This window comes from Orrella dioscoreae (genome assembly GCF_900089455.2).
Classification (GTDB): Bacteria; Pseudomonadota; Gammaproteobacteria; order Burkholderiales; family Burkholderiaceae_B; genus Orrella; species Orrella dioscoreae.
In genome coordinates this window covers 4,695,950-4,808,414 of sequence record NZ_LT907988.1, presented here as the reverse complement: position 1 = coordinate 4,808,414, position 112,465 = coordinate 4,695,950, and the positions used below count along the sequence as shown (strand labels likewise).

General features: G+C 67.5%; 106 protein-coding genes (2 of these 106 cut by a window edge). 62 read left to right on the top strand and 44 right to left on the bottom strand.

Annotated elements, in window-relative coordinates:
• Positions 1 to 383, top strand: the end of a protein-coding gene (locus tag ODI_RS22010) for an ABC transporter substrate-binding protein (RefSeq protein WP_067757940.1). It extends 880 nt beyond the left edge of the window; 383 of the gene's 1,263 nt are visible here — the last part of the coding sequence; the start codon falls outside the window, past its left edge; it ends in the stop codon at positions 381 to 383.
• 10 nt (positions 384 to 393) lie between these two features.
• Complete coding sequence (locus ODI_RS22005; RefSeq protein WP_067757937.1) at positions 394 to 1,212, top strand: phosphodiesterase; 819 nt, start codon at positions 394 to 396, stop codon at positions 1,210 to 1,212.
• 52 nt (positions 1,213 to 1,264) lie between these two features.
• Here ODI_RS22005 and ODI_RS22000 read toward each other — a convergent pair whose 3' ends face one another.
• On the bottom strand, positions 1,265 to 2,152 hold the full coding sequence (locus tag ODI_RS22000; protein ID WP_408635870.1) for an alpha/beta hydrolase: 888 nt from the start codon (positions 2,150 to 2,152) through the stop codon (positions 1,265 to 1,267).
• A 273-nt stretch (positions 2,153 to 2,425) separates the two neighbouring features.
• On the opposite strand from ODI_RS22000, the gene ssb reads away from it, so the two are divergent.
• A complete protein-coding gene (gene ssb / locus ODI_RS21995; protein ID WP_067757931.1) occupies positions 2,426 to 2,920 on the top strand; it encodes a single-stranded DNA-binding protein in 495 nt (164 codons plus the stop codon).
• A gap of 83 nt (positions 2,921 to 3,003) precedes the next feature.
• Here the strand turns inward: ssb and ODI_RS21990 are convergent, their stop codons facing one another.
• Positions 3,004 to 3,915 carry a DUF808 domain-containing protein gene (locus ODI_RS21990; protein WP_067757928.1) on the bottom strand — a complete coding sequence of 304 codons (912 nt, stop codon included), beginning with the start codon at positions 3,913 to 3,915 and terminating at the stop codon, positions 3,004 to 3,006.
• Between the two features lie 237 nt (positions 3,916 to 4,152).
• On the opposite strand from ODI_RS21990, the gene ODI_RS21985 reads away from it, so the two are divergent.
• On the top strand, positions 4,153 to 4,755 hold the full coding sequence (locus ODI_RS21985; RefSeq protein WP_067758389.1) for a cysteine dioxygenase family protein: 603 nt from the start codon (positions 4,153 to 4,155) through the stop codon (positions 4,753 to 4,755).
• A 7-nt stretch (positions 4,756 to 4,762) separates the two neighbouring features.
• Positions 4,763 to 6,364 carry a rhodanese-related sulfurtransferase gene (locus ODI_RS21980; protein WP_067757925.1) on the top strand — a complete coding sequence of 534 codons (1,602 nt, stop codon included), beginning with the start codon at positions 4,763 to 4,765 and terminating at the stop codon, positions 6,362 to 6,364.
• A gap of 101 nt (positions 6,365 to 6,465) precedes the next feature.
• Here ODI_RS21980 and ODI_RS21975 read toward each other — a convergent pair whose 3' ends face one another.
• Positions 6,466 to 7,455: a Bug family tripartite tricarboxylate transporter substrate binding protein gene (locus ODI_RS21975; RefSeq protein WP_197707127.1), complete on the bottom strand. Its 990-nt coding sequence runs from the start codon at positions 7,453 to 7,455 to the stop codon at positions 6,466 to 6,468.
• A 17-nt stretch (positions 7,456 to 7,472) separates the two neighbouring features.
• Positions 7,473 to 8,564, bottom strand: coding sequence for an LLM class flavin-dependent oxidoreductase (locus ODI_RS21970; protein WP_067757922.1), 1,092 nt, complete (start codon positions 8,562 to 8,564; stop codon positions 7,473 to 7,475).
• Positions 8,565 to 8,766: 202 nt separating this feature from the next.
• Between ODI_RS21970 and ODI_RS21965 the strand changes: the two genes are divergently transcribed.
• On the top strand, positions 8,767 to 10,005 hold the full coding sequence (locus ODI_RS21965; RefSeq protein ID WP_067757919.1) for an acyl-CoA dehydrogenase family protein: 1,239 nt from the start codon (positions 8,767 to 8,769) through the stop codon (positions 10,003 to 10,005).
• Here the strand turns inward: ODI_RS21965 and ODI_RS21960 are convergent.
• The gene (locus tag ODI_RS21960) at positions 9,981 to 10,904 is read right to left on the bottom strand and encodes a LysR family transcriptional regulator (protein WP_067757917.1); all 924 of its coding nucleotides are present in this window, start codon (positions 10,902 to 10,904) and stop codon (positions 9,981 to 9,983) included. The genes ODI_RS21965 and ODI_RS21960 overlap by 25 nt on opposite strands.
• Before the next feature lie 68 nt (positions 10,905 to 10,972).
• Here ODI_RS21960 and ODI_RS21955 point away from each other — a divergent pair, with 68 nt between their 5' ends.
• Positions 10,973 to 11,581: a cysteine dioxygenase family protein gene (locus ODI_RS21955; RefSeq protein WP_067757914.1), complete on the top strand. Its 609-nt coding sequence runs from the start codon at positions 10,973 to 10,975 to the stop codon at positions 11,579 to 11,581.
• A 4-nt stretch (positions 11,582 to 11,585) separates the two neighbouring features.
• Positions 11,586 to 13,187 carry a rhodanese-related sulfurtransferase gene (locus ODI_RS21950; RefSeq protein WP_067757911.1) on the top strand — a complete coding sequence of 534 codons (1,602 nt, stop codon included), beginning with the start codon at positions 11,586 to 11,588 and terminating at the stop codon, positions 13,185 to 13,187.
• Positions 13,188 to 13,222: 35 nt separating this feature from the next.
• Here the strand turns inward: ODI_RS21950 and ODI_RS21945 are convergent, their stop codons facing one another.
• The 6 genes from ODI_RS21945 to ODI_RS21920 all read right to left on the bottom strand — a co-directional run bounded on the left by ODI_RS21945 (position 13,223) and on the right by ODI_RS21920 (position 20,481).
• Entirely contained in the window at positions 13,223 to 15,526 is a 2,304-nt protein-coding gene (locus ODI_RS21945; RefSeq protein WP_067757908.1) for a molybdopterin-dependent oxidoreductase, read from the bottom strand.
• A gap of 17 nt (positions 15,527 to 15,543) precedes the next feature.
• Complete coding sequence (locus ODI_RS21940; protein ID WP_067757905.1) at positions 15,544 to 16,548, bottom strand: NrtA/SsuA/CpmA family ABC transporter substrate-binding protein; 1,005 nt, start codon at positions 16,546 to 16,548, stop codon at positions 15,544 to 15,546.
• A gap of 73 nt (positions 16,549 to 16,621) precedes the next feature.
• Positions 16,622 to 17,365, bottom strand: coding sequence for an ABC transporter ATP-binding protein (locus ODI_RS21935; RefSeq protein ID WP_067757902.1), 744 nt, complete (start codon positions 17,363 to 17,365; stop codon positions 16,622 to 16,624).
• A gap of 2 nt (positions 17,366 to 17,367) precedes the next feature.
• Positions 17,368 to 18,234, bottom strand: coding sequence for an ABC transporter permease subunit (locus tag ODI_RS21930; protein ID WP_067757899.1), 867 nt, complete (start codon positions 18,232 to 18,234; stop codon positions 17,368 to 17,370).
• A gap of 131 nt (positions 18,235 to 18,365) precedes the next feature.
• Entirely contained in the window at positions 18,366 to 19,388 is a 1,023-nt protein-coding gene (locus tag ODI_RS21925; protein ID WP_067757896.1) for a DUF481 domain-containing protein, read from the bottom strand.
• 184 nt (positions 19,389 to 19,572) lie between these two features.
• Positions 19,573 to 20,481 (bottom strand): LysR family transcriptional regulator, encoded by a 909-nt coding sequence (locus ODI_RS21920; protein WP_067757767.1) that lies wholly within the window; start codon positions 20,479 to 20,481, stop codon positions 19,573 to 19,575.
• 140 nt (positions 20,482 to 20,621) lie between these two features.
• On the opposite strand from ODI_RS21920, the gene ODI_RS21915 reads away from it, so the two are divergent.
• Genes ODI_RS21915 through ODI_RS21905 form a run of 3 tightly spaced genes read left to right on the top strand, consistent with a single transcriptional unit; the run spans position 20,622 to position 23,591 of the window.
• A complete protein-coding gene (locus tag ODI_RS21915) occupies positions 20,622 to 21,821 on the top strand; it encodes a pyridoxal phosphate-dependent aminotransferase (RefSeq protein ID WP_067757765.1) in 1,200 nt (399 codons plus the stop codon).
• Between the two features lie 35 nt (positions 21,822 to 21,856).
• Positions 21,857 to 22,840 carry a Bug family tripartite tricarboxylate transporter substrate binding protein gene (locus ODI_RS21910; RefSeq protein WP_067757763.1) on the top strand — a complete coding sequence of 328 codons (984 nt, stop codon included), beginning with the start codon at positions 21,857 to 21,859 and terminating at the stop codon, positions 22,838 to 22,840.
• Between the two features lie 49 nt (positions 22,841 to 22,889).
• Positions 22,890 to 23,591: an RraA family protein gene (locus ODI_RS21905; RefSeq protein ID WP_197707126.1), complete on the top strand. Its 702-nt coding sequence runs from the start codon at positions 22,890 to 22,892 to the stop codon at positions 23,589 to 23,591.
• An 86-nt stretch (positions 23,592 to 23,677) separates the two neighbouring features.
• Here ODI_RS21905 and ODI_RS21900 read toward each other — a convergent pair whose 3' ends face one another.
• The 8 genes from ODI_RS21900 to ODI_RS21865 form a co-directional block, all read right to left on the bottom strand.
• Positions 23,678 to 24,607: a LysR family transcriptional regulator gene (locus tag ODI_RS21900; RefSeq protein ID WP_067757761.1), complete on the bottom strand. Its 930-nt coding sequence runs from the start codon at positions 24,605 to 24,607 to the stop codon at positions 23,678 to 23,680.
• Positions 24,608 to 24,687: 80 nt separating this feature from the next.
• Positions 24,688 to 25,422, bottom strand: coding sequence for an amino acid ABC transporter ATP-binding protein (locus tag ODI_RS21895; RefSeq protein WP_067757758.1), 735 nt, complete (start codon positions 25,420 to 25,422; stop codon positions 24,688 to 24,690).
• A 14-nt stretch (positions 25,423 to 25,436) separates the two neighbouring features.
• Positions 25,437 to 26,126 (bottom strand): amino acid ABC transporter permease, encoded by a 690-nt coding sequence (locus ODI_RS21890; protein WP_067757755.1) that lies wholly within the window; start codon positions 26,124 to 26,126, stop codon positions 25,437 to 25,439.
• Positions 26,119 to 26,805, bottom strand: a complete 687-nt coding sequence (locus ODI_RS21885) for an amino acid ABC transporter permease (RefSeq protein WP_067757752.1) — start codon at positions 26,803 to 26,805, stop codon at positions 26,119 to 26,121. Before ODI_RS21885 ends, ODI_RS21890 begins: the two co-directional genes overlap by 8 nt.
• A 69-nt stretch (positions 26,806 to 26,874) precedes the next feature.
• Positions 26,875 to 27,696, bottom strand: coding sequence for an ABC transporter substrate-binding protein (locus tag ODI_RS21880; RefSeq protein ID WP_067757749.1), 822 nt, complete (start codon positions 27,694 to 27,696; stop codon positions 26,875 to 26,877).
• A gap of 49 nt (positions 27,697 to 27,745) precedes the next feature.
• The gene (locus ODI_RS21875) at positions 27,746 to 28,957 is read right to left on the bottom strand and encodes an aminotransferase class I/II-fold pyridoxal phosphate-dependent enzyme (protein ID WP_067757746.1); all 1,212 of its coding nucleotides are present in this window, start codon (positions 28,955 to 28,957) and stop codon (positions 27,746 to 27,748) included.
• Positions 28,957 to 29,637, bottom strand: a complete 681-nt coding sequence (locus ODI_RS21870; RefSeq protein WP_067757743.1) for an RraA family protein — start codon at positions 29,635 to 29,637, stop codon at positions 28,957 to 28,959. Before ODI_RS21870 ends, ODI_RS21875 begins: the two co-directional genes overlap by 1 nt.
• Positions 29,638 to 29,856: 219 nt before the next feature.
• Entirely contained in the window at positions 29,857 to 30,507 is a 651-nt protein-coding gene (locus tag ODI_RS21865; protein ID WP_157929805.1) for a hypothetical protein, read from the bottom strand.
• A gap of 7 nt (positions 30,508 to 30,514) precedes the next feature.
• Here ODI_RS21865 and ODI_RS22395 point away from each other — a divergent pair, with 7 nt between their 5' ends.
• Positions 30,515 to 30,793 carry a YvdQ family spore coat protein gene (locus tag ODI_RS22395; protein WP_157929804.1) on the top strand — a complete coding sequence of 93 codons (279 nt, stop codon included), beginning with the start codon at positions 30,515 to 30,517 and terminating at the stop codon, positions 30,791 to 30,793.
• Positions 30,794 to 30,873: 80 nt separating this feature from the next.
• Entirely contained in the window at positions 30,874 to 33,867 is a 2,994-nt protein-coding gene (locus ODI_RS21860; RefSeq protein WP_067757737.1) for an HD domain-containing phosphohydrolase, read from the top strand.
• Between the two features lie 22 nt (positions 33,868 to 33,889).
• Here the strand turns inward: ODI_RS21860 and ODI_RS21855 are convergent, their stop codons facing one another.
• Positions 33,890 to 34,828 (bottom strand): 2-hydroxyacid dehydrogenase, encoded by a 939-nt coding sequence (locus ODI_RS21855; RefSeq protein WP_067757734.1) that lies wholly within the window; start codon positions 34,826 to 34,828, stop codon positions 33,890 to 33,892.
• Between the two features lie 202 nt (positions 34,829 to 35,030).
• Between ODI_RS21855 and ODI_RS21850 the strand changes: the two genes are divergently transcribed.
• Entirely contained in the window at positions 35,031 to 36,275 is a 1,245-nt protein-coding gene (locus ODI_RS21850; protein WP_067757731.1) for a TIGR03862 family flavoprotein, read from the top strand.
• Between the two features lie 206 nt (positions 36,276 to 36,481).
• The gene (locus ODI_RS21845; protein WP_067757728.1) at positions 36,482 to 37,558 is read left to right on the top strand and encodes a helix-turn-helix domain-containing protein; all 1,077 of its coding nucleotides are present in this window, start codon (positions 36,482 to 36,484) and stop codon (positions 37,556 to 37,558) included.
• On the opposite strand, the gene ODI_RS21840 is transcribed toward ODI_RS21845, so the two are convergent.
• Positions 37,555 to 38,760: an aminotransferase-like domain-containing protein gene (locus ODI_RS21840; protein ID WP_067757725.1), complete on the bottom strand. Its 1,206-nt coding sequence runs from the start codon at positions 38,758 to 38,760 to the stop codon at positions 37,555 to 37,557. The two genes, ODI_RS21845 and ODI_RS21840, sit on opposite strands and share 4 nt — an antisense overlap.
• Before the next feature lie 152 nt (positions 38,761 to 38,912).
• Here ODI_RS21840 and ODI_RS21835 point away from each other — a divergent pair, with 152 nt between their 5' ends.
• The 8 genes from ODI_RS21835 (at position 38,913) to ODI_RS21800 (ending at position 49,427) form a co-directional block, all read left to right on the top strand.
• The gene (locus ODI_RS21835) at positions 38,913 to 39,407 is read left to right on the top strand and encodes a GAF domain-containing protein (RefSeq protein WP_067757871.1); all 495 of its coding nucleotides are present in this window, start codon (positions 38,913 to 38,915) and stop codon (positions 39,405 to 39,407) included.
• 139 nt (positions 39,408 to 39,546) lie between these two features.
• Positions 39,547 to 40,839 carry a putative Na+/H+ antiporter gene (locus ODI_RS21830; RefSeq protein WP_067757722.1) on the top strand — a complete coding sequence of 431 codons (1,293 nt, stop codon included), beginning with the start codon at positions 39,547 to 39,549 and terminating at the stop codon, positions 40,837 to 40,839.
• Positions 40,840 to 40,993: 154 nt separating this feature from the next.
• Positions 40,994 to 41,332: an FmdB family zinc ribbon protein gene (locus tag ODI_RS21825; RefSeq protein ID WP_067757719.1), complete on the top strand. Its 339-nt coding sequence runs from the start codon at positions 40,994 to 40,996 to the stop codon at positions 41,330 to 41,332.
• A 121-nt stretch (positions 41,333 to 41,453) separates the two neighbouring features.
• Positions 41,454 to 43,244, top strand: a complete 1,791-nt coding sequence (gene aspS / locus ODI_RS21820; RefSeq protein WP_067757716.1) for an aspartate--tRNA ligase — start codon at positions 41,454 to 41,456, stop codon at positions 43,242 to 43,244.
• A 250-nt stretch (positions 43,245 to 43,494) separates the two neighbouring features.
• Entirely contained in the window at positions 43,495 to 44,358 is an 864-nt protein-coding gene (locus ODI_RS21815; RefSeq protein ID WP_067757868.1) for an endonuclease/exonuclease/phosphatase family protein, read from the top strand.
• Positions 44,355 to 45,587 carry a cardiolipin synthase ClsB gene (clsB, locus tag ODI_RS21810; protein ID WP_067757713.1) on the top strand — a complete coding sequence of 411 codons (1,233 nt, stop codon included), beginning with the start codon at positions 44,355 to 44,357 and terminating at the stop codon, positions 45,585 to 45,587. Before ODI_RS21815 ends, clsB begins: the two co-directional genes overlap by 4 nt.
• A gap of 124 nt (positions 45,588 to 45,711) precedes the next feature.
• On the top strand, positions 45,712 to 48,168 hold the full coding sequence (locus ODI_RS21805) for a 3-hydroxyacyl-CoA dehydrogenase/enoyl-CoA hydratase family protein (protein WP_231968162.1): 2,457 nt from the start codon (positions 45,712 to 45,714) through the stop codon (positions 48,166 to 48,168).
• 59 nt (positions 48,169 to 48,227) lie between these two features.
• Positions 48,228 to 49,427: an acetyl-CoA C-acyltransferase gene (locus ODI_RS21800; RefSeq protein WP_067757710.1), complete on the top strand. Its 1,200-nt coding sequence runs from the start codon at positions 48,228 to 48,230 to the stop codon at positions 49,425 to 49,427.
• A 73-nt stretch (positions 49,428 to 49,500) separates the two neighbouring features.
• On the opposite strand, the gene ODI_RS21795 is transcribed toward ODI_RS21800, so the two are convergent.
• From ODI_RS21795 to ODI_RS21785, 3 genes are all read right to left on the bottom strand, one after another.
• Complete coding sequence (locus tag ODI_RS21795) at positions 49,501 to 50,667, bottom strand: hypothetical protein (RefSeq protein WP_067757707.1); 1,167 nt, start codon at positions 50,665 to 50,667, stop codon at positions 49,501 to 49,503.
• A 111-nt stretch (positions 50,668 to 50,778) separates the two neighbouring features.
• On the bottom strand, positions 50,779 to 52,212 hold the full coding sequence (locus tag ODI_RS21790; RefSeq protein ID WP_082985449.1) for an MFS transporter: 1,434 nt from the start codon (positions 52,210 to 52,212) through the stop codon (positions 50,779 to 50,781).
• A 72-nt stretch (positions 52,213 to 52,284) separates the two neighbouring features.
• Positions 52,285 to 52,854: a CoxG family protein gene (locus ODI_RS21785; protein ID WP_067757701.1), complete on the bottom strand. Its 570-nt coding sequence runs from the start codon at positions 52,852 to 52,854 to the stop codon at positions 52,285 to 52,287.
• 179 nt (positions 52,855 to 53,033) lie between these two features.
• Here ODI_RS21785 and rfbB point away from each other — a divergent pair, with 179 nt between their 5' ends.
• Genes rfbB through ODI_RS21745 form a run of 8 tightly spaced genes read left to right on the top strand, consistent with a single transcriptional unit; the run spans position 53,034 to position 58,703 of the window.
• A complete protein-coding gene (rfbB, locus tag ODI_RS21780; RefSeq protein WP_067757698.1) occupies positions 53,034 to 54,086 on the top strand; it encodes a dTDP-glucose 4,6-dehydratase in 1,053 nt (350 codons plus the stop codon).
• Positions 54,087 to 54,137: 51 nt separating this feature from the next.
• The gene (locus tag ODI_RS21775) at positions 54,138 to 54,878 is read left to right on the top strand and encodes a WbqC family protein (protein ID WP_067757695.1); all 741 of its coding nucleotides are present in this window, start codon (positions 54,138 to 54,140) and stop codon (positions 54,876 to 54,878) included.
• Positions 54,875 to 55,807, top strand: a complete 933-nt coding sequence (locus tag ODI_RS21770; protein ID WP_067757692.1) for a glycosyltransferase family 2 protein — start codon at positions 54,875 to 54,877, stop codon at positions 55,805 to 55,807. The genes ODI_RS21775 and ODI_RS21770 overlap by 4 nt, the downstream gene beginning before the upstream one ends.
• Positions 55,791 to 56,420: a class I SAM-dependent methyltransferase gene (locus ODI_RS21765; protein ID WP_067757689.1), complete on the top strand. Its 630-nt coding sequence runs from the start codon at positions 55,791 to 55,793 to the stop codon at positions 56,418 to 56,420. The genes ODI_RS21770 and ODI_RS21765 overlap by 17 nt, the downstream gene beginning before the upstream one ends.
• A complete protein-coding gene (locus ODI_RS21760; RefSeq protein ID WP_067757686.1) occupies positions 56,421 to 57,083 on the top strand; it encodes an acetyltransferase in 663 nt (220 codons plus the stop codon).
• Positions 57,084 to 57,103: 20 nt separating this feature from the next.
• Positions 57,104 to 57,292, top strand: coding sequence for a hypothetical protein (locus tag ODI_RS21755; RefSeq protein ID WP_067757683.1), 189 nt, complete (start codon positions 57,104 to 57,106; stop codon positions 57,290 to 57,292).
• Positions 57,292 to 58,245, top strand: a complete 954-nt coding sequence (locus ODI_RS21750; RefSeq protein WP_067757680.1) for a glycoside hydrolase family protein — start codon at positions 57,292 to 57,294, stop codon at positions 58,243 to 58,245. The genes ODI_RS21755 and ODI_RS21750 overlap by 1 nt, the downstream gene beginning before the upstream one ends.
• On the top strand, positions 58,230 to 58,703 hold the full coding sequence (locus ODI_RS21745) for a GtrA family protein (RefSeq protein ID WP_197707125.1): 474 nt from the start codon (positions 58,230 to 58,232) through the stop codon (positions 58,701 to 58,703). The genes ODI_RS21750 and ODI_RS21745 overlap by 16 nt, the downstream gene beginning before the upstream one ends.
• On the opposite strand, the gene rffA is transcribed toward ODI_RS21745, so the two are convergent.
• The 3 genes from rffA to ODI_RS21730 are packed head-to-tail and all read right to left on the bottom strand — an operon-like array spanning position 58,692 to position 62,610.
• Positions 58,692 to 59,822, bottom strand: coding sequence for a dTDP-4-amino-4,6-dideoxygalactose transaminase (gene rffA / locus ODI_RS21740; protein ID WP_067757677.1), 1,131 nt, complete (start codon positions 59,820 to 59,822; stop codon positions 58,692 to 58,694). The genes ODI_RS21745 and rffA overlap by 12 nt on opposite strands.
• Positions 59,823 to 59,846: 24 nt before the next feature.
• On the bottom strand, positions 59,847 to 60,722 hold the full coding sequence (gene rfbA / locus ODI_RS21735) for a glucose-1-phosphate thymidylyltransferase RfbA (RefSeq protein ID WP_067757675.1): 876 nt from the start codon (positions 60,720 to 60,722) through the stop codon (positions 59,847 to 59,849).
• Between the two features lie 34 nt (positions 60,723 to 60,756).
• Positions 60,757 to 62,610: a hypothetical protein gene (locus ODI_RS21730; protein ID WP_067757672.1), complete on the bottom strand. Its 1,854-nt coding sequence runs from the start codon at positions 62,608 to 62,610 to the stop codon at positions 60,757 to 60,759.
• A 179-nt stretch (positions 62,611 to 62,789) separates the two neighbouring features.
• Between ODI_RS21730 and waaC the strand changes: the two genes are divergently transcribed.
• Complete coding sequence (gene waaC / locus ODI_RS21725) at positions 62,790 to 63,782, top strand: lipopolysaccharide heptosyltransferase I (RefSeq protein WP_067757669.1); 993 nt, start codon at positions 62,790 to 62,792, stop codon at positions 63,780 to 63,782.
• Position 63,783: 1 nt separating this feature from the next.
• Entirely contained in the window at positions 63,784 to 65,064 is a 1,281-nt protein-coding gene (locus ODI_RS21720; RefSeq protein WP_067757666.1) for a 3-deoxy-D-manno-octulosonic acid transferase, read from the top strand.
• A 6-nt stretch (positions 65,065 to 65,070) separates the two neighbouring features.
• On the opposite strand, the gene ODI_RS22440 is transcribed toward ODI_RS21720, so the two are convergent.
• The 3 genes from ODI_RS22440 to ODI_RS21705 form a co-directional block, all read right to left on the bottom strand.
• Positions 65,071 to 65,235 carry a hypothetical protein gene (locus ODI_RS22440; RefSeq protein WP_098020960.1) on the bottom strand — a complete coding sequence of 55 codons (165 nt, stop codon included), beginning with the start codon at positions 65,233 to 65,235 and terminating at the stop codon, positions 65,071 to 65,073.
• A gap of 66 nt (positions 65,236 to 65,301) precedes the next feature.
• On the bottom strand, positions 65,302 to 66,117 hold the full coding sequence (locus ODI_RS21710) for a type III pantothenate kinase (protein WP_067757663.1): 816 nt from the start codon (positions 66,115 to 66,117) through the stop codon (positions 65,302 to 65,304).
• Entirely contained in the window at positions 66,114 to 66,959 is an 846-nt protein-coding gene (locus ODI_RS21705) for a biotin--[acetyl-CoA-carboxylase] ligase (protein WP_067757859.1), read from the bottom strand. Before ODI_RS21705 ends, ODI_RS21710 begins: the two co-directional genes overlap by 4 nt.
• 132 nt (positions 66,960 to 67,091) lie before the next feature.
• Here ODI_RS21705 and ODI_RS21700 point away from each other — a divergent pair, with 132 nt between their 5' ends.
• Positions 67,092 to 67,736 carry an alpha/beta hydrolase gene (locus tag ODI_RS21700; protein ID WP_067757660.1) on the top strand — a complete coding sequence of 215 codons (645 nt, stop codon included), beginning with the start codon at positions 67,092 to 67,094 and terminating at the stop codon, positions 67,734 to 67,736.
• An 88-nt stretch (positions 67,737 to 67,824) separates the two neighbouring features.
• Here the strand turns inward: ODI_RS21700 and ODI_RS21695 are convergent, their stop codons facing one another.
• Positions 67,825 to 69,924 carry a putative bifunctional diguanylate cyclase/phosphodiesterase gene (locus ODI_RS21695; protein WP_067757657.1) on the bottom strand — a complete coding sequence of 700 codons (2,100 nt, stop codon included), beginning with the start codon at positions 69,922 to 69,924 and terminating at the stop codon, positions 67,825 to 67,827.
• A gap of 276 nt (positions 69,925 to 70,200) precedes the next feature.
• On the opposite strand from ODI_RS21695, the gene ODI_RS21690 reads away from it, so the two are divergent.
• The 13 genes from ODI_RS21690 (at position 70,201) to ODI_RS21630 (ending at position 84,325) form a co-directional block, all read left to right on the top strand.
• Complete coding sequence (locus ODI_RS21690) at positions 70,201 to 71,445, top strand: D-alanyl-D-alanine carboxypeptidase family protein (protein ID WP_067757654.1); 1,245 nt, start codon at positions 70,201 to 70,203, stop codon at positions 71,443 to 71,445.
• Positions 71,446 to 71,455: 10 nt separating this feature from the next.
• Positions 71,456 to 71,731 (top strand): YbeD family protein, encoded by a 276-nt coding sequence (locus ODI_RS21685; RefSeq protein ID WP_067757651.1) that lies wholly within the window; start codon positions 71,456 to 71,458, stop codon positions 71,729 to 71,731.
• A 23-nt stretch (positions 71,732 to 71,754) separates the two neighbouring features.
• Positions 71,755 to 72,408: a lipoyl(octanoyl) transferase LipB gene (gene lipB, locus ODI_RS21680; RefSeq protein ID WP_067757648.1), complete on the top strand. Its 654-nt coding sequence runs from the start codon at positions 71,755 to 71,757 to the stop codon at positions 72,406 to 72,408.
• Positions 72,409 to 72,545: 137 nt separating this feature from the next.
• Positions 72,546 to 73,550 (top strand): lipoyl synthase, encoded by a 1,005-nt coding sequence (gene lipA, locus ODI_RS21675; protein ID WP_067757645.1) that lies wholly within the window; start codon positions 72,546 to 72,548, stop codon positions 73,548 to 73,550.
• 243 nt (positions 73,551 to 73,793) lie between these two features.
• A complete protein-coding gene (locus ODI_RS21670) occupies positions 73,794 to 74,825 on the top strand; it encodes a Bug family tripartite tricarboxylate transporter substrate binding protein (RefSeq protein ID WP_082985448.1) in 1,032 nt (343 codons plus the stop codon).
• Positions 74,826 to 74,894: 69 nt separating this feature from the next.
• The gene (locus ODI_RS21665) at positions 74,895 to 76,442 is read left to right on the top strand and encodes a UxaA family hydrolase (protein ID WP_067757643.1); all 1,548 of its coding nucleotides are present in this window, start codon (positions 74,895 to 74,897) and stop codon (positions 76,440 to 76,442) included.
• Positions 76,443 to 76,656: 214 nt separating this feature from the next.
• The gene (locus ODI_RS21660; protein ID WP_231968161.1) at positions 76,657 to 78,699 is read left to right on the top strand and encodes a TonB-dependent receptor; all 2,043 of its coding nucleotides are present in this window, start codon (positions 76,657 to 76,659) and stop codon (positions 78,697 to 78,699) included.
• Between the two features lie 44 nt (positions 78,700 to 78,743).
• The gene (locus ODI_RS21655; RefSeq protein WP_197707124.1) at positions 78,744 to 79,688 is read left to right on the top strand and encodes an ABC transporter substrate-binding protein; all 945 of its coding nucleotides are present in this window, start codon (positions 78,744 to 78,746) and stop codon (positions 79,686 to 79,688) included.
• A complete protein-coding gene (locus ODI_RS21650) occupies positions 79,685 to 80,719 on the top strand; it encodes a FecCD family ABC transporter permease (protein WP_197707123.1) in 1,035 nt (344 codons plus the stop codon). Before ODI_RS21655 ends, ODI_RS21650 begins: the two co-directional genes overlap by 4 nt.
• Positions 80,712 to 81,758 carry a FecCD family ABC transporter permease gene (locus ODI_RS21645; protein WP_067757639.1) on the top strand — a complete coding sequence of 349 codons (1,047 nt, stop codon included), beginning with the start codon at positions 80,712 to 80,714 and terminating at the stop codon, positions 81,756 to 81,758. Before ODI_RS21650 ends, ODI_RS21645 begins: the two co-directional genes overlap by 8 nt.
• A gap of 3 nt (positions 81,759 to 81,761) precedes the next feature.
• Positions 81,762 to 82,580: an ABC transporter ATP-binding protein gene (locus ODI_RS21640; RefSeq protein WP_067757636.1), complete on the top strand. Its 819-nt coding sequence runs from the start codon at positions 81,762 to 81,764 to the stop codon at positions 82,578 to 82,580.
• The gene (locus ODI_RS21635) at positions 82,538 to 83,392 is read left to right on the top strand and encodes an IucA/IucC family C-terminal-domain containing protein (RefSeq protein WP_098021049.1); all 855 of its coding nucleotides are present in this window, start codon (positions 82,538 to 82,540) and stop codon (positions 83,390 to 83,392) included. The genes ODI_RS21640 and ODI_RS21635 overlap by 43 nt, the downstream gene beginning before the upstream one ends.
• Positions 83,393 to 83,449: 57 nt before the next feature.
• The gene (locus ODI_RS21630) at positions 83,450 to 84,325 is read left to right on the top strand and encodes a LysR family transcriptional regulator (RefSeq protein ID WP_067757633.1); all 876 of its coding nucleotides are present in this window, start codon (positions 83,450 to 83,452) and stop codon (positions 84,323 to 84,325) included.
• On the opposite strand, the gene ODI_RS21625 is transcribed toward ODI_RS21630, so the two are convergent.
• Positions 84,322 to 84,882: a cob(I)yrinic acid a,c-diamide adenosyltransferase gene (locus ODI_RS21625; protein WP_067757627.1), complete on the bottom strand. Its 561-nt coding sequence runs from the start codon at positions 84,880 to 84,882 to the stop codon at positions 84,322 to 84,324. The genes ODI_RS21630 and ODI_RS21625 overlap by 4 nt on opposite strands.
• Positions 84,883 to 84,986: 104 nt before the next feature.
• On the opposite strand from ODI_RS21625, the gene ODI_RS21620 reads away from it, so the two are divergent.
• A complete protein-coding gene (locus ODI_RS21620; RefSeq protein WP_082985446.1) occupies positions 84,987 to 85,316 on the top strand; it encodes a copper-binding protein in 330 nt (109 codons plus the stop codon).
• 82 nt (positions 85,317 to 85,398) lie between these two features.
• Here ODI_RS21620 and ODI_RS21615 read toward each other — a convergent pair whose 3' ends face one another.
• From ODI_RS21615 to ODI_RS21585, 7 genes are all read right to left on the bottom strand, one after another.
• The gene (locus tag ODI_RS21615) at positions 85,399 to 86,799 is read right to left on the bottom strand and encodes a 5'-nucleotidase C-terminal domain-containing protein (RefSeq protein WP_082985445.1); all 1,401 of its coding nucleotides are present in this window, start codon (positions 86,797 to 86,799) and stop codon (positions 85,399 to 85,401) included.
• Entirely contained in the window at positions 86,796 to 87,515 is a 720-nt protein-coding gene (locus ODI_RS21610) for a hypothetical protein (protein WP_157929803.1), read from the bottom strand. The genes ODI_RS21615 and ODI_RS21610 overlap by 4 nt, the downstream gene beginning before the upstream one ends.
• 158 nt (positions 87,516 to 87,673) lie before the next feature.
• Positions 87,674 to 89,005: an ATP-dependent protease ATPase subunit HslU gene (gene hslU, locus ODI_RS21605; protein WP_067757625.1), complete on the bottom strand. Its 1,332-nt coding sequence runs from the start codon at positions 89,003 to 89,005 to the stop codon at positions 87,674 to 87,676.
• 44 nt (positions 89,006 to 89,049) lie between these two features.
• On the bottom strand, positions 89,050 to 89,589 hold the full coding sequence (gene hslV / locus ODI_RS21600; RefSeq protein ID WP_067757622.1) for an ATP-dependent protease subunit HslV: 540 nt from the start codon (positions 89,587 to 89,589) through the stop codon (positions 89,050 to 89,052).
• 177 nt (positions 89,590 to 89,766) lie between these two features.
• On the bottom strand, positions 89,767 to 90,144 hold the full coding sequence (dksA, locus tag ODI_RS21595; RefSeq protein ID WP_231968286.1) for an RNA polymerase-binding protein DksA: 378 nt from the start codon (positions 90,142 to 90,144) through the stop codon (positions 89,767 to 89,769).
• A 159-nt stretch (positions 90,145 to 90,303) separates the two neighbouring features.
• Positions 90,304 to 91,422 (bottom strand): CobW family GTP-binding protein, encoded by a 1,119-nt coding sequence (locus tag ODI_RS21590; protein WP_067757616.1) that lies wholly within the window; start codon positions 91,420 to 91,422, stop codon positions 90,304 to 90,306.
• A gap of 352 nt (positions 91,423 to 91,774) precedes the next feature.
• The gene (locus ODI_RS21585) at positions 91,775 to 92,272 is read right to left on the bottom strand and encodes a Fur family transcriptional regulator (RefSeq protein WP_067757613.1); all 498 of its coding nucleotides are present in this window, start codon (positions 92,270 to 92,272) and stop codon (positions 91,775 to 91,777) included.
• A 141-nt stretch (positions 92,273 to 92,413) separates the two neighbouring features.
• Between ODI_RS21585 and ODI_RS22435 the strand changes: the two genes are divergently transcribed.
• The 11 genes from ODI_RS22435 to ODI_RS21535 all read left to right on the top strand — a co-directional run bounded on the left by ODI_RS22435 (position 92,414) and on the right by ODI_RS21535 (position 104,538).
• Positions 92,414 to 92,572, top strand: a complete 159-nt coding sequence (locus ODI_RS22435) for a hypothetical protein (RefSeq protein WP_173719705.1) — start codon at positions 92,414 to 92,416, stop codon at positions 92,570 to 92,572.
• Positions 92,569 to 93,282: a metal ABC transporter ATP-binding protein gene (locus ODI_RS21580; RefSeq protein WP_067757612.1), complete on the top strand. Its 714-nt coding sequence runs from the start codon at positions 92,569 to 92,571 to the stop codon at positions 93,280 to 93,282. The genes ODI_RS22435 and ODI_RS21580 overlap by 4 nt, the downstream gene beginning before the upstream one ends.
• A 10-nt stretch (positions 93,283 to 93,292) precedes the next feature.
• The gene (locus tag ODI_RS21575; RefSeq protein ID WP_067757610.1) at positions 93,293 to 94,162 is read left to right on the top strand and encodes a metal ABC transporter permease; all 870 of its coding nucleotides are present in this window, start codon (positions 93,293 to 93,295) and stop codon (positions 94,160 to 94,162) included.
• 2 nt (positions 94,163 to 94,164) lie between these two features.
• A complete protein-coding gene (locus ODI_RS21570) occupies positions 94,165 to 95,268 on the top strand; it encodes a metal ABC transporter substrate-binding protein (RefSeq protein WP_067757607.1) in 1,104 nt (367 codons plus the stop codon).
• Positions 95,269 to 95,321: 53 nt separating this feature from the next.
• Complete coding sequence (locus ODI_RS21565; RefSeq protein ID WP_231968284.1) at positions 95,322 to 95,906, top strand: DUF1007 family protein; 585 nt, start codon at positions 95,322 to 95,324, stop codon at positions 95,904 to 95,906.
• Between the two features lie 5 nt (positions 95,907 to 95,911).
• Positions 95,912 to 96,955 carry a nickel/cobalt transporter gene (locus ODI_RS21560; RefSeq protein ID WP_231968160.1) on the top strand — a complete coding sequence of 348 codons (1,044 nt, stop codon included), beginning with the start codon at positions 95,912 to 95,914 and terminating at the stop codon, positions 96,953 to 96,955.
• Between the two features lie 144 nt (positions 96,956 to 97,099).
• The gene (locus tag ODI_RS21555) at positions 97,100 to 97,633 is read left to right on the top strand and encodes a sigma-70 family RNA polymerase sigma factor (protein ID WP_067757595.1); all 534 of its coding nucleotides are present in this window, start codon (positions 97,100 to 97,102) and stop codon (positions 97,631 to 97,633) included.
• Positions 97,633 to 98,631 (top strand): FecR domain-containing protein, encoded by a 999-nt coding sequence (locus ODI_RS21550; RefSeq protein ID WP_067757589.1) that lies wholly within the window; start codon positions 97,633 to 97,635, stop codon positions 98,629 to 98,631. The genes ODI_RS21555 and ODI_RS21550 overlap by 1 nt, the downstream gene beginning before the upstream one ends.
• A gap of 101 nt (positions 98,632 to 98,732) precedes the next feature.
• On the top strand, positions 98,733 to 101,159 hold the full coding sequence (locus tag ODI_RS21545) for a TonB-dependent siderophore receptor (RefSeq protein WP_067757586.1): 2,427 nt from the start codon (positions 98,733 to 98,735) through the stop codon (positions 101,157 to 101,159).
• Between the two features lie 3 nt (positions 101,160 to 101,162).
• Complete coding sequence (locus tag ODI_RS21540; RefSeq protein ID WP_067757583.1) at positions 101,163 to 102,377, top strand: PepSY-associated TM helix domain-containing protein; 1,215 nt, start codon at positions 101,163 to 101,165, stop codon at positions 102,375 to 102,377.
• Positions 102,378 to 102,474: 97 nt separating this feature from the next.
• On the top strand, positions 102,475 to 104,538 hold the full coding sequence (locus ODI_RS21535; RefSeq protein WP_067757579.1) for a TonB-dependent receptor domain-containing protein: 2,064 nt from the start codon (positions 102,475 to 102,477) through the stop codon (positions 104,536 to 104,538).
• A 27-nt stretch (positions 104,539 to 104,565) separates the two neighbouring features.
• Here ODI_RS21535 and xerC read toward each other — a convergent pair whose 3' ends face one another.
• The 5 genes from xerC to ODI_RS21510 all read right to left on the bottom strand — a co-directional run bounded on the left by xerC (position 104,566) and on the right by ODI_RS21510 (position 109,197).
• Entirely contained in the window at positions 104,566 to 105,510 is a 945-nt protein-coding gene (gene xerC, locus ODI_RS21530; RefSeq protein WP_067757843.1) for a tyrosine recombinase XerC, read from the bottom strand.
• 85 nt (positions 105,511 to 105,595) lie between these two features.
• Complete coding sequence (locus ODI_RS21525; protein ID WP_067757576.1) at positions 105,596 to 106,327, bottom strand: DUF484 family protein; 732 nt, start codon at positions 106,325 to 106,327, stop codon at positions 105,596 to 105,598.
• A gap of 105 nt (positions 106,328 to 106,432) precedes the next feature.
• Complete coding sequence (gene dapF, locus ODI_RS21520) at positions 106,433 to 107,332, bottom strand: diaminopimelate epimerase (RefSeq protein ID WP_067757573.1); 900 nt, start codon at positions 107,330 to 107,332, stop codon at positions 106,433 to 106,435.
• 60 nt (positions 107,333 to 107,392) lie between these two features.
• A complete protein-coding gene (locus ODI_RS21515) occupies positions 107,393 to 108,328 on the bottom strand; it encodes a lysophospholipid acyltransferase family protein (RefSeq protein ID WP_067757571.1) in 936 nt (311 codons plus the stop codon).
• The gene (locus ODI_RS21510) at positions 108,325 to 109,197 is read right to left on the bottom strand and encodes a lysophospholipid acyltransferase family protein (RefSeq protein WP_067757569.1); all 873 of its coding nucleotides are present in this window, start codon (positions 109,195 to 109,197) and stop codon (positions 108,325 to 108,327) included. Before ODI_RS21510 ends, ODI_RS21515 begins: the two co-directional genes overlap by 4 nt.
• Before the next feature lie 348 nt (positions 109,198 to 109,545).
• Here ODI_RS21510 and metK point away from each other — a divergent pair, with 348 nt between their 5' ends.
• The 3 genes from metK to ODI_RS21495 form a co-directional block, all read left to right on the top strand.
• The gene (metK, locus tag ODI_RS21505; protein WP_067757567.1) at positions 109,546 to 110,709 is read left to right on the top strand and encodes a methionine adenosyltransferase; all 1,164 of its coding nucleotides are present in this window, start codon (positions 109,546 to 109,548) and stop codon (positions 110,707 to 110,709) included.
• Between the two features lie 225 nt (positions 110,710 to 110,934).
• Positions 110,935 to 111,879 carry a TauD/TfdA dioxygenase family protein gene (locus ODI_RS21500; RefSeq protein WP_067757564.1) on the top strand — a complete coding sequence of 315 codons (945 nt, stop codon included), beginning with the start codon at positions 110,935 to 110,937 and terminating at the stop codon, positions 111,877 to 111,879.
• 131 nt (positions 111,880 to 112,010) lie between these two features.
• Positions 112,011 to 112,465, top strand: partial view of an ABC transporter substrate-binding protein gene (locus ODI_RS21495; RefSeq protein ID WP_067757837.1) — the start only. Its footprint extends 562 nt past the window's final position; the window shows 455 of its 1,017 coding nt (coding positions 1-455); it begins with the start codon at positions 112,011 to 112,013; its stop codon lies off the right edge, out of view.

Below are 112,465 nucleotides of genomic sequence, written 5' to 3'. Positions count from 1 at the left end.
GCGTGCCCGCCGGCGGCAACGTCGCCATGATGTTCGCCAAGGACCCGGCGCGCCAGAAGGCCGCCTGGGAGTACATCAAGTTCGTCACGGGGCCGGAAGGCGCGACCCTGATGACGAAGGGCACGGGCTATTTCCCCGCCAATACGCTGCCGGTCGACGACCCTGCGATGCTCAAGGGCTATTACGATACCAATCCCAACCAGTACACCGCCGTGCGCCAGTTGCCGTGGCTGACGGGCTGGTACGCCTTCCCGGGCGAGAACGGCCTGAAGATCACCGACGTCATCAACGATCACCTGCAGACCGTGTTCGACAAGTCGGTGGCGCCGCAAGCCGCGCTCGACGCCATGACGCGCGACGTCCAGGCGCTGCTGGGCAAGTAGGAGACCCGCGATGAAGTTCATCCACTTGACTGACACCCATCTGGTCGCCGACGGCGGCGAGCTGTACGGCACCAACCCCAAGCAGCGCCTGCGGCAGGCCATCGCGCATCTGCTTGCGCGCCAGCCCGACGCCGAGGCGGTCGTGGTGACGGGCGACCTGACCCACCACGGCCACGCGCAAGCCTATGCGCATCTGCGCGAATGCCTGTCTGCCCTGACACTGCCGGTCTATCCGATCCTGGGCAACCACGACAGCCGCGTCGTCTTCAAGGAATATTTTCCCGGGGTGGCGCAGGACGAACACGGGTTCATCCAGTATTCGGTGGATTTCGGCAGCCACCTCGCGCTGTTCCTGGATACCAACGAGCCCGGCGTCCACTGGGGCGTGTACTGCGAGACGCGCGCGGCGTGGCTGCGGGCGCGTCTGGCGGAAACGGACAGGCCGGTGCTGCTCTTCATGCACCACCCGTTCTTCCCGATCGGCATTCCCAGCATGGATTTCCTGTCGCTGCGCGATCCTGCGCCGCTGCTCGCGGCCATCGCCGGCCACGAGGCGCGTATCCGCCACGTGTTCTTCGGCCATATCCACCGGCCGATCTGCGGGCAGTATCGCGGCATGGGCTATTCCACGCTGCGCGGCACGAACCACCAGGTTGCACTGGACCTGCACGGGTCGGCGCAATGCATCATCGGCAGCCATGAGCAGCCTCAGTATGCCGTCGTGCAGGTGGATGCGGAACAGTTGCTGATCCACGTCGAGGACTACCTGGACTGCGACCGCCAGTTCCTGCTGCACGAGATGCGGGATGGCGCGGCGGGCCTGAAATAGGAAAAAAGGCCGGGCATCCGCCCGGCCTTCCCGCCGCCTGCGCGTGCCAGGTTCAAGGCGGCGCCAGCACGAAGGCTGACACGTCGTCCAGCACTGGCGCCCAGGCGCGCAAGGGCCAGGCCAGCGAGCCGGCCATCATCACGTGCCCCACGCCCGAATACAGCCGGAAATCCACCTTCACGCCTGCCTCGCCCAGCAGCCTTGCCAGCTGCATGGTGTTGCGTTGCGGTTCCACCGCCGTGTCGCCGGTGCCCGCGCGCAGGAAGGTGCGCGGCGCCTGGGCGCTGGCGTGGTTGATGGGTTGCGAGTCGGTCGGCGTGCCCGGGAAGGAAAACACGGGCATGACGTCCGGGTTTTCGATGGGCAGGAAATCATAGGGGCCGGCCAGTCCCAGCCAGCCGGCCAGGATGCCCGGGCTCAGGCCCTCGGCGCCCAGCCAGCGCGGGTCCAGCGCCACCATGGCCGCGTTGTAGCCGCCCGCGCTGTGGCCCATCACGAACAGCTTGTTGGGGTCGCCGCCCAGGCCGGCGATGTGGCGCGCCGTCCAGGCCACCGCCTTGGCCGAATCGTGCAGGAAGCTGGGATACGTGACGGCGGGATAGAGCTGGTAATCGGCGACCACCGCCATGATCCCGCGTGAGGCCAGCGCTTCGCCCACGAAGAGGTAATCCTTGCGCGAACCCTCGCGCCAGGTGCCGCCGTAGAAGAACACCACCACCGGCGCGGGCGTGGCCGCGGGCCGGGTGGGCAGGTAGATGTCCAGCCGGTGCCTGGGCTCGGGGCCGTAGGGCACGTCGGCCTGCAGCGTGTAGGTATTGGAAGAGGCGAGGGCGTTCAGCACCTGGGTGCCCGAGCAGCCGGCCAGCGCCAGGATCACCACCAGCGGGACGGCCAGGCATCTGGCCATTCTGGCCCAGGGCAGGCACAGGGGGTTTCGCACGATCCCTTCCTTTGGGCTCGGGCGCCCGTTTCCGCTGTCCTGGCGGGGGTGGACATGCTCGTCCTCCCTGGCTTTGCTCGCCGGGACGGTTATGCCCGATAATACGTCCCTTCACGCCGGCACAGCCGGGTCCGGACCAGCGATGCGTTGCCAATTGCAAGCGTCCCCGGCACCCTGGCCCACAGCCGGCGTCGTTTCTGAAAATTCAGGTGACGAATGGCCTGGCGCCGGCCCCAGCGGCCCGCCGGCTTTCCACCGCAACAGGAGATCGCCATGGCATCGGTCAACAAGGTCATCATCGTGGGCAACCTGGGGCGCGACCCCGAAGTGCGCTACAGCCCCGACGGCGCAGCGATCTGCAACGTGTCGCTGGCCACCACCAGCCAGTGGAAGGACAAGAACAGCGGCGAAAAGCGCGAAGAGACGGAATGGCACCGTGTCGTCTTCTATAACCGCCTGGCCGAAATCGCCGGCGAATACCTGAAGAAGGGCCGCTCGGTCTACGTCGAAGGCCGCCTGAAGACGCGCAAGTGGACCGACAAGGAAAACATCGAGCGCTACACCACCGAAATCGTGGCTGACCAGATGCAGATGCTGGGTGGCCGCGAAGGCGGCGGCGGCGGTGAGGGCGGTGGTTACGGCGGTGGCGAATCGTCGGCGCCGCGCCAGCGTCCGCAGCAGTCGGCACCGGCGCCCCGCCCGGCGGCGCAGCCCAGCTCGCCCGCGGCGACGAATCTGGCCGATATGGACGACGATATTCCGTTCTGATCGCGCCCAGGCCCGACAGTTTCAGCCTCTGAAAACAGCCCGCTTGCCGACGGCAAGCGGGCTGTTTTCTTTATGGGCATGTCTCAGTCGCCCCGTCCCAGCATTTTCTTCGCGATCACCACCACGCCGACGATGATCCCGCCGGCCACGACCCCCACTCCGGCTTCCAGCAGGATGCCGACGGCGCCTTGCACCAGGCCGCTAGTCCCGACCGCCGCAACCACCGCTTCAACGGCATGAGCAATGACGGGCACGCCGTGCACCAGGATCGCGCCACCCACCATGAACATCGCGGCCGTGCCCACGATGGACAGCGTCTTCATCAGATAAGGCGCTGCGGCGACGATGCCGCGGCCCAGACGCTGGCTGAATGCCGAGCCGCGCTGGCTCAGGGCAATGCCCCAGTCGTCCAGCCGGACGATGCCGGCCACCAGGGCGTAGACGCCCACCGTTACCAGCAGCGCAATGCTGGAGAGCACCAGCGCCTGCGTCAGCAGGCTTGCGCCGGCGACGGCGCCCAAGGCGATGGCGATGATTTCCGCCGACAGGATGAAGTCTGTTCTGATCGCGCCCTTGATCTTGGTCTTCTCGAAGGCAACGATATCCACGTCGGGGTCCTGCAAGGCCTTCACGCGCGCGGCGTGGTCACTGTCCTTGGCGTGCAGGAACCTGTGCATGACCTTCTCGAAGCCTTCATAGCAAAGAAAGGCGCCGCCCAGCATCAACAGCGGTGTCACCAGCCACGGCGAAAAGGCGCTGATCAGCAGCGCGGCGGGCACCAGGATGGCCTTGTTGATGAGCGAGCCCTTGGCCACCGCCCAGACGACGGGCAGTTCGCGGTTGACCGGAACGCCGGTGACCTGCTGCGCGTTCAGGGCCAGGTCATCGCCCAATACACCCGCCGATTTCTTGAGCGCGACCTTGCTCATGGCCGCCACGTCGTCCAGCAGCAACGCAATGTCGTCGAAGAGCGCAAAGAAACTGCTGCCTGCCATGGTGAACTCTTTCAATGCTTCGGAGGTTCGCAGTGTAGCGAGTGCCTGTAACGCGATTGTGAGGATGTATGACGCGGGCCATTTTTACCCATGCCCGCAGGACACGGTCTGGCGGCCGGGTTCTCCTATCGGTTCTCAGCGCGGCTCGCCGGGCGGGCATGGTCCCGGGCACGACGCCGGATGCACGCATCCGGCGAAAGCTCCATAATCGGGGATCCTGGTCCACCGGTGCCGCCCATGCCAGATACGTCCTGTTCCCTCGCGCCCCTGCGGGCCTTCGTCATGGACATGGCCGCGCTGCTCGCACGCCAGCCGGACGAACCCGCGCTGCTGCGCGAAGGCGGCCACCTGCTGGGCCGCCTGGTGGCCCGTGACGACTGGCTGCCCGACGCCTGTGCGCAGCCTCACCCCGAGCGCTACACCCAGTACCTGCTGCATGCCGATTCCGCCGAGCGCTTCTCGGTGGTGAGCTTCGTATGGGGCCCCGGCCAGCACACGCCCGTGCATGACCACACCGTGTGGGGGCTCATCGGCATGCTGCGCGGCGGGGAATATTCCCAGCCCTACCGCCTCGACGGCGCCGGGCAACTGGCCGAAGACGGGCCGGCGGTGCTGCTCGCGCCCGGCCAGGTCGAACCCGTCTCGCCCCGCGTGGGCGACATCCATCAGGTGCGCAACGCCCACGAAGACAAGGTGTCCATCAGCATCCATGTCTATGGCGCCAACATCGGCGCGGTGCGCCGATCGGTCTATGCGCCCGATGGCACCCGCAAGCCTTTCATCTCCGGCTATTCCAACGAGACCCTGCCCAACATCTGGGACCTTTCCAAAGCGTCGTGACACCCTTATGAGCCAAACTGCCGCCAAGCTGTCCACCCTGTCCTTCCAGGACGTCCGCCAAGCCTTGCTGCAAGGCGAGGAAATCGCATTGATCGACGTGCGCGAGGAAGACCCCTTTGCGCAGGAGCACCCCTTGTGGGCGGCGAATTTTCCGCTGTCGCGGCTGGAGTTGGACGCGTGGCCCCGCATCCCGCGCCGCGACACGCGCATCGTGGTGTATGGCCATGACGATGTCACGGGCGACCTTGCGCCGCGTGCGGTGCGGACCCTGCATGCGATGGGCTACACCGACGTGCACGCGCTGGCGGGCGGCCTGCAAGGGTGGCGCGACGCGGGCGGAGAGCTCTTTCGCGACGTGAACGTGCCCAGCAAGTCCTTCGGCGAACTGGTCGAGGCCGAGCGCCACACGCCGTCGTTCAGCGCGCAGGAAGTGAAGGCCATGATCGATGCGCGCGCGGACGTGGTGGTGGTGGATGCGCGCCGCTACGACGAATACCACACCATGAGCATCCCCAGCGCGACCAGCGTGCCGGGCGCGGAGCTGGTGCTGCGCATCCGCGAACTGGCGCCGGACCCGGCCACGCAGGTCATCGTGAACTGCGCGGGCCGCACGCGCAGCATCATCGGCACGCAATCGCTGGTGAACGCGGGCATTCCCAATCCGGTGGCGGCCTTGCGCAACGGCACCATCGGCTGGACGCTGGCGGGCCAGGCGCTGGATCACGGCGCCACGCGCCAGCATCCCGAGGTCAGCGTGGGCACGCATGCCGTGGCGCGGGCGGATGCGCGCCGCGTGGCGGATCGCGCAGGCGTGCGGCGGGTGCGCTGGGACGACCTGGCGTCGCTGGATGTGCCCGGGCGCACCGTCTATCGCCTGGATGTGCGCACGCCCGAGGAATACGAGATCGGCCACCTGGCGGGCTTTGCCAGTGCGCCGGGCGGCCAGCTGGTGCAGGAAACGGACCATATCGCGCCGGTGCGCGGCGCGCGCCTGGTGCTGGTCGATGACGATGGCGTGCGCGCCAACATGAGCGCCTCGTGGCTGGCGCAGATGGGTTGGGAAACGTACGTGGTGGACGATGTCCCCGCCACCGCCGAACTCGAGGTCGGCCCCTGGCTGCGCGCGCATCCCGAGGTGCCGCGCGTCGAGACCGTCACCGCCGAGCAACTGCAACGCTGGCAGCAGGAAGGGGACACCGTGTTGCTGGACGTCACGACCAGCGCCAACTACGTCAAGGCGCATATTCCCGGCGCCGGCTTCGCGGTGCGCGCGCAACTACCCGCCGTGCTGGGGGCGACGCCCCAGGCACGCCGCTACGTCTTCACCTGCGGTTCGAGCCTGCTGGCGCGCTTCGCCGCCCACGATGCGCAAGCGCTGACCGATGCGCCCGTCTTCGTGCTGGAAGGCGGCACGGCGGCGTGGCTGGCGGCGGGCCTGCCCACGCGGCAGGGCGAGGAATGGCTGGCCTCGCCGCGTATCGACCGCTATCGCCGGCCCTATGAAGGCACCGATGCGCCGCGCGAGGCCATGCAGGGCTACCTGGACTGGGAGTTCGGGCTCGTCGCCCAATTGGGCCGCGACGGCACGCACGGTTTCCGGGTCCTCTGAGGCCGCGCGCCGCGCGCCACCAGTCCTGGGCGCCGGCGCTCCAGCCCCCGGCGCCAGCCGACTTTCGCGGCCCGTGCAGGACGGGCGTCGCCACGGATCCGCTATTCGATGGTGACGCTTGCCGTCTTGACGACCTGATTCCACTTCTTCAGGTCCTGTTGGATCTGGGTGGAGAATGTCGCCGGCTTGCCATCCAGGGCGGTCAAGCCCAGCCCGTCGAAAGTCTGCCGTACCCGTGCTTGCGATAGCGCCTGCTGCAGCGCCGCGCTCAGCCGGCCGGCCACGGGTTCGGGCGTGCCGGACGGAACCACCACGCCGAACCAGGATGTGGCGATGAAGCCCGGCAGGCCGGCTTCCGCCGCGGTGGGCACGTCGGGCAGCGCCGCGCTGCGCGTGGTGCTGCTCAGTGCCAGCGGCCGCAAGGTGCCTGCGCGGATATGCGGCGCCTGCACGGCGGCGGTGTCCACGGCGACCTGCACGTGGCCGCCCAGCACTGCCTGGATGGCGGGGGCGCTGCCGGCAAACGGCACATGCAGCAGCTTCGTGTCGCTGACCGTGCCCAGCAGCTCGCCGGCCAGGTGGCAGACGGTTCCGGTCCCGCAGGAGGAGTAGCTGACGACCTCGCCCTGCCGCCCCGCGCGCGCGACGAGCGATGCAAGGTCCTGGTCGGGCGCACTGGCGGCCACGGACACGATATACGGCACTTCCGCGACGAGTCCGATGGGCGTGAAGCTGCGCACCGGGTCGAAGGGCAGGTCGCTGCGCAAGGCGGGCAGGATGGTGAGCTGCCCGGTCGTGGCCAGCGAGAGCGTGTAGCCGTCCGGGGCGGCGCGTGAAGCGGCTTCCGCCGCGATGGCGGTGCCCGCACCGGGGCGATTTTCCGCCACGACGGGTTGGCCCAATTGCGCACCCAGTTCGGTGGCGATGGTGCGGCCGATCGTGTCGGCGGCGCCACCGGGCGGGAAGGGAATGATGAGCTTGAGTGGGCGCTGGGGCCAGGCGCCGTGGTCCTGCGCCGCCGCAGGCATGCCGGCGAAGAGGGTGAGAATCGAGGCGCCCAGGGCCAGGCGGTGCAAGAGGCGATTCTGCAAGAGGCGATTCGTTTTCATCATGCCACCTTGCGTCCTTGCGCGTTGCCGCGAGCCTTCACGCCCTCGCGCAAGCGCGGTATCAGTTCGCGGCCGTAGTCCGTCACGTCTTCCAGCGGATCGAAGCCGCGGATGAGGAAGGTGCTGACGCCAAGGTCGTAGTAGGCGAGCAAGGCGTCGGCCACCTGCTCGGGCGTGCCTACCAGTGCGGTGGAATTCGATCGCGCACCTGTCAGTTTCGCGATTTCCGTCCACAGGCGGTCGTCCACGCGCGAGCCCTTGTCGGCAGCCGCCAGCAGGCGTCGCGCGCCTTCGCTCTGTTGCGGCCCTTCCGAGACGAGTCCCGCTTTTTCGCGCAGCGCGCGCGCCCGGGACAGGATGCTGTCGGCCCGCGCCCAGGCCTTTTCCTCGGTATCGGCCAGGATGGGGCGGAACGATATCGAGAAGCGCACCCGGCGCTGATGGCGCGCCGCCTCGGCCTGTACGCGCGTGGTCAGTTCGCGCACCTGCTCGCGCGACTCACCCCACAACGCATAGATATCGGCGTGCTTGCCAGCCACCGGCAGCGCGGCTTCCGATGCGCCGCCGAAGAAGATGGGCACGTGCGGCTGTTGAGCGGGCTTGACTTCGGAATAGGCGCCCTCGAAACGGTAATAGCGGCCATCGTGGTCGAAAGGCTTGTCGGCGGTCCACAGGCGGCGCAGCAGGCCCAGGTATTCGTCGGTGCGTGCATAGCGCTCATCGTGGTCCAGGTAATCCCCGTCGCGCCGCTGTTCTGTGTCCGATCCCCCCGAGATGAAGTGCACGCCCAGCCGTCCCCCTGTGAACTGGTCCAGGGTGGCGATCTCGCGCGCGGCAAGCGTCGGTGCCACGAAACCGGGGCGGTGGGCCAGCATGAAGTGGATGCGCTCGGTCACCGTGGCGGCATACGAGATGGTGAGCGGCGCCGACGGGCCGGTGGAATGGTGAGGCACGAGAATGCGGTCGAAGCCCGCGGCCTCGTGCGCTTGCGCGAAAGCCCGCACGTAGTCGCGGTCGACGACGGGGCCCTGCTTGGGGTGGATCTCGGACTGATGCTGGCTCTGGATCATGCCGATGATGTCTAGGGTCATGGAAACGCCTTTGCGGTCTGGCTGGAATGAAGACGCGCCGGCCCTCCGCCTCGCGTCATTGATTGAATAATCGTAGGTGATGGTTATGCATGAATTAAATAATTAATCCTGCGCTGCATATGCGAAATGCATCGTTATGGCGAGGCGGATGGAGGGCTAACCTAGGGCGCTTTCCCCATGCCCTGCTGCCCGCCTGCCCGCCATGTCCCTGTCTTCTCCCGCTGACCCTCCTCATGCCTGCGATCGGGCGATCGTTGCGGGTCGCATTGCGGCACATGCCTTGGGGCCCCGCCTTGCGGCCGGCGCCGACGCGCTGGACCGAGAGGGCGCCTTTCCCCATGACAATTTCCCCCTGCTGCACGAGGCGGGACTGATCGCCTACGCGGCGCCCGCGCCGCACGGCAAGGGCGCCGGCCTGGCGGCCTGCCGCGCTGTGATCCAGGCCGTGGCGCAGGCCGAACCCGCCACGGCGCTGGTGCTCGTCATGACTTACCTGCAACATCGTCAGTTGTCTTGCCCGGGTAGCCGATGGCCGCGCGACGTGCAGGATCGCGTGCTGGTATCGGCGGCCCGCGACGGCGCGCTCATCAATGCCTTGCGCGTGGAACCCGAGCTGGGCACGCCCGCGCGCGGCGGGTTGCCCGCGACGGTGGCCCGCCGCGACCGCCAGGGCTGGCGGCTCTCCGGCCACAAGCTTTACGCCACGGGCATACCGGCCTTGCGCTGGCTGGCCGTCTGGGCTCGCACCGACGAGGCGCAGCCGCGCACGGGTGTTTTTCTGCTGGAGCGACGGGCGGGGCAGGCGGGCTTGCGTGTGGTGGAGAGTTGGAACCACCTGGGCTTGCGCGCCTCGGGTAGCCACGAGGTGATCTTCGATGACGTGTTGCTGCCGTTCGAGCATGCGGTGGATCTGCGTGTGCCAGAGGACTGGGCGCCGGAACGGGCCAGCAGCGCTGACCGTGAGGGCCACGCCATCCAGCAGGCCTGGATGAGCGTGTTGCTGGGTACCTTGTATGACGCCGTGGCCAGGGCCGGGCGGGATTGGCTGCTGGGTTTCCTGGCCGGGCGGTCTCCGGCCAATCTGGGCAGGCCGTTGAGCACCCTGCCGCGGGTGCAGGAGCAGGTGGGCGAGATCGAGGCCTTGCTCGCGGCGAACGCGGCCATGCTGGACCTGGCGGCACTGCGCGTGGACGCGGGCGAGCCGCCCTCCGCGGCCGACAGCGGCCTGCTGAAGTTCAACGTGACGTCACGGGCGATCGAGGCAGTGGAGCGTGCGTTGCGTCTTTCCGGCAACCCGGGGCTGAGCCGGGGAAATCCCTTGGAGCGCCACTATCGCGACGTGCTGTGCGGGCGGGTGCATACGCCGCAGGACGACACGATCCTGGCCGCCGCCGGGCAGGCGGCGTTCGTGGCGCATCAGGCGGCCAGGCCCGGCGCATGAGCATCCAGGTGTTCGAAGATGTCCGCGACGCAGGCGCCGAAGCGCGCCACCGGGTCCTGGCGCCGGCCCAGCGCCGGTCCATGGGCCAGCCACAGGTCGATGGACAGCTTGAAGTCCTTCACCGGCACCACGGCCAGCGCGTCGCGGTAGGCGCTGTGGGCCAGCAGGGGCAGGGGAACCAGGCCCAGCCCCTGGCCTTGCGCAACGCTCTGCAACTGCAGGTCGCGGCCATAGGTGTCCAGCTTCACGTGGAAAGGCAGGTTCTGCGCGGCGAGCGCGCGCTTCAGGCTGGCGCGGAAACCGCAGCCATCGGGGTTCAGCGCCCAGCCGTGGGCGCTGCAGTCCGCCAGCGTGTATTGCTTGCGGGTCCAGTCCGCGCGGCGCCCCACCACGACGAGCCGGGTCGAGCCCAGGCGGCGGCCCTCCAGCGATTTGGGGATCTGCATGCCGCGCGCCAGGAAGACGATGGCGGCATCGAGTTCCTCCCGTTCGACGCGTTCGAGCAGCGCGCGCCCGCTCAGGCCCGTGGCAACCTGGGGCGACAACCCTTCCCACGTGCTGCGCAGGTCTTGCAGCACGTCGAGCAGGGCTACTTCGCCGATGCCCTGCGTCAGGCCCAGTCGCAAGCCGCCGGAAGGCGGCAGGTCGGCAGCGACCAGTTCGCGCAGCGTGTCGATCTCCTGAAGGACGGCGCGGCATTGTTCTCGCACGCGCAGGCCGATTTCGGTGGGTTTGGGCGGCTTGGTGTTCCGATCCAGGAGTTCCACGCCGAGGACTTCCTCGAGGCTCTGGATACGGCGGGTGATGGCGGGTTGGGTGAGGCCGAGCTCTTGCGCGGCCTGGCTGAGGGAGTGGCAGCGCACCACCGCTACGAAAGCCTCGATGTCGTCTATTTTCATGCGTGAAAAGAATGATTTTCTTCTGAAAATTTCCAAAATAATCATATCCCAAACGACAGGCGCTGCCCATGCCCGACATCGAACCGCTACGTTCCGCCGCGCCGCTGCGCGAATTCGTCAAGGACCTGGCCGGGCTGCTTGCCCGCAAGCCGGAAGAAGCCGCCATCCTGCGGGACGGCGGGGCGTTGCTGGGGCGGCTGGTGGCGCGTGACGACTGGTTGCCCGAGTCGTGTGCGCAGCCTCATCCTCAGCGCTACAGCCAGTACCTGCTGCATGCCGATTCGGCGCAGCGTTTCTCCGTCGTCAGCTTCGTCTGGGGGCCGGGCCAGCGCACGCCCGTGCATGACCATACGGTGTGGGGGCTCATCGGCATGTTGCGTGGCGCCGAGTACTCCCAACCCTTTCACCGGGCGCCCGACGGTACGCTGGCGCAGGCGGGGCCGGCGGTGCGCCTGTCGCCAGGCCAGGTCGAGGCGGTATCGCCGCGCGTGGGCGACATCCATCAGGTTCGCAATGCCTACGAGGACAGGGTGTCCATTAGCATCCACGTCTATGGCGCGAACATTGGCGCGGTGCGCCGCGCGGTGTATGAGGCCGACGGTACGCGCAAGCCGTTCATCTCCGGTTATTCCAACGACTTCCTGCCCAATATCTGGGACCTTTCCAAGACATCGTGACCCCATGAGCCAAGCTGCCGATTCCCTGCCCGCCCTGTCCTGCCAGGATGTCCGTCAAGCCTTGCTGCAAGGCACGGAGATCGCGTTGATCGATGTGCGAGAGGAAGACCCCTACGCCCAGGCGCACCCGTTGTGGGCGGCAAACTTTCCCTTGTCGCGTCTGGAACTGGAGGCATGGTCGCGCATCCCCCGGCGCGACACCCTGATCGTGGTCTACGGTCATGACGACGTCAGCGGCGATCTTGCACCGCGCGCGGCAGCTGTCTTGAAAGCGCTGGGCTACGAGAACGTGCATGTGCTTGCAGACGGCCTTCAAGGCTGGATCGACGCCGGCGGGGAGGTCTTTCGGGATGTGAACGTGCCCAGCAAGGCTTTCGGTGAGCTGGTCGAGGCCGAGCGTCACACGCCTTCGCTTGGCGCCGAGGAGGTCAAGGCGCTGATCGACGGGAAGTCGGATCTGGTGGTGGTGGATGCGCGCCGCTATGACGAATACCACACGATGAGCATCCCCGGCGCGACCAGCGTGCCCGGCGCGGAGCTCGTGTTGCGCGTTCGCGAACTGGCGCCGGACCCCGCCACGCGCGTCATCGTGAACTGCGCGGGACGTACGCGCAGCATCATCGGCACGCAGTCGCTGGTGAACGCGGGCATCCCGAATCCGGTCTGCGCGTTGCGCAACGGCACCATCGGTTGGACATTGGCCGGGCAGGCGCTGGACCGTGGCGCGACCCGCCGCCACCCCGAGCCCAGTGACGCCACGCGCGTGCAGGCGCGCGCCGATGCGCGGCGCGTGGCCGACAAGGCGGGGGTGCGGCGCGTCGACTGGTCGTCGCTGGCCACGCTGGAGGCGCCGGACCGCAACGTGTATTGGCTGGATGTGCGTACCCCGGAAGAATACGAGGCCGGCCATCTGCCGGGCTTCGCCAGTGCCCCGGGCGGGCAATTGGTGCAGGAGACCGATCATGTCTTGCCGGTGCGCGGCGCGCGCGTGGTGTTGGCCGATGACGATGGCGTGCGCGCCAACATGAGCGCGTCGTGGCTGGCGCAGATGGGCTGGGAGGTCCATGTGCTCGATGCCGTGCCCGAGGATGCACCCCGCCAGGGCGGGCCCTGGCGCCGCCCCTCCCTCCCGCCGCCCGAGGCCGACACCATCGATGCCGGGCAGCTTGCCGCGTGGCTGGAAGAAGGGGGCACCGCGGTGCTGGATTTCACCACCAGCGCCAATTATGTGAAAGGACATATCCCCGGCGCGGGCTTTGCATTGCGTGCACAGCTGGCCGCCGCGCTCGCGGCTTCGCCTGCCGTGCATCGCTACGTCTTCACCTGCGGTTCGAGCCTGCTGGCGCGCTTTGCCGCGCGCGACGCCCGGGCCCTGACCGATGTGCCGGTGTTCGTGCTGGAAGGCGGCACTGCTGCCTGGGTCGCGGCGGGCCATGCCTTGCGGCAGGGCGAGGCGTGGCTGGCCTCGCCGCGCACGGACCGCTACCGTCGTCCCTACGAGGGGACGGACGCGCCGCGCGAGGCGATGCAGGGCTACCTGGACTGGGAGTTCGGCCTGGTCGAACAGTTGCGCCGCGACGGCACGCATGGCTTTCGCGTGATGTGACCTGCCTGTGGCTGGCCTTGGCCAGGCTTGCATGCTCAACGTCGTGACGGCGGCATGGCGATGCCCGCTGGCGGCACGAAGGCCGTCACCGGCGGCAAGGGCCCGTCCCAGCGGGTGATCTCGACCGAGGTGCTTTGCGCGGCGCAGCCCTGGCTCAAGCGAGAGGCGCCGATGTCCTGCGTCACGACGTTCGGATTGCCGTGCTTGTCCAAGCCACGCGCGGTGCCAGGTGTCAGCGGGTCGTACCAGGCGCCGGTGGCGATCTGGACGACGCCCTGGCGGATGCCTGCACTCAGGCGTGCCGCCGCCAGGAAAGCGCCTTGCCCGTTGTGCACGCGCACGATGTCGCCATCGGCGATGCCGCGCGGCCGGGCGTCCTCCGGATTCATGGTGAGCGGCTCGCGTTCCTGGATCTTCGAGGCGCGGCTGAGCGCGCCTTGGTCGTACTGGCTGTGCAGGCGGGTGGCAGGCTGGTTGGACAACAGGTGCAGGGGATAGGGCGTCCCGGGCGGGTCGAACCAGGCCGGATGGCCCGGGCAATCGTCGTAGCCGAAGCTGGCGATGCGCATCGAATACAGCTCGATGCGTCCGGAAGGGGTGGGCAGCGGGGAGGCCGCCGGGTCGCGGCGGAAGTCCTCCAGCAGCACCATCGGGCGCGCGGGCAAGGGCACTTCGAACCGCCCGGCCTGCCAGAATGCGTCGAAGGCGGGCAGCGCGATGCCATGCGACTGCGCGCGCGCCCGGGAGGCGTCGTACAGCAGGCGCAGCCACGTGCCCGCATCGCGGCCCTCCGTGTATACCTCCTCGCAATCCAGGCGTCGCGCCAGCGCCGACAGGATGGCGTAGTCATCCCGCGCCTCGGCAATGGGCGGGATCGCGGCCTTCATGGCGATCAGGTAGCGATCCGAGGCGCTGCTGCCGATGTCGTCGCGTTCCAGGAAGGTCGTCGCCGGCAGCACGATGTCCGCGTGGCGAGCCTGGGCGGTCCAGTACTGCTCGTGGACGATGATGGTCTCGGGGCGATGCCATGCCCGCGCCAGTCGGTACAGGTCCTGATGATGGTGAAAGGCGTTGCCGCCCGCCCAATAGATCAGGCGGATGTCGGGATAGCGCAAGGCCTGGCCGTTGTAGTCATAGGCCTGGCCGGGCCGCAGCAGCATGTCGGCCACGCGCGCGACGGGAATGAAGTCCTGGACCGGGTTGTGTCCTTGCGGCAGGCGCGGACCGGAGAACGGCGCGCGTCCGCTGCCTGTGTTGTTCATGCAGCCGTAGCCCAGTCCGAAGCCGCCGCCGGGCAGGCCGACCTGGCCCAGCAAGGCGGCCACGGCCACCGTCATCCAGAATGGCTGCTCGCCGCGCCAGGCGCGCTGCAGGGAATAGGCGGTGTTGATCAGGGTGCGGCGCGAGGCCATTTCCCGCGCGAGCGCGGCGATGTCGTGCGCGGCCAGCCCGGTGCGGGACGCGGCCCAGGCGGGCGTTTTGGGCTGGCCATCGCCGTGGCCCAGCACGTAGTCGCGCAGCGTCGTCCAGCCGGTGGTGTGGCTGGCGAGGAAGGTCTCGTCCGCCAGCCCTTCGTGGAACAGCACATGGGCGATCGCAAGCAGGAAGGCCGTGTCGCTGCCGGGACGGATGGGCAGCCATTGCACCTGCGCGACACCCTGCAGGTCGTCGCGCACGGGGCTGACGTTGATGAAACGCACGCCGCGTTCGGACAGCCGGCGCAGGGCGGTGGGCAGCAGGTGGTCGCTGGCGCCGCCCGGGCTGACCTGCGCATTCTTGAGCGGCAGGCCGCCCAGGCAGACGAACAGTTCGCAATGCTCTGCCAGCACGTCCCAGGATGTGTGCTCGCGCAGCAGCGTGTCCATGTCGGCCACGATGTGCGGCATCAGCACGCGGCCGGCACCCAGGCTGTAGCTGTCGCGGCTGGCGACGTAGCCGCCGAAGGCATTCAGGAAGCGGTGCAGCTGTCCTTGCGCGTGGTGGAAGCGTCCCGCGCTCGACCAGCCGTAGCTGCCGCCAAAGATGGCGCCATTGCCATGCGCGCTGCGCACGCGCGCCAGCTCACCCGCGGCGAGATCGAGCGCCTCGTCCCAGGGCACTTCCACATAGGCGTCCCGGCCCCGCAAGGCCGCGCTGGCGCGGCGGGTGCGAGGGTCCAGGAAGCCCGCTCGCACGGCGGGCCTGCGCACGCGGGTGGGGCCATCGATGGCGCCGGGCACGGAGTCGCCGATGGGGGAGGGCGAGGCGTCCCAGGGCGCGGGCGCCAGCGCGACGACCCGGCCGTCCTCGACCCGGGGCAGGTAGACGCCCCAGTGCGTGGCGGTGAAATGACTGCCCATGCCGCCGCCAAGCCGCGTCAGACGCGCACCAGGTGATCGCGCACCTTGATGGCCTGGGTCAGGATCTTGCGCTCGGACAGCCAGTCCGCGGCGAATTGGAACTTGTCCAGGAAGGCGGCATCGTCCACCTCGTGGAAGTCCCACTGCTGGCGGTAGTCCACCAGCTTGTCGCGCACAGTATCGGCATAGCCGCCCTCCTTTTGCGCCAGTGTCTGCGCGGCCAGGGTGTTGCCGTTGATCCACGCGGCATCCTGGGCATAGGCATCGATGACTGCGCGCACGAGCGCCGGGTTGTCCTGGGCGAACTGACGCGTGGTGAGGAGCGAGCTGAAGTCGATCAGGAAGCTCAGGTCCCGTCCTTCCAGGAAGATGTCGCGCGCCTGGGTGGCCTCGCGGGCGATGTCGACCTGCGGCGACCACATCGACCATGCGTCCACCTTGCCTTGCGTGAAGGCGGGCGCCGCGTCGGGCGGGTTCAGGTAGACGAAGCGCACCTTGTCGCGCGCGATGCCGTGCTTCTCCAGGGCCGCCACCAGCAGGAACTCTCCCAGGCCTGAACGATTGACCGCCACGGATTTGCCGACCAGGTCCTCGATCCGGTGGATGCCCGCGTCGGGTTTCACGATGATGGCCGTGCTGCGCGGTTCATAGGTGGCGAATTGCGTGAAGACGAGCGGCGACCCCGCGATGATGGCGGCCAGTGCGGGCGTGGAGCTGCCCCAGAAACCGAAATCGGCGCTGCCGCCGGTGACCGCTTGCAACGACGGGGCGTGGTTGGGGAAGGGGCCCACCCATTGCACCTTGATGCCCTGCGCGGCCAGGGTCTTTTCGAATTCGCCGCGCTGCTTGGCGATGAGCGGCAGGCCGCCACGCCCGTAGCCGACACGCACGGTGTCGGTCTTGCGGCCCGGTCGTTTCTGCTGCGCGAGCAGGGGCCAGGCGGGCGCTGCCAGCGCCGCCGAGGCGGCGCCTTTGAGCAGGGTGCGCCGCAAGCGGTTGGGGTCCAGGGGGTGTGCAGCCATGTCGCGGGTATCTCCAGGGTGAACGAGGCCCGCCGCGCAGGCGCGCGGCAAGCAGGAAGAGCGGTCGGGGGGCTCAGGCCGCCTGGGGGGCGGGGGCTTGTACGCCCAGTTCGGCCAGCAGGGCATCGCGCAGCGCCACGGCGTCGGGATGGCTCCGGCGCAGGTTGGCCTGCGGCGATATCGTGTACGAGGCAGCGATCATCCCGTCGCGCATGATGAGCGCCCGGCTGGCCAGCGCGATGGCCTCGTCCACGTCGTGCGTGACGAGCAGCACGCCGGGCTGGTGGCGCGCGACCAGCTGCCGGATGAGTCCATGCATCTTGATGCGGGTCAGCGCGTCCAGCGCCGCGAACGGTTCGTCCAACAGCAGCAGTTGCGGTTCGCGCACCAGCGCGCGGGCCAGCGCCACGCGTTGCGCCTGGCCACCCGACAGATTGCGCGGCCAGTCCTCGAGCCGCTCTCCCAGGCCGACCTCGGCAAGCGCGGCTTGCGCGCGGCTTCGTCCCTCTGCGTCCGCCAGGCCCAGCGAGACGTTGCGCCACAGGCTGTCCCATGGCAGCAGGCGGTGCTCCTGGAATACCACTGCGGGCTGGCGCGGGCCGGCGATGCGTCCGCCGTCCACCGGGTCCAGGCCCGCCAGCGCGCGCAGCAGCGTGGTCTTGCCGCAGCCGCTTTCACCCAGCAGCGCGACGAACTCGCCGCGGTCGATATCCAGGTCCAGGTGCTGGATGACTGCGCGCTCGCCGTAGCGCCGAACCAGTCCCCGTACCTGGACCGCGCGGTCCGCGCGTTGCGTGCCTGCGTGTGTCTGTCCCATGCTCAGCTCCTGCGGGCGTAGTTGGCGTGCCACGACAGGAGACGCCGTTCCAGTTGGCGGGCAATGGCGTCGGCCAGCACGCCGATGAGGGCGTAGATCAAGATGGCCAGCACGATGATGTCGGTGCGCAGGAACTCCCGCGCGTCCATGGCCAGAAAGCCGATGCCGGAGGTGGTGGCGACGGTCTCGGCCACCACCAGCGCCAGCCAGGCGGTGGCGATCGCGTAGCGCACGCCTGTCAGGATCGAGGGCAGCGCGCCGGGCAGGATGATGCGGCGGATGAGCTGGCCGGTGCCAAGCCCGATGACGCGGCCCAGTTCCACCAGCTTGGGATCGACCTGCCGGATACCCAGCACGGTGTTGATGTAGATGGGGAACGCCACGCCCAGCGCCACCAGGAAGATCTTGCCTCCTTCGTCCACGCCGAACCAGACGATCACCAGCGGCAGCAGCGCGAGGAAGGGAATGGCGCGGACCATCTGGATGCTGCGGTCAAGGAAGGCTTCGGCCAGGCGGGAGAAGCCCACCGCGGTGCCCAGCGAGAACCCGATGGCGCCGCCGATGGCGAAGCCCACGAAGGCCCGCAACAGGCTGACCCCCAGGTCTGTCAGCAGCCGGCCTTCACGGATCAGCGCCAACGCGGAGTCGAGCACGCGGCTGGGGGCCGGCAGGACTTGTGGAGACAGAAACCCCGCGCGGGCCAGCCCTTCCCACACCAGCAGCAACAGGCAAGGGACGGCCCAGGAGATCAGGGCCAGCGCGCGCTCACCGAGGTTGGGTGGCGACAGGCGCCGCCGTGCAATGGGCGCTGGTGCCGTAACGGTGGCGGGCGGCGCGTCGCCGCGCAGGGCGCCTGGCAGGCTGGACATGGGGGACTCCGTCATGCGACGGCTGGTCCCACGACGGGCGCCAGCACGGGGTTCGAATCATTTTTTGCATGATAGATTCAAAAAATAATGCGCAAAATAAATAATTCGAATAACCATGTGCCGGCCTGGATCTACCAGGTCAGGCCCAGTCCGGTCGTGATGCGTTTCTCGTTCAGGCTCTGGCGCCCGCCGCTTACCTGGTTGCGCGAGTACGTCAGGAACCACGACACCCAGTCGGTCATGCGGTAGCGCACGCCGGCGGCGGCATCCAGGCTGATGTCGGCCGCGTTGTCCAGCGGACGCATCACTTCGCCCGCGGTGAAGAGCTCCAGGCGCTGGCTGTACAGATAGCGCTTGTAGTCCCAGCGCACGCTGGCGGCGTAGAACTCGTCCGAGGCGCCATCGCGGTAGCGGTAGTTCATGCGCCCCAGCAGGCCGGTCAATGAGAACGCGCCCAGCTCGTTGTCCCAGAACTGGTAGCCCGGGCCGGTGCCCACGCCCGCCTGGCGCGACAGGTCCTCAATCTTGTTGCGGCGGTACAGCCCGCGCCCCTGCCAGAAGAACTTGTCGCTGATGAAGTGGTCGCTGGATGCCGACAGGGCGTACTTGTCGCCGGTGAGCTGGTCGTTGTCCTTCTTGCGCTCGTAGTCGACCGAGCCCTGGTGGCGCCAGCGGCCGTGGCGCAACTCGGTGTCGGCATCGAGCCTGTAGTCCTCGGTCTTGGTGGAGGCCGTCTTGTAATTCAGCCCCATGTTGATGGTGCCTTTCCAGATGGCGTCGTTGATGAAGGGGCGCGGGCGCATGACCTGGTCGAGCTCGGGCAGCGGCCTGGTCTGCCGCGTCTCGCTGGTGGCCACGATCACATGCCCCGGTTCGCCGCGTTGCAGCTTGGCCAGGTATTCATCCTTCAGGGCTTCGTCGCGCACCAGGATCTCTTCGCTGCTCTCCAGCGTCTTGACCTTGTTCCAGTCCAGCGTGATGGTGCCGCCGTAATCGGTCTCCAGGCTCAGCTTGCCGGCGTCCAGCAGGCGGATCTTGCCGGTCAGGCGGTCGCCGTTCTGCAGCCAGACGGTATCGGCCAGCACGAGTCCGGGGCCGGCGCAGGCGGCCGCCAGCGCGGCGGCAAGCAGGCGTGGCTGCCAGCGGGAACGCATCGAACGGGGTGGGAGAAAAGGGCGGGCGGGGGGAGAGGCAGGTGCAATCATGCCCAGCATCTTAGGAGGGCGGGCGCACGATGGGGCGGATTGATTCAACCGCTTACAGCGTTGAAAAGTCAGTATCGTCGCGTAACGCGAGTGGCGACGAGCCCGGCGAGGCCGCCCTGCCCGACGCCCGCGATCAGCCGGCCAGGCGCCGGCGCCGGGAAAAATCGCACAGCTCGGATGCGCGCCGGGCAATGATCTCCTTCCTTTCGTCCAGCGTGTCCTGGTGGAAGACGGCGCTGTAGGTCATGGGCGGAGGCATGGGATGGCTGTAGACGATCTTCAGCAGCCCGGCATCCAGTTCAGGGCGGAAATAGGCCGGGCACAGCTGGCTGATGCCAAAGCCGTCGATGGTCAACTCGCCAAGCACCGCCAGGCTGTTGGTCGAGAAGACCCGATTGAACTGGAATCCATGTTCTTCCAGCCATGGACGGTAGTACCGGCTCTTGCTGGAGTCATGCGACTGCTCCAGGAATGGGTAGAGCGCGAAGTCCCGCGGCCGCATCGGCGTGTCGGGCACCCCCAGGGCCGGACTTGCCATCCACACGTTCTCCACGACTCCGACGCTGATCAGGCGGAACTCGTCGCCCCAATAGTTGCCGGGCACGATGGCCATGTCGAGTTCGTGCTGACGCAACTGTTCGATCAGTTGCAGGCCGGGCGCCACGCGCGGTTCCAGCGTGAGCCCGGGATGTTCGCGGCTCAGTGCGCTGATGAGTGCGCCAAGCCAGGTCAAGGCTGTCAGTTCGGTGACACCGATGCGGACCCGGCCGGCAAGTGGGGAGGACCCGCCCGAGGCCTCCGCCATGCGCTTGCGCAGGCGCAAGGCCTCTTCCGCCATGGGCAGCAGGCGTTCCCCTACCGGTGTGATGCTGATGCCTGCGTTGCTGCGGTGGAGCACGCGCTCGCCGAGTTCGGCTTCCAGGTCGCCGACACGCTTGGAGATGGCGGATTGCGTGGTGTGCAGCGTGGCGGCGGCGGCGCTCAGGCTGCCCAGTTTCGCACTGAGGTAGAAGGCCTCGAGCTGTTTGAAGGTGGGATTCATTGCTGCAGAGTCGGTTGTACGCGGGTGCGTACCGGGCATCCTGCCAATTTGGCATGGCCGGGTATGCCGATTACTCGCTAACCCGACGAGGCTGATCGTATCGATAATCCTGACACTGTTCAACGGATTCAGGATCGGCAATGCGTCTTGCGGAAAGGCTTCAGCGAATCAAACCCTCCCCCAGCTCCATGGCTGGCCAACACGCTCGGCAGTTGCGTGCCCAGGGGCGGGATATCGTCAGCCTGACGTCGGGCGAGCCCGACTTCGATACGCCCGAGCACATCCGCGCAGCGGCCTTCCGCGCGATGAACGCGGGGCAGACGCGCTACACCGACGTGGCGGGCACCGTTGCGTTGCGCGAGGCCATCCAGGCCAAGTTCGCGCGTGAGAACGGGCTGGATTACGGCATCGATGAAATCATCGTCAGTACAGGGGCCAAGCAGATCATCTTCAACGCGATCATGGCCACCGTGGATACCGGTGATGAAGTCATCGTGCCGGCGCCCTACTGGGTCTCGTATCCAGACATCACCCTGCTGGCAAATGGCACGCCGGTGATCGTCGACACGCGGGCGGAGGACGGCTTCCGGCTGCAGCCCGAGGCGCTCGAGCGCGCCATCACGCCGAATACCCGTTGGCTGATCCTGAACGGGCCGAACAATCCCAGCGGCGCCAATTACACGAAGGCGGACCTGCTGGCGCTGGCCGAGGTGCTGCTCAGGCACCCCCAGGTCTGGATACTGACCGACGATATCTATGAGCATCTGCTGTATGACGGTCGTGTCTTCCACACCCTGGCGCAGGTCGCGCCCGCGCTCAGGGCGCGCACCCTGACGCTCAATGGCGTGTCGAAGGCGTATGCCATGACGGGTTGGCGCATCGGCTACGCGGGCGCGCCCGTCGCGCTCATCAAGGCCATGACGAAGCTGCAGTCGCAGAGCACCTCCAATCCCAGCTCCGTCAGCCAGGCCGCGGCGTTGGCCGCGTTGACAGGCCCCCAGGATTTCATCGCGCAAAGCCGCGAACGTTTCCAGGAGCGGCGGGATCGCGTGGTCGAGGCGCTCAATGCCATCGATGGCATCCGCTGCGCCAGTCCGGAAGGCGCCTTCTATGTGTTTCCGGCGTGCGATGCCTTGTATGGCGCCACCTTGCCGGATGGCTCCCGGCTGGAAAACAGCGAGCAATGGGTGCTTCATTTGCTCAATGCCCAGAATCTGGCGGTGCTGCAAGGCTCTGCCTATGGCGTGGACACGCATTTCCGCATTTCATTCGCCGCCAGCGTAGCGGTGTTGGAAGAGGGGTGTCGGCGCATTGCCCAGGCTCGAGCACAGCTGGGTTGATTCAACAAAACCATCTCAATGACAAGGGGAAAAACATGCCAGCCAAGGCAATCTTCAAACGCATTTCCGGCGCAGCGGCCATCGCGGCGATGTTCACGGTGGCAACGCCGTTCGCGCGTGCCGCCGACTTTCCAAGCAAGCCCGTCAGGCTGATCGTGGGATTCGCGCCGGGCGGCTCCAATGACATCATCGCCCGCCTGCTCGCGCCCAAGCTCGAGGCCGAGCTGAAGCAGTCGGTGGTGGTCGAGAACCGTCCTGGCGCGGGCGGCAATATCGCGGCTGACGCCGTCGTCAAGGCCGCCCCGGATGGCCACATGGTGTTCATGTGCACCACCGGCACGCTGTCGATCCAGCCGTTCCTGCCCGTTCGCATGCCTTTCGACGTGAAGGACATCACGCCGGTCACGCAGATTGGCAACACGCCCTATCTCATGCTGGTCAGCAAGCAACTGCCTGTGTCCAACGTGGGTGAATTCCTGCAATACGCCAGGGCCAACCCGGGCAAGGTCAACTTCGCCTCATCGGGTAACGGCACGACGGCGCACCTGGCAGGGGAGATGCTGCGCACGCAGGCGGGCATCGACATCGTCCACGTTCCCTACAAGGGCGCCGGCCAGGCGATGGTCGATCTGACCAGCGGCCTCGTGTCGCTCATGTTCGACCAGGCTGTCAGCTCCGCACCCTATATTTCATCGGGTACCTTGAAAGCGCTGGCGGTGGCCAGCGATCGTCGCCTGCCCGGCCTGCCGGACCTGCCGACCACCGAAGAGTCCGGCCTGCCCGGCTTCAATCCCTCGCCCTGGACCGGCCTGTGCACGGGCCCCGGCGTGCCTGCCGCCGCGGTGAAAACCTTGCAGCAGGCGATGGCGCGTGTGCTGGCGGATCCGGAGATCCGGCAGCGCTTCGAGCGCGACGGCATCGAACCCGTGGGCAGCACCCCGGCGCAGTTCGCTGCATTCCTCGAGGCCGATCGCAAGAAGTGGGGCGATCTCGTCAAGAAGGCCGACATCCAGTTGTAAGCACCAGGCCGCGGGTCGATCACCCGCGGCCGCCACGGAGACCAGTGACGTGATTGCCGATACTTCTTCCATCCAGTGGCCCGCGGGTTACCGCATCCATCCTCGCGCGGCGGGGGCCGACGCCGAGACGCTGGCCGCCTATCGCGCGTTGCCCGTGGCCGCGATTGGCGACGCCATGAGCCGGAACGTGGGCACCCTGGGCTTGCGCCAATACCACGCGGGGCTGGAAACCGTGTTGTGTGGGAACGCTTTTACCGTCCGCGTGCGGCCGGGCGACAACCTGATGATCCACAAGGCGCTCGAGATGGCGCGCCCGGGAGACGTGCTGGTGATCGACGGGGGCGGCGATCTCACGCAGGCGCTGGTGGGCGGCCTGATGCGCACCACCTGCATCGCCCGGGGCCTGGCGGGCCTGGTCATCGATGGCGCCATCCGTGACCGGGTGGAGTGGGCCGAGCCGGGGATGCCCATCTTTGCCAAGGGCCACACGCACCGTGGACCCAGCAAGGACGGGCCTGGAGAAATCAATGTCGCCATCGCCTGCGCGGGACTGGCCGTCTCGCCCGGTGACGTGATCGTGGGCGACGCGGATGGCGTCATCGCGGTGCCGGCCGCCCAGGCACAGGATGTGTTGCGCCGCACCCGGCTGCACCTGGAAAAGGAAGCGCAGATCCGCGCGGGCAATCGGGCGGGTACGACGGACCCGGAACGATTCGACGCGATATTGCGCGCCAAAGGCCTGCCTGTATAAGGCAGGCGTTGCGTGACGGGCGCTCCCTGGCGCCGCCGACGCGGGTCTGGCGCGGGTCTTGCGGTAAGCGCGTGGAGAGCGGCCTTTCAGCCGGCGTGCGCGTGCGCAGGCCCGATGAAGCTGCCACCGCCTTCGAAATTGCAGACTTCCTGCGCCATCTCGATCACTTTCGCCACCAGGGGGCTCATGACGGTCTTCTTGTAGACGGCGTAGTAATGCACCCGCGGCAGGTCGGGGGCGACATTCAGCTGCACCAGGTCGCCCCGGCTCGTGAGCGGCGCGAAATACGAGGGCGGCAGGTAGCTGATGCCCAGCCCCAGCATGGTCAGTTGCGCCACCAGCCCCAGGCTGTTGCAGGTCAGCACGCGCTTCACGCCCATGCCCTGCTCGGCAAACCAGGCGTCGTACAGGTGCGTCAGGGCCGAGTTGGTGGGCTGGGTAATGACGGGGTGCTGCACCAGGTCGAAGGGCGACAGCACCTGGCTGGTGTCGATGCCCAGGCGCGGGCTGGCCATCCAGACGTTGCGGATGGAGGCCAGCGGCACGCAGTCGTATTCATAGCTCCAGAACGGGCCGGGCATCAGCGCCACGTCCAGCGAGTCTTCGGCCAGGCGCTTGTAGAGCGTCATGCCGCCGTCGATCTCGGGCAGCAGTTGCAGGCGTGGATAGCGGCGGGTGCTCTGGTCGATGAGGGTGGCCAGCCACGTGAGTCCGATGAGCTCGGTGGCGCCCAGCCTGACGGTGCCCGCCAGCGTGTGGGCGTCGCCCATGCGCAGCGCGATGCGGGTGTTGAGCTCCAGCATCTCGCCCGCCAGGTCGAAGAGCTTGCGGCCCTGGGCGGTCAGCGTCAGCGCGCGGGTCTGGCGGTTGAGCAGCGGGCCGCCGGCGAAGGACTCCAGCTCGGCCACGCGCTTGGCGATGGCCGACTGGGTGGTGTGCAGCTTCTGCGACGAGGCGCTGAAGCTGCCCAGCACGGCGCTCCAATAGAACGCTTCCATCTGCTTGAGCGTGTACATCGCGGACGTGGGGGCGGGCGGTTGGAAAGCGCCAACCTTACCACCAACGTCCGCGCGCCCGGCCGCGCGGCGCATGGGGCCTATCCGCGGGGGGACAGGATGTCCTGCAGGAAGCGCTGCGCGCGCGGATGCTCGGGCGCCGTGAAGAAGCGCTCGGGCGTATTGCTTTCGATGATGGCGCCGCCGTCCATGAACACCACGCGGTCCGACACGTCGCGCGCGAAGCCCATTTCGTGGGTCACGCAGACCATGGTCATGCCGTCCTTGGCCAGCGATTTCATGACCTGAAGCACTTCGCCCACCATTTCCGGGTCCAGCGCGCTGGTCGGCTCGTCGAACAGCATGACGGGCGGTTGCAGGGCGAGCGCGCGCGCGATGGCCACGCGTTGCTGCTGGCCGCCGGACAGGTTGCCCGGATAGGCGTCGACCTTGTGCGCCAGGCCCACGCGCTCGAGCAGCGCGTGCGCGGTGGCGGTGGCTTCCTTGCGCGACTTCTTCTGGATGCTGACCGGCGCGAACAGCACGTTGTCCAGCACGGTCATGTGCGGGAACAGGTTGAACTGCTGGAACACGAAGCCGATGCCTTCGCGCAGCTTGTTGATGTTCAGGCCTTTCTGGTAGACGTCCTGGCCGTTCACATGGATGCTGCCGCCCTGGATCGGCTCCAGGCGGTTGATGGTGCGGATGAGCGTGGACTTGCCGGAGCCGGACGGGCCGCAGACGACCACGACTTCACCGCGCGCGACCTCGAAATCCACGTCCTTCAGGACATGGTTCTCGCCGTACCACTTGTTGATTTTCTCGAGCTTGATCATGACGGGTTCTCTATCTAGGCCATGGCGCGCGCGCGGCGCACCCGGACATCCAATGCATACAGGCCGCGGCTGAGCGTGAAGCAGACCAGGAAGTACATGATGGCCAGCACGCCGAAGACCTGCAGCGGCTGGGTGAGCACCATGTTGTTGACCTGGTTGGCCGCGAAGGTGAGCTCGTTGACGCTGATGACATAGCCCAGCGACGTTTCCTTGACGGTGGAGACGAACTGGCTGGTCATGCTGGGCAGCACGTTGAAGAGCGCCTGCGGCAGGATGACCTTGCGTAGCGTCGTCCAGTAGCCCACGCCCAGCGAGCGCGAGGCTTCGATCTGGCCTCTCGGGATGGCTTCGATGCCCGAGCGGATCACTTCCGACAGGTAGGCGCTTTCATAGATGACCAGCGCCGCCACCAGGGTGGTGAAGCCGCTGACTGCCTCGCCCGTGAGCTTGGGCACGGCGAAGTAGGCCCAGAAGATCAGCATCAGCAGCGGCATGCCGCGCACCGTGTGGACCAGGCCCGCGCTGAGCACGCGCAGGATGCGGAAGGGGCAGGTGCGCGCGATGGCGATCAGCAGCGCCAGCGGCAGCGACAGCAGCAGGCCGCAGATGGCCAGCAGCAGCGTCATGGCCAGGCCGCCCAGCGGGCCGTTGGGATACTGGCCCACCAGCAGCATGGGCCAGTATTGCGAGACGATATCAAGCACGGTCGGTCCTCCTGCCCAGGTTGTAGCGGGCATAGACGCGCGAGCCGATGAACATGATGAGGAAGGAGCCGAGCAGGTACATGATGGTGGCCGCGCCGAAGGTGGCGAAGGTGCGGTAGGTCTCGTTCTCGATCTCGCGGGCCTGGTAGGTCAGCTCGACGACACCGATGGCCATGGCCACGCTGGTGTTCTTGAAAAGCAGCAGCGCGCGGCTGACCAGCGGCGGGATCGAGATGCGCAGGGCCTGCGGCACGATGACGTGGCGCATGCATTGCAGATAGCTGGCGCCCAGCGCGCGGGTGGCCTCGAATTGCGTGAACGGGATGGCGCGCAGGCCGCTGCGGATGTCTTCGGCGATGTAGGCGGCCGAGCCCAGCGACAGCGCGATGGCCGCCAGCGACAGTTCGGCGTTGTGCTGGTAGAGCCAGCTGCGGAAGCTCTCGGGCAGCAGTTCAGGCATGCCGAAGTACCAGAACAGCACTTGCACCAGGAGCGGCACGTTGCGGTGGTATTCGACGTAGGCGTCGACGAACCAGCGGGCCGCCGCGACATTGGTCGAGCGCACCACGACCAGCGTGACGGCAATCGCGAACGCCATGACCCACGACACGGCAAACAATTGCACCGTCGTGAGCATGCCGTCCCAGAGCTGCAGGAGTTGGGCGGAAGTCAGGAACATGATGGAACAGAGGCAGCGGTCGCGCCGCGATCAGGCGGCGCGACCGGGTGGGACGGGATCAGCCCTGGCTTAGCCGCCGATGGGGCCGAACTTGAACGAACGCTCCAGCTTGTAGGGCGATTCCGGGCCGAACCACTTGTCGAAGAGCTTGGTCGCTTCGCCCGACTGCTCGGCGTCTTCCAGGATCTTGTTCACGGCGTTCAGGAACGTGGGCTCGCTCTTGCGCACGCCCAGGCCCCAGTCCTCGTCGAACACCGCCTTGTCCAGCACCTTCACGGGCGAGGTGGGGGGGCTTTGCAGCACCAGGCGGGCCAGCACGAGTTCCGAGGCGAACTGGGCTTCGGTCTTCTTCTGCTGCAGCGCCAGGTAGGCGGCCGAGCTGTCGGTGTAGCCGATCACCCGCGATTCCGGCAGGCGGGCCTTGATCTCGCGCTCCGAGCTGGAACCCTTGGTCGCGCCGATGCGCTTGCCCTTCAGGCCTTCGACGTCGGTGATCTTAGAGTCGGCGCGCACCAGCAGCTTCTGCGGGCTGGTGTAGTAGCGGTGCGAGTAGGCGATCTGCTCGGCGCGCTCGGGCGAGTAGCCCAGGTTGGCGGCCAGGATGTCGACGCGGCTTTCGTTCAGTTCCGGCACGCGGGCCGCAACCGACAGCAGCTTGTACTCGACCTTCACGCCCAGCTTGTCGGCGACCAGCTTGCAGATGTCGACGTCATAGCCGATCAGCTGGCGCGTGGCGTTGTCCTGGAAGCTGAAAGGTTGCGAGGTGCCCAGCGTGCCGCAAAGCAGCGTGCCGCGCTGCTTCACGTCGGCCAGCTGGTCGGCGTGGGCGGCGGCGCTGCCCAGGAGGGCAGCGCCCGCCAGGACGGTGGCGGTCAGGAACTTCGAAGTCATGGTGTTTCCCCTTGATATGGGCAGCCATCGGCCGCCGGTTGATTGTGGATCAGCTCAGGCGGGCGCACGCGGCGCGTATACCTTCGCATCCTTTCTCGATGTCGTCCAGGGAGGCCGCGAACGACAGGCGGAACGTGCCCGGGGCGCCATAGGCATGCCCGTCGATGACGGCCACGCCGGCTTCGCGCAGCAGGTAATGGGTGACGTCGGTGTCGTTTTCCAGCACCTTGCCGTCCGGCGTGGTCTTGCCCAGCAGGCCGTTGCAGTCCGGGAAGACGTAGAACGCGCCATCGGGCACCACCACCTTCAGGCCGGGCACTTGCGACAGGCGCTCGACGGCGGCGTCGCGGCGCTGGCGGAAGATCCCGGCGAATTCGCGCACGCAGTCCTGCGGGCCCGACAGGGCTTCCACGGCGGCTGCCTGGCTGATCGAGCAGGCGCCCGAGGTGCTTTGCGACTGCAGCACGGCCATGGCCTTGATGAGGTCGGCGGGACCGGCGCCGTAGCCGATCCGCCAGCCGGTCATGGCATAGGCCTTCGACACGCCGTTGATGATGAGCGTGCGCGCGGCCAGTTCGGGCGCCACCTGCACCGGGTGCACGGTGGGCTCGCCGGTGAAGTTCAGGCGCGCATAGATGTCATCGGTCATCAGCCAGACTTGCGGATGGCGCTTGAGCACCTCGGCCAGGCCTTCCAGGTCTTCGCGCGTGTAGAGCGCGCCCGTGGGGTTGCTGGGCGAGTTCATCATCAGCCACTTGGTGCGCGGCGTGATGGCGGCTTCCAGCGCCTCGGGGGTGAGCTTGTACTGCTGCTCGGGCGTGGTGGCCACCGCGACGGGCACGCCGCCGTTGACCACGACCATGTCGGGGTAGGACACCCAGAACGGCGCGGGGATGATGACCTCGTCGCCGTCGTTGAGCGTGGCGCCCAGGGCGTTGAAGATCACCTGCTTGGCGCCGGTGCTGACGATGATCTGGGCGATCGGGTAGTCCTGCCCGACGTCTTCCTTGATGCGGGCCTGCGCGGCACGGCGCAGCGCCGTGGTGCCCTGGGACGTCGGGTACTTGGTCTGGCCGGCGTCCATCGCGCGCTTGGCGGCGTCGATGATGTGTGCCGGGGTCGAGAAGTCCGGTTCGCCGATGGTCAGGTCGATGATCTCGCGGCCTTGCTCACGCAGGTCGGCGATGATGGCGCGGGCGGCGACGCTGGGCGAGAGCTTGATGCGGCGGATGCGGTCCGAGACGATGCTGGCGGTGCTCATCACTTGCCTCCCTGCAGCGCGGCCAGGGCGCTGTCCATCCACGGCTTGGCATAGGTGCCGGCGCGGATCTTCTCCTTGATGGAGGCCTCGTTGGCTTCCTTCTTCAGGGCCAGGACCAGCACGGCCTCGGCCACGTCGGCCGGAATCACGACCACGCCGTCGGCGTCGCCGACGACCACGTCGCCGGGGTTGACCACCTGGCCGCCGACGCTCACGGGCACGTTGATTTCACCAGGGCCGCTCTTGTACGGGCCCTTGTGCGAGACGCCGCGTGCGAAGCAGGGGAACGCCTCGCGGGCGAAGACATCGGCATCGCGGATGGCGCCGTCGATGACGAAGCCGGCCACGCCGCGGCCTTGGGCATCCATGGCCATCAGTTCGCCGACCAGCGCTTGGGTCAGCTCACCGGCGCCGTCGACCACGATCACGTCGCCGGGCTGGGCGAGCGAGATGGCCTTGTGGATCAGCAGGTTGTCGCCCGGACGGGTCTTGACCGTGATCGCGACGCCGGCCATGCGGGCGGCCGTCGGCGCGTGGCGGGGCGACAGGCCCACCACGCCATACAGGCGATTCATGCAGTCGCTGATCTGGGCGGAGCCCACTTCGGCAAACTGGTTGGGAAGGGTCGCGGGGAAAGGCGAGGCGGGTCGAGCGAGGATGCGTAGACCGACGGGGGACATGATGGGCGCGGCTTGTTGAGTGGACGATGGACGTATTAAAAGTCCGCGTCTTTCACGCGCAAAACGATATAAATTCGCCAGGGATCACGAATTTTTTTCTTGTTGCGGCGTTTTCCCAGGGAAAACCTCGCTACGCCGACCGCCTGTCGCGCCCAGGTCTCAGGGAAATCCCTAGTCTTTTCAGAGGGGCCGGAGACCGCTGTGCGTGCCGGAACCGCCTCAGCGATCCAGGCCGATCATCCCGGCGACGCCCAGCAAGCCAAGCAGGAAAAAGCCCAGCCCCACCTGCACCCGGGCGATCCGGGCACGGCCCGCCTGACGGGTCACTGCCACCGCCAGGCCCACCTGGCGCATGTCGGCCAGCACCTGGGCCAGCCCCTGGCGTGCCAGCGTGTTGGCGTCGGGCGGCGCGTTGTTGACGGGTTTTTCCCAGTGGCGGCTCGTGGCCAGCAGATCTGCCGCCGCGTCGGTCTGCTGCAGCGCCAGCGCGCGCGCCTCGGCCTGCACGGAGGACTCCAGCTGGGCGTCCTGGACTGCCGCCTCTTCCAGCGCGTTATCCAGGCGGGCTGCCACGGGGGCCAGCAGGTCGCAGTCCCGTCCCAGCAGGCTGTCGCGGCGCAGCCGCACCGCGTCGGCAATGGCCAGCAAATGGCGGGCGCCTTCGTGCGTTTCTTCGCGCAGGGCGAAATGCTCGTGCACCAGCGCTTCGAGCTCGGCGTTCTGCAGCAGCAGCGTGGCCTGCTGGTCGTGCAGCGCCTGGGTGCCGCGGGCGATGTCGTCCGTGCGCAGCCGGATGGCTTGCTGCTGGCGCGCCAGCAGGCTTTCCTTGGCCTGGAGCTCGCGGGATTGGGCAACGCCCTGGGAGGTCAATTGCGCAATGTCCTCGCTGACCGCTGCGGTGACATCCGTGTCGAGGGATAAGGCTTGTGTCTCTGAGGTGATCTTGTTCTGCGGCATGTCGGCTTGGATAACGGGCGGTCAGACATTGTTTGAAGCCTATCCGATACCCCAAGCCGCAGGCTTTTCAGATGTTTCGGCAGATGCGCCCCAGCTGTTTCAAGACGTAGTGCACACCGTGTCGGCGCATGCATTGCACCGCCATGCCGTCTCATTGCGGGTCTGCAAGACAAAGGTCATGAACCCGGCAGAAAAGTAACTTAGTATTGCGGAAACACTAAAAAACAAGACGATGGTCTACCTGCAGCCTTTCGCTTGGGCCGCGCACAGGGGCACGACATGCACACGCCGCCGAAGTGGAAGGTTCGTTTCTATCTCCTGCCCACCCTCCTGCTGGCAGCGTTCGTCATCCTGCTCGCGCTGATCACCCTGAGCATCCTCGCGTCGAAGTTCGACACGATGGCGCGCGACAGCGCCCAGACCCTGTTCTCGCAGGTGGCGCAGCGCAATGCCGATCCCCTGCAGGCGACGCTGGAGACGGTGCGACGCACCGTCGCGCAGCAGGCCCGCCGCAACGCCCGACAGCTCTTGCTGCATGACAGGCTGGACCGCGCCTCGCTCGTCCCCATGCTGATTGCCACGCTGCGCGCCACGCCGCAGGCCTACAGCTTCTTCTATGGCATGGAGAACGACGAGTTCCTGCAGGTGATCGGCGTGCGCGCCGATCCGGCCGTGATCGCCGTGCTGCAGGCGCCGTCGGGCACCGCCTTCGCCATCCGCCACATCACGCCGGATACGCCGGACTTCCGGCGCCGGGAAACCTGGACCTTCGTCGATGAGGACGAGGCCGTGCTGGCGGAGTATGAGCAGCGCGCCGCCTACGTGCCGCGAACGCGCCAGTGGTATACGACCGCGCGTGTGCGGCCTGGCCTGCAGGTCAGCGAGCCCTATGTCTACGACTCCCTGCGGGATCTTGGCCTGACCCTGTCCCAGGCGCTGGAGGGCGGGGCGGGTGTCTTCGGGGCGGACGTGGCCCTGCGCGGCCTGGAAGGATTCGCCGCGGCGTCGTTGCGGGGCCTGGACGGCGGGCTCATCGTCACCGGCCCGGACGGTCAGGTGCTGGCCGCGCATGCCGAGCAGCGCTTCGTGGGCCAGCTCGTGCCGACCCTGGCGTCCGTCGATGGACTGGGCAATCCCTATTTTGCGGCGGCAGGCCCTTTGCTGAGCGAGGCCGACGGCAGCCGCATCGTCAAGGTCCAGGGCGAGCACTTTGCCTATGCCAATCGCGCGGTGCCGATCACGCCTGCCGATGCGCTGCACGTCGTGGCCTTCTCGCCGATGAGCCTGTATTCGGGCCAGATCCGGCAGGCGCGCGATGACATCATGGTCTTCGCCGCCATCACGCTGCTCATCTGCATGCCGCTGGTCTTCCTGATGGCCCGCCGCATCGCCGGCACGCTGGATACGCTGACGCGGGAGTCCAAGCGCATCCAGCGCATGGACTTCAGTGGCGACGAGCCGGTGCGCTCGGTCTTCTATGAGATCGACCTGCTGGGCAGCGCGCATCACACGATGAAGACCGCCATACGGGAACGCAGCAAGGCGCTGGACGAAGCCATGGGCCGGCTGGCACGCCTGGTGGAAAATGGCGTGCAGCTGTCCGCGCGGCGCACGCATGATGAAGTGTTGCGCCAAACAGCAGAGAGCGCGCGGCAATTGGTGGGCGCGCAGGCCGCGCAGTTCTGGCTGGCCGACGTCGCGGGCAGCCTGACGCTGGCGGCCGTGGCCGGCATGGCCGAAGCACCGGACACGCGCGTGGCCGTGCCGCATGCAGGACTGGCCATGCCGCGCGGCTGGCAACCGGGTGTCGTGGCGGACCCTTGCGCCTGGGTGGCCGTCAGCCACGAACCCCTGCTGCTGATCGGCAGCGAAGAGGGCTTCGACCTGTCCGCGCAGCAGCGGCTTCTGGGCGAGTTGCCGCGCGGTTTCATGGCCGTGCCGGTGCTGGCGCGCGGCAACAAGTTGCTGGGCGTGCTGGCGTTGGCCAATGCGCGGGATGCCGCGGGCGAGGCCGCCCGCGGTTTCGCGCCCAGCGGCCTGCGCTACGTGCAGACGCTGGTGTCGCAGTCCGGCATTGCGCTGGAGAACCTGGACCTGCTGCGCCAGCAGCGCGAACTGATGGAGTCACTGATCCGCCTGATCGCAGGCGCCATCGATACCAAGAGCGCACACACCGGCGCGCATTGCGCGCGCGTGCCGGAACTGGCGCGGATGCTGGCGCAAGAGGCTTGTCACGTGCAGGAGGGGCCTTTGGCCAGCTTCAGTTTCCAGACCGAGGACGAGTGGACCGAGTTCCGGATCGGTACCTGGCTGCACGACTGCGGCAAGGTGACCACGCCGGAGCACGTGGTGGACAAGGCCACCAAGCTGGAGACGCTCAACAATCGCATCCACGAAATCCGGACGCGTTTCGAGGTGCTGTTGCGCGATGCGCGCATCGCGCAACTGGAAGGCGTTCAGCAGGGGGGCGATCCGGCGGCCCTGCAGGCGGCCTACGAGGCCCGGCGTGCGCAGCTCATGGCGGACTTCGCGCTGGTGGCCGAGTGCAATATCGGCAGCGAGTCCATGCCCGTGGAACAGGTCGCGCGCTTGAAGGAAATCGGCGCACAGACCTGGATGCGGCACTTCGATGACCGCCTGGGCCTGTCGCACGACGAGGAACGCCGCCTGGAAGGCGTGCCGGCGCCGGCGCTGCCGACCCGGGAGACGCTGCTGCAGGACAAGCCCAACCACATCATCCCGCGTACCGCAGCCCAGCGCTATGACCCGCGCTATGGCTTCAAGATGGACGTGCCGGATCACCTGTACAACTTCGGCGAACTCTATAACCTGAGCATCGAGCGGGGCACGCTGACGGCGGAGGAGCGCTACAAGATCAACGAGCACATCGTGCAGACCATCGTGATGCTGGACCAGTTGCCGTTCCCGCCGAACCTCAGCCGGGTGGGCGAATACGCCGGCACGCACCACGAGACGCTGATGGGCACCGGCTATCCGCGCCGGCTGGACGAACGGCAATTGTCCGTGCCCGCGCGCATCATGGCGATTGCCGACATCTTCGAAGCCCTGACCGCCTCGGACCGGCCCTACAAGAAGGCCAGGCGCCTGTCCGAGGCCGTGCGCATCCTGGCGTCGTTCAAGCGCAGGCGCCACATCGACGGCGACCTGTTCGATCTCTTCCTGACCTCCGGGGTCTACCGCCGTTATGCCGAGCGCTACCTGGCGCCCTCGCAGATCGACGACGTGGATATCCGGGACTACGTGGGCGCCTGAACGGCGCCCACGCGGGCAGGGTTCATGCCGGGATGGCGGACACCACGCCGCGGCCGGCGAAATGGCCCAGCGTGTTGTCCAGGAAACGCTGCACCGAGTTGTTGACGGCTTCGGGCGACCAGCCTCCCACGTGCGGCGTGAGCACCAGCGTGTCGAAGCCCAGCAGCGTTTCCGGCGCGTCGGGCTCGCTCTCGTAGACGTCCAGGCCCGCGCCGGCGATGCGGCGCTCGCGCAGCGCGCTGGCCAGGGCCTCGGTGTCGATGACGCTGCCGCGCGCCACGTTGATCACATAACCTTGCGGGCCCAGGGCATCCAGCACCTGGGCGTTCACCATGTGATGCGTGGCGGGGCCGCCGGGCGCGGCCAGCACCAGGATGTCGCTCCATTGCGCCAGCGACAGGATGTCGGAGAAGTAGGGATACGCGGCGTCGTCGCGTGCGCGGCGGCTGTGGTAGCCCACTTCCATGTCGAAGGCCGTGGCGCGGCGCGCGATCTGGCGGCCGATGGCGCCCAGGCCCAGGATGCCCAGGCGCTTGCCCGTGAGGCCGGGCGGCATGTCGACGGTGGCGCGCCAGCCGCCCTCGCGCGTGTGACGGTCCAGGGGCAGCACCTTGCGCACCGTGGCCAGCAACAGCGCGAAGGCGTGGTCGGCGACGCAGGCGTCATTGGTGCCGGCCCCGTTGGCCAGCACGATGCCGCGCTGGCGGGCGTGCGCGACATCGATGTTCTCGTAGCCCACGCCCAGCGCGCAGACGACCTCCAGGTTCGGCATGGCGTCGATCTGCGCGGCGGTCAGGCCCATCAGGCCGGTCGTCAGCACCGCGCGGATGCGCGGGCCGGACTCCGCCAGCGTGCGGGCGATGTCCTCGGCCGAGGTGGCATACAGGACGTCGAAATGTTCGGCGATGCGGGCGCGATGCGCCTCGGACACGAGCGTGCGGATGAAGAGAATGGGTTTCATGGGAGGGCAGCAGGCTGAGGCGGAAAGGAAATGTGCTGCCGGGCACTGTATCAGCTGGCGCGCTTGCCGCGCGATGGCTGCTGCAGGAAAGCCTGTTCGAATGACGCCTCGGGCGGCCAGCCGAATTCGTGTCTAATGCCGGTACATCCGCTTTCCGTCTTTCCCGCCGGCCTGCCGCGCGTGCCGGTCCGTTCCCGTTCCCATGCCAGATTCCCAGATTCCCGTCGCCATCGTCGGCGGCGGCCCCGCCGGCCTCATGGCGGCCGATGTCCTGTCCGCAGCCGGCGTGCCCGTGCAGCTCTTCGACGCGATGCCTTCGGTGGGCCGCAAGTTCCTGCTGGCCGGGCGTGGCGGATTGAACCTGACGCACAGCGAGCCCGAGCCAGCTTTCCTGTCGCGCTATGGCGCGGCGCAGCAGGCCCTGTCGCCCGCGCTTGCCGCGTTTGGCGCGCGCGACGTCCAGGCATGGGCGGCGGGCTTGGGCATCGACACTTTCGTGGGCTCCTCGGGCCGCGTCTTTCCGGAGGGCATGAAGGCCGCGCCCTTGCTGCGCGCCTGGCTGCACCGCCTGCGCGTGCAAGGCGTGCGTTTCCACATGCGGCACCGCTGGACTGGCTGGAACGGCGACGGCGTCTTGGTGTTCCGCCACGGCGCCGACACCGTGCCGGTGGCGGCGCAGGCCGTGGTGCTGGCCCTGGGCGGCGCAAGCTGGTCACGGCTGGGCTCCGATGGCGCGTGGGCGCCCTGGCTGGTTGAACGCGGCGTGTCCGTGGCGCCGCTGGTGCCGGCCAATTGCGGCTTCGAGACGCCCTGGAGCGAACACTTCATCTCGCGCTACGCAGGCGAACCGCTGAAGTCAGTGGCCTTCGCCGTGGGCGGGGAGCCCGCGGACGCGCCGCTGGCGTGGCGCGTGGGCGAGGCGCTCGTCACGGCGCAGGGAATCGAAGGCGGTGCGGTCTATGCCCTGTCGGCGCCGCTGCGCGACGAGATCGCGGCGCGCGGCGACGCCACGCTTTACCTGGACCTGCTGCCTGGCCGCGATGCCGCCTGGGTGCAGGACCAGGCCGCGCACGGTCGCGGCGCGCGCTCCTGGTCCAGCCACCTGCGCACGCGCCTGAACCTGCATGGGGTCAAGGCGGGCCTGTTGCGCGAATGCCTGGGCGCCGAGGGCTATGCCGATCCGGCCACGCTGGCCGCCGCCGCCAAGCGCCTGCCGCTGCGTCTCGTGGCCTGCCGGCCGTTGGACGAAGCCATCAGCACCGCGGGCGGCGTCCGCTTCGCGGACATGGACGAGGCCGGCATGTTGCGGGCCTTGCCTGGCGTTTTCTGCGCGGGCGAGATGACGGATTGGGAGGCGCCCACGGGAGGCTACCTGCTCACTGCCTGCCTTGCGCAGGGCGTGGCGGCGGGGCGTGGCGCGGCCGCCTGGTTGCGCGGCGGGGACTGACGGCGCAAGCCCCAGGGCCCGCTTGGCACTGCGATCCGGTCCTCCGGGCAGGCGTCGGGGGCGCGACGCCTTCATGTCGCGGCGTAGTCGCTTGGTCTAAGGGGTGTTCCCCTGAGTGGAGTTCCATCCTATGATGGTCCATTCACCCCCCTTTCCTGCCGCCGAAGCGACGCCCGCCGGGTCGCGCCCATGAAGAAGGTGATGCCATGCCGCTCGCTTCACCCCTGGCCGAGCTTGCCTCGCAGGATCGCCTTGCCAGCCTGACCCGCACCGACATCGGCGAGGCCAGCCAGCAGGCGGCCATGCTCGATTGCGTCGAGCGCCGCTATTACCAGACCGCGTCCGGCAGCTACCACGGCAGGTTCGAACGCTTCGCGGTCTCGGGCCTTTCCTTCTGTCGCGAATCGCAATGCCGTTCGATCATGCGGCTGGTTGCCATGCCAGATGATCTCGTCACGCTGTTCCTGCCCAGCGACCGCTCCGCGATGCGGGTCGGCGTGCGCGAACTGGGACCGGGCACCGTCGCCTTCCAGCCCGGCGGCTCTCAATTCGACGTCTACACGCGCGGCGAATCCGAGGTCGCGTTCCTGCTGGTCGATGCACAGCGCTTCCAGCGTGCGGCGCTGGGCATGGACGAGGCCTTGTGGGCGTCCCGCCTGGCGCAGGGCGGCCTGCTGCATCTACGCAACCAGGATTTCCTGCGCCAGGTGGTGTCGCAGGCGCTGCAGGCCGCGCCGCAGTGGTTGTCGACCGACCAGAACGCCGATTGGCAGGACAGCCTTGCACGCGCGACCCTGAGCGCGCTGCTGCAGGAACTCGGCGCGGCCGCTGATGCGCAGGAGCCTGGCGGACGCGCTTTCCTGGGGCACCTGCATGCGTGGCGCATGGCCAGCCGGGCGCGGGACTTCATCGAGGCGTCGGTGCACCGGCGCCTGACCGTGATGGACGTTTGCCTGGAGCTGGGCGTCAGCCGGCGCACCCTGCAGGACGTCTTCCATCGCGTCCTGGACATGAACCCGGTGGCCTACCTGCGCATGGTGCGGCTGAACCGCGCGCGCCAGGAGTTGTGCAATCCCGGCCTGCCGTTGCCCACCGTCGGCGAGATCGCGGCCCGCTGGGGGTTCCTGCATCCCAGCCAGTTCTCGGTGGACTACCAGCGCATGTTCGGCGAACTGCCGTCGCAGACGCTGCGCCGCTCGGCCGGCCTGCCCGGGGTGGCGCCGCGTGCCGCTGCCCTGTGGCCTGCCGGCCGAGCGGGCGCGCATGACGCGCGCGGGCGCTAGGCCTGCGGATAGGCCGAGATCAGCTCGCCCAGGATGCGCACCCCTTCGCGGATGCGCGCCTCCGACACCGTCACGAAGCTCAGGCGCAGGGTGTTGTGCTGCGGGTCGCCCGCATAGAACGGCGCGCCCGGCACGAAGGCCACGCCACGCGCCACGGCCTGCTCCAGCAGGCGCGTGCTGTCGATGTGCGCGGGCAGCGTCACCCAGATGAACATGCCGCCCTCGGGCGTGTCCCAGCGCACGGTCTGGGGGAAATGCTGCGACATCGCATCCAGCATGTGCGTGCACTGCTGGCGATACAGCTCACGCACGGCGGGCAGGTGGCCCGCCAGGAAACCATCCTTCACGATCTCGTGCACGGCCATCTGCGTGAGCGTGGCGGTGTGCAGGTCGGTGGCCTGCTTGGCCTGCACCAGCTTGTTGATGAGCGAGGGCGCGGCGGCCAGGTAGCCAAGCCGCAGCCCTGGCGCCAGCACCTTCGAGAACGAGCCCATGCGGATCACGTTCGCGCCGGCTTCCTGTCCCAGCGCCAGGAGCCCGGGCTGGGGCTCGCCGGCATAGCGCAGTTCGCCGTAGGGATCGTCTTCCACCAGCGGCAGGTTCAGGCGGGCCGTGGCCTCCACCAGCGCGTTGCGGCGTTGGCGGTCCAGCGTGCGGCCGGTGGGATTCTGGAAGTTGGGCAGGGCGTACAGGAAGCGTCCGCCTTGGGCCAGCGCGGGCGTCAGCGACTCGGGCTGCAGGCCGCCTGCGTCGGAGGGCACTGACACATAGCGGGGCTGGTACAGGCTGAACGATTGCAGCGCGCCAAGATAGCTGGGGGTTTCGACCAGCACCTTGCTGCCCGGATCGATCAGCACCTTGCCCAGCAGGTCCAGGCCCTGCTGCGAGCCTGACAGGATCAGGATGTTGTCGGGGCCGACCCGCGCGCCCTGGCGGCTCAGGTCCTCGGCCACCCAGGCGCGCAAGGGCCCGTAGCCCTCGGTGGGGCCGTATTGCAGGGCGCTGCGGCCTTGGGTGGACAGCACCTTGTCGTAGGCCGCGCGCACCACGTCCACCGGGAACCCGTCAGGCGAGGGCAGGCCGCCCGCGAAGGAAATGATGTCGGGTCTTTCGGTGATCTTCAGGATTTCCCGGATGGCCGAGCTGGTCAGCAGGCGGGCGCGTTCGGAATAGGTGCAGGCGGGGTCGTAGGGCTGGTCCAAGGCGGATCTCGATGGGGGCGGGCCGGGCCGCAACCGGGTAGCCGCCAGCCCGAAAACCCAAGAGAATACGCCTTTGGCGAAAAGTTGCGCCGCCATCGCCGGTAATGGCGCGCACAACGGCGTCCGGTCTCTTCTGGGTGTTCCTGCTCCTCATGTTCGAACCCTTTTCCTTCTCCTCGCCCGACAAGCCGGGCCAGTATGCCGAGCTGATCCAGCAGGCCCGCGCGCTCTTCGACGGCGAGCATGACTGCATCGCCAACGCCGCCAACCTGGCGTCGCTGGTCTACGGCGCCTTGCCTGATCTCAACTGGGCAGGCTTCTATTTCTTCGACGGCACCGAGCTGGTGCTCGGCCCCTTCCACGGCAAACCCGCCTGCGTGCGCATTCCCTTGTCCCGGGGTGTCTGCGGCGCGGCTGCCAGCCAGGGCGTCACGCAAGTGGTGCCCGACGTGCATGCCTTCCCGGGCCACATCGCCTGCGATGCGGCGTCGCGTTCCGAGATCGTGGTGCCCTTGCTGCGCGGCGGCGCCTTGCTGGGCGTGTGGGATGTCGACAGCCCCGTGCCCGGCCGTTTCGACGAGGAAGACCGGCAGGGCATGGAAGCCCTGTGCCAGGTCTACCTGGACAGCCTGGCGCCCGCAGCCTGAGCGAGGCTGCGAGGCAGACTCGGGTTTACCCCTGGCGGGACGCCTTGGGGCTGCGTGTATAGTGCGGCGAGCCCAATCCGCTCAATGACCGCAATACAACCCGCGCCGTCCAGGCGTCGGAAATGCGTAGCCGTTCGCCATGCCCGCAGCCTCTTCCCTCGCCTATTTCGCCACTGCCCTGTTTGCGCTGGCGGTTCTGCACACGTTCTCGGTCCCATTTTTCGCGAACCTCGCGCATCGCAACGGTCCGCATGCCGGTGCCTGGCATTTCATGTCCGAGGTCGAGGCCGTCTTCGGCATCTGGGCCTTCGCGCTGCTGGTCGGCATGGTGGCGCTCACGGGCCTGCCCTCCATGGTCGAGTACCTGGATACGCGCAACTTCACCGAACCGCTCTTCGTTTTCGCCATCATGGTGGTGGCGGCCAGTCGTCCCATCATCGACCTGGTGGGCCGCGTGGTGCATGCCATCGCGCGCGTGCTGCCAGTGCAGCGCGAGCTGGCCACTTTCTTCGTGATCCTGTCGGTCGTGCCGCTGGCAGGGTCTTTCGTCACCGAGCCTGCCGCCATGACGCTGGCGGCCCTGCTGCTGCGCGGGGCGTATTTCCAGCGGCCGGGGCAGGCAGGCTTCAAATATCTGGCGCTCGGCGTGTTGTTCGTGAACGTGTCCATCGGTGGCGTGCTCACGGCCTACGCCGCGCCGCCCGTGCTGATGGTGGCGGGCACCTTCGGCTGGGACTCGGCGTACATGGCCACGCATTTCGGCTGGCGCGCGGCCGTCGCGGTGATCATCAATGCGATGGCGCTGACCCTCATCGCCCGGCGCGCGCTGCTCGATGGCGACGTGGGCCAAGACCGGCATGCCTCGCCGCGCCACGGCGCCGACCCGAAGCAGATGCCCGTGCCGTTCGCCGTCATCGCCGTGCACCTGGCCTTTCTGGTCGGCATCGTGCTGTCGGCCCATCACCCTGCCTTGTTTCTCGGCTTGCTCATGCTTTTCATCGGCTTCTGCGAAGCCTACAAGCGCTACCAGTCGCGGCTCATGATCAAGGAGGGCCTGATGGTGGGCTTCTTCCTGGCAGGGCTGGTGGTGTTGGGTGGTTTGCAGAAGTGGTGGTTGCAGGATCTCCTGGGCGGCCTGTCGCCCACGGTGCTGTTCTGGGGGGCCACCGCGCTCACGGCCGTCACCGACAATGCTGCGTTGACCTATCTGGGGTCGCTCGTGGAGGGCACCTCGGAAGCCTGGCGGATCATGCTGGTGTCGGGGGCCGTCACGGGCGGCGGCTTGACCGTCATCGCCAACGCGCCGAATCCTGCCGGTTTCGCCATCCTGAAGAACGCGTTCCCGGGCGGCTCGATCTCCGCCGGCAGGCTGTTCCTGGCGGCCCTGGGACCGACCGGGGTGGCCGCCTTGATGTTCCTCTTGCCGGTCTGACCGCCAGGGCGGCGGCGCGGATGCCCGTCGGCGCCTCGACGGCTGCCGTCGCAAAGGGCAAAACCCGCTAAAATCCCCCGTTTTCCCGATTTTTTTGCGAACGCCCCGCCCATCGCGGGCGCGCACCGGCGCCGCGCGCCGGGGAGCCAAGACCGTGCCTATCTATGCCTATCGTTGCAGCGCCTGCGGCCATGCCGAGGATACGCTGCAGAAAATGTCCGATGCCCCGCTGACGGTGTGCCCGTCCTGCGGCCAGGCTGCCTATGCCAAGCAGGTGACGGCCGCCGGCTTCCAGCTGAAAGGCTCGGGCTGGTATGTGACCGATTTCCGCAATAACGGCAGCGGCGGCGGCAATGCCGCCGGCCCGGCCAAGGCCGGTGGTGACACTGCCGGCGCGGCTGACGCCAAGCCGGCAGCCGAGAGCGCCGCAGCCCCGGCGCCCGCCGCGGCCCCTGCCGCGGCCGCCACGCCCGCGGCGCCCAGCGCGTCGTGAGCGCGGATCGCTGACTTTCCGCGCCGTGTCCTGAAACACGGCGCCCCTACAATCGAATCATCATGGCCCACCGTCGCGCGGCCCGCGCCGGCAGGTTCCAACCATTACGGAGTCATCCCGCATGCGTACGTGCTACACCGGCCAGGTTTGCCGCGAACATCTCGGCCAGACCGTTACCCTGTTCGGCTGGGTGCATCGCCGCCGCGACCATGGCGGCGTCATCTTCATCGACCTGCGTGACCGCGCCGGCCTGGCCCAGATCGTGTTCGATCCGGACCACGCCGAGTCCTTCGCCACCGCCGAGCGCCTGCGCAACGAGTTCTGCGTGCGCGTGACCGGCCTGGTGCGCGAGCGTCCGGAAGGCACCGTCAACAAGGACCTGGCCTCGGGCGAAATCGAGATCCTGTGCCGCGACATCGAGATCCTGAACGCCTCGGTCACGCCGCCCTTCCAGCTGGACGACGACAACCTGTCGGAAACCACCCGCCTGACGCACCGCGTGCTGGACCTGCGCCGTCCGCAGATGCAGCGCAACCTCATGCTGCGCTATCGCGTGTCCATCGAAGTCCGCAAGTTCCTGGACGACCTGGGCTTCATCGACATCGAAACGCCCATGCTGACCAAGAGCACGCCCGAAGGCGCGCGCGACTACCTCGTGCCCTCGCGCGTGAACGCCGGCCACTTCTTCGCGCTGCCGCAGTCGCCCCAGCTCTTCAAGCAGATGCTGATGGTCTCGGGTTTCGACCGCTACTACCAGATCACCAAGTGCTTCCGCGACGAAGACCTGCGCGCTGACCGCCAGCCCGAATTCACCCAGATCGATTGCGAAACCTCGTTCCTGTCGGAAACCGAGATCCGCGCGATCTTCGAGTCGATGATCCGCCACGTCTTCAAGGTGGTCCAGAACGTCGACCTGCCCGAAGATTTCCCGCAGATGACCTATGGCGAAGCCATGCGCCTCTACGGTTCGGACAAGCCCGACCTGCGCGTCAAGCTCGAGTTCACCGACCTGAACGACGTCATGCAGGACGTGGACTTCAAGGTGTTCTCGCAGGCCGCCATCACCCCGGGCAGCCGCGTGGTCGCCCTGCGCGTGCCGGGCGGCGGCGCCCTGTCGCGCAGCGAAATCGACGCCTACACCCAGTTCGTCGCGATTTATGGCGCCAAGGGCCTGGCCTGGATCAAGGTCAACGAGGTGGCCAAGGGCCGCGAGGGCCTGCAGTCGCCCATCGTCAAGAACATCCATGACGCCGCGCTGGCCGAGCTGCTCAAGCGCACGGGCGCGCAAGATGGCGACATCCTCTTCTTTGGCGCCGACCGTGCCAAGGTGGTGAACGACGCCATCGGTGCGCTGCGCGTCAAGATCGGCCACAGCGAATTCGGCCGCAAGACGGGCCTGTTCGAGAACGCCTGGCGCCCGCTGTGGGTCGTCGACTTCCCCATGTTCGAGTACGACGAGGAAGCCGGCCGCTACACCGCCGCCCATCACCCCTTCACCAGCCCCAAGGATGGCCACGAGGACCTGCTGACCAACGATCCGGGCAAGGCGCTGGCCAAGGCCTACGACATGGTGCTGAACGGCTGGGAAATCGGTGGCGGCTCGGTGCGTATCCACCGCGAGGAAATCCAGAGCAAGGTGTTCCGCGCGCTGAAGATCGACGCCGAGGAAGCCCGCGAGAAGTTCGGCTTCCTGCTGGACGCGCTGCAATACGGCGCGCCGCCCCATGGCGGCATCGCCTTCGGCCTGGACCGCATCGTCACGATGATGACGGGCGCGGAATCCATCCGTGACGTGATCGCCTTCCCGAAGACGCAACGCGCGCAATGCCTGCTGACCCAGGCGCCGTCGGCCGTCGACGAGAAGCAGCTGCGTGAACTGCACATCCGCTTGCGCCAGACTGAAGTGAAGTAATCCCCCCCCCCGAGGCGCTGCGCGCCTCCCCCCCAGGGGGGCGGCACCTGCGGACCGGCAGAGCCGGCTCCGCGATGCCCCGGGTCAAGGGCATTGAAGCCGCTTCTGTGCCGTGCTGCTGCCCCATAAACCCCAGGAGGTTTCTCCTGGGGTTTGTTTTTTCCGCTTGTCACCTTGTGAGAGGGACTGACTCGCGGGTGACAGGCTGGCGGGGTTATTCTTTTGGGGTGTCCAGCGTTGGAGAGACTTGGTGTCGGTCATTCGCGTCGTCAGCTACAACATCCACAAGGGCCGGTCGGCCCTGGGTCGGCGGGATTCGCTGTATGAATTGCGGCTGGGGCTGCACGGCCTGCGCCCGGACGTGGTGTTCCTGCAGGAAGTGCAGGGGCGCAACGATGTGTCGAATGTCCTGAATGCCCAGCACGAGTCGCTGGCGGCCGGCCTGCGCATGGAGGTGGCCTATGGCCGCAATGCCGTGCGCGCGGCCAGCGACCATGGCAACGCCCTGCTGTCGCGTTTCCCCATTATTGGCCACGAGAACCAGGACATCTCGGATCACCGCATGGAACAGCGTGGCCTGCTGCATGGCACGATCAACGTCAACGACCGTGAAGTGCACTGCTTCGTCGTGCATCTTGGTCTGTTCGCCGCCAGCCGGGTGCGCCAGATCAACGCGCTGGTCGAGCGTATCGACCGTCTGGTGCCCGACGACGCGCCACTGCTGATCGCGGGCGACTTCAATGACTGGAAAGACATGCTATCGCCGCTCTTCGTGCAGCGATTGGGTGTCTACGAGGTCTTTGCGCACGCCCAGCGCGCGCACAATCCCGGCGCGCCCAAGCTGCTGGACTCGGTCCGCAACCTGAGCAGCGTGCTGCGCGGGCAGGGCTTGCGCCAGAAAGGCCCGGTCCTGCGCACCAATCAGCTGGGCATGGAGGGCGGGTTCAGCCTGCTGCCGCCCCCGCGCACCTTCCCCGCCGCCTTTCCCTGGCTGCGGCTGGACCGCATCTACCAGCGCGGCTTTGCCGTGCGCAGCGCCCGCGTGCTGAAGGGCGCGCCCTGGACAGCGCTGTCGGACCATTCTCCGATCCTGGCCGAGCTGGAGCTGCCTTGACCGTCAGCGCGCGGGCGGCTGCCCGTCGGCTGAAGTGGACCGACGATAACGACATCCAGCTTCTGTGCAACGGCGTGGCATTCTTCCCCGCGCTGTGCGCGGCCATCGATGCCGCCCAGGAAAGCGTGCACCTCGAAACCTATATGTTCGAGCTGGACGAGGTGGGCGAGACCGTCCTGGCCGCACTGGCGCGCGCCACCCAGCGTGGCGTGCGCGTGCGCGTGGTGCTGGACGGCTTCGGCTGCGCGCAGAGCGCAGCCGCCATCGAGGCCCGCGTGGCGGCGATGGGCGGGCAGTTCCGTGTCTATCGTCCCGAACCCCGGCACCTGGCCTGGCTGGTGCCCAGCCGGCGCCGCTTGCGCCGGTTGCATCGCAAGATCACCACCGTTGATGGCAAGATCGCTTTCGTTGGCGGCATCAACATCATCGACGACTTCAATACCGGCGAGCCGCCCCAGCCCGACGCGCCGCGCGGCAAGCCGCGCTATGACTACAGCTTGCGGGTGTGCGGCAGCCTGGTGGCGCATGCCGTCCATGCGCAGGACCTGCTGTGGGTGCGGATGAACCTGGCGCGCCTGCGCCGCCATCCGGCCGAGTGGCGCACGCTGCGCCTGACGCCGCCCGCCACGCCACAGGGCGAGCCTTGCGGCGCCACGCGCGCGGCGCTGATGCTGCGCGACAACGTGCGGCATCGCAAGACCATCGAGGCGGCCTACCTGCGCGCCATCGCCTCGGCCAAGCATGACATCGTCATCGCCAATGCCTATTTCTTTCCGGGCCTGGAATTCAGGCAGGCCCTGTCCCGGGCGGTGGCGCGCGGGGTCAGGGTGCGGCTGCTGCTGCAGGGCAAGGTCGAGTACCGCATGCAGTACCACGCCACTCGCGCCCTCTACGACGAATTATTGAGGGCAGGCATGGAGATATACGAATACATGCCCAGCCACCTGCACGCCAAGGTCGCGGTCATCGACGACTGGGCCACGGTGGGATCGTCCAACCTGGACCCCTTCAGCCTGTTGCTTGCGCGCGAGGCCAATATATTGGTCGATGATCCGGCATTTGCACGCAACTTGCTGGAATCGCTCGAGAAAACCATGGCTTCCGGTGGCCGGCTGGTTGAATTGCGCGCCTACGGCAAGCGGGGGTGGTTGCACCGGCTGGTGGACGCCGCTTCGCACGTCATGCTGCGTATCGGCGTCGCGTTGACCGGCAAGGGGACGGAGTACTAACGTCCGGTAATGCCTGGACACGGCTTGTGGGCGTGCCCCTTGGTTGGGGGGCACTACACTGGCGGTCCGGCGACCCCTCTGGCCGCCCGAATTCCAGTCCAGCCCGCCTAGAAGGAGACCCCGCATGTCCACCCACCCGTCGTCGAGCGACCAGCCCGCCATGTCGGTTTCCGTGCGTAAGGTGGCGGTCCTGGGGGCGGGTGTCATGGGGGCGCAGATCGCCGCGCACTGCGTGAACGCGGGCGTGCCGGTGCTGCTTTACGACCTGCCGGCCAAGGACGGCGACAAGAGCGGCATTGCCCGGCAGGCCATCGCCCGGCTGCAGAAGCTCAAGCCCGCGCCGTTGGCCGCGCCCGATCTGGCCGTGCGCATTACGCCGGCCAACTACGACGAACACCTGGACCTGCTGGCGGACTGCGACCTCGTCATCGAGGCCATCGCCGAGCGCCTGGACTGGAAGCGCGACCTCTATGAAAAGATCGTGCCGGCCCTGGGCTCGCACGTCATCCTGGCATCCAACACGTCCGGCTTGTCCATCACCGAGCTGTCCAAGGTGCTGCCTGCCGGCCTGCGGCCGCGTTTCTGCGGCGTGCATTTCTTCAATCCGCCGCGCTACATGCACCTGGTGGAACTCATCCCCACCGCCGAGACCGAATCCGGCCTGCTCGACCAGTTGGAAACCTTCCTGGTCTCGGCCCTGGGCAAGGGCGTGGTGCGCGCGCGTGACACGCCCAATTTCGTGGGCAACCGCATCGGCGTCTTCGGCATCCTGGCCGCCGACATCGAGGCGCGCAAGCACGGCCTGAGCTACGAAGTGGTGGACGAGCTGACCGGCAAGCGGCTGGGCCGCGCCAAGTCCGGCACCTACCGCACGGCCGACGTGGTGGGCCTGGACACGCTGGCGCACGTCATCGAGACCCTGCAGACGGGCCTGCCCGACGATCCCTTCAAGTCGTCCTTCGCCATGCCCGCCGCGCTGAAGAAGCTGCTGGAAAAGGAAGCATTGGGCCAGAAGGCGGGCGCGGGCTTCTATCGCAAGGAAGGCAAGGCCATCCTGCGCTGGGACAATGGCGCGGGCAAGTACGTGCCGGCCGACGGCCAGATCGACCCTGACGTGGCCGAGATCCTGGCGCAGCGCGACCCGGGCGCGCGCCTGAAGGCGCTGCGCGAGTCCGACAAGCCGCAGGCCCGTTATGTCTGGGCGCTGTTGCGCGACACCTTCCACTATGCCGCCGTGCACCTCGCGCAGATCGCCAACAGCGCGCGCGACGTGGACCTGGCCATGCGCTGGGGCTTCGGCCACGAGCAAGGCCCCTTCGAGATCTGGCAGGCTGCCGGCTGGCGCCAGGTGGCGGGCTGGATTGCCGACGATATCGAGGCGGGCGAGGCGCTGTCCTCGCAGCCGCTGCCCGAATGGGTCACCAAGGGTCCGGTGCCCGAGACCGGCGGCGTGCACACACCCAAGGGCTCGTGGAACCCGCGCCTGGGCCGCTTCGAGCCGCGCTCGACGCTGCCGGTCTACACCCGCCAGATCGTGCCGGTGCGCCTGGCTGGCGAACTGAACCGCTCCTCCACCATGGTGTCGGCCGCGGGCGGGCGCGTGGTGCTCGAGAACGACGCCATCCGGCTGTGGACGCTGCCCGCGCCGCATCCCACGGACGTCCTGGTCGTGTCGTTCAAGACCAAGATGCACACGATCAGTCCGGAGGTCACTCGCTCGCTGCTGCAGGCGCTGGACCTGGCGGAGTCCAATTTCCGCGGGCTGGTGATCTGGCAGGACAGCCATCCTTTCTCGGCGGGCGCCGACCTGAAGTCGATGGTGGCGGCCTACAAGGAAGGGGGGCCTGATGCCATCGAGCCCGAAGAGCGTCGCCTGCAGGAGCTGACGCAGCGGCTGCGCTATGCGCGCGTGCCCACCGTGGCCGCGCTGGCCGGGCTGGCGCTGGGCGGCGGCTGCGAGCTGGCCATCCATTGCGCCAGCCGCGTCGCGCACCTGGAAACGTACATTGGCCTGGTCGAAGTGGGCGCGGGCCTGGTGCCCGGCGCGGGCGGCATGGCCTACAGCGCACGGCGCGCGGCCGAGCAGCAGGCGCTGTGCGCGCCCGGCGCGCCCCTGCTGCTGTTCCTGCAGAAGTTCGCCGAAGCCATTGCCGGCGCCAAGGTGGCTGGCTCGGCACGCGAAGCCGTCACGCTGGGCTATCTGCGCGACGACGATCCGATCGTCATGAACGAACACGAATTGCTGTACGTGGCCGTGCGCCAGGCGCACATGCTGGCCGAAGCGGGCTGGCGCGCGCCGGTGCCCGCGCCGTTCCCCGTCGCGGGCCGTGACGGCATCGCCACGCTGACGGCACAACTGGTGAACATGCGCGAAGGCGGCTACATCTCGGACCACGACTTCCTGCTGGGCCGTCATGTGGCGGAGATCCTGTGCGGGGGCGACGTCGACCCGGGCACGCTGGTCGACGAGGCCTGGATCCTGGCGCTGGAGCGCAAGGCCTTCCTGGCGCTGCCTGCCGTCGAGGCCACGCAGGCACGCATCGCGTCGCTGATGACCACCGGCAAGCCGCTGCGCAACTGATATCCCGGATACCGCCACGCGCGCGGCTCGCCGTGCCTGGCCTGAAGATTGGAGACGCCATGCCCCGCACGCTACAGGACGCCTACATCGTTGCCGCCGTTCGTTCGCCGATTGGCCGAGCGCCGCGCGGCGCCTTGCGCCATGTCCGTCCGGACGACCTGCTGGGCATGACCTTGCGCGCGCTGATGGCGCGCGCGCCCAACCTGGATCCAGCCGCCGTCGAGGACGTGATTGCCGGCTGCGCCATGCCGGAAGGTTCGCAAGGCCTGAACGTGGCGCGCATCGGCGCGCTGCTGGCCGGCCTGCCCGTGACCACGGGCGGCGTGACCGTCAACCGTTTCTGCGCCTCGGGCCTGACCGCCGTGGCCATGGCGGCCGACCGCATCCGCGTGGGCGAGGCCGATGTGCTGATCGCCGCCGGCACCGAGTCCATGAGCCAGAACCCGCCCATGGGCGCGAACCCCTCGTTCAGCCCGGACATCTTCGCGCGCGACGAGAACCTGGGCATCGCGTTCGGCATGGGCCTGACCGCCGAGAAAGTGGCCCAGCAATGGAAGGTGTCGCGCGAAGACCAGGATGCCTTCGCCCTGGCCTCGCACCAGCGTGCGCTGGCTGCGCAGGCGGCAGGCGAGTTCGATGACGAGATCTTCCCGCTGGCGCTGACGCGGCGCCAGCCTGACGCCGTGACCGGCGAGGTGCACGTGCGCCAGGAACCCTTCAAGGCCGACGAGGGCCCGCGTGCCGACACCAGCCTCGAGGCCCTGGCCAAGCTGCGTCCGGTGTTCGCCGCACGCGGCAGCGTCACTGCCGGCAACAGCTCGCAGACCTCGGATGGCGCCGGCGCCTTGCTGGTGGTGTCCGAGCGCGCGCTGAAGACCCACAAGCTCACGCCCCTGGCGCGTTTCGTCAGCTTCGCCGTGCGCGGCGTGCCGCCCGCCATCATGGGGATCGGGCCGAAGGAAGCCATTCCGCTGGCCTTGAAGCACGCGGGGCTGGGCCTGGACAAGATGGGCTGGATCGAACTGAACGAGGCCTTTGCCGCGCAATCCCTGGCCGTCATCCGTGACCTGGGGCTGGATCCGGCCGTGGTGAATCCGCTGGGCGGGGCCATTGCGCTGGGTCATCCGCTGGGCGCCACCGGCGCCATGCGTTCGGCCACCGCCATCCACGCCCTGCACCGCCGCAAGCTGGACTACGCCATGGTCACCATGTGCGTGGGCACCGGCATGGGCGCCGCGGGAATCTTTCAGCGCGTTTGAAGGCCAGATTGTCGCCTTAAGGCGGAGCCTGGCTCTCGAAGAGCGGTAGAGAGGCTGCATCGTGCAGCCAGCATTACCAAAAACTGCGAGGGGCAAACACGAATCCTGCGCTGTACAGGATTACGCCAAATGCCACATGCAGGGCGAAAGCGGCCCAGGCGGGCCAGGCGCGCCGAGTAGGCACTGCGAGCAACGCAATCATGCTTTCTACGTAGAGCATGAACGTTACGGCTTGCCCCGTCCACGCGAAGTTACCTGCCGGTTGCTGATGTCCAGTTTCTACCAGGCAGATGCTGACGATCATCCCGAAAGCGTAAAGAAACCAAGCGAACTTCAATTCTGAAGGCGCCACCCCTTGCCGCCAGATGATGTACGCCGTGATAACGGGGAACAGAAGAGATCCAGGCAGTTTGCTAAGAACTTCGGCGGCTCCGCCATATACGAGGAATGGGGCAAATCCGATTCCTGTTTCCGATGCGCTGCCATAAGTCATTGTGAATTGGAAAGCCAGCACAATAGTGGCGGGCATAGCAATCAGTGCCATGTTCCGAAGTGCGGCACCGCGCTGTCCCAAAAAATATCGATACAGTTCAACTGCCATTGCGCAGGGGAGGAACGCAATCAGAAATGAAGGTTTTGATATGGCGGAGAGAAGGATGCTGGCAGGTAAAAGTACATACCAAAACAGAGTGCCCTTGCTACGGAATCCGATCATGAAATATGCAAGCATGATCGTGACCGAAAAGACCTTCAAAATAATTTGCGTAGGATTGTGATAGACCGTCGGAGCGATGTAGCCCAGATAAAAATTTGTCTTGAGTAGCGTTTGCAGGAAGACGTGGGAGGCAATGAGAACCATGACTGCCAGCGTCACCGTCATGACAATGCCATGCCTCCCTGGTGTGTCGCGTATCCGTAGCGCAATGACGCCCGCCATTGCTGCATAGCACAGCGCTAGCACGGCGATGGTGATGTGTTCGTAGGAAAAACCCGTCAGCGATGTGCCCCCAATCAACAGCAGTTGAAAGAGAAAATGGGGCGAGGTGATGTCCGATAGTTGATGAATGGACTTCGCGTAGTGGATGTGCGCGGGATAGTCGCTCCCTGCTTCGAGGTAGGGCAGGATGGGAAAAGAGAAGACAAAAAGGGCGATCAGTGCGGCAGACCAAGCTGCAATAGACTTCCCGAAACGTGCGACATGCTGTGGCACCTTGGCAGCCGATAGGGAAACGTCCTGCATGAGTGGCTCCGAGCCTAGTGATGGGGTAGTAATCGGGCCGGATTTTAACGGGTAGAACCGTGAATGCAAGATTCACGATGAGCTGTGGATTGTGCTGGAGCAGCGGGGAAATCAGCGTACGGACATCGCGTTCTTCATCTGGATGTTGTGCGTCACCAAGGCGCACAGCAACCCCAGCGCCAGGCACAGCACCAGGCCGATGCGCACGCCCGTCAGCACCGAGGCGTGCGTGATGGCGATGCCCACCGCGGCCGTGCCCGTGGCGCTGCCCACCGCGCGTGTCATCTGCACCAGGGCCGATGCGGCGCCGACGTCGGCGCGCGCGGCCAGCATCTGCATGAACAGCGTCAGGTTGGGCAGCATGAAGCCCAGGCCCACGCCATTGATCAGGAACACCAGCAGGATCCACAGGTCGGCGCTGCCCGCGCCCACCGTCAGCATCAGGCCCGAGCCGATGGCGAGCAAGGCGGAGCCGAACACCATCAGGCGTTGCGGTTCGCCCTGCCTGGGGAACAGCCGGCCATTGACGAGGCTGCCGATGGGAATGCCCACCACCAGTGGCGTCATGAGCAGGCCCGCGTGGCTGGGCGTGTAGCCCAGCTCATGCTGCAGCAGCAGCGGACCGTAGAAGATCAGGATGAACATGATGGCGCCGGTGGCCACCGCGGCGACGTTCAGCAACTGCGATTCGCGGCTGGCCAGGATGCGCAGCGGAAAGATGGGGGCGTCCACGCGGCGCTCCAGCGGCACCAGCACCCACCACGCCAGCACGCCCGTGGCGGCCAGCGCCAGGCCCCACCAGGGATGCGCCCGGTCGCCCGGCGCGAAGGCCAGTTCCAGCGCGGCCAGCGGCGCGGCCACGCCCACCACCAGCAAGGCGGCGCCCAGCCAGTCGATGCGGGGGCGGCTGGCGTGTTGCGGCTTCATGTTGGGGAAGTGGCGCACCAGCAGCAGCAGGGCAACGGCCGCTGCCACCGGCGCGATGAAGAAGGCCGCACGCCAGCCCAGCGCCTGCGTGACGGCGCCGCCCAGCACCGGTCCGATGCCGCTGGACACGGCGAAGGTGGCCGAGATCATGGCCATCCACCTGACCCGCTCGCGGGCGTCGGGAAAGAGATCCGCCGGCGCGGCGAAGGCCGTGGCGATCATCATGCCCGCCCCGATGCCCTGCACGGTGCGAAAGGCGATGAGTTGCGGCATGTTCTGGGCCAGCCCGCACAGCAGCGACCCCAGGGCCACGATGGACACCGACAGCAGCATCAGCGGCTTGCGGCCGAAGAGATCGCCCAGCCGGCCGAAGATCATGATGGAGGCCGCGGTGGCGAGCAGGTAGCCCGTGCCTGCCCAGGCATACAGCGCCATGCCGTCCAGGGCCTGGGCCACGCGGGGCAGGGAGGTGCTGACGATGGTGGAGTCGAAGGCCACCAGCACGACGGTGGCGGCCACGCCCGCCATGGCGAGGAAGAGTTCGCGGCGGGATCTTTCGGTCTTGGGACAGGGGGGAGGCGTCTGCGGCGCTTCTGGTTCCGGGCTGGGCGCGTTCATGCAGCCTAGGATATCACCGCCACTCCGGCGCAATGGTGTCAGTTTGCTATGACGTGGCGTGTGCCAGCCCGATCATTTCTTCACGAAGAAGTGATAAAGCGCCAGCACCACGACGACCGCGAGGACCGCCAGCCAGGACCAGCGCGAGGCGCACAGGCCGCGTTGCGGCTCCTCCGGCGCGGGCGGCGGTTCGGTGCGCGGCAGGCCGCTGGCGTAGTCGATGAAGGCGGTGAAGAATTTCTCGATGATGCGCTCGGCCGCGCGCCGCACGGCGATGTCGCCCAGGGCCGCCACCTTGCCGCCCACCTGGGACGCCACCGTATAGGCCAGCCGCGTGCCGCGGTCCTTGGTGCTCAGGTTGATCTGCGCGGTGCCGATGACCAGGCCGGCGGCGCGGCCCTTGCCTTCGAAGGCAAGCGTGCAGCTGTTGGGGGCGTCGACATCGGCCAGCAGCAATTCGCCTTGATACGCCGCCTCCATGCCGCCCACCTGCGTCTGCACGGTCAAGGCGAATTCGGTGTCGGCGAGCTTCTCGACCAGCACGCAGCCCGGGATGCAGCGCTGCAGGATGGCCGGGTCATTCAAGGCGTCCCAGACCTGGTGCTGGGCGGCGGGTATCCATTGGGCGTCGGCGATGCGCATGACAGTCTCCAGCCTGGTGTTTGTGATTCTTGTGATTCCATTCTGGACCTGTCGCACGGGCTTGAACAGGGGAAGAACCCTGGCAGGCATGCTGCGGCGCAGCAGTAGTATCATCCCCCGACTTACGGCCGCTGATATGCTGGCCAGAACATGACAATAACTAGCGGAGCACGGGCAAAGTGATCCTCGTGACAGGTGGGGCCGGCTTCATCGGCGGGAATTTCGTGCTCGATTGGTTGGCGCAGGGCGATGAGCCCCTCGTCAACCTGGATGCGCTCACCTATGCGGGGAATCTGCAGACGCTTGCTTCCTGCCAGGGAGATCCCAGGCACGTCTTCGTGCATGGCGACATCGCGGATGGCGCCTGTGTGGCCGCTCTGCTGGCCCGGCACCGACCAAGGGCGATCGTGCACTTCGCGGCAGAGTCGCACGTGGACAACTCCATTGCCGGTCCGCGCGCCTTCGTGCGGACCAATGTGCAGGGCACTTTCGAGTTGCTGGAGGCCGCGCGCTCCTATTGGTCCGGGCTACCGGCCGGCGAGCGCGAGGCATTTCGTTTCCTGCACGTCTCCACCGACGAGGTCTACGGAACCTTGGCGCCCGAGGATCCCGCTTTCAGCGAAACCACGCCTTATCAACCGAACAGCCCTTATTCGGCGACCAAGGCAGCCAGCGACCATCTCGTGCGAGCCTGGCATCACACCTATGGGCTGCCCACGCTCATCACTAATTGCTCCAACAACTATGGCCCCTACCAGTTTCCGGAGAAGCTCATTCCCCTGGTCATCCGCCGGGCACTGACGGGCGAGTCGTTGCCAGTCTATGGCGATGGCCAGCAAGTGCGTGACTGGCTGTATGTCGGCGATCACTGCGCGGCCATTCGCCGGGTGCTCGACGCAGGGCAGCCAGGTGAAACCTACAACATCGGCGGCCTGAACGAGCAGACTAATCTGTCAGTCGTGGCGCAGATCTGCGGTTTGCTGGATGCCCGGGCGCCGCGTGCCGACGGTCTTCCCTACGCCCGGCAGATCGCATTTGTCACGGACAGGCCCGGCCATGACCGTCGTTATGCCATCGATGCGCGCAAGATTGCCAGCGAGCTGGGCTGGCGCCCGGCTCAGACGTTCGCGGATGGACTTGCCCTGACCGTCGACTGGTATCTTGAACATGCTGAATGGGTCGATGGCGTCATCAGCGGCGCCTATCAGCGCCGCGAGGACTTGAGGCTGTAGCCGGGCGAAAGTCCGCATCGCCTTCCTTCCCTGCTCATGTCTCTCTCATCCATGTCCACTCCCAAGACCGTCGCCATCATCCAGTCCAGCTATATCCCTTGGAAGGGATACTTCGACATGATCCGGCGCGCGGATGCATTCATTTTCCTGGACGATGTCCAGGCCACGCGCCGGGACTGGCGCACGCGCAATCGCATCAAGACCGCCAATGGCGAGCAGTGGCTGAGCGTGCCGGTGCACCAGGATCGCCAGACGCGAATCTGCGATGTCCACGTCTCTGATCCCAAGTGGGCTGCGAAGCACTGGCGCTCCATCGAGCAGGCCTATGCGCGCGCGCCCTTCATGGCCGAGTTGCGCTCCTGGCTGGCTGGCCTGTATGAGCAGGCTGGCGAGCTGCAGCGTTTGACCGACGTCAACCGATTTTTCATTGAGGCCTGGGCGCAGTACCTGGGTATTTCCACGACGTACCACGCATCTTATGATCTCGTGCCGCTGGACGAATTGGATGCGCTGGACCCTACGACCCGCCTTGCCGTGTTGTGCCAGCGCGCGGGCGGCACCCATTATCTTTCCGGTCCGTCGGCACAGGCGTACATGGACGTATCCATCTTCAGCTCGCGTGGAATGAGTGTCGAGTGGATGCGTTACGACGGCTACCCGGAATACCCTCAGTTGCATGGGCCGTTCCGCCATGATGTGTCGCTGCTGGACCTGCTGCTCATGACCGGGCCCGATGCCCGAGCCTATCTGAACCAATCGACCGACGGCCTCCTGGCGTCCTCCCTGGCATGAAGCTCTCGATCGTCACCACTCTCTATCGCTCCTCGCCTCATCTGGAGGAGTTTCATCGCCGGGCCAGCGAAGTGGCCCGGGCGCATGCCGGACAGGATTACGAGATCGTCATGGTCAATGACGGTTCGCCGGATGATTCCCTGCAGATCGCCCTGGCGCTGATGCAAGGCGATCCACATCTGAAGGTCGTCGATCTTTCGCGTAACTTCGGACATCACAAAGCCATCATGGAAGGGTTGGTCCACAGTGCGGGGGAGGAAGTGTTCCTGTTGGACAGTGACCTGGAAGAGCTGCCGGAATGGCTGCCCGACTTCGCCCGGCAACGGCTCGACGATGCCGCCGACGTCGTGTACGGCGTGCAGGCGCGCCGAAAGGGGGGCTGGATGGAGCGCTGGTCTGGCGAGCTGTTCTACATACTCATGCGCGGGCTGGCGGGCATTTCGCTGCCGCGCAATCTGGTCACGGCCCGATTGATGACCCGGCGTTACGTGGACGCGCTGTTGCAGTTCCGCGAGCGCGAGGTGTTTCTTGCGGGGCTGTGGTATCTCACCGGTTTTCGCCAGGTGGCGCAGCAGGTGACCAAGCTCAGTCACAGTGAAACGACTTACGGTTTCCGGCAAAAGGCCTATCTGCTGGTCAACTCGGTCGTTTCCGTCAGCAATCGTCCGTTGATCCTTATTTTCTATACGGGCATGAGCATTTTCGCCGCCGCCTTGCTCTACACCGCCTATCTTGTATTCAATTGGCTGATTGCCTCCCGGCCGCCCGACGGCTGGACATCCGTCATGGTGTCCGTCTGGTTGCTGGGCGGACTGGTGATTTCCTTCCTGGGCGTGATCGGCATCTATCTGTCCAAGGTCTTCTCCGAAACCAAGCAGCGCCCCAACACCATTGTCAGGAAAGTGCACGTCCATGCCGAACACCGATAATCTCCTGCGTGAGGTCGCCGATTACTACACCGGCAAGCTGCGCACGTATGGCACGACATCTCGTGGCGTGGACTGGAGCACCGAGGAAGGCCAGAACCTGCGGTTCGCGCAACTGCGCAGGCTGCTGCCGCCTGGCGAGGTGCCGTGCTCGCTGCATGACATCGGCTGTGGCTACGGCGCATTGCTGCGGTTCCTGGCGGCCAGCCATCCGGGGGTGACGTACCAGGGCTGGGACATCAGCGAGGAAATGATCCTCGCAGCCCGCGCGGCCGCGGGCGTGCATGATGGGGCGAGCTTTCACATCGGTGCCTCGCCTGACGCCCAGGCAGATTACTGCGTGGCCAGCGGCATCTTCAACGTTCGCCTCAGCCGTGGCGACGAAGAGTGGCTGGCCTATATGACCTCCACGCTGGATGTCATGGATCGCGCCAGCACCAAGGGGTTTGCATTCAACTGCCTGACGTCCTATTCGGACGAGGACCGGAAGCGTCCCGACCTGTACTACGCGGATCCGGGATTCTGGTTCGACCTGTGCAAACGTAAATACGCCCGCAATGTGGCGTTGCTGCACGATTATGATCTCTACGAGTTCACTATCCTGGTAAGGAAATAGATGAAGCCTCTCGTCATCTTCGGCGCTGGCGATATTGCCGAGCTTGCGCATTATTACTTCACCACAGATGCCGGGCGCGAGGTGGCGGCGTTTACGGTCGACAGGGCGTACCTGCCCGACGGTGATTTCCAAGGCTTGCCCGTGGTGGCGTTCGAAGAGGTGGCGCAGCGCTTCCCACCCGATACCCACGATATGTTCATCGCGCTCAGCTACACGAAACTGAATCGGTTGCGCCGCGAGAAATTCGACGCGGCAAGGGCGGCGGGATATCGCCTGGCCAGCTATGTCAGTTCGCGATGCACCTATCTCGCACCGAACCCGCCTGGGGAGAACGGCTTCATCCTGGAGGACAACACCGTCCAGCCTTTCGTCTCGATCGGCGAGAACGTGACGCTCTGGAGCGGTAATCACATCGGCCATCACAGCACGATTGAAGACGACGTCTTCATTGCGTCTCACGTCGTGGTATCGGGTGGCGTGCGCATTGGCGAAGCCTGCTTCATCGGTGTGAATGCCACCTTGCGTGACCATCTCGTCATCGGCCCGCGTTGTGTCATCGGCGCAGGCGTCACGCTGCTGGCAGACGCCGAGCCCGAGGGCGTCTATGCCGCGGCAGCAGCCGAACGTTCGAGAGTGCCCAGTTCGCGCCTCAAGCGCATTTGATTCGTCCCGGAGTGTCCCTCATGTCTGAGGTCCCCAGCTATGGCGTGACGGCGTTTAGCGCCTATGCCGGCCTTGGCAAGCCAGTACGCGCGCTCGACGCGCCGGACCTGCGGCGGATAGTGTTCGTCGCTGTGCATCGCGCAGGCGCTGCTACTGTCGTAGCCAGACTGCGGGAGCGTGGATTCCACCCCTTCCTCCTGGAGATCTGATGCAGGACAGTGCCGCAATTCAGCTATGGCGCCCCTTGGGTCAGGTGCAGGATGGCCTGGCTGGGCTGGATTGGGCCGCCAGTCACGCCAGTTACCCGACGGCATTGCCGCTCGATGACCGCCGTGTGCGGGTGTATTTCTCTCCCCGTGATTCTCAAGGCCGATCCCAGTTGGCGAGTCTCGATATCGAAATCGACCGGGACAGGCATGCACGGATCGGCGCGGTGCGCGGTCCGTTGCTTGCGCCGGGCGCTCGTGGCGCCTTCGACGCGGATGGCGTGACGGTGTCGTGCGTGGTGAGTGTCAGCGACACCCTGCTGGCGTACTACCTGGGTTGGTCCCTGGGCAAGGGCGTGCCATTCACTAACTTCATCGGGCTTGCGGTCTCGCACGATGCGGGTTCGACCTTCGTGCGCCATGCCGTTGCGCCCATCGTGGGCCGCAGCGAGGCCAATCCGTTCACGCTGGGCTATCCATGGGTGTTGCGCGATGGTGATGCGTGGACGATGTGGTTCGGTTCCCACCTGGCCTGGGGGGCGCAGGGGCTGGAGATGCAGCATGTCGTGAAGTCCGCGACCTCGCCGGATGGCTTGCAGTGGCAGGCTGACTCCCGGACCGTGGTGGGCCTGGCCGGTGCGGCGGACCCGCAGGAGTACGCAGTGTCCCGGCCTTGCGTGGTGGCGCGCGGTGAGCGGCAGTTCATGTGGTACGCCCGGCGCAATCCTGACTACCAGCTCGGTTTCGCGTCGCGGCGGACCGGCGGCGATTGGGTACGGCAAGATGACCAGTTGCGGTTCCTGGGGCAGCCCGAGGCCTGGGAGGACACCGAAAGGACCTATCCCTGCGTCTTTGCGCTACAAGGCACGTATTACATGCTCTACAACGGCAATGGCTATGGTCGTAGCGGATTCGGCCTGGCCAGGCTGGAGAACCCTGAATGTCTGGCCGAGTGAGCCCGGACGCATCTGTGGCGGTGAATACGAAGATGAGTGACAGGGCCGGGCGTTTGCGCCTGCTGAAGCAGCTGATCTCCTATGGCACGATAGGGGTACTCAGCAATCTGGCGGGCTATCTGGTCTACCTGGGCCTGACGACGCTGGGTACGACACCCAAGATGACGATGACCGTGCTTTATGCGGTGGGCGCCACGTTGAGCTTCCTGGCTAACCGGAAGCTCACGTTTTCCCACGAGGGCAGCCTGCTGGGCGCTGCGGGCCGTTACGTGCTGGCCCACCTCGTGGGGTACTCGATCAATTTCGCGCTGCTGTGGGGCTTTGTCGACCGGCTGGGCTACCCGCATCAATGGGTTCAGGCCATTGCCATTTTCGTCGTCGCGGCCTTTCTCTTCGTGGCGATGCGGCTCTTTGTCTTTCGCCCCGCGGCCTCAATGCCCAAAAACTCAGAGGGCTGAGCAAAGCGTCGCAATGACGCGCGCTTGGTCCGACTCCGTGATGTCCGCGTACACGGGAAGGCGCACTTGCGCGCTGGAGACGTGTTCGGTCACGCTCAGTGCGCCGGATGCACGGCCGTGGCGCAGGCCGGCGGGCGACGCATGCAGCGATACATAGTGGCTGGTCGCCTGGATGCTCTGTTCCCGCAGCGCCTGCAGGACGCGCGTACGTTGCGCTTCGCTGTCCAGCACGAGCGAGAAGATGTGGCCATTGTGCCGCGCTTCTTCAGGGATGGCCTGCAACCGCAGTTTGCCCGCAGCCTCCAGAGGCAGCAGGGCATCCCGATAGCGCTGCCAGGCGGCCAGCCGTCGTGCCGTGATGGCTTGGCTGTCCTCGAGCTGCGCAAGCAGGAAGGCCGCGGTCAACTCGCTGGGCAGGTATGACGAACCAACGTCCTGCCACGTGTATTTGTCGACGTCGCCACGCAGGAAGCGCGAGCGGTCGGTGCCTTTCTCCCTCAGGATCTCGGCGTGTTCCGCATGCGCATCGTCACGCACGAGCAGTGCGCCGCCTTCGCCGGCGACGATGTTCTTCGTCCCGTGGAAGCTGAGCGCGCCGAAATCTCCCAACGTGCCCAGCGCCTGGCCTCGCCACGTCGCGCCGAGTCCCTGGGCGGCATCTTCCAATACCTTGAGTCCGTGGCGCGCCGCGATGGCATTGATGGTGTCCATGTCGCAGCCGACGCCGGCATAGTGCACGGGTACGATGGCGCGCGTCTTGTCCGTGATGGCGGCTTCGATGAGCGTTTCGTCAAGGTTCAGCGTGTCCGCCCGGATGTCCACGAACACGCAGGTCGCGCCGCGCAGCACGAAGGCGTTGGCGGTGCTGACGAATGTGAACGAGGGCATGATGACCTCGTCGCCGGGCTGGATGTCGCAGAGCAAGGCGGCGATCTCGAGCGCGCCCGTGCAGGAGTGCGTCAGCAGGGCATGGGGGGAGCCCAGCTGGGACGCCAGCCATGCGTGGCATTTCTGTGTGTAGGGGCCATCTCCCGCCAGGTTGCCGCTGTCGATGACGTGTTTCAGGTAGTCGATTTCACGGCCGGTGATCGGCGGACGATTGAAGGGGATGGTGTCCATGGCTTTGCGATGAGGGGGCGGTGATCAGCGGACGTCCTGCGTCAGCCGGCGAAGATAGTCAGCATAGGCATTCTTGCCGATCTGGTCGGCCTGGCGCAGTAACGCTGCATTGTCGATCCAGTGGTTGCGCCAGGCAATTTCTTCCAGGCACGCGATCTTCATGCCCTGGCGGCGCTCGACGGTGGCGACCAGGTTCGCGGCGTCGAGGAGCCCATCGGCCGTACCCGTGTCCAGCCAGGCGAATCCGCGTCCCAGCCGCTCGACATGCAACGCATCCTGCTCCAGGTAGATCCTGTTCAGGTCCGTGATCTCGATCTCTCCCCGCGGGGAAGGCGCGAGGCGTTTCGCGTGCGCGACCACGGTGTTGTCGTAGAAGTACAGACCGGTGACAGCATGATTGGAACGAGGCTTTGCAGGTTTTTCCTCCAGGCTGATGGCCTTGCCCTCGGCGTCGAACTCGACGACGCCGAACGCACGGGCATCCATGACCTCGTAGCTGAACACCGTGGCGCCCTGACGTCTGCTCATGGCGCGCTCCAGCGACGTGGAGAGGCCGACGCCATAGAAAATGTTGTCCCCGAGGATGAGCGCGACGTCGCTGTCACCAATGAATGACTCTCCAACCACGAAGGCGTCAGCCAGTCCGCGGGGCGTCTCTTGCGCGGCGTAGGACAGCTTCAGCCCCAAGGGGGCGCCATCACCGAGGAGTTCCTTGAAACGGGGGAGATCCGTCGGTGTGGAAATGATCAGAATTTCCTGGATCCCCGCGAGCATCAGTACCGACAAGGGGTAATAGACCATGGGCTTGTCGAAGATGGGCAGCAACTGCTTGCTGATGCAACGGGTCATCGGGTAGAGCCGCGTGCCTTGGCCGCCGGCGAGGATGATGCCTTTTCTCATTGGGTATGTTGCTCCAGGGGCGAGATGCCCGGCGTCAATGTTCAGAAGGGACAGATCGAGAACGGAGGCAGCTGGCTTCAGCTGTCTGCGCCGGGCGTACAGGCTTGAGGAGCTGCTGGCGTCGGGACTCTGGGTAGCCTCCCGCGCCTGGCGGGGTATCGAGCTTGGCGACGACTGCAAAGTCTTGCTCAATCTGGCCGAGCCCCAATGTCTGCGTCAGCGTGTCGGGCAGGCTACGCGGGCCTTCGGGTTCGCGCAACAACCAGGCTTGTGCCAAGTCGTCGCAGGACTCCAGGCGCAGCATGTTGATGGCGAACGGTCCGCTGAGGCTATAGCCGCCGATCAGCCAGGCAGATCCAGTCGGTTTTGCCTGCAGGGCATACAGGACGGTCGGCGATTGTCCTGTCAAGTCTATCAGCGGCGTGTCGGGCAGGAACCCAGCTTGCGTGGCGTCCCGCGTCAGCGCTTCGAGATAGCGTGCAGCGTCCGCCGTGATGGTCAGGCGCGAATCCGTGTTGCCCACGGCAACGGGGTGGGTGTTGGTCCAGATGAGTGCGGGTTGGCGGTAAGGCTGGGTGAGGCCCGTCCCCACCATAACGACCGTGAGAAGCTGGGTGGCTGCCGCGGCAGGCAGCAGTGCGGGGGGCTTGCCATGCAGGGCGCGTGCACTCACGAAGAGCAGCACGCCGCCCAGTATCCAGAAATACAGGGCGAAGCCCCCCAGATTCCAATACTGGTTGTTCGTGCCGAAGGCGTATGCGTGCGGAAGACAAAGCAGCGTGATGAGCAAAGCGGCTACGACCGGATCCAGTTGCGGCGTCTGGTTGCCGACCTTTGCCAGGTAGTAGAGCGTGGCTGGCAACAGACCCAGCACGATTCCCCAGCCGAGCATGCCGTGAAAGAGGGAGCCCGGCAGCGTGATTGGAATGTTGCCGAGGCTGAGAGCCACCGCCGTGACGCCCAGGGCAAGGCTGCCTGCAATCGCAAGAGAGCGGATCAGTTTTTTGTCGAAGCAAGCGAGCGCTGTCAGCGCCGCGGTAAGCAGCGCCAACTGAACCAAGTGATTGAAAAGCGCGGGCTCCAGCACGAACGTATCTATCTTCAGCAAGCTGAGCCAGTCGTGCCCGCCGCCCAACTGATAGTCGCTGTGCTGTGTGCGCTGCAGGCGTTCAAGGAATGCCGTGGGCGTGCCGTCTATCCCTATGGCTGCGAGGAGCAGACTGCACGCAGCCACAGCAACGGCGATCACGAGCACGGGCAGATTGCGTCGAGGGCGACCTGCCAGGCACAGGAACGCGAGCAAACCCAGGATGATCGCGGAGGTGGGCTTGGCAAGGAAACACAAGGCGCCACCAACGCCAATGACCAGGCCGCATAGCCATGCCCGGCGCTGTGGATGCAGGGCGAGTACCACGCCCCAGAGTGTCAGCGTCAGCGCTTGCAGATTGAGAGTGTTGTAGTTCGGGGTGAGCAGGTTGTTGTTGAATGCAGCCAACGCACCGCAGGCGAGCGCGCCTGACGTACAGAGCCCCTGAATGGGCCGCCAGAGCGCGCCTGCACCAGCGGCTGTCAGGCTGTAGCGCAGTACGCCATGGGACAGTCCCCAAGCCAGGCCGAAGGTCAGGAGGATATTGGCCCGGCGCAGGGCGGCAATGTCCCCGTCCAGCAGGACATACAAGAGGTGATAAACGAACCCGAACTGGGTGGGCGAAACCGCGTATTCCCCAGGACTCCTGAGCCAATTCAGGTAAAAGCCTTCGTCCGTGAAGTCCAGGCCATAGCTGGCGTAGTGCAGCATCCAGCCGAGCGTCAACACCGTGACCAGGGCTAGCGCGGCATATGGCAAGAGGACCAGCCGGGATTCGGGATGGGTGATGGGAGGCGGCATGATGTGGGCAAGGGGCGGACTGCCGCCGGGAGGCGCTGCATTCCAGACTTGCGCGATAATAATTCAGTTCCTCGCCCGCGGCAGTCGTCTAATGCATCGAGTGCTTGTGGCTAGCGCACGGTGTTGTACATTCCAAGCTGCCCAACGGACAGGCGCCGCATCGCCTATCGCATTCCTCCATGCCCACCCGCATCCTAATCGTACGCACCTCCTCGCTCGGCGACCTGGTGCACATGCTGCCCGCGATCTCCGACATCGCCGCGCATGTGCCCGGGGCCCAGATCGACTGGCTGGCCGAGGAGTCCTTTGCCGAGATTCCCGGCTGGCATCCCGCCGTCAACGAGGTCATCCGCGTGGCGCATCGCCGCTGGCGCAAGGCCTGGTGGTCGGCGCCGGTGCGGGCCGAACGCGCGGCGCTGCGCCAGCGTTTGCGCGACGTGCGCTATGACATCGTGCTGGATATGCAGGCGCTCATGAAGTCCGCCTGGCTGGTGCGCCAGGCGCGCGGCGTGAAACATGGCCTGGATTGGCGCTCGGCGCGCGAGCCCCTGGCGTCGCTGTTCTACGACGTGCGGCATCGGGTGGAATTCTGGCAGCCTGCCGTCATCCGCCAGCGCAAGCTGGCGGCGTCGGTGTTCGGCTACACGCCCCAGGGCGCACCGGATTTCGGCCTGCAGGCCTTTGCCCGCGTGCCGGGCCAGGCGCCCGCCGAGGGACAGGCCACCGGATCGCCTTACGCGATCATCATGCCGTCGGCCAGCCGCGACGACAAACTCTGGCCGGTGGAAGACTGGCAGGCGGTGTTCGACCAGCTGCAGGAAGCGGGCCTCGGCCTGCGCCTGCTGGCGGGCAATGCCGCCGAAACCGCGCGGGCGCAATCCTTGATCGTGGCGCGCGAGAATGCCGTGGTGCTGCCCCGCATGGGCCTCACCGAGATCGCCCGCGAGCTGGCGGGCGCACGTCTCATGGTGGGGCTCGATAGCGGGCTGACCCACCTGTCGGCCGGCCTGGGCCGCCCCACCGTGGGCATCTACAAGGCTTCCACGCCTGTCCGCACGCCGCTGGTGGGGAGCGCCTACACCGCCAGCCTGGGCGATCGGGGGGCGCCGCCTTCGCGGGACGCGGTGCAACGCGCCGTCGAACAGGCGCTGGGCGAAGCGCCGGACGCCTGACATGCCGGGACGTACCCTCTATACCTGGGCCCTGCGTCTGCTGGCGCCGGTGCTTTGGCTATGGATGTGGCGCCGTGCCCGCAAGGCTGGCGGGCACTGGCACATCCTGGGCGTCGAGCGCCTCGGCTGGGTCACGCCATCCGCCCCCGACAACCGGCCGGTCTGGGTGCATGCGGTCAGTCTGGGCGAGACGCGGGCCGCCGAACCCTTGCTGCGCGCGCTGCTGGCGCGCGGCCTGCCTGTATTGCTGACCCACATGACGGCGACAGGCCGCGCCGAAGGGGCGCGCCTGTTCCCTGATGCGATCGCGCAAGGCCAGTTGCGCCAAGCCTGGCTGCCCTACGATTTCCCTGGCGCCACCCGGCGCTTCCTGGCGCGGGCCAGGCCGCGCTGCGGGGTGCTGATCGAACGAGAGGTGTGGCCGAACCTGCTTGCGCAGGCGCGCAAGCAGGGCGTGCCCATGGCGCTGGCCAGTGCGCGCTTTTCCCCGTCGTCGCTGGCGCAGGCGCGCTGGCTGGGGGAGGCGCTGCGCGAGGCGTTGGCCGGGCTGGATATCGTGCTGGCCCAGACCGCCGAAGATGGCGGGCGTCTCGCGCTGGCGGGCGCGCGGGACATCCAGGTCGTGGGGAATCTCAAATTCGATCTCACGCTGCCGCCAGACCAGGTCTCGTCGGGCAAGGCCTGGCGCCAGGCACTGGGACGTCCGGTGCTGGCGGTTGCCAGCACGCGTGAAGGCGAAGAGGCCATGCTGCTTGCCGCGCTGCGGGCGCATCCTCTGCCCAAGGTGAACGACCAGGCCCCGCTGGTCGTGCTGATTCCTCGCCATCCCCAGCGTTTTGGCGACGTGGCGGACCTGTTGCGCGCGCAAGGGGTTTCCTTCGCACGCCGCAGCGAGGGCGCGGACGTGGCCGCGCTGGCTGACAAGGCGGTGCTGCTGGGCGACAGCCTGGGCGAGATGCCTTTCTATTACGCGGGGGCGGACGTGGCCATCGTGGCGGGCAGTTTTGCGCCGCTTGGGGGGCACAACCTCATCGAGGCCTGCGCCGCGGGCGTGCCGGTGGTCGTGGGGCCGCACACCAAGAATTTCGCGCAGGCCGTCGACGATGCCGTGGCGGCGGGAGCCGCCCTGCAGGTGCTGGATGCCGATGCGGCGATCGACTTTGTCAGCGCCCTGCTGAACGACGGGCCGCGGCGTGCCGCCATGGCCGAGGCCGCGCGCGCCTGGCAGGTCAGCCATGTGGGGGCGACGGCGCGCATCATGGACGCGCTGCCGCTGGACTGAGTCGGCTCAGCGCGCGCTGGGCGGCAGGACGATGATGGCGTCCGGCTGCATCTGCCGGGCCGCCTGGCCCGGCTTGCGGCCTGTTTCCGCGGGCGGAACGCCCAGCCAGCCGCGGCCCAGCGCGAAGAACGCCAGGTTCACCAACAAGATAAGAATGAAAAGCCCGCGCATGGATTCAGGTCTCGTGCAGGCCGGCGCATGCGCGCACGGCGGATGGGGGGCGTGGCAGGGTCCGGGTCATGCGCCCTCGGCCGTTTCGGTGGCCGCCGCCAGCGCGGCCAGGCCGTCCAGGACGGGATTCGGCACCCAGCGCGGCACAACGGCCGGCAGGCCGAGATGGCGGGTCAGTTGATCCAGCAGCGTTTGCGTCTGGGCCTCGACATCGGGCCAGCCGCCGCCGCTCACGTGCAGTACGGGCGCCTGGCCGAAGGTTTCCCAAGCCCGCAGCCATTGTCGCAGGACGGCGCCTGCCTGGGCAGCCGCCACGCCGGTGCTGATGGCGTCATGGGTGTTGGTGGGGAAGTCGTGCAGTGTGCCGTCGGCCAGCGGCAGGTTGGCCGTGCCCTGGGTCAGCGACGCGCGCATGAGCGAGGGGCCGGGCAGGATGAGGCCGCCGCGGAAGACATCGTCCGGGCTGGTCAAATCCAGCGTGGTGGCCGTGCCGAACGTCGCCAGCAGCAGGGGCGGGCGCGGCGCGGGCATGGCGGCCCAGATGCCCAGCATGCCCATCCAGCGGTCGGGCCCCAGTTGCGTGGGGGTGTCATAGCCATTGCGCAGCCCCAGCAGCGCGGGTGCCGGCCGTATCCATTCCAGCATGTAGCCTGCCTGATCCAGCAATGCCTGCAGCCTGCCGCCCAAGGCATCGCCGGCCACGTTCACGCCCAGCGCGCGGCGCCGCTGGCCGGCCTGGGCGGAAGGCCAGGCGGCCATGCGGGCGGGCAACTGTTCCAGCTCTGCGTGCGGCAAGGTAATCACGTCGGCCGCGCGCGCCTGGCCGGCCACGCGCCAGCCCAGCTTGATGCGGCTGTTGCCGGCGTCGACGAGCAGCATCATCGCGCGCGCACCGAGATTTCGCCGACCGAGATGGGCACGCGTCCTTGCCCGGCATCGACCAGCAGGCGGCCGTCGCCGTCGGTGCCTTGGGCCAGGCCCGAGAACAGCACGCGGCCATCCTCGATCACATTGACCTCCCGGCCCGCCAGCGCATCCACCTGGGCGTGGCGGGAAATGAAGGGCGCGTAGCCCTGGCGGGCATACTGCACCACCGCTTCCAGCCAGGCGCGCGCCACGTCCGCGACCAGGGTCGCCAGCGTGTCGCCTGCTGCCGGCAAGCCGCCGCGCACCTGCGTCCAGTCCGCGATCTCGCGGCCGAGCTCGGCGGACAGGCGGCCGGCCTCGCGCAGGTTGATGCCGATGCCCATGACCACGACGGGCGTGGCTTCGCCGGGCGCGCGCGCGGTTTCCACGAGGATGCCCGCCAGCTTGCCGTCGCCGAATTGCAGGTCGTTGGGCCATTTCATGCGCAGCGCCGGCGCGGCGGCGCCAGCCTGCGCGCGCAGGGCTTCGCATGCCGCGATGCCGCTGATGGGCGAGAGCGCCGGCAGCTTCGCCAGCGGCAGCGGCACGTCGAAGGCGCAGGAAAACATCAGGGCGTCGCCCGCGTGATTGGTCCAGACCCGTCCGGCGCGGCCTCGGCCGCTGTCCTGGCGATAGGTGCCGCGCAGCCAGGGCTGCGAGGCGTCCTGGCCTTCCCGGACGCGTGCCAGCATGTCGGCGTTGGTCGAGCCGGTCACGTCCAGCCATTCCGCGCGCGTGAAGGCGGGCAGGCGGCTGGCGATCCGGGCCGCCATCTCGGGGGCGTCCAGCAAGGGGGCGGAGGGGGAGGGAGTCTGCATGGCCGCGATTTTAGGCGCGTTTTCGCCGCGCACCCCCACGGTGGGCAGTCCGGCGCGGGGCTTTGCTACAGTTGCACGCGGAGCGGCCGCCTTTGGCGGCGGCCGCACATGACCCACGCAGGATGATCCGCCATGGCAGCACGTACCGACACCGAAACCTTCCCCGGACCCGCCGGCCGCATCGACTGTGCGCTGGATTGGCCCGAGGACACCCCGCGCGGCTGGGCGCTGGTGCTGCATCCGCATCCCCTGCAGGGCGGTGCGCGCGAGAACAAGGTGGTGACCACCATCGCGCGCGCCTGCGTGCAGCATGGCCTGGTGGCGGTGCGCCCGAACTTCCGTGGCGTGGGCGCGTCGGCGGGCGAGTTCGACCAGGGGCGTGGCGAGACGGACGACATGAATGCCCTGGTCGCCGAGTTCGTGTCGCGCTATCCCGAGGTCGCGCAAGGGCGTTGGCTGCTGGCGGGATTTTCCTTCGGCAGCGCCGTGGCGGCGTGCGTGCAGGGCAGCCAGGCGCAGGCAGGCGCGCGCCTGCCCGATGCGCTGATCCTGGCCGGGACGGCCGTCAAGCGCTTCGACACGGGCGTTGCCCAGGTGCCGGCCGATGCGCTGCTGGTGCATGGCGAGGAAGACGACGTCGTGCCGCTGGCCGAGGTCATGGAATGGGCGCGGCCGCAGTCCCTGCCGGTGACGGTGGTGCCCGGCGCCGGCCACTTCTTCCACGGCAAGCTGCTGGTCCTGCGCCAGCTGGTGCAGACCCGCCTGCAGGCGCTGTAAGTCAGTCCACCCCGAAGCGCTGGCGCGCCTCCCCCTCAAGAGGGGGAGGCCGGCGGACCGGCGCCGCGGCATCCTGGGTCGTGCCTGGCTAGGACAGGCCGGGTGCGTCGGGTTGCTGTTGCTGGGCCCGCACGAAGCGTTCGAACTCATCCGAAGGCAGCGGGCGCGCCAGCAGGTAGCCCTGCACCTGGTCGCAGGACAGGTCGCGCAGTTTGCGCATCTGGCTTTCGGTTTCCACGCCTTCGGCCACCACCTGCATCTTCAACGAGTGCGCCAACGCCACGATGGCCGAGACGATGGCTTCGCCTTCCTCGCCGTGCGTATCCAGCCCGTTGGTGAAGAAGCGGTCGATCTTCAGTTGCTGCACGCGGAACTGCTGCAGGTAGGCCAGGCTGGAATAGCCGGTGCCGAAGTCATCGATGGCCACTTCGAAGCCGACGCGGTGGAAGGCCCGGATCACCTCGCCCGTCATGCGGGCGTTGTCCATGGCCACGCTTTCGGTGATCTCGAAGATGATGCGCCTGGGCGAGATGCCGGCCTCGCGCGTGATGGCGTGCATGCCTTCGACGATATCGGGATGGGCCAGTTGCTTGGGCGACAGGTTCACCGCGATGACGAGATCCGGCATGCCTTGGCGCTCCCATTCGCGCAACTGGCGGCAGACGTGCCGCACCACCCAATAGCCGATCTCGATGATCTGGCCGGAGCGCTCTGAGATGGGGATGAATTCGCTGGGCGGGACGATGCCCAGCGTGGGGTGGTTCCAGCGGATCAGGGCTTCGGCGCCGGTCAGGCGCTGCGTGGCGCCGTCGAACTTGGGCTGGAAGTGCAGCGTCAGCGTGTCATGGGTCAATGCTTCCTGCAGGCCTTGCTGCAGCAGCAACAGGCGCATGGCCTGCTCGCCCATCGCGGGCTCGTAGTGACGGTAGGTGTTGCGGCCATTCTGCTTGGCCGAATACATGGCGATGTCGGCGTTCTTGATCAGGCCGTCGACGGTGTCGGCGTCGCCCGGGAACATTGCGATGCCGATGGAGGGCGTCACGCGCAGCGCGGTGCCGTCGATCAGCAGGTCCTGGCGCATGGCCTCCAGGATCTGGGTGGCCATCTGGCCGGGGAACTCGGCGCCATCCAGGTTTTCCAGCACGATGACGAATTCGTCGCCGCCCAGTCGGGCCACCATGTCGTTCGGGCGCACGCACTGGCGCAGGCGCTGGGCGAAGGCCTTGAGCATGCCGTCGCCGACGGAGTGGCCCAGCGAGTCGTTGATGGTCTTGAAGCCATCCAGGTCCATGAAGAGGACCGCCAACTGACGGCCGCGTGGCCGCGCACGTGCCAGGCACAGCGCGACGTGGTTCAGCAGCGTGGAACGGTTGGGCAGCTCGGTGAGCGGATCGACCGTTTCGAGCCGGCGCAGCGCGCTGCTGATGCGCAGCAGCGAGCCCTTGAGTTCGCGGGTGGAACTGTCGTAGCGCTGGTCCAGCATGCTCAGGACCAGCGTGATGGTGAGCAGGGTCAGCGTGATGGCCGCCGCCGCCATGCCCAGGCCGGCGTTGTCCAGGCCGTTGGCCGCCAGGCAGACGGTATCGGGCGCGAAGCTGGCGGCGGCCATGCCGGTGTAGTGCATGCCGGTGACGGCCAAGGCCATGATGATCGAGGCTGCCAGGCGCTTGCGCTGCAGGCCATGCGTGCCCGCCGCGCGCAGGGCGTGCGCGATCCACATGGCGGCGATGGAGGCCGCCACCGCGATGAAGGCCGACAGCAGGAACAGCCAGGGATTGAAACGGATGGGCGGGAACATGCGCATGGCGTCCATGCCCAGGTAATGCATGGTGGCGATGCCCGCGCCCATGACGACGCCGCTGGCGACCAGCCGGCGCATGCCCAGCACGCTGTTGCTGGCGACATGCAGCGCGATGCCCGAGGCTGCAATGGCGATCAGCAGCGAGGCGGCCGTCATCAGCAGGTCGTAGCCGATTTCGATGGGAAGGGAGAAGGCCAGCATGCCCACGAAATGCATGCACCAGATGCCGGTGCCGAGGGCGATGGCGCCACCCGTCAGCCAGAGCAGGCGTTGCCGGCGGTCCGCCAGCAGGGCAAGGCGGCTGGTGAGGCTAAGGGCGGTATACGAGGCCAGACCTGCAATCAGCAGGGAGATCAGGACGATCCGTAAATCGTAGGTTCCAGTCATACGGGGGCATGCGGGGCGTGCGTGAACAAGGCTGGCCAGGGGGAAAAGGGCGGCTAATCATAGCGTAGGCAGTCCGCTGCGGCGGACGGGCCGTGGCCAAAGAATCCCAGGGTTGCTGTTGCATCGGGTTGCATATCCGTGACGCCCGGGTGCACTGCGCGGAACCCTTTGGCCATGAGCGGGTCGGACAGCCTGCCTATAATGACGAGCCTCGGCGCCGCGGAAAGCGTTCCCGCGTGCCTGCGCCGACACTTCCTACCCTTTATTGCGATGCTCATGACGAATTTCCCTGCCGCCGCGCGACTCCCGTTCTCCGCCGCCCGCCTTGCGCTGGCCGGCCTGCTCCTGGCGATGGCGCCGGCGCTTGCGCCTGCCCAGAGCCAGAATCCGCAGGTGGCGCAGACTGGCCGTGACACAGGCGCGGGCTCGACCGTCGTGCCGGTTTCCGAACTCTCGACCATTCCCGCGCCGGCCATCGCCGCCCGCGCCTGGATCTCCATCGACGTCACCAGCGGACAGGTGCTGGCCGCGTCCAACCCCGACCAGCAGGTCGAGCCGGCCTCGCTCACCAAGATCATGACCGCCTTCGTGGCGTTCACCGCCGTCGACGAGAACCGTCTCTCGCTCGAGCAGCAGGTCAACGTCTCGGAAGCCGCCTGGAAGACGGGCGGCTCGCGCATGTTCATCGAGCCGCGCAAGCCCGTGACGGTCGAGCAGCTGCTGCAGGGCGTGATCGTGCAATCCGGCAATGACGCCTCCGTCGCGGTGGCCGAGGCCGTCGCCGGCAGCGAGTCGGCCTTCGCCACGCTGATGAACCAGGAAGCGAAGCGGCTGGGCATGAGCCGCACGCACTTCATGAACGCCACGGGCCTGCCCGACCCGCAGCACGTCACTTCGGTGCGCGACCTGGCCACCTTGGCCACGCACCTGATCGTGAACCACCCCAAGCATTTCCACTATTACAAGCAGCGCGACTTCACCTATAACGGCATCACGCAGTCCAACCGCAACCGCCTGCTATGGGCCGACCCCTCGGTGGACGGCATGAAGACCGGCCACACGGAGTCCGCCGGTTACTGCCTGGTGGCCACGGCCATGCGCGGCGACCGCCGCATCCTGACCGTCGTGGTGGGCACCGACAGCGAAGCCACCCGCGCCGAGGAAAGCCTGAAGCTCATGAACTGGAGCTTCCAGAACTTCGACACGCTCAAGCTCTTCGACGCCAGCCAGCCCGCCATCGAGGCACGCATCTGGGAAGGCAAGGCCGAAACCGTGAAGCTCGGCACCGCCGAACCCGTCTGGGTCACCGTGCCGCGCGGCCGTTCGGGCGAGGTCAAGCCCGTGGCCCAGCGCCCTGATCCGCTGGTCGCCCCGCTGGAGCAGGGCCAGGCCATCGGCACCGTGGCGCTGACCCTGGATGGCAAGACCCTGCGCGTCGAACCGCTGGTGGTCAAGGAAACCGTCGAGCGCGCCGGCTTCTTCGGCCGTCTCGCCGACACCGTCAAGCGCTGGTTCCAATAGGGCTGCCGCCATGCAGAACATCCCGCCCGAACAGTCCCTGATCGAGTATCCCTCCGACTTCCCGATCAAGGTCATGGGCCGCCAGCATCCCGAGCTGGCCCAGGTCCTCACCGAAGTCGTGCTGCAGCACGACCCCGGCTTCGACCCGGCCACGGTCGAGATGCGACCCAGCAAGGGGGGCAACTACATCGGCCTGACCTTCACGGTGCGCGCCACCTCGCGCGAGCAGCTCGACGCGCTGTATCGCGCGCTGCACGGCCACCCCATGGTGTCCGTGGTCCTCTAGCAAGCGCCGCCGTGTCCCTGCTCATGGATCCGCCTGCCGCCCAGTGGCTGGCCCGGCCGGCGGACTACCTGCCGGTCTGGCAGGCCATGCGCGACTTCACACTGGCGCGCGACGCCGCCACGCCCGACGCGCTGTGGCTGGCGGAACACGCTCCCGTCTACACGCAAGGCCAGGCCGGCCGGTCCGAACACGTCCTGAACCCTGCCGGCATCCCGGTCGTGCGTACCGACCGGGGTGGGCAGGTCACTTATCACGGGCCGGGCCAGCTCATGGTCTACACGCTGGTGGACCTGCGCCGCGCGGGCCTGCTGGTGAAGGAGTTCGTCTTCTCGCTGGAACAGGCCGTCATCGACATGCTGGCCGCGCTGGATGTCGCGGCCTGTCGCAAGCCGGGCGCGCCCGGCGTCTATGTCGCGGCGCCCGCCGGCCATGCGCCCGGGCTGGCCAAGATCTCGGCCCTGGGGATCAAGGTCTCCAACGGCCGGGCCTACCACGGACTGGCGCTGAACGTGGACATGGACCTCGCGCCGTTCGCCGGCATCAATCCCTGTGGTTATGAAGGGTTGCAGACCGTCGACCTGGCCGCCTGCGGTCCGCGCCTCGGGCTGGAAGAGGCGGCCGCGCTGCTGGCGCCGCGCGTGGCGCGGATCTGCCGCAAGGCTGCAAGCCCGGCCTGAAGCCGCCGCCAGCGTCAGTCAAGCGCTGTTGCGCTCGCCCGACGGTTTGGGGGCGGCCGCCCGGGGCGGTACACTGGTTGTTTCCCTTCGTTGTGGTCGGCCCGCCTGGCGGTCCGCCCCCTGTGCCAGGTAAGCCTATGTCCACGCCCGTCCAGCCGTCCTCGACTCCTGCCGTCACGGACACGCCGGCCCCCGCGCCCGCCTACGACGCGACCCAGAAGCAGAAAGCCCAAGCCAAGACCGCGCGCATTCCCATCAAGGTCATTCCGGTCGAACGCCTGAAGAAGCCCGAATGGATCCGCGTGAAGGCCGCCGCGCCGGGGTCGCGCTTCTACGACATCAAGCGCATCCTGCGCGAGCACAACCTGCACACGGTCTGTGAGGAAGCCTCCTGCCCCAACATCGGCGAGTGCTTCGGCAAGGGCACGGCCACCTTCATGATCATGGGGGACAAGTGCACGCGCCGCTGCCCCTTCTGTGATGTGGGCCATGGCCGCCCCGATCCGCTGGATACGCAAGAGCCGCTGAACCTGGCGCGCACCATCGCCGCCCTGAAGCTGTCGTACGTCGTCATCACGTCGGTGGACCGCGACGACCTGCGTGACGGCGGCGCCGCCCACTTCGTCGAGTGCATCCGCCACGTGCGGGAGCTGTCGCCCAACACCCGCATCGAGGTGCTGGTGCCCGACTTCCGCGGCCGCCTGGACCGTGCGCTGGACATCCTGAACGCCGGCCCGCCCGATGTCATGAACCACAACCTGGAGACCGTGCCGCGTCTCTACAAGCAGGCGCGCCCCGGTTCGGACTACGCGCATTCGCTGCGCCTGCTGGCCGACTTCAAGGCGCTGCATCCCGAGGTGCCCACCAAGTCGGGCCTGATGCTGGGCCTGGGCGAGACCGACGAGGAAATCCTCCAGGTCATGCGCGACATGCGCGCCCACAACGTCGACATGCTCACCATCGGCCAGTACCTGCAGCCGTCCGAGCACCACCTGCCGGTGCTGCGCTACGTCCACCCCGACACCTTCGCCATGTTCGAGCGGGAGGCGTATGCGATGGGCTTCTCGCATGCGGCGGTGGGGGCAATGGTGCGTTCGTCGTATCACGCCGACGAACAGGCGCACGCCGCCGGGGTGCAGTAACCCCCCCGAGGCGCTGGCGCGGCTCCCCCCCCCAGGGGGCTTGCCTTGTGGGTTTTGTTTTTTTGGCCGGGTTTTTGCCCGGCCTTTGTTTTGGGCGCTTGTCTTCAATCCATAAAATCCTTATCGATTGAACATACCGGAAGAAGCTTGTTCCCGCTTCCGGCGCTCTTCAGAATCGTCTCTTCGTAGTACCCACGCGCCGGCGGAGATCGGCGCGTCAGGACAACCACAAGGAGACAAGGCATGAAGACGACTTTGCGCGCCGTGGGCGCGTTTCCCTTTGCACGTCTGCCGGGGCTGGTGCGCGCCTGTACCGGCGCGGCGGCGGCCGCGCTGGCGATGGGCGCGGCGCCCCTGGCCGTGGCGGCTGACTTTCCCACCAAGCCCTTGCGCGTGGTCGTGGGCTTTGCGCCCGGTGGCGGCGCCGACGTCGTGGCGCGGCTGGTGGGCGCGAAGATGTCCGAGCAATTGGGGCAGCAGGTGGTGGTCGAGAACCGCCCCGGCGCGACGGGCACGATTGCCGCCGACAACGTCGCGCGCTCGCCGGCTGACGGCTATTCCCTGTTCCTGGGCTCGCAGTCGACCCTGATCGTCGCGCCCGCCATGTACCCGAAGTTGCCGTTCAATCCGCTGGCCGACTTCACGCCCGTCTCGCAGATGGTGTCGATGCCGCTCCTGCTGGTGGTCAACCCCGACATGGTGAAGGCCACCACGGTGGCCGAACTGACGGCGGAGCTGAAGGCCAAGGGCGCGGGCAACGTCACCTATGCCTCGTCGGGCCAGGGCGGACCGCAGCACATCGCGGGCGAGCTCTACAAGAAGATGATCGGCGTGGACGTGACCCACGTGCCCTACAAGGGCGAATCCGCCGCGCTGGCCGACGTGCTGGGCGGCCACGTGCCCTTCATGTTCGCGAACCTGCCGGTCGCGCAGTCGCACGTGCAGAACGGCAAGCTGCGCGCCCTGGCCGTCAGCAGCCTCGAGCGCCATCCCAAGATGGCCGACGTGCCCACGATGGCCGAGTCGGGTTTCAAGGACTTCGACGTGCTGACCTGGTACGGCATCTTCGCGCCCGCCAAGCTGCCCGAGCCCGTGCTGGCCAGGCTGAGCGATGCGATCCTGACCGCGCTGAAGGACCCCGGCCTGCGCCGCAACCTGGACGAACAGGGGCTGACCCTCATCGGCAGCACGCCCCAGGACTTCAAGCGCATGCTCGACACCGAGACGCCCCGCTGGGACAAGGCCATCAAGGAAATGGGCCTGCGTCCCGAGTAAGTGCCCCGCCGGCCGGCCTGGCCCGGCCGGCCGTGATCGCTCCCGCAAGTTCTTCCCAAGAGTCCAGCCATGATCGAATTCTCTGAAAAGCGCGTTACCGGTCCGGTGATCCGCCTGCATCCTTCCGACAACGTGGTGGTTGCCCGCGTACCCGTGGGCCTGGGCACCGACGTGCCCAGCGAAGGCTTCACGGCGCGCAGCCAGGTGCCCGCCGGCCACAAGCTGGCCGCCCGCGACCTGAAGGCCGGCGAGCCCATCCTGAAGTACAACGTCTGTATCGGCTTCGCGGCGACCGACATCGCCGCGGGCACCTACCTGCACTCGCACAACACCGATTTCCGCGAGTTCGACCGCGACTACGCGCATGGCCGGGACTACGTGCCCACGGCCCTGTTGCCGGCGGAAAGGCAGGCCACCTTCCAGGGCTATGTGCGCGCCAATGGCGAGGTCGGTACGCGCAACTACATCGGAGTGCTGTCGACGGTGAACTGTTCGGCCACGGTGGCGCATCGCATCGCCGACGCGTTCGACGAGACGCGCCTGGCGGCCTGGCCCAATGTCGACGGGGTGGTCGCGATGACGCATGGCATGGGCTGCGGCATGGAGATGTCGGGCGAGCCCATGGACCTGCTGCGCCGCACCCTGGGCGGCTATGCCAGGCATCCCAACTTCGCGGCGGTGCTGGTGGTGGGGCTGGGCTGTGAACGCAACCAGCTGCACCAGCTGCTGGAAGACCAGGGGCTGTCGGCGGGCGCGCGCCTGCATGCCTTCGTGATGCAGGAGACGGGCGGCACGCGCAAGACCATCGAAGGCGGCATCGCGGCCATCGAGGCCCTGCTGCCCGAGGCGAACGCCGCGCGGCGCAGCAGCGTGCCGGCCAGCCACCTGAAGATCGGCCTGCAGTGCGGCGGCTCGGATGGCTTCTCGTCCATCACCGCCAACCCGGCGCTGGGCGCGGCCATGGACATCCTGGTGCGGCATGGCGGCACGGCGATCCTGTCGGAGACGCCGGAGATCTATGGCGTGGAGCATACGCTGACCTCGCGCGCGCGCAGCCGCGAAGTGGGCGAGAAGCTGGTGCAACGCATCCGCTGGTGGAAGGAGGAGTACTCGCCTGGCCGCGACGTGCAGATCAACGGCAAGGTCAGTCCGGGCAACCAGATGGGCGGGCTGGCCAACATCTTCGAGAAGTCGCTGGGTTCTTCGATGAAAGGCGGCACGACCGGCCTGATGGAGGTCTACCGCTATGCCGAGCCGGTCACGCAGCCGGGGCTGGTCTTCATGGACACGCCGGGCTTCGATCCCGTCTCGGCCACGGGGCAGATCGCGGGCGGCGCGAACATCATCTGCTTCACCACCGGCCGTGGCTCGATGTTCGGCGCCAAGCCCGTGCCGTCCATCAAGCTGGCGACCAACACGCCGATGTACCAGCGCCTGACCGAAGACATGGACCTGAACTGCGGCGAGATCCTGGACGGCACGGCCAGCCTGCAGGAAGTGGGCGAGCGCATCTTCGCGCGGATCCTGAAGGTAGCCTCGGGCGAACACACCAAGAGCGAAGACCTGGGGCTGGGCGACCATGAGTTCGTGCCCTGGAACATCGGCGTGGTGAGCTGAGCCGCCCGGGAGACTGGCGTGGCGCGCTTTCCCGGACGTTCCTGGTGCCGGGAAAGCGTATTTACCAATACAAACATCATCGATAACGATTATTGATTACATTACGGGGAGGTTTGATACAAGCAGTCGTGGAGCGAGGCAATTGAGGACGACGTACTACTATCTGGGGGCCGCTTGGGCCCCTTTCGCTTTTATCTGCGCCGCGCAGGCGCAAGTGTCGGGCACCGACGTCCAGGTCATGGATTCCGTGGTCGTGTCGGCGTCCCGGTCCAACATGGCGGCGGACAAGGCGCCCCAAAGCGTGACCATCATCGAGAAGGAAGAGATCCAGCAACAGCTGGCGATCTCGGGCAACTCCTCGGATGTGCTGGCCAACCTGCTGCCGTCCTACACCCCCAGCCGGGGCAAGATGAACGGCAGCGGTGAAACCCTGCGGGGCCGCACGCCGCTGATCCTCATAGACGGCGTGCCGCAGTCGAACCCCTTGCGCCCAACCGGCCGCGAAGTGCACACCATCGATTTCGGCATGGTCGAGCGCATCGAAGTCGTGCAGGGGGCCAACGCCATCAATGGCCTGGGGGCGACCGGCGGCACCATCAACATCGTCACCCGGCGTCCCGAGAACGGCAGCTTCAACCAGCACATCGACGTGCAGGCCACCGTGCCGACCAGCAAGCTGGACGGCGAGGGCTTCAGCTACAAGACCAGCTATCGCGCAGACGGTCGTTCGGACGACCTGGACTATCTCTTCGCGATCAGCTGGGATGACCAGGGCCTGTACCGTGACGGCAAGGGGCGCCCGATCGGCGCGGATGTCACGCAAGGCGATCTGATGGATTCGCAGGCCTACGATTTCATGGGCAAGCTGGGGTGGTGGCTGACGGACGAGCAGCGCCTGCAGTTCAGCGTGAACCGCTACCGCATCAAGTCCCAAGGCAACTACGTGGGCATTCCCGGCGACCGCCAACAAGGCATTCCGACCACGTCCGAGCGCGGCGACCCGCCCGGTACGCCGGCCTGGAACGACGTATGGACGTCCAGTCTGTCATACGTGCACCACGATCTGGCGGGCATGGAACTGAACGCCATGCTGTTCAACCAGGAGTTCGAGGGCCTGTTCGGCGCGGACAACTCGTCGACGTTCCAGGACCCCCTGATCGCGCCCGTGGGAACGCTGTACGACCAGTCACGCTCCACGGCATCCAAATGGGGGAGCAAGATCAGCCTGAGCAAGGACGGCATGCTGGACGGCCGGTTCAAGCTCACGGCGGGTATCGACACCTTGATCGACAAGGGCAAGCAGGACCTCTACGGTACCGGCCGCACCTACGTGCCGGAATCCGAATACCGCAACCTGTCGCTGTTTGCCCAGGGCGAGTTCCGTCTGCTCGACGATCTGACGCTGCATGCGGGCGTGCGGCACGAACGGGCGGATCTTGAAATCGACAGCTACCAGACGCTGGCCCGCTACAACCGTGTCGACGTGCAGGGCGGAAAGCTGAAGTTCGATGACACGCTGTTCAACGCGGGCCTGGTCTATTCCCCCACCAAGGCCGTCACGCTGTTCGGCAGCTACTCCGAAGGCTTCGGCATGCCGGACGTGGGCCGGGTGCTGCGCGCCATCAACACACCGGGAACGACGATCGACAGCCTGCGCAGCCTGGAACCCATCGTGACGCAGAGCGTCGAGGTCGGCGCCCGCGTGAACCATGGCGACTGGGACGGCGAGCTGAGCGTCTTCCAGTCCGACTCCGACTTCGGCACGCGTATCGTGCCCGTCAACGGCGCCTTCATGATGTCGCGCGAAAAGACGCGCATCCAGGGCATCGAGGCGGCCGTGGGCCATCGCATCAATCAGGCACATCGCGTGAAGCTGTCCTACGCCTATACGCGGGGCCGTTACGACAGCAACGACGACGGCAGGCTGGATGCGCATCTGGATGGCTTGAATGTCGCCCCGAACCGGCTGATCGCGACGTGGTCGGCCGACTGGACCGACAAGCTGGGATCCTTCCTGCAAGTGCAGCATGCATTCGACCGAGGGTTCGACGATCCCGCCAAGCGCTTCGAGGGCTACACGCTGGTGGATGCGGCCATGCAGTACAAGCTGCCGCGCGGCACGATGCGCCTGGCGGTGTCGAACCTGTTCGACAAGCAGTACATCACCTACTACTCGCAGAGCGCATTGGTCGAGCCCGCCCGCTATTTCGCGGGCCGCGGCCGCACGGTGACGCTTGGCTATTCGCTCAGCTTCTAGTGCCGGGCGACGCAGTGACGCGCGGGCCATCGGTCATGGACGGCTTGCCCAGAACTGACCGCCGCCGCCTGCTGCTGGGCGCGGCGGGCCTGTGCCTGGCCGCGCCCTGGCCGGCACGGGCGGTGCAAGCCCGCACGGTCGCTCATGCGCTGGGCGACACCACGCTGACGGGGCAGCCTTCCCGCGTCATCACGCTTTTCCAGGGTGCCACGGACGCGGCGCTGGCGCTGGGCTTGCGGCCGGTGGGTGTGGTGGAGTCATGGACCGAAAAGCCGGTATATCGGTATCTGCGCGAACGCCTGCCCGCGCCTGCGCTGGTTGGCCTGGAAACCCAGCCCAGCCTGGAAGACGTGGTTTACCTGGCGCCCGATCTCATCGTTGCATCGCGGTTTCGCAACGAGCGGATCTACGGCCTGCTGTCGCGGATCGCACCCACCGTCGCGGCCGAAGACGTCTACGACTTTCGTGCCACCACCGCGCTGGTGGGGGCTGCCCTGGGCCGCGAGGCCCAGGCGGATGCCTTGCTGGCGGCCTTCGAGCAGGAGGCCCGCGCGCTGGGCGCCACCCTGGCGGCGCGCCATGGCGCCCAGTGGCCGATGCGCGCCAGCGTGATCGAGTTCCGGGAGGACCATGTTCGTGCTTACCTGCCCGACAGTTTCTCTGGCGGCGTGCTGGGCACGGTGGGTTTCGGACGCACGCGCGTGCAGGCCGGCGAGCGCGGGCCGCTGCGCAAGCTGGGCAGCCACGAGAACATTCCTTTCCTGGACGCCGACGTGATCTTCGTGCTGATGCGCACGCGCACCGATGCCGTCCAGCGCAATCTCGACGCCTGGCAGCGGCATCCCTTGTGGCAGCGGCTGGCCGCTGTGCGGGCCGGACGTGTGTTCCCGGTGGACAACGTGGTCTGGAACCTGTCGGGCGGCATCCTGGCCGCGCAGGGTGTCTGCCGCGACGTGCGCCGACTGTTGGCGAGCGCCGAGTCATCATGACTGCGGCGTCTTCCACCATGCCGGGCTGGCGTGCTGCATCCTGGTCCGGCCCGGCCTGGCTGGCGACGGGACTGATCCTGCTTGCCGCGCTGTGCGTGACAAGCCTGGCCGTCGGGCAGATGGCCATCACGCCGCGCACGGTCCTGGAGGCGTTCCGGGCTTACGACCCAGGCAATACCGAGCACCTCATCGTGACCACTACCCGCTTGTCCCGCACGGTGGTGGCCGCGGTCGTGGGCGCCAGCCTGGCGCTGGCGGGGGCCCTGATGCAGGCGTTGACGCGCAACCCGCTGGCGTCGCCGGGCCTCTTCGGCGTGAACGCCGGCGCCATGTTCTGCGCCGTCGCGCTGACGGCTGCCGGCTGGCTTGGCGGCCTCGCCGAGTTCATCTGGGCGGCCTTCGCGGGCGCGGCGCTGGCGGGGGCATCCATTTATGTGCTGGGCGCGACGGGCCTGGCACGGATGTCTTCCCTGCGCATGGTGCTGGCGGGCGCGGCGGTCTCCGCGCTCTTCGTGGCGCTGACCCAGGCCATGCTGGTCGTCAACCAGGAAGGCCTGGAAAGCGTGCTGTTCTGGCTGGCCGGTTCGGTGGCCGGGCGTGAGCTGGCCATCGTCGGCACCGTGCTGCCCTATCCGGTGGCGGCAGGCCTGCTGGCGATCTTCATGGCGCGACACGTGGATGTCCTGGCGGCAGGCGAAGAGATCGCGGTGGGACTGGGACAGCGCACGGGCTGGATCAAGGCTTTGCTGGCCGCCTGCGTGGTGTTGCTGGCTGGCAGTGCCGTCGCGCTGGCGGGCGCCATCGGTTTCATCGGCCTGTTGGTGCCGCACGCGGCACGCCGCATGGTGGGCGCCGGCCATCGCTGGCTGCTGCCGGCTTGCGCGGTCTATGGCGCCTGCCTGTTGCTGGCCGCCGATATCGCCGCGCGGGTAGCGGCCTCGTCCCAGGAGATCCCGGTGGGGGTGTTGACGGCGCTGCTGGGCACGCCTTGCTTCATCCTGTTGATACGCAGGGGGTGGCGGCATGAGTAGGGGCTGGATCTGGCGCGGCCGCCTGGGCTCACGGCTGGTCCACCCGCGTGCGGTGTGGGTGGGGCTGCTGTTGGCGGTGGCCTGCGTGGGCCTGTTGCTGGTGTCCATGATGCTGGGGAAATACCCTATCGGCGCCGGTGGCGTGCTGGATGCGCTGGCGGGCCGCGGCGACCCGCGCCAGGGCTTCATCATTGAATACCTGCGCCTGCCGCGCGCCCTGCTGGCACTGCTGGCGGGCGCCGCGCTGGGCCTCTCGGGCCTGCTGCTGCAAACCCTGGTGCGCAACCCGCTGGCCTCGCCGGACGTGCTGGGTATGAGCAGTGGCGCCAGCGCCGCCGCCGTATTCTTCCTGAGCTACCTGACACCGTACCTGGGCCAGCACTGGCTGCCCCTTTTCGCCATCGGCGGCGCGGCGGCCGCCACGCTGGCGGTCCAGGTCCTGGCCATCACCCGCCGCGGGCCCGCCGCGGGCGCCTCTCCCACCCGGCTGGTGCTGACGGGCATTGCCGTTTCGGCGCTCATGGGCGCCTGTACGACCGCCATGCTGGCAAGCAGTCCCAGCACATCCACGCTCAGCGCCTATGTGTGGCTGGTGGGAAGCGTGTTCGGCGCGACCTGGCCCGAGGTGGTCTCGATGGTGCTCTGGTTTCTCGTGCTGCTGCCCGGCCTGGCGTGGGTGGGACGCGCCGTTCCCGCTTACCAACTGGACGAACTGGCGGCGCGTGGCGTGGGCGTGGCAACCGGCAGCCTGCGCCTGCAATTGCTTGTGCTCGGTGTGCTGTTTGCCGGCGCGGCCGTGGCGCATGCCGGCGCCGTGGCATTCGTGGGCCTGATCTCGCCGCATGTGGCGCGGCGCTGGGTGGGGCAGGGCTTTGGTGGCGCTTGCGTCGCCACCGCGCTTATCGGCGCCATGCTGGTCGCGCTGGCGGACCTGGTGGGACGCACGCTGTTCCTGCCCAAGGATATTCCCGCCGGCATCTTCGTGGCCGTGCTGGGCGGCGCGTTCTTCATTTACCTGCTGCTTCGGCGGCTACGCTGACACATGGAAAAGCCCGTGGAGACCCTGCCGCTTGCCGTGCGCGACCTGACGCTGTCCTACGGCGCCAACAACGTCGTCCATCACGTGAGCCTGGACATTGCGCGTGGCGGCGTCACCGTGCTGGTGGGGGGCAACGGCTGTGGCAAGAGCACGTTGCTGAAGGCCTGTGCGCGGCTGCTGCGGCCCGTCGAGGGGTCGGTGCTGCTCGATGGACGCGCGATCCAGCGGCTGTCCACCGCGCAGGTGGCCCGCGAATTGGCCATCCTGCCGCAAACGCCGCTGTCCCCGGAGGGCATCACGGTGTTCGAGCTGGTCAGGCTGGGACGGTACCCGCACCAAAGCTGGCGGCAGCAATGGAGCCGCCAGGACCAGGAGACCTTGGCGCGGGTGCTGCACGACACGGGCCTGGAGGCGTGCGCGCACCTGCCGGTCGATGCCCTGTCGGGTGGCCAGCGGCAGCGTGCGTGGATTGCAATGACCCTGGCGCAGGACACCGGCATCCTGCTGCTGGACGAGCCCACCACCTACCTGGACCTGGCCTACCAGATCGAGGTGCTGGACTTGCTGCGCGAACTGAACCAGCGCCATGGCAAGACCATCGTCATGGTCCTGCATGATCTGAACCTTGCCGCGCGCTACGCGCATCACATGATCGCCATGCGGCAGGGGCGGGTGCATGCCCAGGGCCGGCCAGCCGACGTGATGACCGCCACCACGGTCGAGGCCGTCTTCGGCCTGCGCTCGCGCATCATCGAGGACCCCGTGACAGGCACGCCGTTATGCGTGCCGATCGGACGCGTCCCGGCAAGCGGGCTGGGGTGATGCGCGACACCGATCAGCCACGCGAGGCGCTGTCGCCGGCCGACATGCAGGTCCTGGCGCCATTCCCGCTGGCCGCCTGGCCGGCACGCGACCCCGCGGCCAGCCTGGATGGCGAGGACGCCTTGTTGCCGGACCGGTGCCTGGCCCTGCTCGACGGACTGGGGCCACGCCTGTTGTCGGACCGCCGGGCGATCACCGCTTCCCTGCTCGCCAAGCGCTGGGCATTCGTGGCAACCGCCGCGCCTTTGGCGGCGATGAGCGTCCTGGATCGTGGCCTGGATCTTCGATTGGGGAACTGCGTGATCGAGACGACGCACGATGGCGTGTGGCGCTCGCGGCTGGTGCTGCGGCAGCTGGCGGCCAGCCATGCGCCGCGGACGGGGCGCGTGGCCTGGCGCGAAGCGCTGGTGACGGACCTGTTCGCCGGCCACTTGACGAAGCTGTGGCGTGTGTTGGCCCAGGTCTCGGGCATCGCGCCGCGCATCCTGTGGGAGAACACCGCGGTGCGGGTCTATTCCCTGTACGAGAAGCGCCTGCTGCACAGCCATGTCTCGCCGGCCGTGCGCCGCCGCATCGCCGAGGACTTCGCCTATCTCGTCGCCGACGCGTCTCCTGACGTGTTCGGCCTGGACCATAACCCCCTGGCAAGATACTTCCATGCGCCGACACCCGTGCCGGGCGACGCGCCGCAGCGTTTCCGCAAGACCTGCTGCCTGTACTACGCGGCATCGGCGCCGGTGGCGTACTGCGACGGCTGCCCCCTGTTGCGGCCCGGCAGGCGAGGGCGCGGCCCGGGCCCGGCCAGGCCCTAGAATCCTTGTTGTCCAGGCTGGGGCCGCCCCGCCCATCACAACAAGGAAACCAGAGACATGGACACCCGCTATGTGCAGAGCTTCGTCACGGTGGTGGATTGCGGGTCGTTGGCCGAGGCCGCGCGCCGCCTGGACCTGACACCCGCCGCCATCGCGGCGCGCGTGCGTTCGCTGGAGGAAGAACTGGGCGTGGCGCTGGTCAAGCGCGCGGGCCGCAGCGTCAAGCCGACCGAGGCCGGGGTGAAGATCCTGGAACGCGCACGCGTGGTCATGCGCGATGTGCGCGACCTGCGCGCCAGTGCCAGCGCCGACGAGCCGCTGGGCGAGTTCCGGCTGGGTGTCTCCACCTCCGCGCTCACCGGCCTGCTGCCGCCGGTGCTGCGGCGCCATTACCAGCGCTATCCCCGCCTGGCCGTGTATGTCGAACCGGGCACGTCCAGCCATCTCTATCAGCAGGTGACGGAGGGCGAGCTGGACGCGGCCATCATCGTGCAGCCGCAGTTCGCCATTCCCAAGGGCTATGACTGGCATCTGCTGGCAGCAGAGCCGCTGGTGGTGCTGGCGCCGGCCAACCAGGCGGGGCGCGATGCGCATGCGCTGATGGCCAGCGAGTCCTTCATCCGCTATGACCGCGCCACCTGGGGTGGACGGATGGCCGACCGCTATCTGCGGCAGCACGGCATCCGGCCGCAGGAGCGGCTGGAGATCGATGCCTTGCCCTCGATCGCGGCCATGGTGGCCGAGGGCCTGGGCGTGTCGCTCATTCCGGACTGGGCGCCCGTGGGCGTGGCGGGCATGCCGTTGGCGCGCGTGCCGCTGCCTGGCGTGGCGCCGGTGCGCCGCATGGGCTTGCTGTGGGCGGCGCAGGCGCCGCATGCATCCATGGCGCGCGCATTCCTGGAGGCGGCCGCGGCGCGCAGCGATGACGTCTAGGCCTTGCGCGCCTCGTGCCGTTGCCACGCGACATCGGGCACGCCGTGCGCGCGGTTGATGAATCGCGCGAGCACGAACAGCAGGTCCGACAGGCGGTTCAGGTATTGGCGCGGCGCATCGCCTTGCGGCTCCTGTTCATGCAGCGCGACCAGCGTGCGCTCGGCGCGCCGGCACACCGTGCGCGCGACGTGGGCCTGGGCCGCCGCGCGGCAGCCGCCGGGCAGGATGAATTCCTGCAACGGTCCCAGGTCGCTGTTGTAGTGCGCCAGGCGCGCGTCCAGGAAGGCCACCTGGGCGGCCTGCAAGGCGGTGTGCCCTGGAATGCACAGCTCGGCGCCCATGTCGAAGAGGTCGTGCTGGATGGTGTTCAGGTCGTGCGCGACCGCCTCCGGCAAACCTGCTTCCGCGCATAGCAAACCCAGCACGCTGTTGAGCTCGTCGACCTCGCCCAGTGCGACGATGCGCAGGGTGTGCTTGGGCTTGCGGCTGCCGTCGCCCAGGCCGGTGGTGCCGTCATCGCCCGTGCGCGTGCTGATGACCGAAAGGCGGTTGCCCATGGAAAAATTCCGTATCAGGGTTTGCAGGTATCCTTGCCGGAAAGGACACGTGCGCGGCTGGCCTGCTGGGCCTGTGCGCGTGAGGTTCCGGAGGAAGATTTGCAATGGTAAAGCGTAAAACCCTGATCGCCCTGACCAGCTTGAGCCTGGCAGGGGTACTGCTGTCGGGCTTCTGGCCCCAGCGCGTCGAAGCCGCGCCGGCCGCGTCGCAGGAAGGTGTGACCGCATCGGCATCCGGCGAGGTGCGCCGCATCGACGCCGCAGGCGGCAAGATCACCATCAAGCATGGCGAGATCAAGGCGCTGGAGTTGCCTGCCATGACCCTGGTCTATCAAATCGACCCGGCGCTGCTTGCCAAGGTCAAGCCGGGTGATACGGTGAGGTTCACCGCCACGCGCCGCGGTTCGCAGTACGTGGTCACGGCGATCAACTGACGCCGTCCGCCTCCAGGCCCCGCTTGCCGCGGTGCCTGATCCCGGCTGGCGCCCTCGCGGCGCGCCAGCCGTGCCGATCCCGTCAACGCAGGTCCAGCGAGAACTTGCTGTAGCCGGCCCGGCCGAACTGTTCGCCGGTGCCCACCCGGCTCACGTTGGTGATGCCGTAGCCTTGCGCCCTGGCGTCCGTGGCGTTGGCCGAGCTCATGAAGACGACGTCGCCGGCGGGTGACATCGGCGCGAAGGACCAGCTGCGGTCCGCCCCGTATCCCGCCAGGGTCAGGGTGGGCTGCGTCTCGACATACTTGATGAGCGCATCGCGGTTGGTGTCCGGTGCCTCCAGCACCACCTCGGACACGCCCGCCAGGTAAGGCGCGCCAGCGCGGAAGCTGTTGGTGGCCACGATGAAGCGGTCATCGTCCTGGACCGCCACGCCGTCGTATTCCAGGGTGGTGATGCGCCGGCCCGTGGGATTGTCCCGGAAATGATAGGCCGGCACGCTGATGTCGATGGTGTAGCGCAGCTTGCCGTCCCTGGCCTGCATGACGTCGAAGTTGTACGAGGGGAAGCTCTCGTTGATGAGCGTCTGCTCGGCTGTCTCCGACGCATCGATCTGGTTGAACCAGCCCGCCGCGTTCTCCAGCCACAGCCGCAGCGTCTTGCCGTCGATGCGCACGGCGTTCACCGTATTGCTGTAGGTGTAGAGGTCCGCGGCGCTGCGCAGCGACACCTGGCCGGTCTCGACGCCGATGTAGTCGTCCACGCCGTAGAAGCCGTTGCGGAACGGCGCGGCGGCCGACAGCACGGGCAGGTTGCCCCACTCGGGGTTGTTGTCCTGGATGTAGCGCTCGACGTAGTCGATCTGGGCCATGTTCACGATCTGCAGCGACGACACGTCGCCCGCGGCGGCGAAGTCCGAGGAGAGCGGGAAGGCCGTCTCGCCGATGGGCTGCTGCACGTACTGGATGGTTTCCTCGTGCACGCCCTGGGCCAGCGCGGCGATCTCGCTGTCCGAGGCGACGTACTCGGCTGGTGCGCCATTCGCCGCGGCCTTGGTCAGCGTCGGACGCAGGCTGCTGCGGGTGTCTTCCTTGCGCACCGACCAGCGGGTGCCGTCGTGTGCCAGCGTCAGCTCGATCACGCCCAGATAGCTGCCGAAGAAACCGGGCATGGCGGCAGGCACGCCATTGAGCGTGCCGGCGTCGGGATCCACGCCCGGCAGGCCGGCGAACGGCGAGCGGCTGTTGCCGGGATCGGGGAATTTCTGGTGCTGATGGCCGAAAAGCATGGCATCGAAGCCCGCCGCCGAGCTCAGCGCGAGGCCCGCGTTGTCGCCGGTCTGCGCGGTGGTGATGCCGCTGTGCGCCAGCGCCACGATCACGTCCGCGCCCTGGGCCAGCATCTGCGGCACGTACTTCCGGGCGGCGGCCACGTACTCCGTCGTGGTGACGTGGCCATCCAGGAAGCGCTTGTCGGCCGTCATGATGGAGGGGGCGTGAAGGCGATGACCCCCACGTTCACGTTGACCGAGATACTGCTGCCATCTGCTGCGGTAGCGGTGAAGGTGCGCGGCAGGATCGTCCACGGCTGGAAGATCGGCTCCTGCGTCTTGGCATTCAGCACGTTCGACGACAGGAAGGGGAAGCTGGGCGCCGCGCAGTCGGCCTGCGCCTGCGGGTTGGTGCCGGGCGTGCCCTTGGCGATGCCGTCGATCCTGAAGTCGACGTTGGTGACCTGCGAGAGATAGGGCAGGCCGTAGTTGAATTCATGGTTGCCGATGGCTGCGGCATCCACCTTCAGCGCCTCGAGCTGCTGGTAGATCACCGGCAGCGTGCCGCACTGCACCGGCTTGACCAGCGCCTGGTAGTCCGAGAGCACGGTGCCCTGGATGGTGTCGCCGTTGTCGAACAGCAGCGTATTGGGGAATTCGCCGCGCGCCTGCTTGATGAGGGTGGCCGCGCGGTCGGTGCCGATGCTCGGGTCTTCCGCCAGGCGGTAATAGTCGTAGCCCAGCACGTTGGCGTGCAGGTCGGAGGTTTCCAGCAACGCCAGCTTCAGCGTCGTGCCCGAGGGCACGCCCGCTTCGGGCGGCGGCGCGGGCGCGTCGTCGTCATCCTGGTTGGTGCCGCAGGCGCTCAGCGCGAGCAGCAGCGTGGAAATGATGAGCGTGGGCGCGAACACCCGTCCAGCAACTTTCACAGCCGTCTCCTCCTTGGTTGGTGGCGGCGTGAAGTCTGTTTGGGCGGGATGACTTCGGCATGACAAGCGGGTGCGGGGACGCACCTGCTGACGCTTTGTAGCAGATCGAAAACCAGGGTACGCCCTGCGTCCGGCAAGGCGCGCCCTGGCGTGGCGGCTTACAGCACGTAGCGGGCCAGGTCCTGGCTGCCTGCGACCTCGGCCAGTTGCGCGTTGACGAACGCGGCGTCGACCACGACGCGATTGCCGCTGCGGGTGGAGGCATCGAAAGACAGCTCCTCCAGCAGCTTCTCCATGACCGTGTACAGGCGGCGCGCGCCGATGTTCTCGGTGCGCTCGTTCACGTCGAAGGCCAGTTCGGCCAGGCGCTGCACGCCTTCGTCGGTGAACGTCAGTTCTACACCTTCCGTGGCCAGCAGCGCAGTGTATTGCTTGGTGAGCGAGGCGTCGGTGTCGGACAGGATGCGCACGAAATCGGCGGCCGTCAGCGATTCCAGTTCTACGCGGATCGGGAAGCGGCCCTGCAGCTCGGGGATCAGGTCGGAGGGGCGAGACAGGTGGAACGCGCCCGACGCGATGAAGAGGATGTGGTCGGTGCGGACCATGCCGTAGCGCGTGTTGACCGTGGTGCCTTCCACCAGCGGCAGCAGGTCGCGCTGTACGCCCTGGCGCGACACGTCGGCGCCACCCGATTCCTGGCGCGCGGCGATCTTGTCGATCTCGTCCAGGAACACGATGCCGTTCTGCTCGACATTGCGCAGCGCCTCGGCGCGCAGTTCGTCTTCATTGACGCGCTTGGCGGCTTCCTCGTCGACCAGCTGCTTGAAGGCTTCCTTGATGGTGATCTTGCGCGGCTTGGTTTTCTCTTTCGCCAGGCCGGCGAACATGCCACGCAACTGCTCGGTCATTTCCTCCATGCCGGGCGGGCCCATGAGGTCGAGCTGTTGCGGGGCCTGGGCCAGTTCGATCTCGATCTCGCGGTCGTCGAGCTGGCCTTCGCGCAGGCGCTTGCGGAAGGTCTGGCGTGCGGCGTTGTCCTCGCGTTGCAGCGAGCCGTCGGCGCCGCGCGGCGGCGGCACCAGCACGTCGAGGATGCGGTCTTCGGCGGCGTCTTCGGCCTGGCTGCGCACGCGGCGCATTTCCAGCTCGCGCGTCTGCTTGATGGAGAACTCGGCCAGGTCGCGGATGATGGTGTCGACGTCGCGGCCGACGTAGCCCACTTCGGTGAACTTGGTGGCTTCGATCTTGATGAACGGGGCGTCGGCCAGCTTGGCCAGGCGGCGCGCGATCTCGGTCTTGCCCACGCCGGTGGGGCCGATCATGAGGATGTTCTTGGGATGGATCTCGTGGCGCAGCGGCTCGGCGACCTGCTGGCGGCGCCAGCGGTTGCGCAGCGCGACGGCGACCGCGCGCTTGGCGCGCTGCTGGCCGACGATGAACTTGTCGAGTTCCGAGACGATTTCCCGGGGCGTCATGGTGGTGGCGGACATGGCGGCTCTGCTTGGCTGTGTCGAGGTCGGTGTCGGCGCGAGGGTCACTCGCCCAGCACTTCCACGACGTGATTCTGGTTGGTGTAGATGCAGAGATCGCCCGCGATCTCCAGCGATTTCTTCACGACGTCTTCCGGCGCCATGTCGGTGTTCTGCAGCAAGGCCAGCGCGGCCGACTGGGCGTAGGCGCCGCCAGAGCCGATGGCGGCGATGCCGTGTTCGGGTTCCAGCACGTCGCCATTGCCCGTGAGCACCAGCGTGTGCTCACGGTCGGCCACGATCAGCATGGCCTCCAGGCGGCGCAGCACGCGGTCGGTGCGCCAGTCGCGGGTCAGTTCGACGGCCGCGCGCAGCAGGTTGCCCTGGTGCTTCTCCAGCTTGGCCTCGAAGCGCTCCTGCAGGGTGAAGGCGTCGGCCGTCGCGCCCGCGAAGCCGGCCAGGATCTTGTCCTGGTACAGGCGGCGGATCTTGCGGGCGGTGCCCTTGATGACGATATTGCCCAGCGTGACCTGACCGTCGCCGCCCAGGGCGACCCGGTTGCCGCGGCGCACGCAGAGGATGGTGGTGGCGTGAAATTGTTCCATGTGTCTCGTCTCGTCGTACTGGGAAAGTAGATGGGGATGGGCGGGCAAAGTTCAAGCGTGCCGTCCCGGCGTGACGAGACGCGCTTGACGCAAAGTAAAACGGACCTGGCCGCGCAAGGCGCGGGCAGGTCCGTTCAAGTGCCGGGGCGCGCCCGTGGGCGCGCGCCTGGCGCGGCGTCAGTCGCCGAACATCTTCTGGCGCATCTCACGGCGTTCCTGCGCTTCCAGCGACAGGGTGGCCGTGGGACGTGCGAGCAGGCGGGGCACGCCGATGGGCTCGCCCGTTTCCTCGCACCAGCCGTACTCGCCGCTGTCGATGCGGGCGATGGACTGCTGCACTTTCTTCAGCAGCTTGCGTTCGCGGTCGCGCGTGCGCAGTTCCAGCGCATGTTCTTCCTCGATCGTGGCGCGGTCGGCCGGATCGGGGACGAATTGCGTTTCGCGCAGGTGCTCGGTGGTGGCGCCTGCGTTGTTGAGGATTTCCTGCTCCAGCTGGCGCAGACGCTCGCGGAAGAAATTGAGCTGACGCTCGTTCATGTAGTCCGCGTCGGACATGGCCAGGAGTTCTTGCTCTGTGGGCAGGTCGATGACCGCCGCGTCGGCGTTCGCCTGCTTGCCCGTTTTCTTGCTTGCTGCCTTGGTAGCCATGAAAGCACTCCGTCTAGATTATGTTCCGGCCTGACAAGGAGGCGCGTCAGCGTGACGCACCGTCCCTCAACTGGCCAGGCACTGCTCCAATCCCCGGGTAAAAATCTCCTGGGGCAGCTTGCGGCCGATGAATACCATCTTGGTGGCCTTCTTTTCCTGCGAGGTCCAGGGCTTGCCGGGCTCGGCGCCCATCATCATGTGCACACCCTGGAAAAGCATACGGCGATTCACGCCCTTGATGTAAAGAATGCCCTTGTAGCGCAACAGATCGGGACCATAGACCTGCACCAGGCCGCCCAGGAACTCTTCCAGGCGCTCCGGGTTGAACGGCTTGTTCGAGCGGAACACGAACGCGCCGATGTCGTCGTTGTGCGCCGGGTGATGGTGATGGCCGTGGTTGCAGCCCGGGCTGCAGTCGTGGCCTTCGTGGTCGTGATCATGGCCATGATGGCCGTGGTCATGGTGGTCGTGGCCATGCGCGTGGTCGTGCGCGGCGTCAGGGTGCTCATCGGCCAGGAACTGCGGGTCGATGTCGAGGATGGTATTGAGGTTGAAGCCGCTGATGTCGATGATCTTGCCCAGTTCGGTTTCGCCGAAATGGACGGATTCGATCGAGGCGCGCGGGTTGATGCGCACCAGGCGATGGCGCAGGGCCTGGTAGTCGGCCTCGTTGACCAGGTCTTTCTTGGAGACCAGGATGCGGTCGGCGAAGCCCACCTGCTTCTGCGCTTCTTCCTGCGCATCCAGCGTGGCCATGCCGTGCTTGGCGTCGACCACCGTCACCACCGCATCCAGGCGGTAGTACTCGGCGATGTCGTCGTCCATGAAGAAGGTCTGGCACACCGGGCCGGGGTTGGCCATGCCGGTGGTTTCGATGATGATGCGCTCGAACGTGACCTCGCCGGCCTCGCGCTTCTTGCGCAGGTCGTTCAGCGTGTTCATCAGGTCGCCGCGCACGGTGCAGCAGACGCAGCCGTTGCTGAGCTCGATGATCTGCTCTTCGCTGTCCTGCACCAGCAGATCGTTGTCGATGCTTTCCGGCCCGAATTCGTTTTCGATGACCGCGATGCGGCGACCGTGGTATTCGGTGAGGATGCGTTTGAGGAGCGTCGTCTTGCCCGCGCCGAGGAAGCCGGTCAGGATCGTGACGGGGACCATCTGGTCGAGACTGCGGGGGGTGTTCATGCCTGGTACTCGTGCTGGATTCGGGGGCTTGCCGGGCTTGTCTTCGGCTTGTCCGGGGACGGGCGCGAAGTGCGCCGCCGGCATGGCGCCAAGCAAGCCCTAAGGCCTTGTCTGAAAAGGCGAACGCCGGATTACATCACAGGCAGTCGCTGTGGGCAAACCTTGATTTGTGCACTGCGGGAAACCCCTTGATGCGCCTGGGCGACAGGCTGGCGTCCGTCGCGGACGCTTATATATAGGGGCGATCCGGCACATTGCAAGTGCGGGGGAAGGGGAAACGCCTGCGCGCCGGACAGCGTATCCGGGGTTTTGCTTACAAATTCCCCAACGGTGTACGCCGGGTGGCGAGCGGTCAGTGCGCGTGCGTATGGAAATGGTGCTCGTGGGGTTCCTGCTGGCACTGGGGGCAGAGGGCGCGCAATTCCGTTTCGTGCGTGGCCAGCACGTAGCCGGTCTTCTTCACCCTTTCGGCCAGCTGGCGGCTGAGCGCGGGGTCGCTGATTTCCGCGACCTTGCCGCAACAGGTGCAGACCACCAGCAGGTCGTGCGGCGCGCCTTCGGCGTCATGGCAGGCGCTCCAGGCGTTGACGGCATCCAGCCGGTGGATGAGGCCTTCCTCGACCAGAAAATCCAGCGCGCGGTAGACCGTGGGGGGCGCCGCGCCGGGATGCACGCCGCGCATTTCCTCCAGCAGTTCATAGGCCTTCAGGCTGCGGCCATGGCGCAGCAGCAGTTCCAGCACCTTGCGGCGGATGGGGGTCAACCGGCGTCCGCGTTCGGCGCAGAGCGTCTCCGCCACGTCGAGGCGGGCAGAGACGGAACGGGAGCCGGAGGTCGCGGAGGGAGGCATGGCGTGCTCTGAATGAAGGCCGGGCGCGGCGTGGGCCCGCGCGTGGCGTTGGAGCGATTCTAATGGAAGGGCGCGTGGGGCGCGCCGATGAGCGTCTATTGGTTATGTTATAACGTTTCTAAAACCCCATTGCCATCCACCATGTTCCCCCGTCTTTTCCAGGGCACGCCCGCCGCGCCGCGTCCGCCTTTGCGCTCCCGCCTTGCCGATTCCGCCTGGTCCCGCCTGTTGGCCGCCGTTAGCGTGTCCGCGGTGCTGTGGGGCCTGATCGCCTGGGCGATGGGCGGGGCAGGCCTGTGAGCGTGCCCGCCATTTCGCTGCTGGACGTGAGCCTGGGATGGCGCACGCGGACCGTGCTGCGCGAGGTCTCCGGCGTATTCCCGCCCGGCTCCATGACGGCCGTCGTGGGCGCCAACGGGGCAGGCAAGTCGACATTGCTGAAGGCCATGGCAGGGCTCATCGCGCCGCTGTCGGGCGTGCTGCATGTGGAAGGCGACGCGCGCGATATCGCCTGGCTGCCCCAGGCCGCCAGCCTGGACCGCAGCTTTCCCTTGCGGGTCATCGATCTCGTCGCCATGGGCGCGTGGCGGCGCGTGGGCGCCTGGGGCCGCCTGCCCGGATCGGAGTGGGCGCGTGCACAGGCGGCGCTGGAGCAGGTCGGCCTGGCGGATTGCGCGGCGCGCAGCCTGTTTGCGTTGTCCGGCGGGCAGATGCAGCGCGTGCTGTTCGCGCGCCTGCTGATGCAGGACGCGAGCGTGATGCTGCTGGACGAACCTTTCGCCGCGATGGATGGCGAGACCACCGGCGTGCTGCTGCGCCTGATGCAGGACTGGCATGCCCAGGGACGCACGGTCGTGGCGGTGTCGCATGATCTTTCCCTTGTGCGGCGCGGATTCCCGCAGGCCCTGCTGCTGGCGGGGCGCGTCGTGGCCTGGGGCAAGACGGCCGAAGTGCTGTCGCCGGACAACCTGGCGGCTGCGCGCGGTGGCGCGGCCCAGGAATGGTTGTGAGGACGCCGTCATGAGCCTGCACGACCTGATCCTGGCGCCGTTCCTGGACTTCGGCTTCATGCGCCGCGCGCTGGCCGGCACCTGGACGCTGTCGGTGGCTTGCGCGCCGCTCGGCGTCTTCCTGGTGCTGCGGCGCATGAGCCTGATGGGCGACGCCATGTCGCACGCCATCCTGCCGGGCGTGGCGGCGGGTTTCCTGCTGTCGGGCCTGTCGCTGGGGGCGATGCTGGCCGGTGGCCTGCTGTCCGGCCTGCTGGTGGCCTTGCTGGCGGGCGTCGTCGCACGCTGGACGCCCCTGCGCGAGGACGCGAGCCTGGCGGCCTTCTACCTGATCTCGCTGGGGCTGGGCGTGCTGCTGGTGTCGCTGCGCGGCTCCAGCATGGACCTCCTGCACGTGCTGTTCGGCACGGTGCTGGGCCTGGACGACGATGCGCTGCTGCTGGTGGGTGTCAGCACGACGCTGACCTTGTGCGTGCTGGCCGTGGGCTACCGCCTGCTGGTGGCCGAATGCCTGGATCCCGGTTTCGTGCAGGCCCTGCGCGCGCGGGGAGGCATCGCGCATTTGGTCTTCCTGGCGCTGGTGGTGCTGAACCTTGTCGCGGGTTTCCAGGTGCTGGGAACCCTGATGGCGGTGGGGCAGATGATGCTGCCCGCGGCGTCCGCCCGCTTCTGGTCCACCACCGTCGACGGCCAGATCCTGCTGGCCACGGCCATCGGCGTGGCCGGTGGCACGGTGGGCCTGCTGCTGTCCTATCACCTGAACGTGCCGGCGTCGCCGGCCATCATCCTGTCCTCCGGCGCGGCCTATGTCGTGTCGGTTCTCTGCGGTCCTTGCGGCGGCTTGCTGTCGCGGGAGCGCCTGGCCGAAAAAGGAGTCTAGCCATGAGCCTGTCCGAGCAATCGAATTCGTCTTCCCGCGCGCGCGGCGGCCTGCGCCGCTATGCGCTGGCGCTCGCGCTTTGCCTGGCGGGCACCGCCGCCGCGGCCGCGCCGCTGAAGGTGGTGACGAGTTTCTCGCTGCTGGAGGACATCACGCGCCAGGTGGGCGGTGAGCAGGTGGAGGTGGCGACGCTGGTGGGCCGCAATGCCGACGCGCACGCCTATGAACCCACGCCGGGCGATGCCCGCAAGCTGGCCGGCGCGCAACTGCTGGTGGTGAACGGCCTGCAGTTCGAGACCTGGCTGGACCGGCTGCAGCGTGCCTCGGGTTTCAAGGGCAAGACCGTGGTGGCAAGCGACGGGATCACGCCGCTGCGCTTCTCGCATGGCGAGGAAGCGCATGGCCACGACCACGAGAAGCACGACCACGGCCACGACCACAAGCACGACCACGACCACGACCACGATCATGACCATGACCATGACCATGACCATGACCATGACCATGACCACGGGCATGATCATGGCAAGGCGAAGGCCAAGCCCGCCGCCGATGCCCACGCGCATCACGATCATGGCGAGTGGGACCCCCATGCCTGGCAGAGCCTGGCCAACGGCGCGCGCTATGCCCGCAACATCGCCGAGGCCCTGGCCAGCATGGACCCGGCGAATGCGCAGGCCTATCGCCAGCGGGCGCAAGCCTATGCGCAGAAGCTCGAGGCCGTGGACGCCCGCCTCAAGCGCGACTTCGCGGCCTTGCCCGCCGAGCGCCGCAAGGCCGTGATTTCGCACGAGGCTTTCGGCTACTTCGGCCAGGCCTATGGCTTGACCTTCGTGCCGGTGGCCGGGCTGTCCACCGCCGCCGAGCCCTCGGCCGCCGACGTGGCGCGCATCATCGCCCAGGTCCGCAAGGAAAAGGTGCCGGCGCTCTTTGTCGAGAACGTTTCCAGCCCCAGGCTGGTCGAACAGATCGCGCGTGAAACCGGCGCGAAAGTGGGTGGTACGCTTTATTCGGACGCCTTGTCCGAGCCGGGGCAACCCGCCGCCACGTATCTGGATCTGTTCGAATGGAACGCCAAGCAATTCCTGGACGCCTTGCGTCCCTGATCGTCTTTCTCGCCTTGTTCTGGATGGCCAGCGTGGCGCACGCCCACCCGCACATGTGGATCGACGCGAAAGCCTCCCTGGGTTTCGATGCCCAGGGCCGCCTGGCCGCCATCCACCAGACCTGGCGGTTCGACGAGATGTCGTCCGTGTATTCCCTGCAGGGCCTGGCCAAGGACAAGCAGGGCCAATACCGGCCGAAGGATCTCCAGTCCATGGCCGATGACTGGGTGGCCGCGTTGGGCGAGCCGCAGTCGCACTATTTCACCCGTGTCGCGGTGGGCGGCAAGTCCCTTGCGTTCGGCAAGCCCAGGAAGGCAAGCGTGAAGTGGGACAAGGCTGCCGGCCGGCTGGCGCTGTCCTTCGAGTTGCCGTTGACGCAGCCCGTGCAGGCCAAGGTGGCGGACATCGACATCTACGATCCGACATTCTTCGTGGCCTATGCCTTCGAGGACAAGGACGCCGTCACGCTCGACGGCGCGCCCGCGGCATGCACGTCGCAATACCGTCCGCCGCGCGAGCTCGATTGGAAGACCCTGCAGCGGCTGGCGGCGATTCCCGCCGAGCAGGAACACCTGCCCGAAGAGCTTTTCGCCATCACGCAGTCGCTGACGCATCGCATCGAGGTCCGTTGTTCGTGAAGCGCTTGAGTGCTTTCTTTTTGCTGGCGCTGTTTTCCTGCGTCGCCGTGGCGCAGTCCTCGCATCCTTTCGGCGTGCCCGAAACCTCGGTGGGTGGCGGCGGTGATGGCTGGCTGGGCGCCTTCTTCACGCAGATGTCCATCTGGCAGTCGCATTTCTACCGGCAGCTGACGGGCGCGGTGCGGGCCTGGCAGCAGGACGGCCACGCGGGCTGGGCGCTGATGGGCCTGTCGTTCGCCTATGGCGTGTTCCACGCGCTAGGGCCGGGGCACGGCAAGGCGGTGATCGCGTCCTATGTGCTGGCCAATCGCCAGACGGTGCGCAATGGCGCCGTGCTGGCGCTGGCCTCGGCCTTGGTGCAGGCGCTCACTGCCATTGCGCTGGTCACGGTGGCGGCCATGCTGCTGAACGTGACGGGCGCGGTCATGAATCGGGCCACCTGGTGGCTGGAGGTCGGCTCCTACGCGCTGGTGGTGCTGCTGGGCATCTGGCTGGTCATCCGCCGGGTGGCGCAGCCCGCCTGGCGGGCGTGGCGCGCACGCGGATCCCACCCCGCGGCCGCCGGATACGCGCATCATCATGGCCACGATCACCACGATCACCACGATCACCACGATCACCACGATCACCACGGCCATCACCATCATCATGACCACGGCCATGCCCACCATGACGATTGCGGCTGTGGCCATGCCCACATCCCGGATGCCGAGGCCGTCTCGGGCAAGCTCGACTGGCGGCGCGCCAGCGCGGCGATCCTGTCCGTGGGTTTGCGTCCCTGCACCGGCGCCGTGCTGGTGCTGGTGTTCGCGCTGTCGCAGGATTTCTACTGGGCGGGCATTGCGTCCGCACTGGCGATGGGCGTGGGCACCGGGCTGACCGTGGCCGCGCTGGCCTGCCTGACGCTGGTGGCTGGCGACCTGGCGGCCCGCCTGGCGGGGCCCGGCTCGGTCTGGGCCGAACGGTTGCGGGTGATCCTGCAGGGCCTGGCGGCGCTCGCGGTGCTGCTGTTCGGCGTGGCATTGCTGGGCGGCGCGCTGGCAAGTTGAACCCTGTGCGGCAGCACGCTCTGGAAACGGCGCTTCGGCGCCGTTTTCGTTTTCCGGCGCGGGTCGAGCCGGGGTCGCACCGCATTGAGTCTTGTCCCGATCTGTACAATAATAAATATCATTTACATTTTCTCGGTGCCAGCCGTGCAGGAAACGCAGCGCGCAATCAATGAGTCGGTGGCAGCGCTGTATGCCGAACATCACGGCTGGTTGCAGCGGCGCCTGGATTTCCGTTTGCAGGACCGGCACGTGGCGGCCGACCTGGCGCAGGACACCTTCCTGAACCTGCTGACCCGCCGCAACCTTCCTCCGCTGCGCGAACCGCGCGCCTTCCTGAGCAGCATTGCGCATGGCTTGCTGGTGGACTTCTGGCGCCGCCGTGATATCGAGCATGCCTGGCTGGCCGCCTTGGCGGATCGGCCCGAAGCGCTGCAACCCTCGCCCGAGGCCCAGGCGCAGATGCTGCAGGCCCTGGTGGAGATCGATCGCAAGCTGTTCCGCCTGGGTGAGCGTCCCCGGGCCGCCTTCCTCATGCATCGCATCCAGGGCATGACGCATCCCGATATCGCGGCATCGCTCGGCCTGTCCGAAAGAACCGTGCGCAAGTACATCGCCCAGGCCATGCTCAGCTTCCTGATGGACGACACGCTTGCCCCCCTGGCCGCCGGGGCGTGCTGATGGGCGAGGGCGCCAGCCTCCTGCCGGATGAGCACCGGGCGCTGGCCGATGCGGCGCGCTGGTATGCCGTGCTGAGCTCCGGCGCCGCGACACCGCGGGATCGTTCGGGCTGGCAGGCATGGCTGGAAGACAGCGCGGCGCACCGGCAGGCCTGGCAGCGGGTCGAGGCGGTGAACGCGCATTTCGACGAGGCCCTGCCCGATCCGGCCGCAAGGCAGCTGGGCGCTGCCAGCCTGGAAGCGGCGGCGCAAGGCCGCCGCAGCCGCCGCAACATGCTGAAGCTGGCGGTCGTGGGCGGCTCGGCCAGCCTGCTGGGCCTGGGGGTCTGGCAATCTCCGCCAGCCCGCCGCTGGCTGGCGGCCTGGCGTGCCGATCATGTCACCCCCGTGGGCGGCATGACGCAACAGGTGCTGGCGGATGGCACGACCCTCTGGCTGAACACCGATACCGCCGTCCGTGTCGATTACGGCCCTGCACTGCGTCGGCTGGTGCTGCTGCGCGGAGAGATCGCCATCGTGACTGCCAGTGATGCGTCGCGTCCTTTCGTGGTGGAGACCGATGAAGGCCGCTTGCAGGCGTTGGGAACGCGTTTCAATGTGCATAGCGCCGATCGCGTGACCACGCTGGCGGTATTCGAAGGCGCCGTCCAGGCGCATTTCAAGGGCGGCGCTCCAGAAGGGTATCGGGTCGATGCCGGCATGCAGATGCGCGGCGGCCCGGCCATCGTGCCTGCGGCCCCAGCGCCCCTGCAGCCCGGCGCCGGGGCATGGACCCGCGGCATCCTGCAGGTCGAGGAAGCACGCCTGGCGGAGGTGCTGGCGGAGCTCGGCCGTTATCGGCCAGGCCGGCTGGACTGGGCCGACGCGGTGGCGGATATCCGCGTCAGTGGCACCTTTCCGTTGCGGGACACGGATCGCGCCTTGTCCCTCCTGGCGCAGACCCTGCCCCTGCAGGTCAGCCAGCCCTTGCCTTGGTGGACGCGCGTAGGCGCCCGGTGACGCCACGGTCGGCGGCCCTTGCCGTTACAAAATAATCTGCCGGTTTCATCCCGCTCGTTCGGCATAGGGGGAAATCAACCCACCTATAGCGGAATCGCGGCATGTCCTTCCTTTCTTCTTCCCCACGCCAGCGCGCCCGGACCCGGCTGTTGTCCCGGGCCTTGCGCACGGCCGCGCTGGCCTTGCCCACGGGGCTGGCAGCGCTGCCCGTGGCGCCGGCCTGGGCGCAGGCATCGGCGCGTGCCTATGCCATCGGGCCGGGCCCCTTGGCCCAGGTGCTCAACCAGTATTCGGCCGAAGCCGGTGTATTCGTCAGCAGCCCCGGCACGCTGACTGGCGGGCGGCGCAGCCCAGGCGTGCAAGGCAGCTTTACGGTGGATGAGGGGTTCGCGGCACTGTTGGCAGGGACGGGCTTGCGTGCCAGGCAACTGTCTGACGGCGGTTATGTCCTGCATGAGGACGCCGCGGGTGGCGCAACCCAGCTTGCGCCCGTGACGGTGACGGCAAGACCGGAAAGCGCCACGGGGCCGGTATTGGGCGTGGGCGCCACCCACAGCGCGACGGGGACCAAGACGGATACGCCCATCATCGAGACGCCCCAGTCCATTTCGGTGGTGGGGGCGCAGCAGATCCGCGACCAGAAGGCACAAAGCCTGCAGGAGGCGCTGGGCTACACGCCGGGCCTGATGCCGGGCATCGTCGCCAAGAGCGGGATGTTCGAGGACACGATGAGCATCCGCGGCTTCGAAGCCAACCCCCAGACCGGCAGCTACTACCGGGACGGCATGCGGTACATGATCAACCAGTACAACGGCAAGCAGGAGCCCTATGGGCTGGAGCGCATCGAAGTCCTGCGCGGCCCGTCGTCGGTGCTGTACGGCGCGGCGGCACCGGGCGGCATCGTCAACTCGGTCAGCAAGCGTCCGCCCAGCGAACGCATCGGAGAACTGAACCTGGATGCCGGCAGCTTCGACCGCCGCCAGATCTCGGGCGACGTGGGCGGCCCGCTGGATGACGCAGGGAAGTGGTCCTACCGGCTGACCGGACTTTTCCGCGAAAGCAAGCAGTTCGTCGATTACAGCCGTGATGACCGGACCTATCTGGCGCCCGCGTTGACGTGGCGGCCAAGCGATGCGACCTCGCTCACGCTGCTGGCCAACTATCAGCGCAGCAAGACCATCTATCCGCCCGCTGTGCCGGTGACCGGCTCCCTGCGCGACAACCCCAATGGCGAGATTCCGCGCCGCCGCTTCCTGGGCGAACCCAATCACAACACGTTCGACCTGGCGTCCACGTCCGTGGCGTTGCTGTTCGAGCACGCCTTCGACGACACGCTGAAGATCCGGCAGTCGCTGCGGCAGTACGACGCCGATCTGCGCATGCGCTACGTGCTGCTGCAAGGCGACGTGGATGCGCGCACGCAGCGCAGGGTGGCCCGTTCGGCCCGGGGGTTCGATGACCACACCACGGTGTTCACCAGCGATACCAATGTCGAGAAGCGCTTTGCGACCGGGCCGGTGGCGCACACCGTTCTTGCCGGGTTCGACTACACCCGCTCCACCTACAACAGCGATAGATTGCGCGGCAACCTGCCGGCCATCGATGCCTACAACCCCGTCTACCAGGCGGGGGAGGTCGTGGCCCTGCCGTGGCAGCAGCGGCGCAACAAGGAGCATCGCCTGGGCATCTACGTGCAGGACCAGTTGAAGATCCATGACAAGGTCGTGGTGCTGCTGGGCGGACGGCGTGACCAGGCGCGGGCGGAGAACCGCTTGCTGCATGCGCCGGGCAGCGACTCGTCGGATCGGGATTCGGCCTTCACGGGCCGGGCGGGGATGGTCTATCTGGCGGACAACGGACTGGCGCCGTACGTCAGCTTCTCGCAATCCTTCGAGCCGACCTCCGGGCGGGATCGCAATGACAACCGCTACATTCCCAGTCGCGGCAGGCAGGTGGAAGTGGGGGTGCGCTACCAGCCCGCAGGGCAGGACATGACGCTGAGCGCAGGCGTGTTCGACCTGGTGCGCAAGAACGTCTTCACGCCGGATCCGCAGGACCCGGCCTTCCTGGTGCAGACCGGCGAGGTGCGGTCGCGCGGCATCGAACTGGAGGCGCGGGCGCGTGTCACGCCCGCCGTCGACCTCATCGCGGCGTACACCTATACCAATGCCAAGGTCACTGCCAGCAATCTGCCGGGCGAAAAAGGCGAGCGCTTCAACACGCCGCGGCACGTGGCATCGTTGTGGGCCGACGCGCACCTGGCGCAATGGGTGGCGCCCGGGGTGAAGGTCGGCGCGGGCTTGCGGCATGTGTCGGCGCGGCCGGATCGCCCGTCCAGCGGATCGCTGGGCGGGCCGGGCTATACGCTGGTCGATGTCCGCCTGGGCTATGAAACCGGACCGTGGGCCTATGCGCTGAACGTCACCAACCTGGCCGACAAGACCTACATTCCCTCGATTTGCTACAACGGGCTGTGCGACTACGGCGAGCCGCGTCGCATCATCGGAACGGTCAGTTATCGCTGGTAGCGCATGCGCGCCCTGCTCGTCCGGGTGCACCGTTGGGTAGGCCTCGCCATCGGGGGATTCCTGCTCGTGACGGCGGTATCCGGCATTCCACTGGCCTGGCACCACGCGCTGGATGCCTGGGCCGCGCCGGCATTGTGGCGCGCGCCGGATTGCGGCGCCGAAGGGCGTCTGGATGCCCTTGTCCTGCGCGACATCGTCCGGGATGCTTTTCCGCAAGGCCATCTGCCCGCAGCCCCGCTGGGCGGGGAGGCGGGCAGGGCACTGGCGGTGCCCGTCTGGTTCGTTTCCCGCGCGGATGCCGCGCCCGTGCTGCACGAGGTATTCGTCCATCCCTGCACGGGCGCGATCCAGGGCAGCCGGGAATGGGGCGACATCCGCGCCGGCTGGGTCAACCTGGTGCCGTTCCTGTATCGCCTGCACGCGTCGCTGCTGCTGGGCGGGCCAGGCGAATGGCTGCTCGGGATCGTGGCCCTGCTGTGGACGCTGGATTGCTTCGTCGGCCTGGTGCTGACGTGGCCGACCAGGCGCCGGGTGCGCGCAGACCGTCCTGCGGCCCTTGCCTCGTCGTGGTGGTCGCGCTGGTGGCCGGCGTGGCGGGTGCGTTGGACCGCGGGCAGGCATAAACGCAACGTCGACCTGCACCGGGCTGGCGGACTCTGGGCATGGGCGCTGCTGCTCGCCATGGCCTGGAGCAGCGTGGCGTTCAATCTCCCGGCTGTCTATGAGCCCGTGATGCGTGGGCTGTTCGCGCATCAGTCGGATGGGCGGCGGCCCGCCGGCACCCAAGGCGCCAGCCAGGTTCCCGCCTTGTCCTTTGCGCAGGCGCGCGAGCGTGGCCGCGAGATCATGGCCGGCCTGGCCCGGGAGGAAGGCTTTGCCGTGCGCTCGGAGCATTGGCTGGCGCTCGACGCGCGCCGCGGCGTGTATCGCTACACGGTCCGCAGCAGCCGGGATCTGCTTGATCGGGGGGGCGCAACATCGGTCTTCCTCGATGCCGCTGACGGCAGCGTGCGCGGCAGCTTCGTTCCCACGGGCAGGGCTGCGGGCGACACCCTGCGGCATGTCCTGACCAGCCTGCACCGCGCGGCCTGGGGAGGCGGACCCGTCCAGCTGGCGTTGGCCTTGCTGGGCGGCCTGCTTGTCGTGCTGGTGCTGACGGGTGTCTTCATCTGGCAGGCGAAACGCCGGGCGTTGCGCTTCGCCGGCAAGCGGAACTGAAGCGCGATGTTGCGATGATACTTTGTACCAAATGTATATGTAATGTTATATCATTTGCATCCTTCGGTGTTTCTCCCGGTTCCAGAAGGACGCTTCCATGTTTCGCTCGACCCCTCCCCTCGCGGCCGCCATTGCCGTCGCCTTTGCCGCGCCCGCGATGGCCCAGGACAACCCGGCTGTGTCCGTGGGCCAACTGGCGCCCGTTACCGTGTCGGCCTCGCCCCTGGCCACCGGCGCGGACGACATGGCCACGCCCAGCGCCGTGCTGGAAGGGGATGCGCTGACCTTGCGCAGGAAGGGCACGCTGGGCGACACCCTCGATGGCGAGCCGGGCATCCATGCCGATACCTTTGGCGGTGGCGCAAGCCGGCCGGTCATCCGCGGCCAGACCGCGCCGCGCGTGCGCGTGCTGAGCGACAGCGCTGAACTCATGGATGCGTCCACCGTCTCGCCGGATCACGCGATCGCGGTCGAGCCCATGCTGTCGCGCCGCATCGAGGTGCTGCGCGGCCCGTCGGCGCTGCTGTACGGCGGCGGCGCCATCGGCGGCGTGGTGAACGTGCTGGACAACCGCATCCCCACGGCGGTGCCCGGGAACGGCATCGAGGGCGAGGCGGAACTGCGGGGCGCGACCGGCACCAAGGAGCGCGCGGGCGCAGTGGGCATCACCGGCGGCAGCGGCAACCTGGCCGTGCGCGTCGAAGGCATGAAGCGCGAGTCGGACGACTATCGCGTGCCCGACTGGTCCAGCCGCAGCGTGCCGGGCTCGTACCAGCGCTCGGGCTCGGGCAGCGTGGGCGCGTCGTGGATCACCTCGCGTGGCTATGTGGGCGCGTCCTATTCCTTCATGGAGTCGCGCTACGGCCTGCCGGGCCACAGCCACGAATACGAAGGCTGCCATCCGCACGGCGACCACCTGCATTGCGGGGGGCACGACCATGACCACGGTGATCATGAGGAAGAAGGCCATGAAGGCCACGATCACGATCATGACCACGGCGGCGGCGTGCCCTACGTGAAGCTGCGCAGCGAGCGCGGCGACTTGCGCGGCGAATACCGCGATCCTTTCGCGGGCTTCGAGAAGATCCGCTTCCGGGCGGGCGTCACGCAATACCGCCATGACGAAATCGAAGGCGGAGAGGTCGGCACGCGCTTCACCAACCGTGGCTACGATGGCCGCCTGGAGCTGACGCACAAGCCCATCATGGGCTGGCGCGGCGTGGTGGGCCTGCAGGGGGCGAGCAGCACGTTCGGCGCGGATGGCGAAGAGGGCTTCCTGCCCGAGAGCCGCACGCGTACGGCGGGTCTCTTCGTGCTGGAGGAATACCGCCTGGCGGACTGGCGCTTCGAACTGGGCGCGCGCCAGGACTGGCAGCGCATCCGCCTGACCGACGGCGGCGACAGCCGCCGTGACACGGGCAATTCGTTCTCGGCCGCGGCCATCTGGGACTTCGCGCCTCAGTATTCGGTGGCCCTGTCGCTGTCGCGCTCGCAGCGCCTGCCCAGCGCGCAGGAGCGCTACGCCGACGGCATCCACCTGGCCACCAACACCTATGAAATGGGCGACGCGAACCTGGGCAAGGAAACCTCGCGCAACATCGACCTGACCCTGCGCAAGAAAGCGGGCGATACCACCTTCAGCGTCAGCGCCTTCCACAACCGCGTGCGCAACTACATCTATGCCGACACCTTGGACCAGTTCGAGGACTTCCGCCTGATCCAGTACTCGCAGCGCGATGCCGAGTTCACGGGGATCGAGGCCCAGGTTCGCCATCGCTTCACGCCGGTCTTTTCGGCGGGCGTCTTCGGGGACTACGTGCGCGGCAAGTTCGCGAACGACGATGGCAATCTGCCCCGCATTCCCGCCGGGCGCGCGGGCGTGCGCTTGAACGCCGATTGGCAGCAGTGGGGCAGCGAACTGACGTTCACACGCGTCTTCCGCCAGTCGCGCGTGACGAGCTATGAGTCGGAGACGCCGGGCTACAACCTGCTGGACGCCCTGGTGACCTATGACACCGACATCGGCAATGCGCGCGCGCAGGTCTATCTGCGTGGCAACAACCTGCTGAACGAGCTGGCCTACAACCACACCTCGTTCATCTCGCGCCTGGCGCCCCTGCCTGGCCGCAGCGTGATGCTGGGCCTGCGCACGACGTTCTGAGCGGCGCCGCGGGGATCAGGCCTGGCCTTATCCCCGCGGGGTGTCCTTCTTGCGGCCTGCCCTGGGATGGGCCTGGTCGTAGGCGCGCGCGAGGTGCTGGAAATCCAGCCGCGTGTAGACCTGCGTGGTGGAAATGTTGGCGTGGCCCAGCATTTCCTGCACGGCGCGCAAATCTTGCGCCGATTGCAGCACGTGGCTGGCGAAGCTGTGGCGCATGACGTGCGGATGCAGTCGCGTGGGCAGGCCCGCGGCAATCGCCAGTTTTTCCAGCTGCAGCTGCACCACCCGTGGCGTGACGCGCTTGCCGCGTGCGCCCAGGAAGAGCGCCGCGGCATCATCGGGCGTTGCATCCGGCGCCAGCAGGGCGGGGCGCTCGCGCAGCCAGTGCGACAAGGCCGTCATCGCCGCGCCGCCCACGGGCACGGTGCGCCGCTTGCCGCCCTTGCCCCAGACCAGCACTTCCTGTTCGGCCAGGTTCAGCCAGCTGCGGGATTCATACTCGCCCGTGCGCACATAGGCCGTGTCCAGGCCGATGAGCTCCGAGAGCCGCAGGCCGCTGGAATACAGCAGTTCGAACATCGCGTGGTCGCGGCGGGCGATGGCATCGTGGCCGGCGCCGCGCGAGGCGTGGTCCAGCACGCCTTGGGCCTGCTCGACCGACAGGGCTTTGGGCAAACCACGGGCCAGCTTGGGGGCGCGCACGCCCGCGGCGGGGTTTTCAGGCAGTCCGGCCTGCGGGGCCCACCAGGCGAAATAGCCGCGCCAGGCAGCAAGCGTGCGCGCCAGGCTGCGCGGACTCAGGCCTTGCGCATGCAGGCGTGCCAGGTATTGGCGGATATGGGCGTGACGCAGGGCCTCGGGCGGCGTGTCGCCGGCGAGGGAGACGAGACGGGCGAGATCGTGACGGTAGCCGGCAAGCGTGTGCGGGGAATAGCGGCGCGCGGTCTCCAGGTGGGACAACCAGCGCGCCATGCTGTCGGGCAGGCCTTGCGAGGCAGTGGGCGGCGTGCCCGCGGGCGCTGCCGCGCTGGTTGCGGAAGCGGCGCCCACGATGCGCTCAGGCCTGCGGCGTGAGGCGTGCCAGCGCGGCGCTGCCCAGGCGGCCGATGCGGGCGAGGAAGGAGGTGCCCATGCCGGCCGCGAAGCGCTCGGCGTCGGGCGAACCCAGCACCAGCAGGCCGAAAGCGGGCGAGTCGGGCGTGGGACGCAGCGGCACCAGCGCCATCGAGCCAGGCGGCGTCGCCAGCCAGGCGGCGGCTTCCGCGCAGGCCTCGGCTTCACCCGGCGTGGCGGGTTCCTTGCCCGCCTGGGCGGGCACGGCAGGACCGCAATAAGGCGCCTTCAAGGCATCGGCATAGGCGCGCAGCGTGTCCGAGACGGGTTCGCCGGCGGTGCCGCCTTCGATGGCCAGCGGGGCCCACAGGCGCAGGCCGACGTCCTTCAGGTCGAAGACCTCGGCCAGGCCCAGCGTGACCAGCGCGGGCAGGCGCTCGGCGTGCTGTTCCGCCAGCAGGCGCTCGCACCACTGCTGTACCTGGGCGCCGATGCCTTCGTTGGTGGAGGCGTTGTGCACGAGTTCGTTCAGGCGCCATTCCAGTTCGCGCTGGCGCTCGCGCAGCGTGAGGATCTGGCGCTCGCCCAGCGAGATGGCGCGGCTCTGGTGCGGGTGCGGCACTTCGAGGGTCGCGAAGACCTCGGCGTGCTCCTGGAGGAAAGCGGGGTGGTCCTGGAGGAAACGGGCAACGGTCTCGGCGGAGAGTTCGTCGGCGTGCGTCGCGGCAGTGCTCATTGCTGGGGCGTCCTTCTTTCAGTATCGGGCATTGCCAGGGGCGTGTCGGCCCCAGGGGTGTCCGGACGGAACCGCGCGGCGCATGCCGGCCGCGCGGCCAGGGTGTCAGGGTTGGGCGGGCAGCGATGCCACCAGGGCGTCGACGTCCACGGTGCCCGAGAAAACGGTCGTGGCGGGGCCGGTCATGCGCAGGCTGTCGCCCAGCAGGGCGATATCGAGCACGCCACCGCGCGTGTGCACGGCCACGGGCGAATCGAGCAGGCCACGGCGGATGCCGGCGGCCACTGCCGCGCAGGCGCCCGTGCCACAGGCCAGGGTTTCGCCCGCGCCGCGTTCATGGACGCGCAGGCGGATGGTGTGACGGTCGACGACCTGCATGAAGCCCGCGTTCACGCGCTTGGCAAAGCGCGGATGCGATTCGATGTAGGGGCCGACGCGGCCGACAGGTGCCGTGTCGACGTCGTCGACCACCTGCACCGCATGGGGATTCGAGATGGCGACCAGGGACAGCAGCACCGACGCGGGGCCGCCCGGCGTGGCGGCCTCGTCCAGCGGCAGTTCCCACAGCGTGTCGGCGTGCTCGGGCCGCGAGGCCAGGCCGGTGGTGTCGAAGGGCAGCGCGGCGGGCTCGTAGCAGGTGAGGCCCATGTCGACCGTCACGCGGCCGTCCGCCGTTGCGTCCAGCACGATGACGCCCGTGGCGATCTCGGCGCGCAGCGGGTTCTTGCTGGACAAGCCCTGCTCGTGCACGAAGCGCACGAAGCAGCGGGCGCCGTTGCCGCAGTGCTCGACCTCGCTGCCGTCCGCGTTGAAGATGCGATAGCGGAAGTCGGCATCGGGGCGCGTGGCGGGCTCGACCAGCAGGATCTGGTCGGCGCCGATGCCGAGGTGCCGGTCGGCGAGCGCGCGGGCACGCGCCGCCGTCATCTGGATGGGCGAACGTACGCCGTCGAGCACGATGAAGTCGTTGCCCGCGCCGTGCATTTTGGTGAATGGCCAAGTCATCCCGCCATTATCGCCTAGTTGGCGGGCGATGGCGTGCCCGGCGCGGATGTTGCAACCGCCTCAATAGAGGCCGGGTTCGCCAGGGGGGCGGGTCTTGAAGCGGCGGTGCACCCAGTAGTATTGGCTGGGCATGTCGCGCGTCCAGTCCTCGACCATCCGGTTGATCCGGGCGGTGGCCGCCTCCAGGCCGTCCTCGCCCGGGAAGTCCGCCAGGGCGGGCAGAACCTCGATGTGATAGCGGCCGGTGGCAGGATTCCAACTGCCGCGGATAGGCAGCACGGGCAGCTTCCACGTGCTGGCAAGTTGCGCGGTGGCGGGGATGGTGGCCGCCGGCGTTCCGAAGAAAGGAACGAAGAGGGAACCCTTGCGGCCGAAATCCATGTCGGGCAGGTAGTACAGGGGGCGGCCCGCTTTCACGTGGCGCAGCAGGGGCCGCACGCCGTCCCGGCGGTTGACCAGGTGGACGTCGTTGAAGCGGGCCCGGCCTTCACGTACCAGCGCATCGACGTCGGGGTCGCTTTGTGGTGAGTACATGGTGGCGCCGCTCGGCGTTTCCATGGTCAGGCGAGAGGCTGCGGCATCCAGCGCGATGAAGTGCGGGGCGAGGAGGATGCAGGACTGGCGGGCGGCGACCAGTGGCTTCAGGTTTTCCTCGTAGCCCGACAGGGAAACCAGTTCGCGCACGCGTTCGGGGGGGGCAAACCACAGTACGCCGCGATCCACGACCGATTGTGCCAGGGCATGGAAGTGATCGCGCAGCAGGCGCTCGCGCGCGGCTGCGTCCAGCTCGGGAAAACAGATCTCCAGGTTGCGGCGGGCAACCCGGGCGCGTGGCCGCACCAGCCGGTAGGACAGTCCCCCCAGCAGTTTGCCGAGCCGCAGGCGAGTCGTGTTGGAACGGTTTCCGAACCACGTGAACAGCGCTTTGAGTGCGCGGTATTTCCATCCGCGCGGGATGGCGGGTGGCGCGAGGGATGGGTGCCGGTCGTCCGTCATGCCGCGTCTTCCGAGGGCAGGGCGCCGGGGGCCGCGGGTGCGCCTTTCGGCGTCTTGTAGCGGTTGTACCCCCAGAGGTACTGCTCGGGGCAACGGCGGATGAGGCTTTCCATGGTCTGGTTGATCAGCGTCGCCTGCGCCTCGGGGGATTCGGGCAAAGGCTCGGGCACGGGCACGTAATGCATCTGCCAGCCAGCGCCCTTGGGCAGACGCTCACCGGCGACCAGCACGACGGGCGCGTTCGTCTGCCTGGCCAGCCGGGCCGGCAGGGTGACAGAATAGGCTTGGCGGCCGAAGAAGGGCGCCCAGACGCCTTCGCCTTCGCCGGGCGCCTGGTCGGGCAGCATGCCGATGTCCTCCCCCTGGCGCAGTGCGCGCACGAACGCCCGCACGCCAGACTGGTTGGCCGGCACGACCTTCATGCCGGCGGATTCGCGCGCCAGTTGCATGACGGGGGCAAGCGCGGCCTTGCGCGGCGGCCGGAACATGACGGTGAGCGGATGCCGGCGCACCCTGTAGCGGGCGGTGATCTCGAAACAGCCCAGGTGGGGGGTCAGGTACAGCACGCCGCGGCCCTGCGCGTGCAGCGCGGCGATCATCGCCTCGTCCTCGGGGCTGCTGCGCACGCGCGCCAGGCTGTCATCGCTGCGGAACCAGACCCGTGCCAGTTCCAGGATCATCGCGCCGGTCTCGCCCGCCGCCCGGCGCGCGAAGGCCGGCGAGTCGTAGCCCGCCTGGGCGGCATTGGCGCGCAGGCGTTGGCGGTACTTGGTGGGCAGTGCATAGACCAGACGTCCGACCAGTCGGCCCAGGCCCTGGAGGAGGGAGAGCGGCAGGTGGGACAGCAGGCGAAACAGGAACAGCAGCATCGGCGGGCGTCGGGAATGGGGAGGGCGGACAGGCTTGCCGGCAGGCCTGGGGAGGGCGTCGCCGGGCCGGGGCGCCATGGGGTTGCTGACGCCATCCGCGAGAACATGTGCTATTTTCGCTTAAAATCACTTTGGCCGCCGAGTTAACGACAACTTGCGGGGCGGCCGCGGTTCCCTGTCTTGCCAGATGCTGGCACCGGCATTGAACCAGCTGGGGTGGCCGCCAGTCCATTCCTACCGCTAAAGCGTCGCGCCCAGATCCAAGCGTTCGTACTACGGTTGCATTTGGGGCTTCGCGCCTCAGTCAACCCGTGCCGTTTATCGGACACATTTACAGGACGTCATCTCGTGGCCCAGAACGATTTCCTCTTCACTTCCGAGTCCGTTTCCGAAGGTCATCCCGACAAGGTCGCCGACCAGATCTCGGACGCCGTGCTCGACGCCATCTTCACGCAAGACCCGAACGCTCGCGTAGCCGCCGAGACGCTGTGCAATACCGGTCTCGTCGTGCTGGCAGGCGAGATCACCACCACTGCCAACGTCGACTACATCCAGGTCGCGCGCGACACGATCCGCCGCATCGGCTATGACAACACCGATTTCGGCATCGACTACAAGGGTTGCGCGGTGCTGGTCGCCTACGACAAGCAGTCGCCCGATATCGCCCAGGGCGTGGACCGCAGCGCCGAGGACTACCTGAACCAGGGCGCTGGCGACCAGGGCCTGATGTTCGGCTATGCCTGCGACGAAACCCCTGACCTGATGCCCGCTCCCATCTGGTACTCGCACCGCCTGGTGCAGCGCCAGAGCGAACTGCGCAAGGACGGCCGCCTGCCGTGGCTGCGTCCCGACGCGAAGTCGCAGGTCACCTTCCGCTACGTCGACGGCAAGCCCGTCGAGGTGGACACCGTGGTGCTGTCGACGCAGCACGCGCCGGAGATCTCGCAGTCCGACATCCATGACGCGGTCATCGAGCACATCATCCGCCCCAGCTTCCCCGAAGGCCTGATCACCGACAAGACGCGCTTCCTGGTCAATCCGACCGGCCGTTTCGTCATCGGCGGCCCGCAAGGCGATGCCGGCTTGACCGGCCGCAAGATCATCGTCGACACCTACGGCGGCGCATGCCCGCACGGTGGTGGCGCGTTCTCGGGCAAGGATCCCTCGAAGGTCGACCGTTCGGCTGCCTATGCCGCGCGCTATGTCGCCAAGAACGTGGTGGCAGCCGGCCTGGCGCGCCAGTGCCAGGTGCAGGTGAGCTACGCCATCGGCGTGGCCGAGCCCATCAACATCACGGTCTATACCGAAGGCACGGGCATCATTCCCGATGACCAGATCGCCAATCTCGTGCGCGAGCACTTCGATCTGCGCCCCAAGGGCATCGTCAACATGCTCGACCTGCTGCGCCCCATCTACACCAAGACGGCGGCCTATGGCCACTTCGGCCGCGCCGAGCCCGAGTTCACGTGGGAACACACGGACAAGGCCGAAGCGCTGAAGAAGTCGGTCTGAGTGTGATCGTCGAGGCGGGCCGTCGCTCCGGCCTGCCCTGATCGCCAGAGGCGCCCCGCGGGGCGCCTTTTTCATGCGCGCGGCGGGCAAGGCCGTGCGTGGCGCGATCTCCCGCATGTCGACATATCCAATCGTTCGTTGGGAGCGCATGGCGGCATCGCTAGGATGACAGTGCGGCCGTCCTGGCGATGGCCTTCATTCCCCGATAGCCTGGAGACAGTCACCATGAGCGCCCACGCCGACCTGCCCACCTTTGGCCTGGACATCCGCCCGCTAGCCGGCCGCATCGGCGGCGAGGTGCGTGGCCTGCGGCTGTCCGACGAATTGACCGACGAGGTCTTCGGCCGGGTCCGGCAGGCCTTGCTGCATTACAAGGTGCTGTTCTTCCGCGGCCAGTCGCATCTGGACGATGCCGCGCACCAGCGCGTGGGCGACCGCTTCGGCAGGACCGTGGCGCATCCCACGGTGCCGGCGCCCGCGGGCACGCGCATCTTCGAGCTGGATGCATCGCGCGGCGGCGGCCGGGCCGACTCCTGGCATACCGACGTGACGTTCGCCGAGGCCTTCCCGAAGTACGGCATCCTGCGTGCGGTGACCGTGCCTGCCTATGGCGGTGACACCATCTGGGCCAACACTGCCGCCGCGTATGCCCACCTGCCCGAGTCCCTGCAACGCCTGGCCGACGGCCTGTGGGCGGTGCACAGCAACGACTATGACTATGGCGCGAGCCGCACGGGCATCAGCGACGTCCGCTTGAAGCATCACAACGAGGTGTTCAAGGCCACCGTCTATGAAACCGAGCATCCGCTGGTGCACGTGCATCCGGAAAGCGGCGAGAGGGCCTTGCTGCTGGGGCACTTCGTGCGTCGCATCGTGGGCCTGCCCACCACCGAATCCAGCCGCCTGTTCGAGATCTTCCAACAGCGCGTGATCCGTCCCGAGAACACCGTGCGCTGGTCCTGGCAGAAGGACGACGTCGCCATCTGGGACAACCGGGCCACCCAGCATTTCGCCATCAACGACTATGGCGACCAGCCGCGCCTGGTTCGCCGGGTGACGGTCGAGGGCGAACCCGCCGTGGGCATCGATGGCCGCCGCAGCGTCGCGCGCCGCGGGCCTGGCGTGGACGCGCCCAGCCAGGCGCCTGCCGCGGTGCCGGTCGCAGCCTGACACGGCGGGGCGCGTCCTCGCCAGGCCCGTCGGTTCCATGTCGTGACGTACCCGCCATGGCCACCTGTACAGGCGTGCCTTGCGGGCGCGTGCATGCCTTTTCCTTTCCTTTCTTTCAGGTGATGGGTTCCATGGTTCGTTTTTCCTTTGTCCGTGCATGGGGCGTCGCACTGCTCGGTGCGAGCCTGATGCTGGGCGCCGCGTCCGCGATGGCCGACACGTCCCGCATCGCCGTGGCAGACCAGTTCGGCCTGGGCTCCTTGTTGTGGAACGTGGTCAAGGACCAGAAGTTGATCGAGAAGCACGGCAAGGCTGCCGGCGTCGATATCGCCGTGGAGTGGAAGCGCCTGTCGGGCGGCGCGGCGATGAACGAGGCCGTGCTGTCCGGCTCGATCGACGTGGGCACGGGAGGCGTGCCGCCCTTGCTGACCTTGTGGGACCGGACCCGCGGGCGGCAGGAGGTGAAGGCGATCTCGGCCATCGTCTCTACGCCGCACTACCTGGTCACCAATCAGCCGCGCATCCGCAGCCTGGATGATTTCTCCGATGCCGATCGCATCGCGGTGCCGGCGGTGAACGTCTCCAT

Bases quoted from the DNA above. Each gene is read 5' to 3' on its own strand.
- ODI_RS21750 (WP_067757680.1), top strand. From the start codon at position 57,292: ATGCAGGACAGTGCCGCAATTCAGCTATGGCGCCCCTTGGGTCAGGTG.
- ODI_RS21510 (WP_067757569.1), bottom strand. From the start codon at position 109,197: ATGCTGCTGTTCCTGTTTCGCCTGCTGTCCCACCTGCCGCTCTCCCTC.
- ODI_RS21915 (WP_067757765.1), top strand. From the start codon at position 20,622: ATGCGTCTTGCGGAAAGGCTTCAGCGAATCAAACCCTCCCCCAGCTCC.
- ODI_RS21785 (WP_067757701.1), bottom strand. From the start codon at position 52,854: ATGCGCATCGCCGACGCCCAATGGATACCCGCCGCCCAGCACCAGGTC.
- ODI_RS21615 (WP_082985445.1), bottom strand. From the start codon at position 86,799: ATGACGGCCGACAAGCGCTTCCTGGATGGCCACGTCACCACGACGGAG.
- ODI_RS21795 (WP_067757707.1), bottom strand. From the start codon at position 50,667: ATGCAGGACGTTTCCCTATCGGCTGCCAAGGTGCCACAGCATGTCGCA.
- ODI_RS21885 (WP_067757752.1), bottom strand. From the start codon at position 26,805: ATGTTCCTGACTTCCGCCCAACTCCTGCAGCTCTGGGACGGCATGCTC.
- ODI_RS21695 (WP_067757657.1), bottom strand. From the start codon at position 69,924: ATGACTGGAACCTACGATTTACGGATCGTCCTGATCTCCCTGCTGATT.
- ODI_RS22440 (WP_098020960.1), bottom strand. From the start codon at position 65,235: ATGCGCGGGCTTTTCATTCTTATCTTGTTGGTGAACCTGGCGTTCTTC.
- ODI_RS21940 (WP_067757905.1), bottom strand. From the start codon at position 16,548: ATGGCTGCACACCCCCTGGACCCCAACCGCTTGCGGCGCACCCTGCTC.
- ODI_RS21700 (WP_067757660.1), top strand. From the start codon at position 67,092: ATGGCAGCACGTACCGACACCGAAACCTTCCCCGGACCCGCCGGCCGC.
- dapF (WP_067757573.1), bottom strand. From the start codon at position 107,332: ATGACTTGGCCATTCACCAAAATGCACGGCGCGGGCAACGACTTCATC.
- ODI_RS21920 (WP_067757767.1), bottom strand. From the start codon at position 20,481: ATGAATCCCACCTTCAAACAGCTCGAGGCCTTCTACCTCAGTGCGAAA.
- ODI_RS21545 (WP_067757586.1), top strand. From the start codon at position 98,733: ATGTCCTTCCTTTCTTCTTCCCCACGCCAGCGCGCCCGGACCCGGCTG.
- ODI_RS21665 (WP_067757643.1), top strand. From the start codon at position 74,895: ATGATCGAATTCTCTGAAAAGCGCGTTACCGGTCCGGTGATCCGCCTG.
- ssb (WP_067757931.1), top strand. From the start codon at position 2,426: ATGGCATCGGTCAACAAGGTCATCATCGTGGGCAACCTGGGGCGCGAC.
- xerC (WP_067757843.1), bottom strand. From the start codon at position 105,510: ATGGCGCGCTGGTTGTCCCACCTGGAGACCGCGCGCCGCTATTCCCCG.
- lipA (WP_067757645.1), top strand. From the start codon at position 72,546: ATGTCCACGCCCGTCCAGCCGTCCTCGACTCCTGCCGTCACGGACACG.
- ODI_RS22005 (WP_067757937.1), top strand. From the start codon at position 394: ATGAAGTTCATCCACTTGACTGACACCCATCTGGTCGCCGACGGCGGC.
- ODI_RS21640 (WP_067757636.1), top strand. From the start codon at position 81,762: ATGGAAAAGCCCGTGGAGACCCTGCCGCTTGCCGTGCGCGACCTGACG.
- ODI_RS21805 (WP_231968162.1), top strand. From the start codon at position 45,712: ATGTCCACCCACCCGTCGTCGAGCGACCAGCCCGCCATGTCGGTTTCC.
- ODI_RS21985 (WP_067758389.1), top strand. From the start codon at position 4,153: ATGCCAGATACGTCCTGTTCCCTCGCGCCCCTGCGGGCCTTCGTCATG.
- ODI_RS21900 (WP_067757761.1), bottom strand. From the start codon at position 24,607: ATGTACACGCTCAAGCAGATGGAAGCGTTCTATTGGAGCGCCGTGCTG.
- ODI_RS21620 (WP_082985446.1), top strand. From the start codon at position 84,987: ATGGTAAAGCGTAAAACCCTGATCGCCCTGACCAGCTTGAGCCTGGCA.
- ODI_RS21720 (WP_067757666.1), top strand. From the start codon at position 63,784: ATGCCGGGACGTACCCTCTATACCTGGGCCCTGCGTCTGCTGGCGCCG.
- ODI_RS21535 (WP_067757579.1), top strand. From the start codon at position 102,475: ATGTTTCGCTCGACCCCTCCCCTCGCGGCCGCCATTGCCGTCGCCTTT.
- ODI_RS21845 (WP_067757728.1), top strand. From the start codon at position 36,482: ATGCCGCTCGCTTCACCCCTGGCCGAGCTTGCCTCGCAGGATCGCCTT.
- ODI_RS21730 (WP_067757672.1), bottom strand. From the start codon at position 62,610: ATGCCGCCTCCCATCACCCATCCCGAATCCCGGCTGGTCCTCTTGCCA.
- ODI_RS21880 (WP_067757749.1), bottom strand. From the start codon at position 27,696: ATGACTTCGAAGTTCCTGACCGCCACCGTCCTGGCGGGCGCTGCCCTC.
- ODI_RS21925 (WP_067757896.1), bottom strand. From the start codon at position 19,388: ATGCGTTCCCGCTGGCAGCCACGCCTGCTTGCCGCCGCGCTGGCGGCC.
- hslV (WP_067757622.1), bottom strand. From the start codon at position 89,589: ATGGAACAATTTCACGCCACCACCATCCTCTGCGTGCGCCGCGGCAAC.
- dksA (WP_231968286.1), bottom strand. From the start codon at position 90,144: ATGTCCGACGCGGACTACATGAACGAGCGTCAGCTCAATTTCTTCCGC.
- ODI_RS21945 (WP_067757908.1), bottom strand. From the start codon at position 15,526: ATGGGCAGTCATTTCACCGCCACGCACTGGGGCGTCTACCTGCCCCGG.
- ODI_RS21960 (WP_067757917.1), bottom strand. From the start codon at position 10,904: ATGAAAATAGACGACATCGAGGCTTTCGTAGCGGTGGTGCGCTGCCAC.
- ODI_RS21935 (WP_067757902.1), bottom strand. From the start codon at position 17,365: ATGGGACAGACACACGCAGGCACGCAACGCGCGGACCGCGCGGTCCAG.
- ODI_RS21710 (WP_067757663.1), bottom strand. From the start codon at position 66,117: ATGATGCTGCTCGTCGACGCCGGCAACAGCCGCATCAAGCTGGGCTGG.
- ODI_RS21540 (WP_067757583.1), top strand. From the start codon at position 101,163: ATGCGCGCCCTGCTCGTCCGGGTGCACCGTTGGGTAGGCCTCGCCATC.
- ODI_RS21690 (WP_067757654.1), top strand. From the start codon at position 70,201: ATGACGAATTTCCCTGCCGCCGCGCGACTCCCGTTCTCCGCCGCCCGC.
- ODI_RS21870 (WP_067757743.1), bottom strand. From the start codon at position 29,637: ATGTCCCCCGTCGGTCTACGCATCCTCGCTCGACCCGCCTCGCCTTTC.
- ODI_RS21570 (WP_067757607.1), top strand. From the start codon at position 94,165: ATGAGCCTGTCCGAGCAATCGAATTCGTCTTCCCGCGCGCGCGGCGGC.
- ODI_RS21590 (WP_067757616.1), bottom strand. From the start codon at position 91,422: ATGAACACCCCCCGCAGTCTCGACCAGATGGTCCCCGTCACGATCCTG.
- ODI_RS21770 (WP_067757692.1), top strand. From the start codon at position 54,875: ATGAAGCTCTCGATCGTCACCACTCTCTATCGCTCCTCGCCTCATCTG.
- ODI_RS21755 (WP_067757683.1), top strand. From the start codon at position 57,104: ATGTCTGAGGTCCCCAGCTATGGCGTGACGGCGTTTAGCGCCTATGCC.
- ODI_RS21630 (WP_067757633.1), top strand. From the start codon at position 83,450: ATGGACACCCGCTATGTGCAGAGCTTCGTCACGGTGGTGGATTGCGGG.
- ODI_RS21765 (WP_067757689.1), top strand. From the start codon at position 55,791: ATGCCGAACACCGATAATCTCCTGCGTGAGGTCGCCGATTACTACACC.
- ODI_RS21685 (WP_067757651.1), top strand. From the start codon at position 71,456: ATGCAGAACATCCCGCCCGAACAGTCCCTGATCGAGTATCCCTCCGAC.
- ODI_RS21790 (WP_082985449.1), bottom strand. From the start codon at position 52,212: ATGAACGCGCCCAGCCCGGAACCAGAAGCGCCGCAGACGCCTCCCCCC.
- ODI_RS21745 (WP_197707125.1), top strand. From the start codon at position 58,230: ATGTCTGGCCGAGTGAGCCCGGACGCATCTGTGGCGGTGAATACGAAG.
- aspS (WP_067757716.1), top strand. From the start codon at position 41,454: ATGCGTACGTGCTACACCGGCCAGGTTTGCCGCGAACATCTCGGCCAG.
- ODI_RS21705 (WP_067757859.1), bottom strand. From the start codon at position 66,959: ATGCAGACTCCCTCCCCCTCCGCCCCCTTGCTGGACGCCCCCGAGATG.
- lipB (WP_067757648.1), top strand. From the start codon at position 71,755: ATGGATCCGCCTGCCGCCCAGTGGCTGGCCCGGCCGGCGGACTACCTG.
- ODI_RS21800 (WP_067757710.1), top strand. From the start codon at position 48,228: ATGCCCCGCACGCTACAGGACGCCTACATCGTTGCCGCCGTTCGTTCG.
- rfbA (WP_067757675.1), bottom strand. From the start codon at position 60,722: ATGAGAAAAGGCATCATCCTCGCCGGCGGCCAAGGCACGCGGCTCTAC.
- ODI_RS21990 (WP_067757928.1), bottom strand. From the start codon at position 3,915: ATGGCAGGCAGCAGTTTCTTTGCGCTCTTCGACGACATTGCGTTGCTG.
- ODI_RS21650 (WP_197707123.1), top strand. From the start codon at position 79,685: ATGACTGCGGCGTCTTCCACCATGCCGGGCTGGCGTGCTGCATCCTGG.
- ODI_RS21760 (WP_067757686.1), top strand. From the start codon at position 56,421: ATGAAGCCTCTCGTCATCTTCGGCGCTGGCGATATTGCCGAGCTTGCG.
- rffA (WP_067757677.1), bottom strand. From the start codon at position 59,822: ATGGACACCATCCCCTTCAATCGTCCGCCGATCACCGGCCGTGAAATC.
- ODI_RS21645 (WP_067757639.1), top strand. From the start codon at position 80,712: ATGAGTAGGGGCTGGATCTGGCGCGGCCGCCTGGGCTCACGGCTGGTC.
- ODI_RS21930 (WP_067757899.1), bottom strand. From the start codon at position 18,234: ATGTCCAGCCTGCCAGGCGCCCTGCGCGGCGACGCGCCGCCCGCCACC.
- ODI_RS21965 (WP_067757919.1), top strand. From the start codon at position 8,767: ATGTCCCTGTCTTCTCCCGCTGACCCTCCTCATGCCTGCGATCGGGCG.
- ODI_RS21775 (WP_067757695.1), top strand. From the start codon at position 54,138: ATGTCCACTCCCAAGACCGTCGCCATCATCCAGTCCAGCTATATCCCT.
- ODI_RS21515 (WP_067757571.1), bottom strand. From the start codon at position 108,328: ATGACGGACGACCGGCACCCATCCCTCGCGCCACCCGCCATCCCGCGC.
- ODI_RS21860 (WP_067757737.1), top strand. From the start codon at position 30,874: ATGCACACGCCGCCGAAGTGGAAGGTTCGTTTCTATCTCCTGCCCACC.
- waaC (WP_067757669.1), top strand. From the start codon at position 62,790: ATGCCCACCCGCATCCTAATCGTACGCACCTCCTCGCTCGGCGACCTG.
- ODI_RS21895 (WP_067757758.1), bottom strand. From the start codon at position 25,422: ATGATCAAGCTCGAGAAAATCAACAAGTGGTACGGCGAGAACCATGTC.
- ODI_RS21575 (WP_067757610.1), top strand. From the start codon at position 93,293: ATGAGCCTGCACGACCTGATCCTGGCGCCGTTCCTGGACTTCGGCTTC.
- ODI_RS22395 (WP_157929804.1), top strand. From the start codon at position 30,515: ATGTCCTCGCTGACCGCTGCGGTGACATCCGTGTCGAGGGATAAGGCT.
- ODI_RS22435 (WP_173719705.1), top strand. From the start codon at position 92,414: ATGTTCCCCCGTCTTTTCCAGGGCACGCCCGCCGCGCCGCGTCCGCCT.
- ODI_RS21565 (WP_231968284.1), top strand. From the start codon at position 95,322: ATGTGGATCGACGCGAAAGCCTCCCTGGGTTTCGATGCCCAGGGCCGC.
- ODI_RS21525 (WP_067757576.1), bottom strand. From the start codon at position 106,327: ATGAGCACTGCCGCGACGCACGCCGACGAACTCTCCGCCGAGACCGTT.
- ODI_RS21500 (WP_067757564.1), top strand. From the start codon at position 110,935: ATGAGCGCCCACGCCGACCTGCCCACCTTTGGCCTGGACATCCGCCCG.
- ODI_RS21970 (WP_067757922.1), bottom strand. From the start codon at position 8,564: ATGACCCTAGACATCATCGGCATGATCCAGAGCCAGCATCAGTCCGAG.
- ODI_RS21830 (WP_067757722.1), top strand. From the start codon at position 39,547: ATGCCCGCAGCCTCTTCCCTCGCCTATTTCGCCACTGCCCTGTTTGCG.
- ODI_RS21635 (WP_098021049.1), top strand. From the start codon at position 82,538: ATGCGTGCCGATCGGACGCGTCCCGGCAAGCGGGCTGGGGTGATGCGC.
- ODI_RS21625 (WP_067757627.1), bottom strand. From the start codon at position 84,882: ATGGGCAACCGCCTTTCGGTCATCAGCACGCGCACGGGCGATGACGGC.
- ODI_RS21835 (WP_067757871.1), top strand. From the start codon at position 38,913: ATGTTCGAACCCTTTTCCTTCTCCTCGCCCGACAAGCCGGGCCAGTAT.
- ODI_RS21875 (WP_067757746.1), bottom strand. From the start codon at position 28,957: ATGAGCACCGCCAGCATCGTCTCGGACCGCATCCGCCGCATCAAGCTC.
- ODI_RS21585 (WP_067757613.1), bottom strand. From the start codon at position 92,272: ATGCCTCCCTCCGCGACCTCCGGCTCCCGTTCCGTCTCTGCCCGCCTC.
- ODI_RS21950 (WP_067757911.1), top strand. From the start codon at position 11,586: ATGAGCCAAGCTGCCGATTCCCTGCCCGCCCTGTCCTGCCAGGATGTC.
- ODI_RS21980 (WP_067757925.1), top strand. From the start codon at position 4,763: ATGAGCCAAACTGCCGCCAAGCTGTCCACCCTGTCCTTCCAGGACGTC.
- hslU (WP_067757625.1), bottom strand. From the start codon at position 89,005: ATGTCCGCCACCACCATGACGCCCCGGGAAATCGTCTCGGAACTCGAC.
- ODI_RS21855 (WP_067757734.1), bottom strand. From the start codon at position 34,828: ATGAAACCCATTCTCTTCATCCGCACGCTCGTGTCCGAGGCGCATCGC.
- ODI_RS21910 (WP_067757763.1), top strand. From the start codon at position 21,857: ATGCCAGCCAAGGCAATCTTCAAACGCATTTCCGGCGCAGCGGCCATC.
- ODI_RS21550 (WP_067757589.1), top strand. From the start codon at position 97,633: ATGGGCGAGGGCGCCAGCCTCCTGCCGGATGAGCACCGGGCGCTGGCC.
- ODI_RS21955 (WP_067757914.1), top strand. From the start codon at position 10,973: ATGCCCGACATCGAACCGCTACGTTCCGCCGCGCCGCTGCGCGAATTC.
- ODI_RS21670 (WP_082985448.1), top strand. From the start codon at position 73,794: ATGAAGACGACTTTGCGCGCCGTGGGCGCGTTTCCCTTTGCACGTCTG.
- ODI_RS21850 (WP_067757731.1), top strand. From the start codon at position 35,031: ATGCCAGATTCCCAGATTCCCGTCGCCATCGTCGGCGGCGGCCCCGCC.